The organism is Streptococcus sp. ACS2 (assembly GCF_000525585.1).
Classification (GTDB): Bacteria; Bacillota; Bacilli; order Lactobacillales; family Streptococcaceae; genus Streptococcus.
The window spans coordinates 1-115343 of sequence record NZ_JALT01000009.1 but is presented as its reverse complement, the minus strand read 5'-3'; the positions used below and the strand labels follow the sequence as shown (position 1 = coordinate 115343).

At 40.8% G+C, this 115343-nt stretch carries 109 protein-coding genes and 1 other RNA gene (1 of these 110 running past the window's edge); 22 read left to right on the top strand and 88 right to left on the bottom strand.

All coding sequences use genetic code 11. The features are described 5' to 3' along the window. Window positions 1–242, top strand: partial view of a Trk system potassium transporter TrkA gene (gene trkA / locus HMPREF1517_RS00810; RefSeq protein ID WP_037598979.1) — the final stretch only. Its footprint begins 1108 nt before the window's first position; 242 of the gene's 1350 nt are visible here — the last part of the coding sequence; its start codon lies off the left edge, out of view; its stop codon occupies window positions 240–242. 6 nt (window positions 243–248) lie between these two features. Continuing rightward, window positions 249–1688, top strand: a complete 1440-nt coding sequence (locus HMPREF1517_RS00805) for a TrkH family potassium uptake protein (RefSeq protein WP_037598977.1) — start codon at window positions 249–251, stop codon at window positions 1686–1688. 22 nt (window positions 1689–1710) lie between these two features. Here HMPREF1517_RS00805 and yidD read toward each other — a convergent pair whose 3' ends face one another. The 10 genes from yidD to HMPREF1517_RS00755 form a co-directional block, all read right to left on the bottom strand. Then, complete coding sequence (gene yidD, locus HMPREF1517_RS00800; RefSeq protein WP_002886534.1) at window positions 1711–1959, bottom strand: membrane protein insertion efficiency factor YidD; 249 nt, start codon at window positions 1957–1959, stop codon at window positions 1711–1713. Further along, window positions 1959–2684, bottom strand: coding sequence for a pseudouridine synthase (locus HMPREF1517_RS00795; RefSeq protein ID WP_002883686.1), 726 nt, complete (start codon window positions 2682–2684; stop codon window positions 1959–1961). The genes yidD and HMPREF1517_RS00795 overlap by 1 nt, the downstream gene beginning before the upstream one ends. A 92-nt stretch (window positions 2685–2776) precedes the next feature. Further along, window positions 2777–3358, bottom strand: a complete 582-nt coding sequence (gene scpB / locus HMPREF1517_RS00790) for an SMC-Scp complex subunit ScpB (protein ID WP_037598975.1) — start codon at window positions 3356–3358, stop codon at window positions 2777–2779. Then, the gene (locus HMPREF1517_RS00785; protein ID WP_037598974.1) at window positions 3351–4064 is read right to left on the bottom strand and encodes a segregation/condensation protein A; all 714 of its coding nucleotides are present in this window, start codon (window positions 4062–4064) and stop codon (window positions 3351–3353) included. The genes scpB and HMPREF1517_RS00785 overlap by 8 nt, the downstream gene beginning before the upstream one ends. Then, window positions 4064–4825 carry a site-specific tyrosine recombinase XerD gene (gene xerD / locus HMPREF1517_RS00780; protein WP_037598973.1) on the bottom strand — a complete coding sequence of 254 codons (762 nt, stop codon included), beginning with the start codon at window positions 4823–4825 and terminating at the stop codon, window positions 4064–4066. The genes HMPREF1517_RS00785 and xerD overlap by 1 nt, the downstream gene beginning before the upstream one ends. Continuing rightward, window positions 4779–5261 (bottom strand): cyclic-di-AMP-binding protein CbpB, encoded by a 483-nt coding sequence (gene cbpB / locus HMPREF1517_RS00775; RefSeq protein WP_002883680.1) that lies wholly within the window; start codon window positions 5259–5261, stop codon window positions 4779–4781. Before cbpB ends, xerD begins: the two co-directional genes overlap by 47 nt. Then, the gene (locus HMPREF1517_RS00770; RefSeq protein WP_037598971.1) at window positions 5258–5779 is read right to left on the bottom strand and encodes a metallophosphoesterase; all 522 of its coding nucleotides are present in this window, start codon (window positions 5777–5779) and stop codon (window positions 5258–5260) included. Before HMPREF1517_RS00770 ends, cbpB begins: the two co-directional genes overlap by 4 nt. Continuing rightward, window positions 5761–6735, bottom strand: a complete 975-nt coding sequence (locus HMPREF1517_RS00765; protein ID WP_037598970.1) for a nucleoside-triphosphate diphosphatase — start codon at window positions 6733–6735, stop codon at window positions 5761–5763. Before HMPREF1517_RS00765 ends, HMPREF1517_RS00770 begins: the two co-directional genes overlap by 19 nt. Then, window positions 6728–7543, bottom strand: a complete 816-nt coding sequence (gene racE, locus HMPREF1517_RS00760; RefSeq protein ID WP_037598968.1) for a glutamate racemase — start codon at window positions 7541–7543, stop codon at window positions 6728–6730. The genes HMPREF1517_RS00765 and racE overlap by 8 nt, the downstream gene beginning before the upstream one ends. A gap of 63 nt (window positions 7544–7606) precedes the next feature. Further along, window positions 7607–7858 (bottom strand): YneF family protein, encoded by a 252-nt coding sequence (locus HMPREF1517_RS00755; RefSeq protein ID WP_002883695.1) that lies wholly within the window; start codon window positions 7856–7858, stop codon window positions 7607–7609. A 245-nt stretch (window positions 7859–8103) separates the two neighbouring features. Between HMPREF1517_RS00755 and HMPREF1517_RS00750 the strand changes: the two genes are divergently transcribed. Further along, complete coding sequence (locus HMPREF1517_RS00750) at window positions 8104–8646, top strand: TetR/AcrR family transcriptional regulator (protein ID WP_037598967.1); 543 nt, start codon at window positions 8104–8106, stop codon at window positions 8644–8646. A 32-nt stretch (window positions 8647–8678) separates the two neighbouring features. Here the strand turns inward: HMPREF1517_RS00750 and HMPREF1517_RS00745 are convergent, their stop codons facing one another. After that, window positions 8679–9932, bottom strand: coding sequence for a diaminopimelate decarboxylase (locus HMPREF1517_RS00745; protein WP_037598966.1), 1254 nt, complete (start codon window positions 9930–9932; stop codon window positions 8679–8681). Window positions 9933–10069: 137 nt separating this feature from the next. Between HMPREF1517_RS00745 and HMPREF1517_RS00740 the strand changes: the two genes are divergently transcribed. Continuing rightward, window positions 10070–11206, top strand: a complete 1137-nt coding sequence (locus HMPREF1517_RS00740) for a DUF5105 domain-containing protein (RefSeq protein WP_051411988.1) — start codon at window positions 10070–10072, stop codon at window positions 11204–11206. A gap of 37 nt (window positions 11207–11243) precedes the next feature. Here HMPREF1517_RS00740 and HMPREF1517_RS00735 read toward each other — a convergent pair whose 3' ends face one another. From HMPREF1517_RS00735 to HMPREF1517_RS00725, 3 genes are all read right to left on the bottom strand, one after another. After that, window positions 11244–11933, bottom strand: a complete 690-nt coding sequence (locus HMPREF1517_RS00735; RefSeq protein ID WP_037598964.1) for a Bax inhibitor-1/YccA family protein — start codon at window positions 11931–11933, stop codon at window positions 11244–11246. A gap of 23 nt (window positions 11934–11956) precedes the next feature. Further along, complete coding sequence (locus HMPREF1517_RS00730) at window positions 11957–12460, bottom strand: HD domain-containing protein (RefSeq protein WP_002883682.1); 504 nt, start codon at window positions 12458–12460, stop codon at window positions 11957–11959. A gap of 101 nt (window positions 12461–12561) precedes the next feature. Next, on the bottom strand, window positions 12562–13299 hold the full coding sequence (locus HMPREF1517_RS00725; protein ID WP_037598963.1) for a TrmH family RNA methyltransferase: 738 nt from the start codon (window positions 13297–13299) through the stop codon (window positions 12562–12564). Between the two features lie 102 nt (window positions 13300–13401). On the opposite strand from HMPREF1517_RS00725, the gene HMPREF1517_RS00720 reads away from it, so the two are divergent. Then, entirely contained in the window at window positions 13402–13680 is a 279-nt protein-coding gene (locus HMPREF1517_RS00720) for an acylphosphatase (protein ID WP_037597401.1), read from the top strand. 86 nt (window positions 13681–13766) lie between these two features. Next, window positions 13767–14684: a membrane protein insertase YidC gene (gene yidC / locus HMPREF1517_RS00715; protein WP_037598962.1), complete on the top strand. Its 918-nt coding sequence runs from the start codon at window positions 13767–13769 to the stop codon at window positions 14682–14684. 167 nt (window positions 14685–14851) lie between these two features. Here yidC and greA read toward each other — a convergent pair whose 3' ends face one another. The 11 genes from greA to HMPREF1517_RS00665 form a co-directional block, all read right to left on the bottom strand. After that, the gene (gene greA / locus HMPREF1517_RS00710) at window positions 14852–15334 is read right to left on the bottom strand and encodes a transcription elongation factor GreA (RefSeq protein ID WP_002883697.1); all 483 of its coding nucleotides are present in this window, start codon (window positions 15332–15334) and stop codon (window positions 14852–14854) included. An 84-nt stretch (window positions 15335–15418) separates the two neighbouring features. Next, window positions 15419–17395, bottom strand: a complete 1977-nt coding sequence (mltG, locus tag HMPREF1517_RS00705) for an endolytic transglycosylase MltG (protein WP_037598960.1) — start codon at window positions 17393–17395, stop codon at window positions 15419–15421. A gap of 96 nt (window positions 17396–17491) precedes the next feature. Continuing rightward, window positions 17492–17986, bottom strand: coding sequence for a GNAT family N-acetyltransferase (locus HMPREF1517_RS00700; RefSeq protein ID WP_037598959.1), 495 nt, complete (start codon window positions 17984–17986; stop codon window positions 17492–17494). A gap of 59 nt (window positions 17987–18045) precedes the next feature. Further along, window positions 18046–19374, bottom strand: a complete 1329-nt coding sequence (gene murC, locus HMPREF1517_RS00695) for a UDP-N-acetylmuramate--L-alanine ligase (RefSeq protein WP_002889872.1) — start codon at window positions 19372–19374, stop codon at window positions 18046–18048. Between the two features lie 26 nt (window positions 19375–19400). Next, window positions 19401–20117: a hypothetical protein gene (locus HMPREF1517_RS00690; RefSeq protein WP_037598958.1), complete on the bottom strand. Its 717-nt coding sequence runs from the start codon at window positions 20115–20117 to the stop codon at window positions 19401–19403. 155 nt (window positions 20118–20272) lie between these two features. Then, a complete protein-coding gene (locus HMPREF1517_RS00685) occupies window positions 20273–23368 on the bottom strand; it encodes a DEAD/DEAH box helicase (protein ID WP_037598957.1) in 3096 nt (1031 codons plus the stop codon). 105 nt (window positions 23369–23473) lie between these two features. Further along, window positions 23474–25474: a cell division site-positioning protein MapZ family protein gene (locus HMPREF1517_RS00680; RefSeq protein ID WP_037598956.1), complete on the bottom strand. Its 2001-nt coding sequence runs from the start codon at window positions 25472–25474 to the stop codon at window positions 23474–23476. Window positions 25475–25476: 2 nt separating this feature from the next. Then, window positions 25477–26643: a THUMP domain-containing class I SAM-dependent RNA methyltransferase gene (locus tag HMPREF1517_RS00675; protein WP_037598955.1), complete on the bottom strand. Its 1167-nt coding sequence runs from the start codon at window positions 26641–26643 to the stop codon at window positions 25477–25479. A gap of 142 nt (window positions 26644–26785) precedes the next feature. After that, an RNA gene (gene rnpB, locus HMPREF1517_RS10120) (RNase P RNA component class B) lies at window positions 26786–27153 on the bottom strand. 14 nt (window positions 27154–27167) lie between these two features. Beyond that, window positions 27168–27500 (bottom strand): cell division regulator GpsB, encoded by a 333-nt coding sequence (gpsB, locus tag HMPREF1517_RS00670; RefSeq protein ID WP_037598953.1) that lies wholly within the window; start codon window positions 27498–27500, stop codon window positions 27168–27170. A gap of 108 nt (window positions 27501–27608) precedes the next feature. Further along, on the bottom strand, window positions 27609–28124 hold the full coding sequence (locus HMPREF1517_RS00665) for a DUF1273 domain-containing protein (protein WP_002889858.1): 516 nt from the start codon (window positions 28122–28124) through the stop codon (window positions 27609–27611). Between the two features lie 76 nt (window positions 28125–28200). Here HMPREF1517_RS00665 and recU point away from each other — a divergent pair, with 76 nt between their 5' ends. Further along, complete coding sequence (gene recU, locus HMPREF1517_RS00660) at window positions 28201–28797, top strand: Holliday junction resolvase RecU (protein ID WP_002886506.1); 597 nt, start codon at window positions 28201–28203, stop codon at window positions 28795–28797. Further along, a complete protein-coding gene (gene pbp1a / locus HMPREF1517_RS00655) occupies window positions 28797–31088 on the top strand; it encodes a penicillin-binding protein PBP1A (RefSeq protein WP_037598951.1) in 2292 nt (763 codons plus the stop codon). The genes recU and pbp1a overlap by 1 nt, the downstream gene beginning before the upstream one ends. A gap of 108 nt (window positions 31089–31196) precedes the next feature. Here the strand turns inward: pbp1a and pepC are convergent, their stop codons facing one another. The 12 genes from pepC to leuS all read right to left on the bottom strand — a co-directional run bounded on the left by pepC (window position 31197) and on the right by leuS (window position 43904). After that, complete coding sequence (pepC, locus tag HMPREF1517_RS00650) at window positions 31197–32534, bottom strand: aminopeptidase C (RefSeq protein ID WP_037598949.1); 1338 nt, start codon at window positions 32532–32534, stop codon at window positions 31197–31199. Between the two features lie 101 nt (window positions 32535–32635). Beyond that, complete coding sequence (locus tag HMPREF1517_RS00645) at window positions 32636–33079, bottom strand: DUF805 domain-containing protein (RefSeq protein ID WP_037598948.1); 444 nt, start codon at window positions 33077–33079, stop codon at window positions 32636–32638. 15 nt (window positions 33080–33094) lie between these two features. Beyond that, entirely contained in the window at window positions 33095–33916 is an 822-nt protein-coding gene (nadE, locus tag HMPREF1517_RS00640; protein ID WP_037598947.1) for an ammonia-dependent NAD(+) synthetase, read from the bottom strand. An 11-nt stretch (window positions 33917–33927) separates the two neighbouring features. Continuing rightward, entirely contained in the window at window positions 33928–35382 is a 1455-nt protein-coding gene (locus HMPREF1517_RS00635) for a nicotinate phosphoribosyltransferase (RefSeq protein WP_037598946.1), read from the bottom strand. A 183-nt stretch (window positions 35383–35565) separates the two neighbouring features. Continuing rightward, window positions 35566–36867, bottom strand: coding sequence for an ABC transporter permease (locus HMPREF1517_RS00630; RefSeq protein ID WP_084639270.1), 1302 nt, complete (start codon window positions 36865–36867; stop codon window positions 35566–35568). Continuing rightward, window positions 36836–37519, bottom strand: coding sequence for an ABC transporter ATP-binding protein (locus HMPREF1517_RS00625; RefSeq protein ID WP_037598944.1), 684 nt, complete (start codon window positions 37517–37519; stop codon window positions 36836–36838). The genes HMPREF1517_RS00630 and HMPREF1517_RS00625 overlap by 32 nt, the downstream gene beginning before the upstream one ends. Window positions 37520–37737: 218 nt before the next feature. After that, a complete protein-coding gene (locus HMPREF1517_RS00620; RefSeq protein ID WP_037598942.1) occupies window positions 37738–38448 on the bottom strand; it encodes a MerR family transcriptional regulator in 711 nt (236 codons plus the stop codon). An 81-nt stretch (window positions 38449–38529) separates the two neighbouring features. Continuing rightward, window positions 38530–38961, bottom strand: coding sequence for a DUF3021 domain-containing protein (locus HMPREF1517_RS00615; RefSeq protein WP_037598941.1), 432 nt, complete (start codon window positions 38959–38961; stop codon window positions 38530–38532). Between the two features lie 9 nt (window positions 38962–38970). Further along, entirely contained in the window at window positions 38971–39426 is a 456-nt protein-coding gene (locus tag HMPREF1517_RS00610) for a LytTR family DNA-binding domain-containing protein (RefSeq protein WP_002886486.1), read from the bottom strand. Window positions 39427–39444: 18 nt separating this feature from the next. Further along, window positions 39445–40287, bottom strand: coding sequence for an ABC transporter permease (locus HMPREF1517_RS00605; RefSeq protein WP_037598940.1), 843 nt, complete (start codon window positions 40285–40287; stop codon window positions 39445–39447). Continuing rightward, on the bottom strand, window positions 40287–41153 hold the full coding sequence (locus tag HMPREF1517_RS00600; RefSeq protein WP_037598939.1) for an ABC transporter ATP-binding protein: 867 nt from the start codon (window positions 41151–41153) through the stop codon (window positions 40287–40289). Before HMPREF1517_RS00600 ends, HMPREF1517_RS00605 begins: the two co-directional genes overlap by 1 nt. A gap of 249 nt (window positions 41154–41402) precedes the next feature. Then, window positions 41403–43904 (bottom strand): leucine--tRNA ligase, encoded by a 2502-nt coding sequence (leuS, locus tag HMPREF1517_RS00595; RefSeq protein ID WP_037598938.1) that lies wholly within the window; start codon window positions 43902–43904, stop codon window positions 41403–41405. Window positions 43905–44097: 193 nt separating this feature from the next. On the opposite strand from leuS, the gene HMPREF1517_RS00590 reads away from it, so the two are divergent. Both HMPREF1517_RS00590 and HMPREF1517_RS00585 read left to right on the top strand, forming a co-directional pair. Continuing rightward, on the top strand, window positions 44098–44865 hold the full coding sequence (locus HMPREF1517_RS00590) for a DeoR/GlpR family DNA-binding transcription regulator (protein WP_037598937.1): 768 nt from the start codon (window positions 44098–44100) through the stop codon (window positions 44863–44865). Then, window positions 44858–45667 (top strand): Cof-type HAD-IIB family hydrolase, encoded by an 810-nt coding sequence (locus HMPREF1517_RS00585; RefSeq protein WP_084639269.1) that lies wholly within the window; start codon window positions 44858–44860, stop codon window positions 45665–45667. The genes HMPREF1517_RS00590 and HMPREF1517_RS00585 overlap by 8 nt, the downstream gene beginning before the upstream one ends. Before the next feature lie 131 nt (window positions 45668–45798). On the opposite strand, the gene HMPREF1517_RS00580 is transcribed toward HMPREF1517_RS00585, so the two are convergent. From HMPREF1517_RS00580 to pbp2a, 5 genes are all read right to left on the bottom strand, one after another. Next, window positions 45799–46287: a phosphatase PAP2 family protein gene (locus HMPREF1517_RS00580; protein ID WP_037597385.1), complete on the bottom strand. Its 489-nt coding sequence runs from the start codon at window positions 46285–46287 to the stop codon at window positions 45799–45801. Window positions 46288–46413: 126 nt separating this feature from the next. Beyond that, window positions 46414–46953: a transcription termination/antitermination protein NusG gene (gene nusG, locus HMPREF1517_RS00575; RefSeq protein WP_002883644.1), complete on the bottom strand. Its 540-nt coding sequence runs from the start codon at window positions 46951–46953 to the stop codon at window positions 46414–46416. Window positions 46954–47153: 200 nt separating this feature from the next. Beyond that, a complete protein-coding gene (gene secE, locus HMPREF1517_RS00570) occupies window positions 47154–47330 on the bottom strand; it encodes a preprotein translocase subunit SecE (RefSeq protein WP_002883656.1) in 177 nt (58 codons plus the stop codon). A gap of 8 nt (window positions 47331–47338) precedes the next feature. Continuing rightward, window positions 47339–47491 carry a 50S ribosomal protein L33 gene (gene rpmG, locus HMPREF1517_RS10115; RefSeq protein ID WP_002886472.1) on the bottom strand — a complete coding sequence of 51 codons (153 nt, stop codon included), beginning with the start codon at window positions 47489–47491 and terminating at the stop codon, window positions 47339–47341. A gap of 48 nt (window positions 47492–47539) precedes the next feature. Next, the gene (pbp2a, locus tag HMPREF1517_RS00565; protein WP_037598935.1) at window positions 47540–49867 is read right to left on the bottom strand and encodes a penicillin-binding protein PBP2A; all 2328 of its coding nucleotides are present in this window, start codon (window positions 49865–49867) and stop codon (window positions 47540–47542) included. Between the two features lie 65 nt (window positions 49868–49932). On the opposite strand from pbp2a, the gene HMPREF1517_RS00560 reads away from it, so the two are divergent. The 4 genes from HMPREF1517_RS00560 to HMPREF1517_RS00550 all read left to right on the top strand — a co-directional run bounded on the left by HMPREF1517_RS00560 (window position 49933) and on the right by HMPREF1517_RS00550 (window position 52430). Next, window positions 49933–50802: an RluA family pseudouridine synthase gene (locus tag HMPREF1517_RS00560; RefSeq protein WP_037598934.1), complete on the top strand. Its 870-nt coding sequence runs from the start codon at window positions 49933–49935 to the stop codon at window positions 50800–50802. Between the two features lie 184 nt (window positions 50803–50986). Beyond that, a complete protein-coding gene (locus HMPREF1517_RS00555) occupies window positions 50987–51319 on the top strand; it encodes a TM2 domain-containing protein (protein WP_013989998.1) in 333 nt (110 codons plus the stop codon). Next, on the top strand, window positions 51319–51624 hold the full coding sequence (locus tag HMPREF1517_RS10110; RefSeq protein WP_073689661.1) for a DUF2752 domain-containing protein: 306 nt from the start codon (window positions 51319–51321) through the stop codon (window positions 51622–51624). The genes HMPREF1517_RS00555 and HMPREF1517_RS10110 overlap by 1 nt, the downstream gene beginning before the upstream one ends. A 101-nt stretch (window positions 51625–51725) precedes the next feature. Then, a complete protein-coding gene (locus tag HMPREF1517_RS00550; RefSeq protein WP_037598933.1) occupies window positions 51726–52430 on the top strand; it encodes a superinfection immunity protein in 705 nt (234 codons plus the stop codon). A gap of 83 nt (window positions 52431–52513) precedes the next feature. Here the strand turns inward: HMPREF1517_RS00550 and groL are convergent, their stop codons facing one another. From groL to mecA, 29 genes are all read right to left on the bottom strand, one after another. Next, window positions 52514–54133, bottom strand: a complete 1620-nt coding sequence (gene groL, locus HMPREF1517_RS00545) for a chaperonin GroEL (protein ID WP_002889816.1) — start codon at window positions 54131–54133, stop codon at window positions 52514–52516. Between the two features lie 44 nt (window positions 54134–54177). Then, entirely contained in the window at window positions 54178–54465 is a 288-nt protein-coding gene (groES, locus tag HMPREF1517_RS00540) for a co-chaperone GroES (protein ID WP_002883604.1), read from the bottom strand. Between the two features lie 166 nt (window positions 54466–54631). Continuing rightward, window positions 54632–55435 carry an ABC transporter ATP-binding protein gene (locus HMPREF1517_RS00535; RefSeq protein ID WP_002889814.1) on the bottom strand — a complete coding sequence of 268 codons (804 nt, stop codon included), beginning with the start codon at window positions 55433–55435 and terminating at the stop codon, window positions 54632–54634. Continuing rightward, window positions 55435–57375, bottom strand: coding sequence for an ABC transporter substrate binding protein (locus tag HMPREF1517_RS00530; RefSeq protein WP_037598931.1), 1941 nt, complete (start codon window positions 57373–57375; stop codon window positions 55435–55437). The genes HMPREF1517_RS00535 and HMPREF1517_RS00530 overlap by 1 nt, the downstream gene beginning before the upstream one ends. Window positions 57376–57857: 482 nt before the next feature. After that, window positions 57858–59720 carry a proline--tRNA ligase gene (locus HMPREF1517_RS00525; protein WP_096832809.1) on the bottom strand — a complete coding sequence of 621 codons (1863 nt, stop codon included), beginning with the start codon at window positions 59718–59720 and terminating at the stop codon, window positions 57858–57860. Window positions 59721–59790: 70 nt separating this feature from the next. Beyond that, window positions 59791–61053 (bottom strand): RIP metalloprotease RseP, encoded by a 1263-nt coding sequence (gene rseP / locus HMPREF1517_RS00520; protein ID WP_037598930.1) that lies wholly within the window; start codon window positions 61051–61053, stop codon window positions 59791–59793. 16 nt (window positions 61054–61069) lie between these two features. Then, window positions 61070–61864 (bottom strand): phosphatidate cytidylyltransferase, encoded by a 795-nt coding sequence (locus HMPREF1517_RS00515; RefSeq protein ID WP_037598929.1) that lies wholly within the window; start codon window positions 61862–61864, stop codon window positions 61070–61072. Window positions 61865–61876: 12 nt separating this feature from the next. Continuing rightward, window positions 61877–62626, bottom strand: a complete 750-nt coding sequence (locus tag HMPREF1517_RS00510; protein WP_037598927.1) for an isoprenyl transferase — start codon at window positions 62624–62626, stop codon at window positions 61877–61879. Between the two features lie 128 nt (window positions 62627–62754). After that, window positions 62755–63093 carry a preprotein translocase subunit YajC gene (locus HMPREF1517_RS00505; protein ID WP_013989990.1) on the bottom strand — a complete coding sequence of 113 codons (339 nt, stop codon included), beginning with the start codon at window positions 63091–63093 and terminating at the stop codon, window positions 62755–62757. Window positions 63094–63218: 125 nt separating this feature from the next. Beyond that, window positions 63219–63935: a YebC/PmpR family DNA-binding transcriptional regulator gene (locus HMPREF1517_RS00500; protein ID WP_002883635.1), complete on the bottom strand. Its 717-nt coding sequence runs from the start codon at window positions 63933–63935 to the stop codon at window positions 63219–63221. A 155-nt stretch (window positions 63936–64090) separates the two neighbouring features. Then, window positions 64091–65668 carry an ATP-binding cassette domain-containing protein gene (locus HMPREF1517_RS00495; RefSeq protein WP_037598925.1) on the bottom strand — a complete coding sequence of 526 codons (1578 nt, stop codon included), beginning with the start codon at window positions 65666–65668 and terminating at the stop codon, window positions 64091–64093. Window positions 65669–65821: 153 nt separating this feature from the next. Then, complete coding sequence (locus tag HMPREF1517_RS00490) at window positions 65822–66694, bottom strand: helix-turn-helix domain-containing protein (RefSeq protein ID WP_037598924.1); 873 nt, start codon at window positions 66692–66694, stop codon at window positions 65822–65824. A 192-nt stretch (window positions 66695–66886) separates the two neighbouring features. Further along, entirely contained in the window at window positions 66887–68236 is a 1350-nt protein-coding gene (locus tag HMPREF1517_RS00485; protein WP_002883580.1) for a glucose-6-phosphate isomerase, read from the bottom strand. 103 nt (window positions 68237–68339) lie between these two features. Then, complete coding sequence (locus HMPREF1517_RS00480; protein WP_037599052.1) at window positions 68340–69155, bottom strand: endonuclease/exonuclease/phosphatase family protein; 816 nt, start codon at window positions 69153–69155, stop codon at window positions 68340–68342. Window positions 69156–69252: 97 nt separating this feature from the next. Next, window positions 69253–71439, bottom strand: a complete 2187-nt coding sequence (locus tag HMPREF1517_RS00475) for a PTS transporter subunit IIBC (protein ID WP_037598923.1) — start codon at window positions 71437–71439, stop codon at window positions 69253–69255. Between the two features lie 154 nt (window positions 71440–71593). Then, complete coding sequence (locus HMPREF1517_RS00470; protein WP_037598921.1) at window positions 71594–72532, bottom strand: AEC family transporter; 939 nt, start codon at window positions 72530–72532, stop codon at window positions 71594–71596. Between the two features lie 163 nt (window positions 72533–72695). Then, the gene (locus HMPREF1517_RS00465; protein WP_037598920.1) at window positions 72696–73508 is read right to left on the bottom strand and encodes a metal ABC transporter permease; all 813 of its coding nucleotides are present in this window, start codon (window positions 73506–73508) and stop codon (window positions 72696–72698) included. Beyond that, window positions 73501–74208 (bottom strand): metal ABC transporter ATP-binding protein, encoded by a 708-nt coding sequence (locus tag HMPREF1517_RS00460; protein ID WP_037597367.1) that lies wholly within the window; start codon window positions 74206–74208, stop codon window positions 73501–73503. Before HMPREF1517_RS00460 ends, HMPREF1517_RS00465 begins: the two co-directional genes overlap by 8 nt. A gap of 1 nt (window position 74209) precedes the next feature. Further along, on the bottom strand, window positions 74210–74653 hold the full coding sequence (locus HMPREF1517_RS00455) for a zinc-dependent MarR family transcriptional regulator (RefSeq protein WP_037597364.1): 444 nt from the start codon (window positions 74651–74653) through the stop codon (window positions 74210–74212). Window positions 74654–74816: 163 nt separating this feature from the next. Next, a complete protein-coding gene (gene dusB / locus HMPREF1517_RS00450; protein WP_037598919.1) occupies window positions 74817–75794 on the bottom strand; it encodes a tRNA dihydrouridine synthase DusB in 978 nt (325 codons plus the stop codon). Then, entirely contained in the window at window positions 75787–76653 is an 867-nt protein-coding gene (gene hslO / locus HMPREF1517_RS00445) for an Hsp33 family molecular chaperone HslO (protein WP_002883609.1), read from the bottom strand. The genes dusB and hslO overlap by 8 nt, the downstream gene beginning before the upstream one ends. 80 nt (window positions 76654–76733) lie before the next feature. Continuing rightward, window positions 76734–77093, bottom strand: coding sequence for a hypothetical protein (locus HMPREF1517_RS00440; protein WP_037598915.1), 360 nt, complete (start codon window positions 77091–77093; stop codon window positions 76734–76736). A 174-nt stretch (window positions 77094–77267) separates the two neighbouring features. After that, on the bottom strand, window positions 77268–78686 hold the full coding sequence (sufB, locus tag HMPREF1517_RS00435) for a Fe-S cluster assembly protein SufB (RefSeq protein ID WP_037598913.1): 1419 nt from the start codon (window positions 78684–78686) through the stop codon (window positions 77268–77270). 75 nt (window positions 78687–78761) lie between these two features. Further along, complete coding sequence (gene sufU, locus HMPREF1517_RS00430; protein ID WP_002883658.1) at window positions 78762–79193, bottom strand: Fe-S cluster assembly sulfur transfer protein SufU; 432 nt, start codon at window positions 79191–79193, stop codon at window positions 78762–78764. Then, window positions 79180–80412 (bottom strand): cysteine desulfurase, encoded by a 1233-nt coding sequence (locus HMPREF1517_RS00425; RefSeq protein WP_037598911.1) that lies wholly within the window; start codon window positions 80410–80412, stop codon window positions 79180–79182. The genes sufU and HMPREF1517_RS00425 overlap by 14 nt, the downstream gene beginning before the upstream one ends. A gap of 53 nt (window positions 80413–80465) precedes the next feature. Beyond that, window positions 80466–81728 carry a Fe-S cluster assembly protein SufD gene (gene sufD / locus HMPREF1517_RS00420; RefSeq protein WP_037598910.1) on the bottom strand — a complete coding sequence of 421 codons (1263 nt, stop codon included), beginning with the start codon at window positions 81726–81728 and terminating at the stop codon, window positions 80466–80468. A gap of 36 nt (window positions 81729–81764) precedes the next feature. Further along, window positions 81765–82535, bottom strand: coding sequence for a Fe-S cluster assembly ATPase SufC (gene sufC / locus HMPREF1517_RS00415; protein WP_002883600.1), 771 nt, complete (start codon window positions 82533–82535; stop codon window positions 81765–81767). 162 nt (window positions 82536–82697) lie between these two features. Next, window positions 82698–83855, bottom strand: coding sequence for a glycosyltransferase family 4 protein (locus tag HMPREF1517_RS00410; protein ID WP_037598909.1), 1158 nt, complete (start codon window positions 83853–83855; stop codon window positions 82698–82700). Window positions 83856–83858: 3 nt separating this feature from the next. Then, the gene (gene mecA / locus HMPREF1517_RS00405) at window positions 83859–84608 is read right to left on the bottom strand and encodes an adaptor protein MecA (RefSeq protein ID WP_037598906.1); all 750 of its coding nucleotides are present in this window, start codon (window positions 84606–84608) and stop codon (window positions 83859–83861) included. 206 nt (window positions 84609–84814) lie between these two features. Here mecA and HMPREF1517_RS00400 point away from each other — a divergent pair, with 206 nt between their 5' ends. After that, window positions 84815–85186: a DUF3021 family protein gene (locus HMPREF1517_RS00400; RefSeq protein ID WP_037598903.1), complete on the top strand. Its 372-nt coding sequence runs from the start codon at window positions 84815–84817 to the stop codon at window positions 85184–85186. 60 nt (window positions 85187–85246) lie between these two features. Here the strand turns inward: HMPREF1517_RS00400 and HMPREF1517_RS00395 are convergent, their stop codons facing one another. Further along, window positions 85247–86101, bottom strand: a complete 855-nt coding sequence (locus tag HMPREF1517_RS00395; protein WP_037598902.1) for an undecaprenyl-diphosphate phosphatase — start codon at window positions 86099–86101, stop codon at window positions 85247–85249. Window positions 86102–86306: 205 nt separating this feature from the next. Between HMPREF1517_RS00395 and HMPREF1517_RS00390 the strand changes: the two genes are divergently transcribed. Both HMPREF1517_RS00390 and HMPREF1517_RS00385 read left to right on the top strand, forming a co-directional pair. After that, a complete protein-coding gene (locus HMPREF1517_RS00390) occupies window positions 86307–87854 on the top strand; it encodes an ABC transporter substrate-binding protein/permease (protein WP_037598901.1) in 1548 nt (515 codons plus the stop codon). Then, window positions 87854–88594: an amino acid ABC transporter ATP-binding protein gene (locus HMPREF1517_RS00385; RefSeq protein WP_002886432.1), complete on the top strand. Its 741-nt coding sequence runs from the start codon at window positions 87854–87856 to the stop codon at window positions 88592–88594. The genes HMPREF1517_RS00390 and HMPREF1517_RS00385 overlap by 1 nt, the downstream gene beginning before the upstream one ends. Before the next feature lie 89 nt (window positions 88595–88683). Here HMPREF1517_RS00385 and HMPREF1517_RS00380 read toward each other — a convergent pair whose 3' ends face one another. Then, complete coding sequence (locus HMPREF1517_RS00380) at window positions 88684–91251, bottom strand: SEC10/PgrA surface exclusion domain-containing protein (RefSeq protein WP_037598900.1); 2568 nt, start codon at window positions 91249–91251, stop codon at window positions 88684–88686. Between the two features lie 298 nt (window positions 91252–91549). Between HMPREF1517_RS00380 and HMPREF1517_RS00375 the strand changes: the two genes are divergently transcribed. Then, window positions 91550–92140 carry a VanZ family protein gene (locus HMPREF1517_RS00375; RefSeq protein WP_037598898.1) on the top strand — a complete coding sequence of 197 codons (591 nt, stop codon included), beginning with the start codon at window positions 91550–91552 and terminating at the stop codon, window positions 92138–92140. Between the two features lie 299 nt (window positions 92141–92439). On the opposite strand, the gene rpsO is transcribed toward HMPREF1517_RS00375, so the two are convergent. Both rpsO and HMPREF1517_RS00365 read right to left on the bottom strand, forming a co-directional pair. Continuing rightward, on the bottom strand, window positions 92440–92709 hold the full coding sequence (gene rpsO / locus HMPREF1517_RS00370) for a 30S ribosomal protein S15 (protein WP_008535715.1): 270 nt from the start codon (window positions 92707–92709) through the stop codon (window positions 92440–92442). A 148-nt stretch (window positions 92710–92857) separates the two neighbouring features. Continuing rightward, on the bottom strand, window positions 92858–94015 hold the full coding sequence (locus HMPREF1517_RS00365; RefSeq protein WP_037598897.1) for an MFS transporter: 1158 nt from the start codon (window positions 94013–94015) through the stop codon (window positions 92858–92860). A 107-nt stretch (window positions 94016–94122) separates the two neighbouring features. On the opposite strand from HMPREF1517_RS00365, the gene HMPREF1517_RS00360 reads away from it, so the two are divergent. Together HMPREF1517_RS00360 and def are read left to right on the top strand one after the other, a co-directional pair. Next, on the top strand, window positions 94123–94761 hold the full coding sequence (locus HMPREF1517_RS00360; protein WP_037598896.1) for a Crp/Fnr family transcriptional regulator: 639 nt from the start codon (window positions 94123–94125) through the stop codon (window positions 94759–94761). A gap of 93 nt (window positions 94762–94854) precedes the next feature. Continuing rightward, window positions 94855–95469, top strand: a complete 615-nt coding sequence (gene def / locus HMPREF1517_RS00355; protein ID WP_003095026.1) for a peptide deformylase — start codon at window positions 94855–94857, stop codon at window positions 95467–95469. A 125-nt stretch (window positions 95470–95594) separates the two neighbouring features. Here def and ilvA read toward each other — a convergent pair whose 3' ends face one another. From ilvA to HMPREF1517_RS00335, 4 genes are all read right to left on the bottom strand, one after another. Further along, window positions 95595–96845 (bottom strand): threonine ammonia-lyase IlvA, encoded by a 1251-nt coding sequence (gene ilvA, locus HMPREF1517_RS00350; RefSeq protein WP_002889741.1) that lies wholly within the window; start codon window positions 96843–96845, stop codon window positions 95595–95597. 110 nt (window positions 96846–96955) lie between these two features. Further along, window positions 96956–100501, bottom strand: coding sequence for a glycoside hydrolase family 66 protein (locus tag HMPREF1517_RS00345; protein WP_037598895.1), 3546 nt, complete (start codon window positions 100499–100501; stop codon window positions 96956–96958). 384 nt (window positions 100502–100885) lie between these two features. Beyond that, entirely contained in the window at window positions 100886–101329 is a 444-nt protein-coding gene (dtd, locus tag HMPREF1517_RS00340; RefSeq protein ID WP_037598894.1) for a D-aminoacyl-tRNA deacylase, read from the bottom strand. A gap of 12 nt (window positions 101330–101341) precedes the next feature. After that, window positions 101342–103561, bottom strand: coding sequence for a RelA/SpoT family protein (locus HMPREF1517_RS00335; protein ID WP_037598893.1), 2220 nt, complete (start codon window positions 103559–103561; stop codon window positions 101342–101344). Between the two features lie 167 nt (window positions 103562–103728). Between HMPREF1517_RS00335 and nrdI the strand changes: the two genes are divergently transcribed. Then, on the top strand, window positions 103729–104187 hold the full coding sequence (nrdI, locus tag HMPREF1517_RS00330) for a class Ib ribonucleoside-diphosphate reductase assembly flavoprotein NrdI (RefSeq protein ID WP_022496522.1): 459 nt from the start codon (window positions 103729–103731) through the stop codon (window positions 104185–104187). 41 nt (window positions 104188–104228) lie between these two features. On the opposite strand, the gene HMPREF1517_RS00325 is transcribed toward nrdI, so the two are convergent. The 8 genes from HMPREF1517_RS00325 to tig all read right to left on the bottom strand — a co-directional run bounded on the left by HMPREF1517_RS00325 (window position 104229) and on the right by tig (window position 113533). Further along, window positions 104229–106769: a bifunctional 2',3'-cyclic-nucleotide 2'-phosphodiesterase/3'-nucleotidase gene (locus HMPREF1517_RS00325; protein WP_037598891.1), complete on the bottom strand. Its 2541-nt coding sequence runs from the start codon at window positions 106767–106769 to the stop codon at window positions 104229–104231. Window positions 106770–106934: 165 nt separating this feature from the next. Then, window positions 106935–107678 (bottom strand): 16S rRNA (uracil(1498)-N(3))-methyltransferase, encoded by a 744-nt coding sequence (locus HMPREF1517_RS00320; protein ID WP_037598886.1) that lies wholly within the window; start codon window positions 107676–107678, stop codon window positions 106935–106937. Beyond that, entirely contained in the window at window positions 107679–108632 is a 954-nt protein-coding gene (gene prmA, locus HMPREF1517_RS00315) for a 50S ribosomal protein L11 methyltransferase (protein WP_037598885.1), read from the bottom strand. Then, complete coding sequence (locus HMPREF1517_RS00310; protein ID WP_037598884.1) at window positions 108633–109079, bottom strand: NUDIX hydrolase; 447 nt, start codon at window positions 109077–109079, stop codon at window positions 108633–108635. It lies immediately after the preceding gene. Between the two features lie 15 nt (window positions 109080–109094). After that, window positions 109095–109565 (bottom strand): DUF3013 family protein, encoded by a 471-nt coding sequence (locus HMPREF1517_RS00305; protein WP_037598883.1) that lies wholly within the window; start codon window positions 109563–109565, stop codon window positions 109095–109097. A gap of 94 nt (window positions 109566–109659) precedes the next feature. Further along, window positions 109660–111264, bottom strand: a complete 1605-nt coding sequence (locus tag HMPREF1517_RS00300) for a CTP synthase (RefSeq protein WP_037598882.1) — start codon at window positions 111262–111264, stop codon at window positions 109660–109662. Window positions 111265–111516: 252 nt separating this feature from the next. Further along, window positions 111517–112092 carry a DNA-directed RNA polymerase subunit delta gene (gene rpoE / locus HMPREF1517_RS00295; protein WP_002885605.1) on the bottom strand — a complete coding sequence of 192 codons (576 nt, stop codon included), beginning with the start codon at window positions 112090–112092 and terminating at the stop codon, window positions 111517–111519. A gap of 157 nt (window positions 112093–112249) precedes the next feature. Further along, complete coding sequence (gene tig / locus HMPREF1517_RS00290) at window positions 112250–113533, bottom strand: trigger factor (RefSeq protein WP_037598880.1); 1284 nt, start codon at window positions 113531–113533, stop codon at window positions 112250–112252. 142 nt (window positions 113534–113675) lie between these two features. Here tig and HMPREF1517_RS00285 point away from each other — a divergent pair, with 142 nt between their 5' ends. Further along, a complete protein-coding gene (locus HMPREF1517_RS00285; protein ID WP_037598879.1) occupies window positions 113676–114518 on the top strand; it encodes a mechanosensitive ion channel family protein in 843 nt (280 codons plus the stop codon). 112 nt (window positions 114519–114630) lie between these two features. Here the strand turns inward: HMPREF1517_RS00285 and HMPREF1517_RS00280 are convergent, their stop codons facing one another. After that, complete coding sequence (locus HMPREF1517_RS00280) at window positions 114631–115128, bottom strand: sigma factor (RefSeq protein WP_021143466.1); 498 nt, start codon at window positions 115126–115128, stop codon at window positions 114631–114633. Window positions 115129–115343 lie beyond the last annotated feature (215 nt).

Genomic DNA, 115343 nt, shown 5'->3' with positions numbered 1-115343 from the left:
TTCACCATGTGGCTAATGGTCGTATCGAAACCTTGCAATTCCAAATTAAGGAAAATAACAAAATCGCCGGAAAGAAACTTTCTGAGCTTGAATTTGCTAACGGTGTCCTTATCGCTGCTATTATCCGCAATGGAAAATCTATTTTCCCAACGGGAGAAGACAGACTCGCTATTGGGGATAAAATCGTGGTCGTTACACTCTTACAAAATGTAACTCACATTTACGACTTGTTGAAGAGGTAAGTTGCCATGAATCGATCTATTGTCCGTTTTCTTATTGCCAAGCTCCTACTGATTGAGGCTGCTCTCTTGGTTGTACCACTTATCGTCGCTCTTATTTATCAAGAAGATGCTAAAGTATTTGCCAGCATCTTGGGTACGATGGGGATTCTCCTCTTTCTCGGGATGCTTGGTACTCTCTTTAAACCAAAGAACTACCATATTTACACCAAAGAAGGAATGCTTATTGTAGCCCTCTGTTGGGTGCTCTGGTCCTTCTTTGGAGGATTGCCCTTCGTCTTTGCTGGTCAGATCCCAAGTGTCATTGATGCCTTTTTCGAGATGAGCTCTGGTTTCACAACCTCGGGGGCTACTATTCTTACAGATACTGGAGTACTTACCCACTCCCTACTTTTCTGGCGAAGCTTCGCCCACTTGATTGGAGGGATGGGGGTATTGGTCTTTGCCCTAGCCATCATGAACAACAGTAAAAATGGTCACCATGAGGTTATGCGTGCAGAGGTGCCTGGTCCAGTATTTGGTAAAGTCGTTGCCAAGCTCAAAAATACAGCTCAGATTCTTTACATCATCTATCTGACTATGTTTGTTATTTTTGCTGTTATTCTCTGGCTTTGCGGTATGCCAATCTTTGATAGTATCATCACTGCTATGGGGGGCGCAGGTACTGGGGGATTTGCTGTCTATAATGACTCTATCGCCCATTACCACAGTGATCTGATTACCTATGTGGTTACTGTTGGTACCCTACTCTTTGGAGTTAACTTCAACCTTTATTTCTATATCCTCCTTCGCAAAATCAAGTTTTTCTTCCAAGATGAAGAACTACGTACCTACTTTGCGATTGTGGCTATTTCAACAGGTTTGATTTTCCTCAATATTTTTGGGATTTACCACAATTTGGCTGACTCTTTCAAATACTCATTTTTCGAAGTGTCAACTATCATCACAACAACCGGTTTTGGTCTAACGGATATTACCAAATGGCCACTCTTTTCTCAGTATATCCTACTCCTCCTGATGTTTATCGGGGGATCAGCAGGTTCTACTGCCGGTGGTTTCAAGGTTATCCGTGCTATGATTATTGCTAAGATTGCACGAAATCAGACTCTGGCTAGCCTCTATCCTAATCGTATCCTGTCACTTCATATTAATGGAAGTGTTCTCGATAAAGAAACCCAGCACAGTGTTCTTAAATATCTAGCTGTATATGTACTCATTATACTAAGTTTAGTCACTGTTTTGTCACTGGATAATCAAGACCTCTTGATTGTGACAAGCGCTGCTGCTTCAACCTTTAACAATATTGGACCTTTACTTGGAACGAGTGATAGCTTTGCTATTTTCAGTCCTTTGTCTAAGCTTATCATGGGATTTGCTATGATTGCAGGACGTTTGGAAATTTATCCTTTACTACTCCTCTTCCTGCCAAAAACTTGGTCAAAAACTTAAGCATAGAAAAACTCCTTTGGATTCATTTATCCAAAGGAGTTTTATTACGTTTTAGACTAAAATAATCTGGCACCGGATCATCGCCAGTCTCTGATAAAGGGTGACATCTTAAGATACGGGCAACTCCCATAAGAACTCCCTTTAAACCGTGCATTTCTATTGCTTGGATCATATAAACCGAACAAGTTGGACGAAAACGACAAGACGGTGGAAATAGGGGAGAAATCCATCTCTGATAAGCCCTGACCAAGGCAATCAGAAATCTTTTCATTATTTGACCTTATTGACAGCAGCGTTATGAAGCTGGCTGATTTCTTTCTTATTTAGACGGCGTGATTCACCTGGACGAAGACCTGTCAAATCAAGGGTCCCAAAACGTGTGCGAGACAACTTATCAACGAGCAAGCCCACTGATTCAAACATTTTCTTAACCTGGTGGTTACGCCCTTCATGAATTGTCAATTCAACAACTGAACGATTCTTTTCATGGTCAACTTTGATAATATTGTAACGTGCTGGCTTGGTTTTCTTGCCATCAATGACTACACCACGAGTCAAAGGACGAAGATTCTCCTTGGTCGCAATACCTTTGACACGCGCCAAATAAACCTTATCAATCTCATTACGTGGGTGAATCATTTTATCGGTAAAGTCACCATCATTAGTCAAAATAAGAAGACCAGTCGTATCCCAGTCAAGACGACCAACAGGATAGATACGTTCCTTAACGTGGGGCATGAGATCAATCACCGTCTTACGATTTTTCTCATCAGATACCGAAGAAATAACTCCTCGTGGTTTATTAAGAAGATAATAGACCTTCTCTTCATTATAAATTGGACTACCATTTACCTCAACAATGTCACCATTTTTGACAATGGTTGCCAATTCCGTAACGGTCTTACCATTTAGGGTCACACGACCTTCTTTAATCAGTTCCTCAGCCTTACGACGGCTGGCCACACCAGCGTGGGCAATATATTTATTAATTCGCATTCTTTTTCTACAGCTTAAGCTGTATCCTTTCTACCTAGCATCTCTGCTATGTTTCTTTATTTTTTAATGATTAGTTTCAACAAGGTTTAGTCTTAATTGTCCAAGTCCTCAAGCTCTTCTGGAGCATCTTCCCTAAAGAGACTTGTTTCCTGCTCTTCAAGTTCTAGTTGGTCAATCGCCACAAGTTCGTCTAAACTGTTAATCCCCATATAGTCTAGGAAATAATCAGTAGTCGCATATAGGTTAGGACGACCGACAGCATCTTTTTTACCAGCTTCTTGAATGAGATCAAAGGCTTGAAGTTTAGCAATAGCACCACTAGAATTAACACCTCTAATGTCATCGACTTCAGCACGTGTAATAGGCTGTTTATAAGCAACTATAGAGAGAACCTCGAGACTCGCTCGGGATAGACTTTGGTTGATTGGCGTTTTAGAATAATCACGAAGGAGACTTGCAAAATCTGGCTTAGTCACCAGCTTATAGGTATTTGACGATTCCAATAAACAAAGAGCTGAATCCTCGTCTGCCTCGTACTTGGCTTGTAATTTCTCCAAGGACTGAGTCAGACCCGTCACTGGCATTTCCAAAAGCTGTGCCATAGCACGTAGACTAAGACCATCTTCACCAGCCACAAAAAGTAAAGCTTCTAATCGTGCTAAGTGACTACTCATTCGTCCATTCCTTTCTTAATGTGATTGTACCAAAAATTGTTTCCTGCTGTACTGATATGCGATGTACCTTAATCAATTCAAGAGTTGCCAAAAAGAGGGTGATTACTTGATTCATATCCTTAGCATCCGTGAAAAGTTCATCCAGATACAGCTCATTTTTTGAGCCAAATGCTTCCTCAATAATCAGCATCATGTCTTCAATTTTATAATCGTCACGCGCAATGGTTGTGTGGTTTCGGCGAATTTCTTCTTGCTTTTCAGCCATGATTTTTGAAAAAGCCAAGAAAATGTCTTGAATGGTCTTATCCTGATTCAACGTTACATCTTCATAAACCAATTCTACTTTTGGTTTTGAAAAATACTGAGCTCGTACCTCATGCTGCTTAGCCAACTCTTGACTAGCTGCTTTGAAGCGTGCATACTCTTCCAACTGACTCAAGAGCTCTAGTTCTGGATCATCTGCTTCAGGCTCAGCTTCCACCACTGTGGGCAGAAGCTTACGACTCTTAATCAGCATGAGCTGACTAGCCATAAGCATATATTCCCCAGCAACTTCAAGCTTCATGGCTTGCAAGGTTGCCAAATAAGCCAAGTATTGCTCGATAACCTCAACAATGGGAACATCGTAAATGTCTACCTCATACTTAGAAACCAGATGGAGCAACAAATCCAGTGGCCCCTCAAAATCTTTTAACTTAATATCCATTAGGTTTTATAGTATTTCTCCAAGGTCACTGGACTTTTTAGTCCCAGTAAACGAGCAAGTTCAAAGGCGCCCGTTCCCTTTTCAATCTGTCTAAGAATAAATTGCTGACGCAAGACTTGAGCGGTTACATTCGATAAGCCACAGTCACTAACATAAGTCTGGATTTGCTTATACAGCCATTGTCGAGTATAGAGCTTACCCAAAAGCAAGCCCTGGCTGTTCGCATCTTTAATGGCCAACAAATACTGCTTCACATCTGCTTCAAGTCTGAGAACACGCTTAGTGCTTCCCTTGGCCACAGTCACAACACCAAAATCCAAGTCAATATCGGCCCAGTCCAACTCCAAAATCTCTGAAGGTAAGAGTCCCAACTCTAGAATCAGCAGACAAGCCAGCTTACCAACCCCTTCACGCCCCTCATAAAGCGATGAAAGATCCAGTGTTCGCAACTTATCCTCCTGAGAAGGTATTGTAACCGTCTCTGATAGTTTGAAAAATTTCTCTAATTCACCCTTTTGATAGAGGTATAGCAAAAATTGATTGACCGCAGAGCGCTTACGCTTTTGTACGGATGGCTTCCATTCCTTCAGTTGGTTTTCATAGAGCTTGAGACTGGTTTGATCAATTTGTCCTGAAATCGACGTTGCAAACTGCTTAAGATCATAAGCATAAGCTTGCTTTGAACTCTCCGAAATGACCTTAGTAGCCAGAAAATCAGTGATCTGAGTTGTCAGTTGTTTTTGGAATGATGATATAGTCATGTGTAAAGTCATGTAAGAGGCTATTAACCGCCTTTAGAATCGATTTTCGTGTGATAATTCCTTTGAAAATACCTTGGCTGTCAACCACAGGAAGGAAAGGATTATTAACTAGCTTATGCATTACCTCATTTAGATTGGCATTATCTTCCACTGTTTCCACAACATCTGATGTCATCGGCCCGATATCACGGTTAACCATCTCCCACTCTTGCAAGTTATGTTCATCTTGATAACGCTTAATATCCGTTAAAGATATGGTCCCAAGATAGTGCTTATCCTTAGTCAAAACGGGAACGCGCGAATAACCATTGCTTGTCAAAAGCAAGACCACATGATCAGCGTTGTGACTATCAATAAAAATAGCAACCTGATCTGATGGAATTAAATAATTATCTAAATGAGCCAACAAAAAATCTTCAAATTCTTTAGCAATCATCGTTCAAATTCCTGTGTAAGTTCTGAATAAAGTTCATGGTCACGTGTGTAATATTCCACACGAATTTTTGCACTGTTTATAATCACCTTAGCATAAAGTTTCTCATGGATAGGCCCACGTGGCTGCGAAACAGAACCTGGGTTGATAAACACTGTCTTACCATTTCGCCAAGCTGCTGCCGCATGCAAGTGTCCATAGAGACAAATATCTGCATCCTCTTGTTGCGCCCAAAGATCTAACTTGTCCCAGGTAAAATTAATGCCATAGAGATGACCATGTGTTTGTGCAATAATCACATCTCCAAGTTTAACGACCAAACGTTCTGGATAACCTGAATCATAATCACAGTTTCCTCGAACTACATAGATACCTTTCCAAACAGGATCACTTGATTCTAACTCCGAATCTCCGTTGTGGAAAATGGCATCCACCTTTCCTTGATAACGATTTTTTATATCTGCTACAATATCACGATCCCCATGGGAGTCGCTCATTACGATTATTGTTTGTTCTGCCATGCTGGGAAGACCTCCATAAGTTTCTTAACAGCTTGTCCACGGTGAGATTGTTCATTTTTCTCTTCTGCAGAAAGCTCTGCTGCTGTTTTACCCGTATTACCAACTAAAAAGAGAGGATCATAACCAAAACCATTGTCACCTTTAGGTTCTCGGCCAATATAACCCTTCCAGTCGGCATCAACAACCAAACTATCACGTCCAGGTGCTGCAACAACTAGGGTTGTATGGAAGTTCGCCGTACGTTTGCTATCATCAAGCACCATAGCGAGCTCGTGCAATAATTTAGCATTATTTTCAGCATCTGTGGCATCAGGGCCTGCAAAGCGCGCAGACCAAACACCTGGTAAGCCTCCAAGAACATCTACCTGCAAACCAGAGTCATCTGAAAGGACCATTTTACCAGTTAATTCAGAAATGGTCTCCGCCTTCAAGCGTGCATTTTCCTCAAAGGTCATACCTGTTTCAGCAACTTCAGGAAGGTCTGGATAATCATTAAGATTCTCTACCTTAATGCCTAGTTTTCCAAATAGTTTACGAAATTCCTTAGTTTTTCCTTCATTGCGTGTCGCAATCAATAGGATATCACCAAAATCTGATTTGTTATCAGAACCAAAGAAATCACTCAAGGTGACACCTTCTCTAGGCACATGAACATAGACAAGCTTATCTCCTTCACTAACTACCAAGGCCCCTTGATGTGGCGTAACAGCTAGGTCTCGACCAGTTTGCTCTTTCAAGCAATCCAAAATAAAGGATACCAAGCGAAGGTCTGAAGAATGTTTAGCAATATGTAACTGGAAACCACTAACAGCCAAAACGTTAGTCAAGGCTTGGAAAAGGTCAACAAATTGTTCATAGGCCTCATCACCACCAAAACAAGTCAAGTGATTGTAGCTTCCAAAACTAGCCAAATACCAGTCTTGTTCGTCTTTATATTCTAAAATTGATTTAGTCATTTTCTAACTCCTTGTCCAAATCGACATGTTGGACAGCAACTTCTTCACCCAGCCATTGTTCTGCGATTTCTTTAAAACCAAGCACACTAGCTGTGGTGTAATATTCTTCCGTCTTGTCTTCGACTTCACGGCTACGATTAATTTCAAAATAATTGAGCAAAACGGAAACATCACGAACTGTTTCAGCTCCGCTATCAATTAGCTTGACACTTGGCCCCATAACATTCTGGATGATAGGACGTAAAAGTGGGTAATGGGTGCAGCCCAAAACCAAGGTATCTACCTTGCCGACTAAAGGTGCCATGCTCTCATAAACAATCTTTTTAGCCACACTTGAGTTAATTTCATTGGATTCAACAATAGGGGCAAAGCGAGGACAAGATAAACTCAAGACATTCATTTGTGGTGCCAGATGCTTAATTTTTTGTTCATAGATGTTAGAGGCAATCGTCATAGGAGTCCCAATGACGCCAATATGACCCGATTGACTAGACTTAATGGCAGCACTAGAACCAGGCAAAACCACACCTAGCACTGGGATATCCAAGGCTCCTTTGATTTCCTCCCAAACTACTGCTGTTGCCGTATTACAAGCAATAACGATCATTTTTACATCTTTGGTCAGAAGAAATTTAACCAACTGCCAGGTATACTCTCTGATTTGTTCTGCTGGTCTAGGACCATACGGCGCCCTAGCAGAGTCACCAATATAAACAATAGACTCGTGAGGCAACTGACGTTTAAGTTCACGTACCACCGTCAGTCCTCCGACACCAGAATCTAAAAATCCTATAGGTCGATTATCCATCTTGCCTCCTTATCCCCTAGGTTACATGTAAAAAGCTGAGATTCACGTCCCAGCTCCCCACCATTATTTTTTCTTTTTCTTGCTATCTGCAAGTGCTTGTTTTTGTTGTTTGATAATTTGGTTATATGTTTGACGCACTTTTGCTTCATTTGGCTTTTGACCCGCAGCCGACATCATGGTACGAACAGCGTCCACATTCAAACGAGGATTTTCAGCCAATTCTTTCTCCATTTGTTTGCGGGCAAAGTATGCGCCTCCATAAAAACCACCCAAAAGGGCTACAAAAACAAGAATAATCCAAAGGACGGTGTTCATAAATTTAATTCTCCTATAACGTTGATTTACCTTATATTATAGCAAAAATGGACCCTACTGACAAATAAGACGTTGGTTCTTAAAAACGTATAGAAAAAAAGTTTTTTCGTTTAAAATATCGATAAAATGAGAGTTTCAGTATTTTTCACTTACAACTGTAAAGGACTTGTAAGATTTCTAGAAAAAAAATAGGTTATTATATAAGTTGTGGAATTATTATTATGTTTATATAAAGGGGTTTATTTATGCTCAAGGAAGCAACTATTTCCGAACGAAAAATTGTCAACGCATTTATTGAACTCTTAGAAGAGAGTTCACTCGAACAAATCAGCATCACAGACATCATCAAGAAGGCAAATCTCAGCAGACCAACTTTCTACTACTACTATTCAAATAAAGAAGATTTGGTTGAAACAACCTTCTCAAAGATTTTAGATAAAGTTTCAAGTATTCTTCAGGAAGACATGACCTACCAAGAGGGTGTTGTTACTGAAATGCTAAGATATCTTAAGGAAAATCAAAAGCTCTGTCTCACCTTAATGACACACATTCCAAACATCAATGAGATGATTCGTGAATTCATTATCGAGACCATCCTTAACTCTGATATCGAAAATGTTACAGAGCTCATGGAACAAAGCTATCATATTCCTGCCAAATATTCATTGGAAATTTATGTTAGCACTATTGTTACCATTTTAACACTCTGGCTCAAAGAAGGCTGTGTCGAATCCCCTGAGGAGTTAGCCGATATCATTCTTGAAGCTGTAATCATTAAAGTAAAATAAGCTAGGGCCTTTAAGGCCTAGCTTATTTTTTGTTAAATGTCAAAATCAAAACCATCAAGAGTAGCAAAGTAATCATTCATCGTCTCTGCACGGCGGATCATACGAGCCGTTCCATCTTCTTGGTAGAGAATTTCTGCAGAACGAAGACGTCCATTATAGTTGTAGCCCATTGAGAAACCATGTGCACCTGTGTCGTGGATAACCAAGGTATCTCCAATACGAGCTTCTGGCAATTCACGGTTCTTAGCAAACTTATCATTATTTTCACAAAGAGAACCTGTCACATCAACTACTTGAGTGTCACCATCTGGATTAGTCATATTCGTGATGTGGTGGTAGGCATCGTACATAGCTGGACGAAGCAAGTTAACCGCAGAAGCATCTACACCAACGTAACGACGATAAGTGTCCTTAATATGAAGAACCTTAGTAACAACAAGGCCATGAGGTGCTGTCATGAAACGTCCAAGTTCAGTGTAAATACTAATGTGTCCAAGATCATTCGGAACAAGGATCTCATCAAATTTAGCATGAACCCCTTCACCGATAACAGCAATGTCATTTTGCTTATTAGCCGGTGTGTAGTCTACCCCAACACCACCTGATAAATTGATAAAGTCAAGACTAACTCCAAGTTCATTCTTGATTTCTACCGCCAATTCAAAGAGTTGAGCAGCCAAGGTTGGGTAATACTCATTCGTTACTGTATTTGACGCTAGGAAAGCATGCAAACCGAATGATTTCACTCCTTTTTCTTTAAGGTAGGCATAACCTTTGAAGAGTTGTTCCTTAGTCATCCCAAATTTTGATTCTTCAGGATGATCCATGATATCAGTACCAAGAGAGAAGACACCTCCTGGGTTAAAGCGCAAAGAAAGGGTTTCAGGAAGCCCTGCAGCCTCTTCCAAGAAAAAGATATCTTCGTAAGCATCAAGGTTAATTGTCGCATTAATATCACGCGCGTAAACAAACTCTTCTGCACGTGTATCATTAGATGTAAAGCTAATCGCGCTACTATCAAAACCAATTTTCTTACTCATGACAAGCTCTGTATCGGTCGCACAATCGACACCACACCCTTCTTCTTTCAAAATTTTGAGGATTGCTGGATTAGGTGTGGCCTTTACAGCAAAGAATTCTTTAAAACCTGGATTCCACGAAAAAGCTGCATTAACTGCACGTGCTGTTTCACGAATCCCTTTTTCATCGTAAAGATGGAAAGGTGTGGGAAATTCTGCAGTGATTTGTTCAAGTTTATCAGCTGTAATAAAAGGTGTTTTTGTCATTTTATTCTCCATTTTTTTACAATAGTAATCCTATTATAGCATAAGAAAAGGCTTGAAACCCAATTTTCTAATAATCTCAAGGCATATTTCATGATACAATAGACCTATAACCTAAATAAAATAACGGGGGATTATTTATGAAAAAATATCTTTACTCTGGGGCTCTTGCTCTAGCAGCCATCTTAACACTCTCAGCATGTGCCAAGCCAAAACTTGATGCCAAGCTTTCTGTTAACGATATTGTCTATATGTCAGGAAGCGACCTCAAGCTCAAGGATGACCAAACCCTAGTCGAAGTCTCATTCAAACTCGAGAATACTTCGGAAGATATGGAAAATGAGCTCAACACATCTGCTAAACAATTCTACCTCAAAGATAAAGATGGTAAAAAAGTCACAGCAAGCAAGATCGACAAAGGTGATCTCCCTACTCTCTTCAACAAAAATAAGAACGTAGAGGATGCTACAGATGACTTTGGAAAGCTTGAAGCTGACGACTACAAAACTGTCTCACTCTTTTTCGAAGTTAACAACGACGAAAGCTATAAACTCTATTTTGAATCAAAGGATGAGAAGACAGAAGGACAAACTGTTTCTACTAACCTAAAAGATTTCGATGGTAAAACAACTACCAATGTTAAAAAGGCTGTTGATGCTTATTTCAACGCAGTTCTTCTAGGTGGCGAAAGCAAAGACTACAGCAAATTTGTTTCTAACGACTTGGACAAAGCTAAGGGCGAACTTAACCAATATTTCTCAGATAGCCTTCAATACAGCTATGATGCAACTGATAACATCAAACCAACCGGTGATGAAGTTCCAAAAGTTTTTGGTTGGGTTCAAACAGCTAACCGTGAACGCGGCAGCTACACTGTTGACAACATTATCGTCGCTAAAGATAAGGCAGAATTCAATGTCAGCATGTCAACTATCAGTATGAAAGCTGCAGACGATGCCTATGGTGCTAATCACCCAAATCTTACAGACGAACTTAAAAACTACCTACAAAGCAATGGTGCTAACGCTGGAAATGTCGACCAACTGACAAGACAATTCTACATGGAAACTTACCTACCGAATTCAATCAAAGAAGTAAGTCCATCAGCACCAAAGACTGAAGGTACAAATATCTTTGATAATTACTCAGTCGAGCTTACTAAAAAAGACGACAAGTGGGCTTTCCCAGATAAAGATAGCTATGTGGGAAAATGGGATTACTATCCACTCTTCTACGCTTACACAGGTCAGCAAGGAACACTCACAAAAAACTATTAGACAGTAAAAAAATCAGCCATCTGGCTGATTTTTTTTACTAATTTCGTCTAGCAAAGAGTCGCAAGATATTCAAGAATAAGTTAATGAAATCCAAGTAAAGACTAAGTGCCATAGAAACTGCCCATCCATCTGTGACCTGACCATTGGTACCATAATAAACCTTCTTAATCATCTGGTTATCGTAGGCAATTAAACCTGAGAAAATAAGAATTGATACAATACTAATCACAAAACTCATCATGCTACTTGCAAAGAAAAAATTAATCAAGCTAGCCACAATAATCCCAATCAAGGCTGCCATAAGGAACTTGGCCATGCCTGATAGATCTCGCTTAATGGTAACTCCGATAAGTGCCATGATAAAGAAAACAATGGCAGTGCTAAGGAAAGCTTGGAAAACAATGGCTTGCGTATATTGTACGATGATAAAGCTAAGTGTAAATCCATTCAGAGCAGAATAAACCAAAAATAAAGGTAGAGCCGCAGGTGTATTCCTTCTTGCAGCACCGCTAGCCAAAAAGACCAAACCAAACTCTAAAAAGAGTGCCGCCATGTAAACCCAAGAATAATTCATGAGAATATTGACAAAAAGATGCGAAAGAGGGAAGAGCATCAGATAAGAGATGACTGCTGAAAGTCCCACTCCCATACCGACAAGACCATAAATCTTTCCGAAAAAGCGGTTCAAACCCGCATCACTAGTTGTATAAATTGCATTTGATTCCATAGTTATCTCCTAAAAATAATGAATTATTGGTGGTGGCTTTGTAGAGTCTTGCGACGGAAAAACTTACGATTTTTGATTCGGTTTCGTAAGGGTGTCGCTGCTTCTTTAACCGCCCAATACTTATCCACCATAGTAACAATATAAGATTCCTTATACTTCGGCGGCGCAATCGTTGCTCCCCACATATGCTTGAGAATAATATCCTCTTCTTTTTTGTTCAGATTAACAAGCTTTCTGGCATTACGAACAGCAATACGTGGATGTACCCAAGCATGACTCTTGTTAAATTTAGTCACTCGCCAATCATAATAGAAAAAGTCATGTAAGAGACCACCTCGAGCTGTACTCTTGGCATCCCAGCCAAATTTTTTAGCAATCTTATAGCTGGTGTAACTAACATTAACCGAGTGTTCTAAACGTGTCGAATGATGGTGCTGTACAATCCCATCCAATTTTTGAAAACGTGGATGAGAAATCAAATGTCCCACAACTTCCATGAATTCTTTATCATCTTCTGGTCGTTTCATAATAATACCTCATTAATGTTTCTAATGCTTCTTCATTATACCACTAGTACTTAAAATTACTTTAAAAGTCAGTTGTTTTCTCCTAAAATCATCCTTGAGACCTAGAGACTAAACATGAGAATTCCTGCTGCAACAGCAACATTCAGACTCTCCGCCTGACCTGGCATGCTAATATGTACGAGTTGATCAGCAGACTCAGCCATTTCCTGACTAATTCCCTGACCCTCATTTCCCATTACTAGGGCAAAATTGCCATCTGTCTTAACTGCTTTATAGTCAACGGAAACATCGGAAAGAGTCGTTGCTAAGACGGGTATACCTTGTTTTCTGCAAGCCTCAACCATGTCAAGAATTGGTCCACGATAGATTGGAAGGTGGAAATGACTTCCCTGCATAGAACGCAAGGTCTTCTGATTATAAATATCAGCTGATTTATCCGACAAAAAGACTCCGTCATAACCTGCGGCATCTGCTGTTCGAATCATTGTTCCTACATTACCAGGGTCCTGAACATCCTCCAAGAGCAGATATTTCCCTGAGAGAGACTTTGGCAAGGCTTGAGATTGTTTAGCAACTTCTACCACAATCCCTTGAGGTGTCTGAGTTTCACAGAGTTCCTTAAGCACCTCTGGACTAACCAACTTGACCTTAGACATATTAGCCACACGATCAGCCATTTCCTCAAGTACGAAAACTTGAAGAATCTCGGCACCGCTTGCCTTTGCTTCCTCAAAAAGATGCCATCCTTCTAAAAGATAGCTAGTTTTACGGTGCTTACGCTGCAATAATTTTCTAGCAGACTTAATGCTAGCATTTTGCTTTGATTGAATGATTTCCATACACTCATTATAGCAGAAATCCCCTGATAAATCTTGGACTTGACCGACTTTATAGCAAGGATTATACTAAAAGAAAGAGCTTTCAAAAGGAGGTCATGGACCATGCAAAAAGTACGATTATTAGTCTCAGGAAGAGTCCAAGGTGTTGGTTTTCGTTATTCAACCTATGCTCTAGCACTAGATATTGGAGATATATGCGGTCGGGTTTGGAATAACGACGACGGTACTGTTGAAATTCTAGCTCAGTCAGATAACCCTTCTAAGTTAGCTAAATTTATTCAAGAAGTTCGAAAGGGACCTTCAAAATGGTCTAAAGTAACCTATGTCGATGTGACCATGGCTAACTTCCCTAATTACAGCGATTTTCGCATGGCTAATTAAGGTTGGAGCTCCGTTTTTAACTTGTTCTCTTCCTTAAAAAAAGGTAAAATAGACAGGTATAACTAAAAAACAAAAGGAATGATATTGTGAATAAAAATCAAAAACGTCTAGCCCTGATGGGGCTTGCTGCCAGCATGCTTCTCTTTCTATCAGGATGTGTGAGCCTTGATAAGTCTGGTAATCCTACTGGTTGGGTTTGGAACCTACTTGGTCGCCCTATGAGCCACGTCATCACCTACTTCGCACATAATTTAAATCTGGGATTTGGTCTTGGCATTATCTTCGTAACCATCATTGTTCGTTTGATTATCTTGCCACTTGGTCTTCACCAATCTCGTAGCGCAGCCTACCAAGCAGCAAAACGTGAATACCTTGCGCCTATCTTAGAACCAATTAACGAACGTTTGCGCAACGCTGAAACTCAAGAAGAAAAAATGGCTGCCCAGTCTGAACTCATGCAAGCTCAGCGTGAAAACGGTCTAAGCTTGATGGGCGGTGTCGGCTGTCTTCCTCTATTGATTCAGTTCCCATTCTTCTCAGCACTCTACTATGCAGCACGTTACACTCCTGGTGTACTCAAGGATAACTTCCTCTGGTTTAACCTTGGTCACCGTGACTTCCCATTGATTATCATCATCGCAGCGCTTTACTACTTCCAATCTTGGTTGTCTATTCAACAAGTTCCTGAAGAACAACGTAAACAAATGGCAGCGACGATGTACAGTATGCCAATCATGATGATCTTCTTTGGTATTAGCTCACCTGCAGCCGTAATCCTCTACTGGTTCGTTGGTGGTATCTTCTCTATTATCCAACAGTTGATTACCAACTACATCATTAAACCTCGCTTGAAAGAAAAAGTTGCTGAAGAGTTCAAAAAGAACCCTCCAAAAGCACCTCGTACAACACCAAGCAAGCGTAAAGATGTGACACCAAAAAATACTCAAGCAATTGCGAGCAAACCAAAGAAAAACCGTAACGCCGGTAAGCAAAATCGTAAATAAGGTACAAAGCACTCTTGGAATTTTCCAAAAGTGCTTTTCTTATAGACTAATTCAGACTAACCTAATTCCTAATAGCGCCAACAACCAAAAAAGGAGTGCGACAGAACGACTGTTTTGTCTCACTCCCACTAGTTTCAAATATTGAACACCTTAATTCCAACAGTCACCTAGGCTGTTTTTTCTACACTAAGGATTTCCACAGAGTAGCTACCTGCTGGTGATTCGATAGCGACTTTGTCGCCAACTTTCTTACCAATCAAGGCTTGAGCAATCGGACTTTCATTTGAAATCTTACCTGAGAAGATGTCAGCACCGGCTGCACCAACAATATGATAAGTATCTTTGTCGTTTGTACCAACTTCTTGAACAACAACAGTTTTACCAATTGCAACTTCGTCATTAGCAACAGCATCACTATCAACGATTTCTGCATAACGAATTTTTGTTTCAAGAATTTGAATTTGTCCTTCAACAAAGGCTTGCTCGTCTTTGGCTGCTTCATACTCAGAGTTTTCTGAAAGGTCACCATAAGAACGTGCAATCTTAATACGTTCTACAACTTCTGGACGACGGACGAGTTTGTACTCCTCCAATTCCGCTTCAAGTTGTTCTTTCTCCGCTTGTGTCATTACATATGTTTTTTCTGCCATTTTTTTCTCTTTCCTATTTTTTGAGCCCTTGGCTTTATTTTCAAAATCACTCTTTGTTTGCTTGATTTTAATGAGCCAATCAGACTATTTATCTTTTAGTTTGCTATTAATGTAAGTTTCAACGTTATGCTGATGCTCTTCATAGCTTTCAGCAAAATAGACATTACCAGTGGTTACATCTGCAACAAAGTACATGTACTTGGTAGATGATGGATTGATAACCGCTTCAATTGCAGACAGACTAGGGCTGTCCACAGGACCTGGCATCAACCCCTTATGAACATAATCATTATAAGGAGAGTCAATGTTTGTGTCAATAGTTGCATCTTCTTTCAAGGTCGTTTCCTGACCAAGTTTTCCAAGAGCATAAAGAACTGCAATATTACTTTGTAGAGCCATATCTGAGTTAAGACGATTATAGAAGACGCTCGCAATATTTTTACGGTCGTCATCTGTAGCTCCTTCTTTTTCCACAAGAGAAGCTAGGGTCAAAATTTCATTAACATTGTGTCCGCTAGATGAAATCGTCACATAGTAAGGTGATAGGTAGGTGTCCATCGTTGACAACATTTCCTCTGCCAAAGATTCCACCGTCGTATCGTCATGAATGTTATAAGTCGCTGGGAACAGATAACCCTCTAGGACATACTTAGCATCCGTAGAATTCGGAAGGTTTGCCAACAAGGTTGGGTACTTCGCTTTCATCTTAGTAATGAAAGCATCATCCTTCATCAGCTTCAAGAAATCTTTTGCCTTAAGTCCAGTTGATGTTTTTTTGCCTTTTTTCGCTGAGGAATTAACTTCAACTGCCTTAGCAATTTGATCAATGGTGTATCCTTCTTTGACCAAGACCGTACCAAGAGATGGCTCCTGAGGTTTATCACTTCCTTTTTTCTGAAGTGCCTCAATAATTTCATCCATGGTCATGCTAGCCTGAAGGTTGTAATAACCACTTTTCAGATTTGAGATATTCTTAAACTTGGTATAGTAATTAAAAACCTTACCAGACTTAATGACACCAGCTGATTCCAATAGTTGACCAATGTAACTGCTACCTGAATTTTCAGGAATTTCAACACTAACAAACTTAGTTGAATTAACATCTTTTGCGCCAACAGCATCACTAACATAACGATAACCAAAGAATGCAGCTACTGACAAGATAAGTAGCAAGAAGATAATAATATTTCTTGCAATTTTACCAGCACGACGGTTATTTTTATTGCGTTTGTGATTTCGGTTAGAACGTGAAATCGGCTCTTCGTCGACAATGTCAGCCTGTTTAACATCTTTTGGCGAAGACTTTTTCTTCTTCACTTTCTTACCTTTCTTTTTCTTAGGTTTTCCAGAGGCTTCTAGAGAAATACTCTCATCATCCTCATTACCATCAGCCACTATCTCTGATTGAACCTTTTCTTGCGACGCTTGGTCACTTGTTGTATGATGTTCCTGCAAGAATGCTTCTTTTTGACGTTCTGAGGTCAATTTGGCCTCCAATTCTTTAGGGTCTGTATAAATAGCTTCGTTAGACTTAGCTTCAATGAGCTCCTTGGCAACATCTGCAGGAATATACTCCTCTTCAGATGCTTCGTTAAGGCTAGTTTCCCAAACTGGACGTTTAAAACGGCGTTTCGACGTTTCAGTCTCCTGAGGAATATTTACCTTTTTCTCCTCCTCAATAGGCTCTTTAGAAATAGACGCTACATTTGAATGAGCATCAGGCACTAAAGACTCAGCTTGAGAAACAGAAAACAAGCCAACACTATCTTGTTGAGAATCTTGAGCCGTCTCAGAAGTCATAGATTTAGCCAAAGCACTGTGAGAAACAGAATGTGAACTAAAATCTTGGTTACTTACTTTATTGGACGCTGATGTACTATGTGTTGTAGCGCTCTCAGCTGACGTTGAACGTGGTGTCTCGGGCATAGTTGCACTTTTATTATGCTCCTCCTCGCGAAGAGAACGGAGCCGTGTTGCTTCTTGTAAATCTCGAAGAATCTGATCTTTAAAGCTTAGGCTATCTTCAGCAGATTCCGAGTGTTCATTAAACTTGTCCGTCAAGGCATACCTCCTCTATAGTAACAAACGCCATTATATCTTAAAAAGTCAGTTAATGCAAATCAATTGGTCCTTTGTCACAGTAACGTAACACTGAATTCAATGGGTTTCTGGATTCTCCCAAACCATATTATACCAAGTGCTACCGCCATGATTTGATTCTGATTCTCCTTCATCAGTGAAGCCATTCATCTCATAATAGGCAATCAGGTAATCATGGCAAGTCAAACTAATACCTTGGCGTTTTTGGGCGATAGCCAGATCCTTAAGCGCTGCAATCAAGGCTGTCCCAATCCCTTGCCCTTTAAAATCTTTGGAGATAGACAAACTAGTAACTGCAATAAAGCCTCCTTGACTAGCATTAGGAACCACCCTATGGAACAAGTCATCTGTAAGATAACGTTCCGCAATCACAGGCCCTTCAATGTAGCCAGCTACAACGCCATCAATTTCAGCAATTAGAAAGGTATCACAAATCGTCTTTAAACGCTCCGCAATAGCCTCTGGAGTTGCAGCCTCTTCAGGTGAAAAATTATCTTGTTCGATACGGGCAACATCAGCCCAATCATCCTCTCGGGCATGTCGAATAAGCATATTAAATTCCTTTCTATTAAGAGAAAGAGCTGAGCGAAATCGCTACAGCCCTTAATATATTACATGTGTGTTTGCAAGCTTGCTAGGAGCTCTTCAAATGAGCGTTCGTAAAGTTGGATGTCCCCAGCTCCCATAAAGACATAAACAGCATTGTCATGGTCAAGGAGAGGTGAGACATTTTCAACTGTAACCACTTTGGCCGGTTTATTGATCTTAGCAGCAAGATCTTCAACCTTAACATCACCATGGTCAACTTCACGCGCTGAACCATAAATTTGCGCCAAATAAACAGCATCTGCTTCGTTCAAAGCTTCAGCAAATTCATCAAGAAGAGCAATAGTACGTGTGAAGGTATGTGGTTGGAAAATAGCAACAATCTCTTTAGATGGGTACTTTTGGCGTGCTGCATCAAGCGTTGCAATAATTTCAGTTGGATGGTGAGCAAAGTCATCGATGACAACAGTACCACTGATAATTTTTTCTGTGAAACGACGTTTAACACCTGAGAAAGTTTTAAGGTGTTCTGCAACCAAATCCATGTCGAAACCAGCTACATAGAGGGTCCCAATAACCGCAGTTGCATTCAAGATATTGTGACGACCATAGGCTGGCACATGGAATTCTCCAAGAATTTGTCCATCGTGTTTTACCTTGAAATTAGACCCTGTCGTTGTACGAACAATATCTGTTGCCATAAAGTCATCATTTTCTTCGAAACCGTAGTAATAGATTGGCGCATTGGCTGTAATCTTACGAAGGTGTGGATCCTCACCGTAAACAAAGAGTCCTTTTTGCACTTGCTTAGCATAATCATCAAAGGCAGAGAACACATCATCGATACTTGTAAAGTAATCAGGATGGTCAAAGTCAATGTTAGTGATGATTGAGTATGCTGGGTGGTATGGCATGAAATGACGTTCATATTCATCAGACTCAAAGACAAAGTATTGTGCATTAGCAGAACCTCGTCCAGTTCCGTCACCGATAAGGTATGACGTGTCTGTGATATTTTTCATAACATGTGACAAGAGACCTGTTGTAGAAGTCTTACCATGTGCACCTGCCACACCAAAGCTAGTGAATTGATCCATGAAGTGACCCAAGAACTCGTGATAACGCTTAAAGCTGTAGCCATTTTTAATCGCATAAGCAACTTCAACGTTGTTGTCTTCACGAAAGGCATTTCCAGCAATCAATTCAACATCTTCTGTGATGTTTTTTTCATCGAAAGGAAGGATAGGAATACCTGCTTGCTCAAGACCACGTTGAGTGAAGTAATATTTTTCCACATCTGAACCTTGAACCTTGTGTCCCATTTGATGGAGCATCAAAGCCAAAGCTGACATACCAGATCCTTTAATTCCAATAAAATGATAAGTTTTTGACATAGTTTCTCCTTACAATCGCACTGCGATTAGTTTGCGTCTTCTAAATGCGTCAAATTTAATTCTTGAGCAACTCGGTGTTCACGGTAAGTTTGACGTTCTGGGTAATTATAAACCTGGCTACGTTTCAAGAAGTCATAGCTATTTTTCTTGACCTTCTTACGAGATGGGTTACTAGGCTGTTGATAGGTTGGAGCCACTTCTGCCAAGATGTAAGAATCCTGTTGCAGACGATTTGCCAAGTGATGGATTTTTGAGTGTTTCCCGTTAGGTGCTAAAGTTCGCTTGATAGCACTTACAGGAGCTCCCAAGATAGATGCTGTCACTGGCCCTTTATCCGTTGTTACAGCAGCTGGCTCAACAGTAGCCTCAAAGCTTGGCTTAGCTTCTACCTTAGGCTTAGCAGTTAGTTGACGGCTATTAGTATGTTTGGTTTGTTGAACTTCTTGGCGGAGGAATTTTTGGCGTTTCTCACGGACATCACGCTTAGCCTTTTCACGGGCTTCCTCTGCATAAGTCATGCCAGCTTCTTGAGTCTCCACTCGTTTTGAAGCCTGCTTACGATTGCTAGGCTTAGCTGACAAGAAATCATAGTTCGGCAACAAATCATTGTAGTCCTTATCTTGGTAAGGGCCACGGATATTTGTGATTAAATCTTCATTTTCATATAGGCGCATAGAGACCGGTTCTTGCAAGCAAGATTCCCCGTCTGGAATCAGCGGAAATTGTCGTCTTTGGCGATGCATAAAAGACTTCCTTTCGTTTTCGAGATGATGCGTATCTTAATATAAACAATCGGGAATGTGAAGATACGTCTTGCAGTATTCTATTATAGCCTAATTCAAAAGATTTGCCTAGTAGCATTTTCACGTATTAGTATTTCAATATCAAATATAACAAATTAAGATATTGCAATACCAAGAATTTCTTTAATGTCCTCAACAGTCATGCTGGCACGGCTTTCATTGCCATCCAAGACGGTTGTTACAAGGTTTTTCTTGCCTTCTTGAAGCTCAAGAATTTTCTCTTCAATAGTTCCTCTTGTAATCAAACGGTAAACTTCGACATTTTGTTCCTGACCTATACGATGCGCACGACTAATAGCCTGCATTTCTACCGCTGGATTCCACCAAAGGTCAATCAGAATAACCGTATCAGCACCAGTTAAATTCAGTCCCACTCCTCCTGCTTTCAGAGAAATCAAAAAGGCATCTCGGCTTCCTTGATTGAAGGCTCTGGTCATCTCTTGACGACTATCAGATGGCGTTGACCCTGTTAGCTTATAAGAGGAAATACCTAATTCTTGTAAGAGCCCCTCTGTAATATCTAACATCCCACGAAATTGTGAAAAGATAAGAACACGGTGGTCTGATTCCTTAATTTGACTAAGCAACTCTCTTAGGCTATCTAATTTTCCGCTATCTCCAGCATAGTCCATAAAAAGAGCTGGGGTATCACAGATTTGTCGTAAGCGGGTAATTCCTGACAAAATTTCCACCTTACGACGGTTGATTTCCTGATCACTTGCAGAAATTAAACCTTGCTGCATCTGTTGCAATTGCGCTAAATAGATAGCTTTTTGAGCATCTGACAATTCACTTTGGTGAGTGATTTCAATCAAATCTGGTAAATCAGGAAGGACCTCTTCTTTCCTACGTCTTAGAATAAAGGGAGAAATATACCTAGCCACTTCCTTTGGTGTTAACTTAAGGAAAGTTTTCTTAGCCGGTAAAAGTCCTGGTAGAATAATTTGGAAAATAGACCAAATCTCCAACAAATGATTTTCAATAGGCGTTCCAGATAGTGCTAAGCAATGTGGAACAGAAAAATCACGTAGATATTGGGCAATCTTTGTCTGTGTATTCTTCATGACCTGAGCCTCATCAAGAATGAGATAGTCATATTTACCAGCCTTATAGGCATCAAAATCCTGACGGAAGGAAGCGTAGCTTGTAATAATAATCTGGTGGTCTTCAGCAATGATGTCATCACGTCTTGGCTTGAGTCCATAAGAAACCGCTACATCTAACTGAGGAGCGAACTTTTTAACCTCATCCTGCCAATTGTAAATCAGGCTTGATGGTGACAAAACCAAGACTCGTTGCTCTTCTTCTAAATGTGCAGAGAGATAGGCAATGGTCTGCAAGGTTTTCCCCAACCCCATATCATCGGCCAAGATACCGCCAAAACCATAGTGATGCAACATAGATAGCCACTGAACACCCTTTTCCTGGTAGGGACGAAGGTCAGCTTCTACCTTATAAGTTGGCAAATCAAAGGTCTCTGGTTTACTCAAATGTTGCGTTAAGAGTTGGAAATCTTTTGAAAAACGAACAGAATCACTTTCTGAAAGAGCATCCATTAATTGATAGGCAGTCAATTGATTTAGTTCTAGGTGACCTTGCCCTGAATATCTAGCTCTTAGAGTTTTGAGACTCTCACTAATACGATGCGTCGCCTCGTCAAAAACAATCAACTGACCACTACGATTGATAAAATAGGGCGAACTTTCCATCAAAGCTGCTAAAGCATGATCCACATCTTCATCGTCAAGACTTGAAAAATCAAAGGAAATATCTAATAAATTCCCCTGACGCTCTACCTGAACCTGTGGACTCTGTTCAACCCGTAAGTCACGCAACTCCTGCCCAATCAGAACCGTCCCTGTATTTTCAAATTCTGCTAGAGTATTCGTAAAGAAATCATAGAGCTCTTGACTGCTATCTAATCGTTTAGATGACTGAAAATCAGGGGTGAATCCATGCTTAGCCATCAAACGGAACACAGCCTGCTCATGACGATAGTTACTCGTAAATCCTAAATGACTCAACTCTTGTCGATTATGGACTAGGAAACCATCAAAATCAAAGGCTAATGTAAGTATAACCTCACTGTCACCTTTCAGGTCAAAGTGAAATCTCGGTGTAAAATCCTTGATATTAAAGGCTTTAGGAGCTTTAACTGGTCCCATAGTCCTAAAATCAAAAAGACTAGCAGCCAAGATAGCTTGTTCATCAAGATTAAAGCTGACATGCTTATTCAAATCGCTTCCGATTGGAAGAGAGCGTAAACCAACCAAAAGTTTTTGTTGTTTTCGATTCAAGCGATAAAAAACACCTTGATAAAAGAGAATACGATTATTAAAAAAGGCCTGACTATTCTTCTCAGCAACAGTCAATTCAATCATCTTAGGCTCGACAGAAATATCAAACGAGAAGAGATGGGCATCAGCAGTCAAATCCTCAACCAAAAGTCGGTGATATTCGGTTCCTTCCCATTCAAACCTAAAGCCATCCAAATCTTGCATCCGTCTCAAACCTTCCTCAAAAAAACCGTAGGGGAGACAAAGATGACGTGCATTATTCGGTAAAATAAAGTCTAAATTAGTCTTGGCTTCATCTGGAATCATCCGTCCTAAGAAGTCTAAAAATGCCTGTGAAGCCTGGTCAAATTGAATAAGCGATAGGGGTTCATAATAGTTCTTACCTATCTGATAATAACCCTCAGCCTCTACAAGCTTGAGAAAGGCAGGAATATCTCGAATAACATAAGAACGTTCATCTGGTAAGCGACGTAAACGTATACTCCACCAAATCTCTGAACCAAAGGTAGATTCCTCTCCCTCTACCATCAAGCTATATCTAACAGTATCATCCTCATTTAGGGAAAGGCCTTCTAAAAATAAACCACCAAAAGAGTGTCCTCGCTCTTGGCCCTGAGAGGACTCTTGTTCCTCTTCCAATTCTGCCAATAGACGCTGGCCTTCTTTATCGTTTTTTAGATAATACTCAATCGCTGCTAAATGGGGACAATAGCCTTTTTGAGCGAAATAATCACAGTCACACGTGATTTCAGAATCATTGAGTGTATAAATTAAATGATGTTGGTCAACTGTTGTATCCAACTGAGTTTCTGAGACCTGATGAATGGTAATGAGATCCTTTTCAAAAAGTTCAATACCCTCATTACGGACTCTACCCGGCATCAATTTTGCCATAGTATTCACCCCTATCTTATCCCTCTATTATAGCACAAAATCCTTATAAACTAGGCCTTCACCAAGATAAAACAAAAAACACTCCCGAAGGAGTGTCGCAGATTATTATTCGTAATCAAGTTTATCTGAGTGACCTGAACCATTACCAACATAGTAACCTGTCTTACAGTTAATACTGAAGAGGTAAGTTCCATCTGGAAGGTACAAGTTGTAGTAACCATTACCATTGATGATGTTGACTGGCTCAAGGATGAAGTTATCTCCTGAGAAGTAACCACGTGAGTGTGATGTTTCGATAATCTTATCAAGAACACCATCAGCCCATGTCCAAGCTGGGTTACTTGTATCTGCTACTACGTTTGCATTATAAGGCACACGTGAGCGATTACGTTGAAGGATTGATGGGTTATAATTTGTGATTCCGCGTGTTACAACTGTTGAAGCTGCAGCTGAGCCACCAGTAGTTCCTCCAGTCGCACCAGTTGAACCTGCTGAATCTGCTGAATTAGCTGCTCCATTTTGCGCTCCAGAAGTATTTGATGCGGCCGCACCATCACCATTAGAAGCTGCTCCAGATGTGTTATCACCTGAAGGTGCAGCAGGACTAGCAGTATTGGCGCTGGCAGCAGCTGTCGCTGCAGATGTTGCGCTCGCAGCCTTAGCTTTTTCTTCAAGCTGAGTCTTACCACCCTTAATAGCTTCTTGGACAGTGCTGTCGAGACTCGCATTTCCAGTTGTTGTTACACTTTCTGGAAGATTATTAAAGTTAGCATCTGATTTAACAGCAATAGAGGCATTATAGCTACCATCTACAAGAGCATCTGACTCAAACTGACTGTTAATCTTTTGTACAGCTTCAATTTGTTTCTTCAAGTTATCATATTTTTTCTTAGCTGCATCATAATACTTGGTTTTCTCCAATTTCTTGAGCAGTTTTTCCAAATCTGATAACTTACCAAATTGATCATTAGCGAGTTTCGTTTGCTCGTCATCTGTGAAGAAATTCTTATACATTTCTTCAAAGGCCTTATTATCAGCAGCTGACGTATCCTTGCTTGATGATGATGTCACTGCTGAAGAAGCTGTGCTTGTTGTTTTCGCCGATTGGCTATGTGTTCCTTTATAAAGAGCATAGCTACCACCGATAATAGCTAAAGCAAGAACTGCTAGAGCACCGATAACAACACCTTTACGACGGTAAACTGGAATGTCACCATCAAAGGCACTCTTATGCGATGGTGAAACAGACTCTGAAGAGATTCTGTCTTCTGCAGATGGGCGATTAACTGCCATAGACACTTTTGGTGTTGTCTTTTCTTCATCAGCTTTTACTCCAGTTACCCCTGCCACTGTTGATGCAATAGCTGCCAAATCAATAGTGTCTGAAATAGTAACATCATCCAACAAAGGTTTTGAAGCTTGTGGCTCAGTATCGTCAATATTGGCAACAGCAGGATTTTGTGGTTCTGGATCATCAATGTTAGCAATCAAAGGATTGTTATCATCAATATTATCTACCAATGCATCGTTATAGGCTGGCTGATTAGTTGAAGTAGATGAATCAGCGAGTGCATCACCAAGGTCAAATTTTTCTGTTTCTGACGTGATGAAACGATCAGCATTTGTTGACGTAATGATAACTTCAGAACTTTGACTTTCTGGTTCTGCAATAACCTCAGGTTCAACAGGGGCATTTGGCAACTGCTTGTCAATATGAGATTGAGTTTCATCAGACTTGTTATCTGTAGCACCAAAACCAAATGTGACCGGTGTTACTTCTTCAGTAGCTGTTGTTGAGTTGATTGACTCATTAGCCATTGATTGACCAATCAAACCTGAATCCGCAAACTCCTGACGTTGCTTTTGAATAAAAGCATCCAAAGGTGATGTATCGCCGTCAGCTTCAATTTTCTTTGAAAATTTTTGTGAGGCAACTTCTTCACGGTGTTGCTTGATATACTTATCCAAAATGCTATCTGTTTCTGTTACACCAGCATTAATCTCGGCTTCTTTTCGGACAGCCTCACCGACCGTCATTTCCTTGGCATCTTGGAAATCTAGCTCTTGGCTACCTTCATAGCCATTTTGTGTTTTATCTTCTGACACGTTTAATTTACCTTTCTAGCCTCAGAACGGCGAACACGCTCTCCAAAATATTGATATAAATCAACACGGAGGGTCCCGTTATAAAGCTTACGTTTTTTATCGGCTTTAATACCGTATTTGCTTTCAAATTGTTCATCGCTGGTCAAGATAAACTTGCTCCAAGTTTTAAGTGGTGCAAAAGTTTGACCCATTTCATTATACAAGATATCCACAGCCTTGTCATCCAACAAACGCTCACCATAAGGAGGGTTTGAAATAATGACACCATTGATTTTATCTGTTTTCAGGTCCTGTAAACGCATTTGTTTCAATTTAATAACATCTTCAAGACCTGCCTCACGAGCATTGGCTTTTGCAATTTCAACAATACGGCCATCAATATCACAACCCATAATATCTAATTCAATATCGTAGTTTGCCTTGCTATCTGCTTCATCACGTACCGACTGTACTAAATCTTTATCCACCCAATTCCATGCTTCAAAGGCAAAATCACGATTAAATCCTGGTGCAATGTTCATACCAATCATTGCAGCCTCAATACAGAAGGTCCCTGAACCACAAGTCGGGTCAATCAATGGTTTATCCGGATACCAATTACTAAGTTCAAGGATAGCAGCCGCCATATTTTCCTTAATCGGTGCTCCACCTTTATCAGTACGATAGCCACGCTTAAAGAGACTAGCACCTGTGGTATCAATCAAAACCGTAGCCTTATCCCTTAAAATAGAAACTTCAATCTTAAATTCCGCTCCTGTTTCTTGGAGAGGCACTCCTTCTGGACGGTGGAAATACTTCTGCAATTTCTTCACGACAGCTTTTTTTGAAATCGCCTGAACAGATGGCTCATTATGAAGCTTTGATTTAACACATTTAGCCTTAGAAATTGGGAACTTTGCACCTAGCGGAAGATAATTTTCCCAGTCTAAAGCAAAAACTCCCTGAAAGAGTTCCTCAAAGGTACGTGCTGGAAATTCACCCACTACAATCTTGATACGATCTGCTGCTCTCAACCAAAGGTTGGTTTCAGCAATTGCACGAACACCACCTTGGAAACGCACCTTACCATTTTCAACCTGCGTGTCATAACCTAACTCACGCAATTCACGTCCAACCACAGCCTCAAGACCTGCTGCTGCAGTTGCTACTAATGTAAATGTTTCTTTCATTGTTATCCTTTTATCTCATTGTTACGCGTACAAACTTTCTTAACCGATAGCTTATTTCCCACTCTTTTCTTTAAATATAAAAGAGAGAATTCTTGCTAAAAGAAGGCTGAGACATGTGTCCCAGCCTCACCTATATGCAATTTTCTATAAGCCATGTTTTGTTCCAGAAGTGACTAGGTACCACTTCCTTCGATAATCATCTGTCTACTGCAAAGCAGTCAGGATGGTCCGTTCGTTTCCAGCCATCCCATGCCCCTACCAAAGTTTGGGTTGCTAGCTTGAGGGGTTTACCGCGTTCCACTTTTTAGGTTTCCCTAAAAACTCCGTCACTGTGGCACTTTCAGAGCTACTAAAACCTATCCTAAGACTTAGCCAGTTCACTCGCCGTAACTTGAAAATCAAGTCCCTAGGCTTATTAATTCACCTAGCACAAACACTACTGGCATCACAGCCAGTGCTAGCATGGACTTTCCTCATGGAAGACTAGCAACCATGCGATTATCCAAAAATTGCACAAACCAGTTTTACTCGACGATTTGTTTTCCAAAGACCTCTTTCTCCAAACGACTGATACGTTTTAAGATATCATAGTTTGAAGCCGAAGCAACATTGGCATTCGCAGGTGATGGCTCACTTGTCGCACTCGCGTATGCTGGGCGACTAGCAGGAGCTGATGAAGTCTTAGCTTTCAGTTTTGCATTTTCTTCTTGCAATTCCTTAACTAGAGCAATATAGACACCGTAATCTTTGATTACATCGTCTAGAAACTCATCAACTTCTTTTTTATCGTATCCACGCATGCTTGTTTTAAATTCTTGTTCGTAGATTTTCTTGGGCGTTAAATTAATCTTAGCCATTTTTATTCTCCAATACTTGTCTTATCTAACTTACTAATACTTTACTGTCTAATGTTTTTATGATACAGAAAAAAAGATAAAAATGCAAGTTTAAAATTCAATTATATCCTATTCCGACATGACTTCATTGAGGTCATCAAAAGTCAGTCTAGATACGGGATAACCCCTTGCTTCTAACATCATACCGTAAAAATATTTCAGATTTGTTTCATTTTCAGGTTCATAAAATAAATAAGCCTGATCTGTATTGTCAATGAGAAACTGATTAAATTGTTTAAACTGTGCTGGAGATTGGTAAGCGGGGAAGCTGTACTTGACAAAATCAACCTGCTTAAAGGCTGCTAGTTTTGTTTGATTCGCTTCATTCCAATTCTGACCATGCGTTTCAAAAGGGAAGAGGGTCGCTAACTTCAAAGGATAGTCTTTTTGAAGTTCTTTGGCTACTTCTAGTGCCCAAAATTCAAAACCGAGGTTCCCAGTAAAAATCATCCAATCCACACCATCATCCAAGAAACGCTTCAAATCACGTTTGATTGCTTTCTTGATAATGGTTACTTTAGGGTCCTTGTCTTTAAAAATACCGAGTTCAAAGCTCTTATAGCCAGTTACCAGTAGTGATGTCATTTGTTGTTTTCCTCATTCATTTTATGGTATAATGAAATAGTCTTTATGCATATCTTATAAAGAAGAAGGGAAAGAAATGGTAAACTATCCCCATCAGATATCTCGTAAGATAGCACAAGTACGTCCTAAAAAATCAAATAGAGTTGACTTTGCCAATCGGGGGATGAGCTTTGAATCTGCTATTAACGCGACTAATGATTACTATTTGTCGCGTGGTTTAGCCGTTATTCATAAAAAACCTACCCCTGTTCAAATTGTCAAAGTCGATTATCCCAAACGCTCACGGGCAAAGATTGTAGAAGCTTACTTTAGACAAGCTTCTACTACCGACTACTCCGGCGTTTACAAAGGATACTACATTGATTTTGAAGCCAAAGAGACACGACAAAAGACATCCATGCCTATGAAAAACTTTCATGCGCATCAAATTGAGCACATGTCTCAGGTCATCAGTCAAGATGGGATCTGCTTCGTGCTACTTCACTTCTCGACGCTTAAGGAAACCTACCTTCTGCCTGCCAAAGACTTAATCGCTTTTTATCAGATTGATAAAGGGACGAAATCAATGCCTCTTGATTATATCAAAAAAAGAGGCTATGCAATTGCAGAAGCAGCTTATCCTCAAGTTCCTTACTTAGAAATCATTGAAAAATTATTAGGTGGTAACACATAATGGCTAAATTTAATTTCAGCAACTTTAAAGAATCACTTAACGGTTTGACTAAACGTGCTAAAAACATCAAGGTCAAGCGTTCAGATTCTTCTCGCTATGGCAAAGGAAAACGCTCTGCCGCTTCAGACCAAAGTTTGGGCTGGCGTATTGCAAAATACGGATTTATTGGACTTCTTACTTTCTTTGTAGTCTGTGTCATCGCTGGTGGTAGCCTCTTTGCCTACTATGTTAGCAGTGTTCCTAAACTTACCGAGAACAAACTGCAATCAACAAACTCAAGTAAGATTTACGACGCTAATGGTAGTCTTGTTGCCGACTTGGGAGCTGAGAAACGTGAGAGTGCATCAACAGATGAAATTCCAACAACTCTAGTTAATGCCATCACCTCTATCGAGGATAAACGTTTCTTCACTCACCGTGGGATTGACGTCTACCGTATCATGGGGGCAGCTGTTAACAACCTTCGTCGTAGCAGCACCCAAGGGGGATCTACGCTCGACCAACAGTTGATTAAGTTGGCTTACTTCTCAACTAACACTTCTGACCAAACCCTTAAACGTAAGTCACAAGAAATCTGGTTGTCACTCCAAATGGAGCGTCAATTCACTAAACAAGAAATCTTGACCTTCTATATTAATAAGGTTTATATGGGTAATGGTTACTACGGTATGAAGACTGCAGCTAAATCTTACTTTGGTAAGGACTTGAGCGACCTCTCTGTTGCCCAAGCAGCTCTTCTTGCTGGTATTCCACAAGCACCAACACAATATGACCCTTATGCTAATCCAGATGCTGCCAAAGAACGTCGTAACACTGTTCTTGACGAAATGTATGAAGACAAGAATATTTCTAAAGAAGAGTACGAGCAAGCTAAAGCAACTGATGTATCAGATGGCCTTCTTCCACTTACGAAGAAAGCTAGCTATGAGCCATACTTAGATAACTACATCAAACAAGTTATTGAACAGGTATCTACCGATGCCAACGCTGATATTTACTCAGCAGGTCTCGACGTCTACACTAACCTTAATCCAGATATTCAAAAATATATCTGGAACGTCTATAATACTAACGACTACGTATACTATCCAAACGATAGTCTCCAAGTTGCTTCTACTATTATTGATGTTACTAATGGTCGTGTCGTTGCCCAATTGGGTTCACGTCACCAAGACGAAAACATTGCACTTGGTACCAACCAAGCTGTTCAAACAGACCGTGACTGGGGTTCTACAATGAAACCAATCACTGACTATGCTCCTGCTATTGAAAAAGGTGTTTATACAAACACTGGTACGACTGTTTACGATAATCCTTACAATTTCCCAGGTTCTTCAACACCAGTTTACAACTGGGACCGTAAGTATTACGGAAGCATTTCATTGACTTATGCACTTCAACAATCACGTAACGTTACAGCCGTTAAAGCTCTCCAAGCTGCCGGTTTGGAATATGCTCAATCCTTCTTGAAGGATTTGGGTATCGAGTATCCAGAAATGTACTACTCAAATGCCATCTCATCTTCAACATCATCATCAGATTCTAAGTATGGTGCATCAAGTGAGAAGATGGCCGCAGCTTATGCAGCCTTTGCAAATGGTGGTACTTACTATAAACCATCTTACATTAAATCAATCAAATTTGAAGATGGTTCAACTAAATCATTTGATTCTAAAGGTGTCGAAGCCATGTCACCGCAAACAGCCTACATGATGTCAAGTATGTTGAAACAAGTATTGACAGGTGGTACAGCAACTGAAGCTTATGTTCCTGGTACAATCAATGCTGGTAAGACTGGTACATCTAACTACGGTGACGATGAGTACTATAAAGTACAAAAAGAAAGTGGTGTCTATGCTGACCTCATGGTTCCGGATGAAACTTTCGTTGGTTATAATACTAAGTATGCAATGGCGATTTGGACAGGTTACAAAAACCGTAAAACACCACTTTATGGTTCAGACCTTGATATCGCTAAACAAATCTACGGTGTAACAAGTAGCTACCTTAACCAGATGTATGGTGCGGGTTCTGAAGATTTCGATATGCCTAGCGGTGTTTATAACAATGGTAGCTATGTCTTCCTTACTGGTTCTTCAACATCAAATGTTTACACAGGATCACTAGGAACATCTAGCTCATCATCAAGTTCAGACTCCAGCCAAAGCAGTGACTCATCAAGTTCACAAGATAGTCAACAGTACGGGCCTGATGCTTCAACAAATCCATCGACATCAGCCTCTAATGGCTCTGAACATTCAAATTCAAACACTGCTACAGCAGATGAGTAAAAGGAATTGAAAAGAGTTATCCAATGGATAACTCTTTTTACAACCATAAATTTTAATGAAGCCAACTAAAAACACTGGAATTTTATCCAGTGTTTTTGAGATATCCTCTTATTTTGAAGCAAGAGCCCCCATTGGGTCCCAAGGAGCAAGTATCTGTGGTTCTGCTTCATAGGCTGCCAGCTCCTCGGATGTAAGGAAATCTTTACGGACAACGATTTGATAGGTATATTCATCCATCCAAGCATCAGAAGCAACAAAGTAACCTTTTTGTCCAACCTTGTCTCCCCAAGAGTTTTCAACCTTCCATTTAATTGGCTTACCATCGGCATCCAAATCAACACCTGTCAATACCATGGCATGGGTCATGAGAGATTCACTGTAGTCCAAACGTCCAGCCTTGTCTTGAGTCAAGTTAATATCCATGCTAGCTGTAAAGTCATAAACATTAGTTGCAAGAATACCTTTTTGACGGTCCGAAACCTGACCAACATCTGAACCAAACCAAACACTCTCTCCAGCCTTCATCTGTGCAATAGCAAGCTCTTTGAATCGGTCCATTGGGAGGTTAATATAACGAACACTTGGCGCACCTACAACATTTCCCAACATCTCAACCGTATAAGATTTTCCGTAAGGTTTATCAGCTGTTGGAGCGTTGATAACTGATACATAGTCGCTGAGTTTAAGGCCAACATATTTTTCAAAGAAGGCCTGTGGCGTGATATTCTTCTCAGAGTGATAGTTATCATCTTTATCTCGGTAGGCAAAATCAAACTGACGTGGTGGCAAGCCAAGAGTCATGGCAAGATAATTGAAAATTTCTTGAAGAAACTCTTCCTTCTTAGCTTGAACAGCAGCCTGATCAGCACCACCAGCAATTAGGTCACGTAAGATTTGGGCATCTTGACGAAGGAGTTTATTAAGGTATTGATTAAGCTCACGACTATTGCTTGAAGCTACAGATTCTGGATAAACCGATTTTGGTACAACACCATATTTTTCAAAAAGTGATACGACCATATCCCATTGTCCACCATCTTGTTGAGGGGTATCCAAAAGGAATTTAACCTTACGACTGCCAATCTCTTGATCTGCTGTGGCAATGATTTGTTCCAAGAACCAGTTCGATTTTTCATACTTGTCCCAGAAGAAAGTGTGAGCTTGAGAAAGTTCGAAACTTTCCAATTTAAAGTCTGAGATTAATTTGTGACGGAAAGTATTTAGTGCCGCAAACATCCAGCAACGTCCTGAAGCTTTCTGGTTAGACACCTCATCTTTAGTCAAATCGATTGAGAAAACATGGTCGTTTTCAACTTCTGATTGACGTGTTTCGATGGATTTGAGCAAGCCATTATGAGTTACAGCATTCTCAATAGCACTGTACTTGGCATTGGCCTCATATTCTGCAAATAGTTTATCTGTGAAATCTGTTGATAATGAAGTCATAAGATTCCTCCTTTTAAGCCTTATTCTTCTCTATTTTATCACTAATTTCTGAAAATTCAATTTAAAAATACCCCTAGGTTAAACCTAGGGGTACGACAATCTTATTCAACTTTATCAACCAGTGTTTCTGGTGCTGGTTTCGTTGGTTGACAAGACATGATAAGGAGGACAATGCTTCCAATCAATGAGAAGATAGCCAAGACTGGTACAAGCCCTATATAACTTAGAAGTACCCAAGCCGGATGAAAGCCTGCATCTCTTAAACGACGGATTTGTAGAGACAATTGAGGGATAAGTTCAATTAAGCTAAAAAGCATTAGTGGCCAAGCATAGGTAATAATTATTTTTTGCAGTTCAGTCTGATTATTCAACAGAGCTGGATCACTAAGGTCAACATTACTGAAGAAAGGAATAAGAACACAAAAAACAGTAAGAATAGTAATAATAATGACGTTAACCAAGTAAGCCCACCAGTAGTCTGGACGAGTCGAACGTCCGCTAAAGTCAAAGGCACGTTTCCAAAAATCAATATAAGCTTTGATCATAATTCATTTCTCCTCTTATTTCCAAAACTCATCAAAAATAGTGATTGGCAAGTGACGTTTATGTTGACCTTTACGCCACCAATTCTCAATAGTTTCCTGGGCTTTGGCTGATACTTCCTTGCCTTCAAGGTAATCATCAATTTCACGGTAGGTCACACCAAGTGCCACTTCATCAGCGATTCCTGGTTTGTCCTCTTCCAAGTCCGCTGTTGGCACTTTTTCATAGAGAGCCTTGTCCGCACCAAGTTCTGCAAGAAGGGCTGCACCTTGACGCTTGTTTAGACGAAAGAGCGGCAAAATATCCGCACCACCATCGCCAAATTTTGTGAAGAAGCCAGTAAGGTTTTCAGCGGCGTGGTCTGTCCCGATAACTGCCCCACTATTTTCACCCGCAACCGCGTATTGGGTAATCATACGTTGACGGGCCTTGATATTTCCCTTGTTGAAGTCAGAAACAGTGACACCTGCCTTAGCAAGTTCCTCAACCTGACCGTCAACAGCTTCTTTGATGTTAACCGTAAGACTCACATCTGGCTTGATAAAAGCAAGAGCACGTTGGGCATCATCTTCATCTGCTTGAACACCATATGGCAATCGAATGGCGATAAACTGATAGTCTTTTCCTGTCTCTGCACGGAGCTCTTCAACCGCAAGTTGTGCCAGACGGCCAGCCAATGTAGAATCTTGACCTCCTGAGATTCCCAAAACATATGTTTTAAGGAATGGATGTTTGAGCATGTAGGACTTCAAAAAATCAACGGATTTTCTAATTTCTTCCTTTGGATCAATGCTAGGTTTAACACCTAGTTGAGCAATAATAGTTTCTTGCAAAGTCATAATTTCTCCTTTTACTCTGACAGGTCATGAGCTTTCTTACGGACATTATCAATCAAGGTCATCTTGTTATCCCAGACATCTTTAGCCAAATCAACTGGATAATCTTGAGGGTTAAGCACGCGCTTATACTCATTCCAAAGTTCGTCCAATTCCTTAGTCGCATAAGCCTTGATTTCATCAAGACTTGGTAAGTCATAGATTAGTTGCCCCTTGTCGTAGATTGGGACCAAGAGTGGCACTGCATCGAAATCACGAACAGTCTTATTAATGTAGGTATATGTTGGGTGGAACATATTAATTTCTTCTAAAGCATTAACATCCGTGTCTGCGAAGGTGATATAGTCACCTTCTGATTTGCCCTTGGCACGACTAGTAATACGCCAGACTTGCTTTTTACCTGGTGTCGAAACTTTCTCAGCATTGTTGGACAACTTGATAGTATCATGCATGGCTCCTTGATCATCTTCCATTGAGACAATCTTGTAGACAGCACCCAAGGCTGGTTGATCATAGGCAGTGATAAGCTTAGTACCCACTCCCCAGACATCAATCTTGGCCTTCTGCATCTTCAAGTTGAGGATGGTATTTTCATCAAGGTCGTTTGAAGCGTAAATCTTGGCATCAGGGAAACCAGCTGCATCCAGTTGCTTACGGACCTGCTTCGATAGATAAGCCAAGTCACCTGAATCAAGACGAACACCCAAGAAATTAATCTTATCACCTAGCTCTCTAGCGACACGGATAGCATTAGGAACACCAATCTTAAGGGTATCATAGGTATCTACAAGGAATACACAGTCCTTATGAGTAGATGCGTAGGCTTTAAAGGCATCATAATCGTTGCCATAGGCTTGAACAAGGGCATGGGCATGGGTACCAGAAACTGGGATTCCAAAAATCTTGCCGGCACGTACATTTGACGTTGCATCAGCACCACCAATTACGGCTGCACGCGTCCCCCAGATTGCTGCATCCATCTCTTGTGCACGACGTGTCCCAAACTCCAACAAAGGAGCATCCTCAATGACAGAGCGAATGCGAGCTGCTTTTGTCGCAATAAGAATCTGGTAATTGAGGATATTTAGCAAGGCAGTCTCTACTAACTGACACTGAGCCAAGGGACCTTCCACTTGGAAAATCGGTTCATTAGCAAATACCAAATCACCCTCAAGGGCTGAATTGATAGTCAACTCGAGTTTTAGGTTAGCTAGATAGTCTAGAAAATCCTCAGGATAACCTAACTCTTTTAGATAAGCAATATCAGTTTCTGAGAAAGTCAGATTTTCAAGATAGTTGACAATACGTTCCAGACCTGCGAACACAGCAAAGCCATTTTTAAACGGAAGTTGACGGAAATAAACTTCGAAAACGGCCTTTTTATTGTGAATACCTTGGTTGAAGTAGACTTGCATCATATTGATTTGATACAAGTCAGTGTGCAAGGTTAAACTGTCATCTTTATACATGGAATTCCTCCAATCGAATAGGTACTTATTTTTTGTTATTAATAGCTTGTATATGCTGACTATTATAGCATTTTTGAGCAATTGTCTCCACTTTTCAGAAAGTTAAATATTGTTTGGATTTTCTGATTTTTCTAATGGTTATTTTGACGAAAAAGAGTAGCCTTGATAGACCACTCTTCATTTCTATTCATATCTTAGGGACTCGACGGGGTCCATTTTACTGATTTTACGGGCTGGAAGATAGGCTGACACATAGCCCATCAAGAGTGAGAAGGCAAGCATGATGAGAATTGATGTCAGATTTAGATCAAACACCTTGCTGACGCTTGGGTAGAGATGTGAAACAATTATGTTGGCCAAGCTTCCAATTCCTTGTGATACAAGGAGAGCAAGAGCTAGTGAGATGCCCGTGATCCAAAGTGCTTCATAAACAAAGATAGCTTTCACGTCACGATTAAGGTAGCCTACAGCCTTCATGACACCAATCTCTTTTGAGCGTTGCATGATGTTAATATAGATGATAATCCCAATCATGACAGCTGAAACTAGGATAGCTTGTGACGAAAGAATAATCAAGAGAGCCTGGATAACACGGATGAATTTAATAATGACATCTAGGATGGCCTGCTGTGACAACACCAGGTACTTCTTGTTTTTCTGTAACTTTTTAGTGACTTCCTTAGTCTTGGCTGGATCCTTAAGCTCCATAAGCATGTAAGAAACTGTCTTGGTAAAGCCATTTTCTTTGAGCAGAGATTCTAATTGTTTGGCTGGCATATAACTGTTGCTCTCTTCAGCATCCTCGCTGTCATCAACAATACGGACAATCTTAGTCTTGATATCTGCTACTTTAGTTCCCTCAGCGGTATTTTCAACAATTTGAGCTGATACTTCCTTACCGATAAAGTCTTTAGCCCTGAGCTTCTTGCCGGTTTCTTCGTTGTACTGTTTAACAAAGCTCATTGGAAGGGTCAAGCCCTCTTCATCGGCCGATGTAAAAGGCTTGCCAGCTGAAATCTTATCCTTATCATTGCGAGATGTAGAAATTTTTGTGTTCTTGTAGAGACTGATAACCTGAGAATAGTTAGGAAGGTCCTTGCTGAAATCCATGGTCTTGCCATCAAAAGTAAGACTGGCCATATTCATTCCGAAGGGACTCTCCAAATATTTAATGTCATCATTCTTAATCTGACTACGAATAAACTTCTCATCATCCGCATTTAGAACCCCTCTGGCTGCTGATTTAGCACTAAGACTAATCTGAATTTGGGATGGAATGTTACCACCATCGGTACTGTCATTAATCATACCAACAATAGCATTTCCCAAACCAAAGGAAATTAAAACACCAATAAAACCAATAGAAGTGGCTGTCGCAATCAAAAGATTACGCCACTTACGTTCCATAAAATTGCTTAAAGATAATTTGAATTTATTCTTGAGGGTCAATCCCTTATTTTTCGATTGTTTCAACGACTTCACCATCCTTCATTTTAATGACAACATCCGCATAATCCGCCACCTCAGGGTTATGGGTTACGATAATCACAGTCTTACCTGCCTCGGCTAGCTCTTTAAAAATTTCAAGAACATTTTCCTGAGACTGAGAATCAAGAGAACCAGTCGGTTCATCAGCCACAATCATTTCTGGATTATTAACTAGGGCACGGGCAATGGCCACACGTTGTTTTTGCCCACCAGAAAGCTGCTTAACATTTTTCTTGATAAATTCTCCGATTCCAAGACGACTGAGCTCCTTTTCCGCAATCTCGACCATCTCTTTATCAGTCATATTTTTAACGTAAAGAGGCATCTTGACATTTTCAAGGACTGATTGATGAGGGATAAGATTGAAATTTTGAAAGACAAAGCCAATATGGGCCTTTCTAAAATAGGTCAGGTCACGCTCTGAAAAATCACGCATGTTCTGATTCTTGAAATACAGATTTCCCTGATACTGACTATCCAAGCCGCTAATAATACTGAGCAGACTGGTCTTACCACAGCCAGATGGACCGTAGATAGCAGTGATCTTTCCTGGTGCAATCTCAAGTGTGACATCGTTCAAAGCGCACTCTTGGTTCGTACCGTCGAGATTATAGTACTTTGAGATGTGGTCAATGGTTAAAATGGACATGGTTTCCTCCATAAATTTGATTTAGATTAGAATTCGATTAACTTTCAGCTGATTATCTGCATGGAAATTTCAAGCAAAATAGCAGAAACACTTAACTAATCGCCTTCTAAAACGATACATTAATTATAAACATTAAATGATTATAAAAATAGTGACATAAATGTCACTATGGCATGAGAAAAAGCCAAAGTCCTTAAGACTTTGGCTTTGGCTTTAGTTTATTGACAATAAATACGAATAGCTTCTGCGAGAAAAACTGCAGTCCCTGATCCCCCGACTTTATCGATAAAACTAGAAAAGCGATTATCTGTTTGGTACATCTGACCTAGACCAGCTAATACCGTTTGGTCACATGGATAAAAATGCTGACTAATATAGTCTTGTAACACCTTTACTTGCTCCTGAACACTAATGTCATCAGGATTAGACTCTTTGAGCTGTCCAAAGGTAGACATAATTGCAGTCATCTCTTTTGTGACTTCAGGGAAGGACTCCTCTCCCTTAGCCGCAAAAGCTTGATAAGCTTCTGTTTGACCCCATCTAGCCTGAGCTTCTTGCTGAAATGCTTCCATAGCTTTTTGATCAAATGCTTCAAATGACATTTCTTCTTCCTCCACTTGTAAGGCCTTGGCATGGGCTATGACAGCATCTAAACGGGACTTTTTCAGCTCTAAAAGCTTGATTTGATCCTTAAGCGCTTGGACTTTGTCATAACCCGGTTGACCTACGATTTCCTTAATTTTTTTGAGAGGAAAGTCTAACTCACGGTAAAGCAATATTTCTTGCAAACGGACAACCGCATCGCGATTATAGTAACGGTAACCATTCTCAGCCACAACTGACGGTTTCAGCAAATCAATTTCATCATAATAATGAAGGGTGCGCACACTGACACCTGATAGTTGGCTCACTTCTTTTACAGATTTCATTAGAACTCCTCTCTGATTAAGAGTATAGGCTATGACGTGGCGTGAGGGTCAAGAGGAAAAAGAGTATTTTTTTGAAGTTTACTATAATTTATTACTTTTCTTTTTCTGGCTTCGACGATGCAGTAAAGCTTGATTAATACGCTGTGTTCTCATATGCATTTGCCAAATGAGATAAAGCCAGATAATAATATAAACGGAAATGAAGACAATCCATATGATAGGATTCAGCACAGCATCAATCCAACCCGCTATTAGACAAGTCACTGTAAGTACAATCGCCGTCAACAAGAAATGCAAGACTACTCTTAATCTGTAGGACATACGGTCAAGCTCTTCCAAAATCCACGAGAGCATTCCCATTAAACCACTCATCATAAAGAGGGCTAAAATATTTCCTACACTAACTTTGGGATAGATAAGCTGCGGAAATAATTGACCAAGTAAAAGGAGTGCAAGGTAAAAGAACGATCCCGTTCTCACGCCGGATACAAAATAAGCAATTAAACGTTTCATTGGTTCCTCCTAGACCCCTAAATAATCCATCAAGGATTTGACATATTTTCGGCTGACACTGGACTTCACTCCACCTGTCATTTTAGCCATCATATTGCCAGAAAAACTATCTGATAGGGACTCCAAATGGTCTATATTCATAACAGCATGACGTGATATCTGTAAAAAACTTCGACGATTGATGCGATGCTGAAAGTTTGTCAGTGTCTCTCTCATCGTATAGGTATTGTTTACGGTATAAATCGTTAACACATTCTTATCAATCTCAGCTAGGATAATGTCATCAATTTTTACCATAACCAAATGATCATCCGTTTTAATAGGAATCACCACTTGATTTACAACTGAAAATTGTTCGAGATAATCCATTACCTCTCGTGCTTGATCAGACAATCGCTCTGCTTGGATGACCACACAGGGATCCTTTGCCGAAATATCTGATTTTTCTTCAAAACGAAGTTTCATTCCTATTCCAACTCTCACTTATTTTTTCTGGCTAGTTCTTTTCACTAAAACAATCCAAAGAATACTTGCTAGAAGAATACCTCCTAACACTATAAGGTAAGTATTTTCCTTTGTCAATAAACCTTGCCAATTGAGCTGAACGCCCATTTTTTCTTGAAACTCTTGAAGAAGGTTATCTTGACCTTTGAAGGTCTCACTTAATGTTTCTTTCATGAGGACTTGTCGATAAAGTGCAGCAATATAAGTTGCTGGAGTACATTTCATTAGTAGTTGTGCAAAATCAGGTAGGACACCTAAAGGTACATAAGTTCCTACCAAAAAACCAGAAGCTGTCCCCACTATGGTCGAAAACTTTCCAAGACTGTCTACGGATTGGAAAAAGTAAACAAAAATGGCATTCACTAAGCTAGAAAGCAGGCTACTAAGCATCATAATGAGAAGAAGTTCGGGTAGTATGGATAACTTTGGCACTTCTCTAAAATAGCCACACATCAGCACATACATAAGGACCTGCATGGCAAAAGAGATGATGATTGCGCTCGTTAGATACGAAAATGGTAACCGCCACTTCCCTTGATCCGATAAATAAATATCCTGATCCACTTGATGTTCACGGTCCTTTACCAACTGAGTTAGGGCAGCCAGACTCGTCGTAATCCCTGTCACAGCTAGCGTCCCACTCATCAACCAATTATTTAACAAAGGACCACTATTGGGGAGCTGAGCCCAAGCATCTGTTAGATTTTTTTGAAGAAAAATAATATAGAGAATAAAGGAAATCAAGGCTCCCAACAAGGAGAAGAAAACTCCTGAACGATTCCTGAAGTACAATAAAAAATTTCGCTTTAGTAAGGCTAGCATTAGCGAACCTCCCTTCCTGTAAGTGCAATAAAGGCATCATCCATGGTCCCTGGACGAAACTCAAAATGGGCTATTCTATCTCTAACTTGTGCCAGGTAATCAATGGCTTCCCTTTCACTCTCAGGTTGAAAAACATACTCCAGTTGACTTTGTTGCTCTACTGACATTCCCGAAGTTTTAAGACTTTCTATCTGCTCTATCTCCTTGAAACGAATCTTCAAGATGTTTTTTGCATACTGGCTCTTAATATCTAATGCCGATCCCTGAGCAATCACTTTCCCATGGTCCACAATATAAATCTGATCAGCTTCATCTGCTTCGTCAAGATAATGCGTGGTCAGTACAACGGTCATTCCCTCTTCTCTCTGCAATTGATAGAGCAAATCCCAAATAGACTTCCGAGTTTGGATATCTAAACCTGTCGTTGGCTCATCTAAGAACAGAATATCTGGTTGTGAGAGTAGAGCACGCGCAATGTCAACCCGACGCTTTTGGCCACCTGAAAGCGTCCCGTATTTTTGTTTTTGGAAAGCTGATAGACCTAATCGATCAATGAGATCTGACACACGATTAGGTTTAAGCCCTTTATACTGTTTAGCACGAATAATCAGATTTTCCCTAACCGTCAGCATCTCATCCAGTACACTAGCTTGAAAAACAACTCCGAGTTTTGTATTTGGTGCATATAGAACCTGACCTTGTGTTGGTTCTTTTAGACCTATTAACATGGAAATAGTTGTTGATTTTCCTGCACCATTGGGACCCAAAATAGCATTAAAACTTCCTTTTTCAAACTGTAACTGAATATCGTCAACAGCCGTGTGATTACCGTACCGTTTTATTAAATGTTTAGCTTGTAAAATCATATTTTTCCCTCCTTCTGACACATTTAGCCTAACAAAAAAGCCGTCGGAAAAACGGCTTTTGAGGATAAGTGGTTGAAATGTCAGGTTAAGTGGTGAGATGGTGGGAATAGAATTATATTTTTCGATTTAAAATCCTCCAGAGCCTAGCTCCGAAGGATTCATTTTTATTTCACAACAATGTTGACAAGTTTGTTCGGCTTCAATAGTCCAGTGGACTGTTGAAGGTAGCAGATAAGGCTAATAAACTCGTTATTTAACGACAATATTAACGAGTTTATTAGGTACACTAATTACTTTCACAATTTCCTTGCCATCGATCTCTGCTTTGACTTTTTCGTTAGCAAGAGCTACTTCTTGCAACTCTTCGCGTGAAAGATCTTTAGCGACCATCAATTTGGCACGGACTTTACCTTTGATTTGAACAACGATTTCGATTTCGTCTTCAACCAATTTACTTTCGTCCCATGTTGGCCAAGCTACATAAGAGATTGACTCACCTGTTTCCGCCACTGTTTGCCAGAGTTCTTCTGCCAAGTGAGGCGCAAATGGAGCAATCAATTGGATAAAGCCTTTGGCGTAATCCACGTAGAGTTTGTCTTCCTTGTTAGCTGCATTGACAAAGACCATGAGTTGGGCAATGGCTGTGTTGAATTTCATAGACTCGACTTGCTCAGTAACAGATTTAACCGTTTCGTTATAAACCTTGTCAAGAGCGCCATTGTTTTCCGCAACGATTTCTTTACTTGTGATCAAACGGTAAACACGGTCGAGGAATTTACGGCTTCCTTCTAGACCTTCTTCAGACCAAGCGATTGAAGCATCAAGTGGTCCCATGAACATTTCATAGACACGAAGGGTATCAGCACCGTATTGTTCCACCACATCGTCTGGGTTCACCACGTTCTTGAGGGATTTAGACATCTTAGCCGGTGCTTGCTCCAATTCTTCCCCTGTTTCCATGTGGAAGAATGAACCATCACGTTTTTCAACCTTGTCAGTCGCCACGAGAGCTCCACGGTGATCACGGTAGCTTGTTCCCAAGATCATTCCTTGGTTGAAGAGTTTTTGGAATGGCTCCTTAGTAGGTACAACACCAAGGTCATAGAGGAATTTGTGCCAGAAACGAGCGTAAAGCAAGTGGAGCACGGCGTGTTCTGCACCACCCACATAGATATCGACTGGCAACCATTGTTTGAGAAGGTCCTCATCAGCCAATTTCTCAGTGTTGTGTGGATCGATATAGCGGAGGTAGTACCAGCTTGAACCTGCCCATTGTGGCATAGTATTAGTCTCACGACGACCTTTGACACCATCCTCACGAGTCACTTCAAGCCAGTCTGTCAAGTTAGCCAATGGGCTTTCACCAGTACCTGAAGGGCGAATGTCCTTGGTTACTGGCAAGACAAGTGGGAGTTCACTTTCTGGAACAGCTGTTGAAGTACCATCTTCCCAATGAATAATTGGGATTGGTTCACCCCAGTAACGTTGACGGCTAAAGAGCCAGTCACGAAGACGGTAAGTAATTTTTTCTTGACCAAAGCCTTTTTCTTCCAACCAAGCCACAATTTTAGCAATCGCTTCTTCTTTGTTGAGACCGTTCAAGAAGTCAGAGTTGACGTGAAGGCCGTCTTCCGTGTAAGCAGCTTCTTCAACGTTTCCACCTTCCAAGACTTCTACGATTGAAAGATCAAACTGTTTAGCAAATTCCCAGTCACGTTCATCGTGGGCAGGTACAGCCATAACGGCACCTGTTCCGTAGCTAGCAAGAACATAGTCAGCAATCCAGATTGGAATTTCTTTACCATTGACAGGGTTTACGGCATAAGCGCCAGTCCAAACCCCTGTCTTTTCCTTGGCAAGGTCTGTACGAGCCAAGTCTGATTTAAGGCTAGCTTGGTGTTTGTAATCAGCTACAGCCTCAGCTTGTTCAGGACTTGTGATGGCATCTACCAGGTCATGCTCAGGCGCCAAAACAGTGAAAGTTGCACCGAAAAGGGTATCTGGACGAGTGGTAAAGACGGTGAATTCCTTGTCAGTCCCTTTCACTTTGAAGGTGACATTAGCACCAGTTGATTTCCCAATCCAGTTGCGTTGCATGTCCTTGATAGACTCTGGCCAATCCAGGTCATCCAAATCGTTGAGCAAGCGCTCTGCATAGGCCGTGATTTTAAGCATCCATTGGCGCATTGGTTTGCGGACAACTGGATAGCCTCCACGCTCAGAAGTTCCGTCAGGAAGGACTTCTTCGTTAGCGATGGCTGTTCCCAATTCTTCAACCCAGTTTACTGGCACTTCAGCTTCATAAGCCAAACCTTTTTCGTAAAGCTTAGTGAAGATCCATTGCGTCCATTTATAGTAGTTTGGGTCTGTAGTATTAACTTCACGGTCCCAGTCATAAGAGAATCCAAGCGCATTGATTTGGCGTTTGAAGTTGGCAATGTTTTCCGCTGTGAATTCTGCTGGGTCATTCCCTGTATCCATAGCATATTGCTCTGCAGGCAAACCAAAGGCATCCCAGCCCATTGGGTGAAGGACGTTGTAGCCTTGCGCACGTTTGAAACGGCTGAGGATATCAGTCGCTGTATAGCCTTCTGGGTGTCCTACGTGAAGACCCGCTCCAGATGGGTAAGGGAACATGTCAAGCGCATAAAACTTAGGTTTTGAGGCATCTGTTCCTGTCTTAAAAGTGTGATTGTCAGCCCAGTATTTTTGCCACTTAGGCTCGATTTCTTTATGATTGTAAAAACTCATGGTTTCTCTCCAATATTCGTAATGCTTCTATTATAGCATTTTTGAGGGATTTTTAAAGATGATAAGGGAACTTTAAAAGGCAAATTCACCTGAGTCTATTTTGCGTTCTTTTCGTTCTTTTTAAGTTTTTTTGCACTTTTGTATTGTGAAAAAGCAAAAAGATGCTATACTAGTATCAGAAAGAAGGTGACTCATGTATCAGGAGCAACGATTAGAGAAAATATTAACACTCTTGGAAGAGAGGGGGAACCTATCTGTCAAGGAAATGGTTGATGAATTAGGAGTTTCCAAAGACACTGTCAGAAGAGATTTCGACTGTCTCAGCCAGAGGAATATGGCTCAACGTACCCATGGTGGCATTCTTCCAGTTAAAAATACAACTGTTCTAGGCTTCCAAGAACGTCAGAAAGGACTCACTGAAGACAAGAAAAAAATGGCAGACCTAGCGCTTAGCTTGGTCAAAGACCAATCTCTACTCTTTTTCGATGTCTCTACCTTGATGCTTGAAGTCTCACAAAAATTGACTAAGAAGGTAACTGTCTACTCCCACTCTTTGGACAACGCCTTGGTCCTAAGTGGCAAAGAAGGCGTTGACTTCCATCTCTTGGGAGGAAGATTTTACAGTAAAAACCGCTTCTACTATTCGCTTCACGAAGCCCAGCTCTTGCAACATCTACAATTTGACTTAGCCTTCTTTGGAGCGGCTAGTCTCAATCAAGGAGTGGTCAGTTATGAGGACGAGGAGGATGTTGCCGTTAAGCAACTGGCCATGCAGGCTGCCCGAACCAAGATTCTTATTGCTGAATCAGACAAGTATGAAAAACATTCCAAATATATCTTGGGTAAGATTAAAGACTTTGACTACTGGATTACAGATAAGAAACCTGATCCTGATTTGGTCGAAGCCCTTAAAGACAAAGTAACGATTTTATATGATGGAAAGGATAGTGACTATGAGTAAGATTCGTTTGATTATCAGTGACATTGATGGCACTATTCTCACTAGTAACCACCAGGTGGATGAACAACTGATTGAGGTAATGCCAGAGCTTGAAAAGGCAAATATTCCCTTTGTTTTAGCTTCTGCCCGTTCTCCACTAGGGATGCAACCAATCGCTCATAAACTGGGAATTCATGACAATCCCATCGCCTGCTACAACGGTGCTTTAGTACTTGAGGGTGACCGTACTATCATCCAACACCCTGTGGATAAAGCTGAAATTCAAGAACTTCTTGGCTACTTATCCACAGATTACCCAAGTGTCTCTGTGAATATCTACTCTGGCAAGGACTGGATTACCAACAAACTAGACAAATGGTCTCAGTTGGAAGGAAGCATCACGGGTGAATCTCCTATGATTAAGGAGCTGCAAGACACGGTCTCAGATTCAGAGCCTCCTATCCACAAGCTTTTGTTGATTGATGAGCCTGAAGTTATTCAGGACCTCCATCAAAAACTGCTAAGCATGGAATTTACACAGACAGCCTTCTACTTATCCAAAGATAACTACCTTGAAGTCACAGCCAAACATGTTTCTAAGGAACACGCTCTCATCGAGGTTGCCAAATATTACGACCTTCCTCTTGAACAAGTCATGACAATCGGAGATAACTTTAACGATAGTCCTATGCTGGCTCTAGCTGGCCTGGGAATTGCTATGGGCAATGCACCTGAAGGGGTCAAGGAAACAGCAAACTTAGTAACGACTTCAAATGATGAACATGGTGTGGCTCAAGCTATTACAGAGCATGTCCTAAACTAAGCCAATATCTAATGGTGGGAACAACCTTTAATCGCCAACTCGAATTTTAGAACAAAAGGAAAGGTGCCCTAGAGGTACCTTTCCTTTTTCAACGAAAAAAGCCCTCCTCTTTCAAAGAAGGACTAGATTTTCTATAGGTAAAGAAGAAGACCCACAAGGATTCCAATGACATAGCCTGCTAAAACATCACTAGGATAGTGAACACCACCTAGCACACGCAAAAGAGCTAGAGCACCCGCCAGAAAAAGCATAGCCCCACCTAGCCAGGGGTTAAGCGTCAGCGCCAACATAGCAATAACAGTCGCTGAGAAAACATGCCGGCTGGGAAAGGACTTGCCTAGACTGTCCTTCTTAATAAGGGGTTGGATAGCCCAAGTCTGGTATGGACGCGGTCGATTATAGAGACTACGACCAAGAGAAAGAAGGAAAAAGCCTCCCCCCATAATAAGCACTGTCGTAGAGAGAATAAACCAGCCACCCCTTAGCAAAACCCAAATAAGAAATATAGGAAAAAGCAGGTAAAAAGTCCTAGTTATAATTTTGTTCAAGCCTTCTAAAACCTTAGCGTAAGAACGTAAAGGAGTACTAATCCTATCGTAAAATCGTTTATAATTCATCATCCGTTAGAAAAAAGGGAGTGACACAGAACTAAATTTCAAAAATCTAGCTTCTAGTCTCTCCCCTCAAATTTAATGAGATAGTCTTCCGAGGTTGAAGTCTCTTATCTCGACCTCTATTTGTCTATCTTAGAGTTCAGCGATTTGGTAAAGTTCAAGTTCAGCAGCTGTTTCTGAACCAAACATGTTAATCATGATTTTAACCTTGTTGTTTTCAATTTCTACAACACGGCCTTCTTGACCCATAAAGGCACCATCAATGATTTGAACCACATCACCAACCTTGATATTAGTATCAAAGACATCAACAGTTTGACCCATTGAAATCAAGATTTGACGGATTTCTTCTTCCAAAAGTGGTGTTGGTTTAGAACGGTTACCGTGAGAACCAACGAAACCAGTAACGTTCGGAGTATTACGGACAACGAACCATGCTTCGTCTGTCATTACCATCTCAACAAGAACGTAACCAGGGAAGCGGTTTTCTTCCACTTCTTTAACTTTACCGTTTTTCTCAACATTTACAGTTTGAGTTGGGATTTCAACACGCAAGATATTTTCAAGCATGTTATAAGTTTGGGCACGTTGCAAAAGGTTTTCTTTAACTTTGTTTTCGTATCCTGAATACGTTTGAAGGACGAACCAGCCCTTGTCGAATGAATCTAGCATTTTAGGATTCCTTTCTTTTTTCTAAATGACATTTAAACACCATTGACCATCTTTCCTCGAGGCTCAAGCGTTAAATGTAAATGAATGCCTATGGTTTAATTCAAAGCGTAATAAAAAAGCCTGATGGCCCTTGTTCTCGCTTTTATCTGCATTTATTATAACAAAAAAGAGCAGGCATTCCCACTCTTTTTGTGTTTTCTTTAGAAAAAGTTAATCAGTGCTGACATAGCGCGACTCAACAATTCATCAAACGCATAGATGATGACAGTGAAGAACGCAGTATACTCAAGAACTGAAATAAAATCATGCCAGCGTTGTTTACGGTCTGGCCAAGTCGTGTCTTTCAAGACTTTGAAAATACTTCCAGTTTGTCTCACGGTGTCTCCTATCTTGTTTCCTTATGCAAGGTGTATTTTTTACAATGTTTACAAAATTTGTTAACTTCTAGTCGTGTTGGTTTGGGAGTGCTACTCACATTAATTGAGTAGTTTCGGCTCCCGCATTCAGCACACGCTAGGCTTGCTTTTTTCTGTGCCATAACGCCTCCGTTCTTTTTATCTTACCACTTTTAGGTGCAATTGACAAGCTATCTAAACAGACCTGAGAAGGAGTCTGTAATCTTATCCCATAGGCTACTTGCCTGATCTTTAACGTCATTCACAACATCTGATGCCTTATCTGTCCATGACTTGTTACTACTATTACGTGAGTCATTTGGATCTGCCGTATAGTCTAGGGTTTGACCATCAGCTGCATAGGCATTTTCAACAGTAAACTCAGTACCTGGTGTATTTGGTAAAACATCCGCAGCGATATAGCTGAAGATCGTCGAAGCTGTTCCCGAGCTAGCTCCTGTTAGGTAGTGACTTTCGTCAGTCTTATCAAAACCAATCCAGGTCGTCATGACCACATCAGGAGTATAACCAATCACCCACTGGTCACTAGTCAAATCCTTGTTGAATTCAGCCTGAACAGTACCTGTCTTACCTGCCATTGTGTAACCCGTGTAGTTGGCATTCACAGCGGAACCATTTGAGAAGGTACCAAGCATCATGCTGGTCATCTGGTTAGCTACTGACTGGCTGACAACACGTTTAGACTTTTTACTATGGGTAGCAATAATGTCTCCACTGGCATTTTCAATTTTAGTGATGAAATAAGCTGTATTCATCTCACCACCATTAGCAAAAGTCGCATAAGCCTGAGCCATTTGAAGAGGACTGGCTGTCACACCACCACCAAGTGAAATTCCAAGTTCTTCCGGAACATTGTCAAAGTTAAGACCAAATTTTTGACCGTAACTAATCCCCTTTTGAATACCGATTTGATTAAAGAGGTAAACCGCTGGGATATTGTAGGAGTTGGCCAAAGCTTGATACATGGGCACATCCTCTGTCTCAACACCACCGTAGTTGGTTGGAGTATAGCCGTTATAGTCGATTGGTTTATTTGGAAGGTCCTTATTGATGCTCCATCCTGAAGCCAGAGCTGGGGCATAGACCACTAAAGGTTTGATGGTCGATCCAGGACTACGCTTCCCTTGAGTTGCATAGTTAAAGTTACGGAAGGTTGTATCACTAGTACCACCCACACGACCTACTAGACCACGTACCGCTCCAGTTGTTGGATCAAGTGCCACACTAGCGGACTGAGCTGTACTACCATCGCTTTCTGATGTAGGGAAGAGATAGGTATTTTCGTAGGTTTGTTGCATATTAGCTTGTGAGTTGGCATCCATCTCTGTGTAGATTTTGTAACCATTTTTTACGATTTCATCCTCACTCAAACCATAAGTTTTCGTAGCTTCTTCAATGACAGCATCAAAATAAGACGGATACTTGTAGTCATCGCCAGTCCCTTGATAGGTATCATCCAGGCGACTAGCCATATCAACTCCTGCCGCACTGTCGGCATCGGCCTGACTCAACTTCTTGTCATCAACCATGTTGGCAAGAACGGTGTTTCGACGGTTGGTCGCATTTTGGATATTATCGATTGGGTTATAAATTTCAGGTCCCTTAAGCATACCAGCGAGGGTCGCTGCTTCATCAATGGTTAGATTGGCAGCACTTGTCCCGAAGTATTTTTGGCTGGCGTCTTCAACACCCCAAACCCCATTTCCGAAGTAGGCATTATTGAGGTACATAGTAAGGATTTCTTGCTTGCTGTATTTCTTGGTTAATTCCAAAGAGAGGAAGAATTCCTTAGCCTTACGAGTAACAGTCTGTTCTTGAGTCAAGAAGGCATTTTTAGCCAACTGTTGGGTAATGGTTGAACCACCACCAAAGCGCCCCATGGACACAATAGCCAGGAGGAATCGCTTGACGTTAACCCCGCTATTTTTATAGAAGGTACGGTCCTCAGTTGCTATGACAGCATTCTCCAAGCTATCACTAATAGCATCCAGCTCCACATAAGTCCCTTTTTGCCCTGACAAAGAACCAGCTTGATTGCCTTCTTTGTCATAGATAACCGTAGTGGCTTTCAAGGCATCTTGAAGGTCTGAAACATTGGTCGTCTTGGCAATATAGAAAAGGTAGGAACCTACTGTCAGAACCAGCACAGCTAGCATGATAAAGAGAATTTTCCCAATATGATAGCGACGCCAGAAACGGCGAATAGGATTTCTTGGCGAAAGCGTAAACTTGCTCAAGAACGCCTGAACCTTACCTAAGGGTTTGGTGGTATCAATAGGTTTCTTTTGCTTAGAACGTTGATAACGTGAGGTCTCTTTACTTTCCTGAGACATATCCAAGTCTTCAACGGCTTGTTCAACCTCATCAGGTTTCTTAGCAAAGAGTCCCTTTATCTTATCTTGTAAATCCTTCGATTTTCCAGCAGGCTGGGATTCCTGACCCTTTCCGCTAGTTTCTTCTTTAAAAAGTTTGTTTTTTAGATTATCAAAAAATGTCATAACCTTATTATACCAAGTTTTTACAGGTTCTGTCCTCTTTTAAACGTTCATGATATAATGAAACCATGACTTTACACGTAGAAATTATCAATCCCTATCCTATAACGACTGTCAAAGACTTGCTAGAAACTAAGCTCCTCATTCCTCGTAAGATTCGTCATTTCCTACGTACGAAAAAGCACGTCCTCATCAATGGAAAGACTATTAATTGGCAGAGTCCTGTTGAAAAAGGTGATAAGATTAGCCTGACCTTTGATACAGAGGACTACCCTGAAAAAATTATCCCTATGGGAAATGCCAGTCTGGTAGAGCCTCTTTATGAGGATCAGCATCTCATCGTGGTCAATAAGCCTGAAGGAATGAAGACGCATGGTAATGAACCCACAGAAATTGCTCTACTTAACCATGTTTCGGCCTATTGTGGGCAAACCTGTTACGTCGTTCATCGACTAGACATGGAAACTAGTGGGGCTGTACTCTTCGCAAAAAATCCTTTTATTCTCCCTATTCTCAATCGACTCTTGGAAGATAAGAAGATTCAGCGTCAATACTGGGCATTGGCTGAAGGTAAATTTCAGACCAAGGAGACTGTGTACAACGACAAGATTGGACGCGACCGCCATGATCGTAGAAAACGAGTGGTTGATCCTAGAAAAGGGCAGGTTGCCTATACAACCTTCACGCGCCTCAAATCCTTCAAAGGAGCCAGTCTGGTCAATTGTCAACTAAAAACCGGACGGACCCACCAAATTCGGGTGCATCTGGCCCACCATGGTCATGCCATTCTGGGGGACCCTCTTTATAGCCACCGCCCCGCATCTCGACTCATGCTCCACGCCCACACTCTTAGTTTCACCCATCCCTTAACACTCGAAAAAATCACTGTTAAGGCGAGTTCAGACAGTTTTGAAAAAGGGTTGAGAAATCACAAATAATAGAAGTAGGCTCATTCTCAAGCATAGTGCGAAAGGATTATCCTAATGATCCTCTAGTTATGACACAGTGGAAGCTTGCAAATAAGTTGCTTTTATTGACTTCAAAAGCCTTGACCGCCTTGAATCTCCCTTTACAATATGTTATCCTTTACATATCATTTAAAATTTGAGGGGTATTTAATTTATGAATCCAGTCGATCAATGGATAACCATTAACGCCAAGTATTTCCCAACAGAACAAGTTCAGTACATCCGTCAACGTCTTGAAGCACTTCCTGAGCAACAACTTTCAATGCTTTACTCAATCAGCTTCCAAGATCCAACAATGTTGTTGATTATTTCACTTCTAGGTGGGACTCTTGGAATTGACCGCTTTCTATTAGGACAAATTGGTCTCGGTGTTGGTAAACTTTTGACGTGTGGTGGATGTGGTATCTGGTCAATCGTTGACTTATTCCTCATCATGGATGCTACTCGCCAATCAAACGCTCAAAAACTATTTGCAGTTATTGGCTAATGAAAAACTATTTCACACGCTTGTGGGCCTACCACCAGCGTTTTTTTAGATTATATCTCTTAGTTTTAGTGGCAGTTTATGGAGTCTACCTTTTACATCTTCCAACACCACTCAGTTTAATCCTAAGACCATTTGGCCTTAAAGCTTGGAGTGCCGGTCTAACACGCGCTAGTGTTAGACTCTTACACCTAGATTGGCAAGGAGCCTGGGACTATAATCCACTGATATATCCTCTAGTGGTCTATATCCTAACCTATTTCTTTCTCTTTCCCATCTTTAGTGATAAGAAGATTATAAGGAAATAAAGCAAACACTCTTATTCGATTCCCATTGCCGTTCCCTTACACTATTGCTATAATTGTAATTATCAAAATTTTTATAATCAAGATATCTGGAGGTTATACACATGAAGCAACAAGATTGGATCGATTTTTTCCAAGCAGTTAATGGTCGTAATCCAAGTATTCAAGAAATGGCTGAAGCAGCTCAGAAAGGCGAGTTTGTCCGAGAAACTCCCAAACCAACTGTCGAAATAACAAAACCTGTCCCACAAAAAGAGACTGTAGAAACTGCCGAAAATGATGTTGACAATTATGATGTTGCTGAAGAACCACTAGCTGATACCAACTTAGAGGAACTACAGGATTTACCAAATACTAGCCCCGCGTCAAGTCAGACTAATGCTACCTTCCAACATCCAAATCATAACTTTAACGAGACTTGGACGCAACACGAAAGTAAGTCTCAAACAAACCTCATCATGATAGCCATCGCTTCTATCCCAGTTATCCTCTGGGCTCTTGCAATGATACTCTTTGGAATTGCCAGTGATGAGCTTAGTGGCGGCTTGCTCACGGCTTTTCTCTCCATCATCATTTCTTTACCCTTGGTAGTACTTCAAATATTACCAGCTCTTCTAAATAAAACCGATAAAAAATGGCCAATCTTTATCCTATCCTTTCTTCTAGGATGGACATTCATCGGTTGGGTTATCTTTCTTGTTATTTCTATCAATACGAATAAGGAAGCAGAGCGCATTAGACAGCAACAAATGATGATGCAAATGGCAGGTCAACAAGGAAGTTCTGGTACATTTAACCCTTTTCAGTAATTAACAACAAATAATTGAAAAAAAGAAAACCCAGAAAAAGTTTCTCTACTTTTCCTAGGTTTTTTCTTTTGCTTTTTAAACTCTTAGTAACCCATCATTCCTGGATCCATAGCTGGCGCTGCTGGAGCCTCTGGTTCAGGTTTGTTGGCAACAACTGCTTCAGTTGTCAAGATAAGACTTGCTACTGAAGCGGCATTTTGAAGGGCAGAACGCGTTACCTTAACTGGGTCAATGATTCCTGCTTCAACCATATCTACCCATTCACCATTGGCAGCGTTAAATCCTGTACCAACTGGGCTATTCTTCAATTTATCGATGATAACGGAACCTTCATATCCAGCATTATAGGCAATTTGGCGAACTGGCTCTTCCAAAGCACGGAGTACAATATTACGTCCTGTAGCGTCGTCACCTTCAAGATCAAGTTCAGCAACCTTTGCAATGACGTTAACTAGGGCTGTACCACCACCTGCTACGATACCTTCTTCAACAGCCGCACGGGTAGCATTAAGGGCATCTTCGATACGAAGTTTCATTTCTTTAAGAGCTGTTTCAGTGGCTGCACCGACCTTAACAACTGCAACCCCACCAGACAATTTAGCCAAACGCTCTTGAAGTTTTTCACGGTCAAATTCAGATGTTGTTGTTTCCAATTGAGACTTGATGAGGTTTACACGGTTAGCAATCGCTTCTGCGCTTCCTGCACCTTCAACGATAACTGTGCTATCCTTATCCACAGTTACTTTCGAAGCTTGACCAAGTGCTGCCATCGTTGCATCCTTAAGCTCAAGACCAAGATCCTCAGTAATAACAGTTGCTCCAGTCAATACGGCAATGTCTTCTAACATCGCTTTACGGCGGTCACCAAAGCCAGGTGCCTTAACAGCAACAACATTGAAAGTTCCACGAATCTTGTTAAGAACAAGTGTTGGAAGCGCTTCACCATCCACGTCATCAGCAATAATCAAAAGTGGACGACTGGTCTTAAGCACTTCTTCCAAGAGTGGGAGGACATCTTGAATATTTGAAATTTTCTTGTCAGTCACAAGGATAAATGGATTTTCAAGGTCAGCGACCATTTTTTCATTATCAGTAACCATGTACTGAGAAAGATAACCACGGTCAAACTGCATACCTTCAACCACTTCGAGTTCTGTCTCCATACCACGAGACTCTTCAATAGTGATAACACCGTCATTACCCACACGTTCCATTGCTTCTGAAATGTATTCACCAACTTTTTCAGAACGTGATGAAACAGCTGCAACTTGGGCAATGGCTTCCTTATTGGCAACTGGTTGAGCAATAGCTTTAAGCTCTTCCACAGCTGTAGCCACAGCTGCTTCAATCCCACGACGGATACCGATTGGATTAGCACCAGCCGTTACATTTTTTAGACCTTCACGGACAATAGCTTGTGTCAAAACAGTGGCTGTAGTTGTTCCGTCACCGGCAATATCGTTAGTTTTTGAAGCCACTTCGCTGACCAGTTTGGCACCCATATTTTCAAAGTGATCTTCGAGTTCGATTTCTTTAGCAATTGTTACACCATCATTAGTGATAAGAGGTGAGCCAAAAGCTTTTTCCAAAACCACGTTACGGCCTTTAGGGCCAAGCGTTACCTTAACTGTATCAGCCAAAGTATCAACACCACGAACCATTGCTGCGCGTGCATCTGATGAAAATTTAATATCTTTTGCCATAGTTACTCCTTCTTTATCTTAGTTTATATCTGATTAGCATAGACCTAAGCTAGGACTGCTAAGATATCTGCTTCACGGATAATTGAAACGGAATCATCTCCGTCTTTAACATTGACACCTGCACCATTTTCAACAAGAACTTTATCGCCTGCTGCAACACTAGGTGCAATCAATTCACCAGTAAGAGTACGGATTCCTTCACCTACTGCCAAAACCTCAGCAGTCTTTGTAGCTTCATGACTAGCTCCTGCCAATACAAAGCCACTAGCTGTTTTTTCTTCTGTTTCTTCAAAACGGACAACGATACGATCGCCCAATGGTTTCAATGCCATACCAATTACCTCCAAATATTATTTGTTATTAGTAACGTGTGAAACGTTATTTTTAGCACTCATAAACCACGAGTGCTAATCCATATATTTATTTTAGCACTTGGTCAAAAATAGTCAAGAAAAAACTACCCAAAATCTGAACTTTGGATAGTTTCTTTTTTGTTTATTAACCGAGTACCAAGGCATCGTCATTGAGGACTTGTCCACTATTTTTGTGGAAGAGGTCCATAAGTTCTGCAACGGTAAGATTTTTCTTTTCTTCACCTCGCACATCGACGACGATTTTTCCGTGATAGAGCATGACCAGACGATTCCCATATTCGATAGCATGTTCCATATTATGGGTAATCATAAGGGTTGTCAACTCTTGTTCTTCAACAATCTTACGCGTCAAATTCATGACCATATCACTTGTCTTTGGATCCAGTGCAGCTGTATGTTCATCGAGAAGCAAGATTTTTGGACGAACCAAGGTCGCCATAGCAAGTGTCAAAGCTTGACGTTGACCACCTGACAAGAAATTAGCATCAGTCTTCATACGATTCTCAAGACCAAGACCAAGATCTATCAAGGCTTCCTTGAAGACTTGACGTTCGCTTTCAGTGATAGACTTTTTAAAGAAGCTACGTTTCTTACCACGACGATAAGCAATCGCCATATTTTCTTCGATAGAAAGGTTTGTCGCTGTCCCCATTCGAGGATCTTGGAAAACACGGCTAATATCTTTAGAGCGTTCATCTACAGATGCTTTCTTAATAGATTGTCCCTCCAACAAGATATCCCCCTCATCAATGCTAAGAACACCAGCGATTGAATTCATCAAGGTTGATTTACCAGCACCATTTCCCCCAATGACAGAGATAAAATCTCCCTGCTCAATGTCGAGATCCAAACCACGAAGGACGTGATTTTCATTGACTGTGCCTTTTTCAAAGGTCTTGTGAATCTGTTGTAAACTAAGTAAAGCCATTACTTGTCACCTCCTGGAGTCAAGGATTTGTTAGGTCTGATTTTCAATTTTTGGCGTACTTCTGGCACATAAAGGATGATAGCAAGCAAGATGGCTGAAGCCAATTTCAACATTTGAGCATCAACGTTCATGGCAAGGATAATAACCAAGACCAGACGGTAGAGAACAGCTCCTACAACAATTGACCACAGGCGTTTACCAAGTGGTAGATACTTGACGATAACTTCAGCCAAGATAATTGCAGCCAAGCCATTTACGATTGTACCAGTACCCATATTCATATCCGCATAGCCATTGTTTTGAGCTAAGAGGGCACCTGATAGGGCAATCAAACCATTGGAAATCATGTAGCCAAGAATCTTCATACGGTCAACCTTGATACCATTGGCTTCACCCATGGCAAGGTTATCACCTGTCGCACGAAGGGCCAGACCAACCTGCGTATTAAGGAGGACAACCAACATAAGCACTACCAGACTAACAAAAATCAGTCCTAATAGAATCACACCATTCAGCTTAGACAAACCGAGTCCCATCACCATAGTTACTAGCGTATTATGTCCTGATAGAGAGACATTGGCACTTCCAAGAACCAAAAGGTTAACGGAATAGAGCCCCGTTAAGGTAATAATCCCTGTTAAAAGTGCTGGTATCTTCATTTTCGTATGCATAAAGCCAGACACAGCTCCAGCAAGCATACCAGCCACAAAACCACCTAAAGTCGCAAAGATTGGGTTGATTCCACGGATAATCATGATAGTTGTCGTAGCAGCACCAAGTGGGAAGGCCCCTTCAGCTGTCAAATCAGCAAGGTCCAAAATACGGAAGGTAATGAAGACCCCAATAGCCATGATTGCCCAGAGAAGTCCCTGAGAAATGGCTGTTAGCACCACATTTGAAAATCCATTCTTCGATGACTTATTAACCTTAAGCTTAATGACACCTTTATCTTTTTTAGCAACTGGTTTGTCATCTTGTGTTGATGCCTTAGATTCCTCGTCACTAATACTAGAAACATCAATGCCAAGTTCTTTAGCCATGTCATGGTTAACCACAACATTTAGTGTTTTAGGATACTCTGCATCGACATCCTTGACCTTCTCACCTCGGAGAACACGGCCTGCCAACTTACCTGTTTGACGACCAAGAGCTTCATAGTTGGTTCCATAAGTGAATAGGACACCTTTTTCTACACTACCAGCGTCACTACCAACAACTGGAACCTTAGTCTCTTTAGAAAGATCTACCAAGGTATTAATAGCACTAACAATAGTATTGTCAGTTGGGATGAAGATGACTTGGGTCTGACTCATCAAGCTCTTGGCTGTGTCTTGGATATCGTTGGTTGATGAAATTCCCTTAATAACCGTTTCAATACCAGCTTCCTTGAAGTATTTCTTGGCTTCTTCAACCTGAACCTCTGAGTTACGCTCGCTGGTCGTGTACATAATCCCAACTTTTTTAGTATTTGGAAGGACCTTTTTCAACAACTCAACTTGTTTGTTGATAGGTGACATGTCACTTGTCCCTGTCACATTTCCTCCAACATTGTCCATAGACTTAACCAGTTTAGCTGAGACTGGATCTGTAACAGCTGTAAAGAGAATTGGCTTGTCCTTTGTCAAACTACTCAAAGACTGGGCTGCTGGGGTTGCGATAGCCAACATAAGATCGTTATCTTCAATAAGCGACTGAGAAATCGTCTGCAAGTTAGACTGATCCCCTTGTGCATTCTGATAATCAATTTTGATGTTCTTACCGTCAACATAACCTTCCTCTTTGAGTTCTTCAATGAACCCTTTACGTGTCGCTGACAAGGAAGGATGTTCCACATATTGGAGCACACCGACGTGAACTAAATCTTTATTAGAAGCATTGGAACATGCTACCAAGAGGACAGCTGTGATAACAGCCATCATACTGACCAAGAATTTCTTCATCTTGTATACCTCTATTTTTTATTCTATCTATTTCCAATTTTCTTTTATGCTTTTTCCGAGACGATAGGGTCAAAAGAAAATTAAAAATAGACCACGGTATGAAAAAAACCAGTTAGGACAGGCCCAACTGGTTTTATGCATCTTGACTAGCACAGGCTAGCTTATGTCACCGGTTAGACCTATTCATCTAATCGGCTAATCCATCACAAAATGCTTTAGCTTCATAGATACAAACTGACTGACGCTTGTATCCTGAAACACAAACGTCCTATCTAAAGAAACTAAAGTAATAAAAAGCTTTAAGATTTCCCAAATGGGTCGCTTTGTTAAGCATGTGATGCCTCCGTAGTTATGATAGTTTTAAGTTTACACTATTTAGACAATTCTGTCAAATTGGAATTTACTCTCTTTTCTCTCAATTTATCATTGTCACTACAAAAGAAAAATCTCTTCCTGCTCCTGCAAGAAAAGATTTTTTACTATTAAGCATCTTGTTCTGTTGTTAAGATAGCAAGTGTCTCAATCAAGTTATCGGCATTAACTTCAATAGTGTCACCAGTTGCCTTGATTTTAACTTCGACAACACCTTCGCTGGCTTTTTTACCAACTGTCACACGGATTGGAAGTCCGATAAGGTCACTATCAGAGAATTTAGAACCGACACGCTCATTACGATCATCTGTCAAGACATCATAACCTTCAGCCATAAGAGCTGCTTCCAAACGTTCTGTCAAAGCATTGGCTTCTTCATCCTTAGTGTTAACTGTGATCAAGTGAACATCATATGGAGCCAATTCTTTAGGGAAGTTAATTCCCCATGCATAGCGGTATTGACCTTTTGGTGTCTTGTTAACAAAGAGACGTGCATGTTGTTCAATCACAGCTGACAAGATACGGCTAACGCCGATACCGTAACATCCCATGATAATTGGAACAGCACGGCCATTTTCATCAAGAACGTTAGCACCCATACTTTCAGAGTAACGTGTCCCAAGTTTAAAGATATGACCAATCTCGATACCACGCGCAAACTGAAGGACACCTTGACCGTCTGGAGAAATTTCACCCTCTTTAACTTCACGAATATCAACGTATTCTGCCTTGAAGTCACGCTCTGGGTTAACCCCTGTCAAGTGGTAACCATCTTCGTTAGCTCCAACAACCGCATTAGCCACATCTTGAACCTTACGGTCCGCAACGATGCGAACATTTTCAGGAAGGTTAACTGGACCAAGGGAACCGAAGTTAGCACCAAAGACTTGACGTGCTTCATCTTCCGTAGCTGGTTCGAGGAAATCAGCAGCAAGGTAGTTTTTCAACTTCACATCGTTAACCTGATCATTACCGACGAGAAGAGCCACTACTGGTTCATCATCAGCGATGAAAAGTAAAGTCTTGATGGTTTGTTCTTCTGGAACATTCAAGAAAGCAGCGACTTCATCAATTGACTTGCAATCTGGTGTTTCAACACGAGTCACTTCTTCTTGAGTCACAACCTTAGTCGCTGGTGTGTAGGCGTTTGTTGCCATCTCAAGGTTAGCTGCATAGCTTGACTCTGTAGAGTAGGCAATTGTATCTTCACCAGATACCAACCATGATGTCAATTCTTTTTTGATTTCTTCCATGACATCTTCTGGAATCTCATCCAATGAAGCAATTGACTTGTCAAGAACTACCCAACGGTTGAGATCTGTACGCTCAGGAGTGACCGCCATAAATTCTTGAGAATCCTTACCACCCATGGCACCACCATCACCGATGATTCCTTTAAATTCAAGGCCAGCACGTGTAAAGATAGCCTCGTAAGCTTTACGGTAGTCTTCATAGGTTACATCCAAATCTTCATAGTTTTGGTGGAAACTATAAGCATCCTTCATGATAAATTCACGTGTACGAAGAAGACCGTTACGAGGACGTTTTTCATCACGGTATTTTGATTGGATTTGGTAGAGATTAAGTGGTAACTGTTTGTATGATTTAACTGCATCACGAACCAAGGCTGTAAACGTTTCTTCGTGAGTTGGACCGAGGATAAAGTCAGATTTATCACGGTTTTTCAATTTATAGAGGTCTTCACCGTAAGTTTCATAACGGCCTGACTCACGCCACAAATCTGCTGTCAAAAGCGCTGGCGCCAACATTTCAACCGCACCGATTTTTTCAAATTCCTCACGCATGATGGTTTTGAATTTCTCGATAGCACGATTTGCCAATGGCATATAAGCATAAATACCAGCAGAAACCTGACGCACGTAACCCGCACGTACCATAAGGGCATGACTGATAACTTGAGCATCACTTGGCATTTCACGAAGTGTTGGAATCAACATTTTACTTTGTTTCATCATTTACATACTAAGGAGGCTGGCCCTTGGGTCAAGTCCCTTAGACTTCCTTTCGTTTCTTTGTTTCTAATTAAAAGAAAGCACGCATAATATCATTCCAAGTGACTGCAATCATAAGAACAACCATGATAGCAACACCTGCAAGTGTAATATAGCTTTCAATTTCTTGATTAAGTGGTTTACGACGAATGGCTTCAATAATATTCATAACAATTTTTCCACCGTCAAGGGCTGGAATTGGGATAAGATTGAAAATTCCCAAGTTAATTGATAGCATCCCCATAAGGTTAAGAATGGAAATCAAGCCACTTTCTGAAGCCTGGGCAGACATCTGGAACATGGCAACCGGTCCACCAAGTTTATTCAAACTAAAGTTGGTGATAAGCCCCTTGAGTGCCACGAGAATTTTGAAGGCCCCTTCCCAAGCCATTTGGAAACCACCAAAAATCTTATCTTTTAGACCTGTTTTTAAGGCAGGAGAAACACCCAAAAAGTAGCTACCTTGACTCTCCTTAGGTTTAACAGAGATCGTTTCTTCCTGACCGTTACTTCTCTTAACCGTCACAGAAAGGCTGTCACCTTTGGAGAATTTTTGAGTATTCTCTGTCAATGCTTCCTTCAAGCTGTCCCAATCAGTAACCTTGTCCTTATTGATGGCCTCGATGGCATCACCATTTTTCAAGCCTGCTACCTGAGCAGCACCACCATCAGCCACCTGAATACGGTTGGTTGATGTGTCTTGAACACCACCTTGAACAAAGGCTAAGATAATAAAGACAAGCACCCCAAGAATGAAGTTATTCATAGGACCAGCAAAGTTGGTAATTAAGCGTCCCCAAATGCTAGCATTTTGATATTGGACATCCTTAGGAGCGATACGAAGTTCTGTACCATCCTCCTCAACGATAGTGGCATCATGGTCAACCTCATAGGTCTTGGTCTCATCTAGGACTAGACCTGTAATGGTTAACTTATCCTCCAAATCATAGGCAGTGACGTTCATAGGTAAAGCCGTCTGGTCAACCTGGCGATTCGAAAGGTTGATACGTCTTACCTTACCATCTGATCCAATCGTTAGACTAGCAGGACTACCTGTTTTAATCTCAGTTGTATCTTCACCCCAACCAGCCATACGGACATAACCACCCAAAGGGAGGATACGGATAGTATAAACGGTACCATCCTTACCAGTGTGTGCAAAAATTTTCGGTCCCATACCAATGGCAAATTCACGAACCAAAATTCCTGAACGTTTGGCGAAAAAGAAATGACCAAACTCATGGAAAACGACAATCACACAGAAAATCAGTAAAAAGGTAATAATAGCTTTCATCTAGACACCCCCACTCTTAAAAAAGTCCTAGGAAGTGCATGATTGGGAAAACGAAAATCCAGCTGTCACAACGGTCCAAAATACCACCATGCCCAGGAATGAGATTGCCTGAGTCTTTAACGCCAAAGTGACGTTTAATAGCTGATTCAACCAAATCACCAAATTGACCAAAGATACTAAAGAGAATCGTACAGATAAGCAACCAGAAGAAGTTATGAGGGGCATAAACTCCGTGGTTAATCAAACCAAAGATAAGAGCCACAATGATTGCTGATAAGATACCACCGACACTACCTTCAATAGTCTTATTTGGTGATACTTTTGGCAATAATTTATTCTGACCAAATTGACGACCAAAGAGGTAAGCCCCAATATCCGTTGCCCAAACAATAAAAAGGGCAAAGAGAACCTTTTCCCAACTATCCAAACGTGCTGCAATGAGATTTTGTAAACCAAAACCAACATAAAAGGCAGATGCGATTGGATAAGCTGCATCATCAAAAGAATAGTGGTCGCTATTAAGGACAGTCCCTGCTAGAATCAAAAATGAAATAACAGCGAAACCTGTCACACTAGCATTTGTTGGAAGACTGATAAAATACCGATCAATCGGTACAGCCAAGATAAAGGCTGCCACCATTGATAAAATACCCTCGATAGAGAAAATCTCCAAGTGCTTCATGCGAAGCATCTCAGACACCGCAACCATGGCCATAGCCCCAACTAAAAGTTGGAAAGGAAGACCGCCGATAAAGAGCAATGGGAGGAAAATGGCTGCTGCCACACCCCCACCAATTAAACGTTCTTGCATGAGAGGTCCTTTCTAGACACCACCGAAGCGACGGTGACGTTTATTGTAGTCAGAGATGGCTTGACGTAGCCCCTGCTGGTCAAAGTCTGGCCAGAAAACATCTGTGAAGTAAAACTCACTATAGGCAGATTGCCAAGGCAAGAAATTACTAAGACGAAGCTCGCCACTCGTACGGATAATTAAATCTGGATCACGATAGAGGTAAGGCAATTTATCTGTCATCAAATGCTTAGCAATGAGATTTTCATCAATAGCTTCAGGACTGAGTTTTCCTGCTTCAACCTCTTTAGCAATCGCTTGAACAGCAGACACAATCTCCGCACGACCACCATAGTTCAGTGCAAAATTAAGAACCAAACCGGAATTATGTTTCGTCTGCTCAACTGCCTTTTCAAGAGCATCTAAAGTCTCCTTAGGCAAACGACTGTTATCTCCGATTGTCAAAATACGAACATTGTTTTTGTCTAATTCTGGTACATACTTGTTAAAAAATTCAACTGGCAAATTCATGATGAATTTTACTTCATCTTGTGGGCGTGACCAGTTTTCAGTTGAGAAGGCATAGACTGTCAATACCTTAACTCCAAGTTGTGATGCTTCGATAGTTACCTTTTGCAAGGCGTCCATCCCAGCCTTATGCCCCATCACACGTGGTTGTAGACGCTTTTTAGCCCAACGGCCATTTCCATCCATAATAATACCAATATGGTTGGGAATATTGTCTAGAACCTCTTGATGAGATTTTTTTCTAAATTTAAACATGGAATATCCTCTAAATATAGTTTACCCTTTATTTTACCACATTTTCAGGGGTTCTGAACAGCTTTTAATACCGATAAGATTAGAAAACGCAAAAAGACCAGGATTTAACCTAGTCTCAAATACACATCTTACTTTTCATCAGAAGACTCAATTGCTGAATCTTCTTCGATAATTGTCTTTTTAGTTGTTTCTGCTGTTTCTGTAGTTGGTGCTGGTGTGATCACTTTCATGATTGAACGACTCAAATCAAAAGTCAAGAAGACACCTTCTGCATCCAAAACGATACGGTTATTCTCTTTGTCAATCTCATCAACAATAGCAATCAAACCACCGATTGTTTCAACTTCAGCACCCTTAGCAAGGCCTGCAAAACGGTCTTCCTGTGCCTTTGCTTGGCGACGACGGCTGAAAGCCACATAAGCAACAATGGCGACCACATAAATGGCCAAAACTAGCATCATATTCATATTTCGTATTCCTCCAATAATTCACTTGGCTACTACTATATCAGATTAAGTCAGGACAAGCAAGACAAATCCTTAGACAGACCACACAAAAACACTTTCCTCACGATGGAAAGTGTTGAATGAGATTACATATCTGCTACGTTATGATAAACCTTTTGAACATCATCGTCTGCTTCAAGGGCATCAATAAGTCCTTCGAAAACTTCAAGGTCTTCACCTTCAAGAGTAACCTCAGTTTGTGGAATCATTTCAAGTTCAGTCACTTGGAACTCTTCTTGTCCGTTAGCACGGAGAGCTTCCAACGCTTTATGAAGATCTGTTGGCTCAGTATAAACAGTGATAGTACCATCTTCTGCTTCTACATCTTCAACTTCTACATCAGCTTCAAGCAATTGTTCAAAGATTGCGTCTGCATCTTCACCTGCAAAAACGATAACACCTTTTTTATCAAACATGTATGAAACAGAACCTGATGCACCCATGTTACCGCCATTTTTACCAAAGGCAGTACGTACGTTAGCAGCTGTACGGTTAACGTTTGAAGTCAAAGTATCTACGATGATCATAGAACCATTTGGCCCAAACCCTTCATAACGCCCTTCAACGAAAGTTTCATCTGTGTTACCTTTAGCCTTATCAATGGCCTTATCAATAACGTGTTTTGGCACTTGCGCTTGTTTAGCACGCTCCAAAACGAATTTCAAAGCTGAGTTTGATTCTGGATCTGGTTCACCTTGTTTAGCAGCTACATAGATTTCAACACCAAACTTAGCGTACACCTTTGAGTTTGCACCATCTTTAGCAGTTTTCTTAGCAACGATATTAGCCCATTTACGTCCCATGGGATTCACCTCTTCTAAGAGATTTGCATCTCTGATTTGTTTTTTCTTTTTTGAAAATAGCAGAATTTGCTAAATTCACAATCCCTTACATTATAGCACTTTGACTGCCGTTAGTAAAATTGAAATAAATCCTAAGCATTTATCATATCAAACATTTACTCAGCGTCCTCTCCCAAGCAAATAATCTCATCAAAATATGGTTCATTTTCCTTTATTAGATGGTGGGTAACCGTGATATAAGTGATATTAGGATTACTTAATAATAGGTGCTCAATACGAGTAGCATTTTTATGGTCAAGATTTGCAGTGGCTTCATCAAAAATCACAACAGAACTTCCTTTTAAAAACGCTCTTATCAGGCCTATTCTTTGTTTTTGACCCTCCGAAAAGCTACCGTCACTTACTTGCTCATCTATACGGCTTAAGAAAGATAAAAGATTAACCCTTTCAAGAACTTCCTTGATGTGCGTATCAGTAATGGCTTCATTCCAAAGAGTTAGATTGTTCCTCAAGGTATCATTATAGATATGAGTTTGACTCCCAACATAGGCACAGTTAGATACGATTGAGTTCTCATCAATCTCTTTTGACTCCAATTTTCCAAACAAGATTTTTCCTTCATAATCTTTAAGATTTCCTAGGAGCATATTAAGCAGGGTGGACTTCCCACTACCTGAGCATCCAGTAATAGCGTACTTTCCTCCTTTTTTAAAGGTTTGGGTGAATCCCTCAATAATACCCTTCTCTCCAAAATGATAACTTACATTCACAAAACGAACATCCTGAATAGTCGCTATGCAAGTCTTTGGATCCTCTGGAAAATCGTGAAATTTTTTTAAGATAGGATCGACAGACTTAATTGTCACTTGCAGCTGATTAATGGTGGATAGAGAGTTAAAAATATTACCTGATATCTGACCCACAGAAGCAATGGTACCTACGGCAATATTCCCAAAAATAATTAACAAGCCAGTTAGAAGAAGTATCAACATCTGAGCGGCAACTGAAAATAAAGCCATCAGCGTCTCTGTGCTAGTATTTCTTTTTGTATAAATGATTTTCTGGGAAATATAGTCCTCAACAATAGATTTCACTTGTCTAAGAAATATCTGTTTACGACTGGCGTAATAAACATCTGCATATCCATATAACTGATCGCTTACTCCAGAAACAAGCTCTTCATTCGCTTGGGAAAATTTCTCCATTGATTTCTGCATTTTATTGGTAAATGGTTTGGGAAGATAGGTCAGACACAAAGTTAAAAAAATGGCTAACAGAACAATTCTTACATCATAACTTAATAAGGCAATAATTGAAAACAAAGTAGTGAATACTGTTGAACAAAGGGTATAAATACTTGTAAAGCCATTTGATTCAATCAATTGGATATCATTATTTAATACAGAGAGATGCTCTCCAATATCACTCTTTCTGAATTCACTAAAAGAATGGTGAATAATTTTACTAAGATAAGACTGACGAATAGACAAAGTCATTTTCTGAATTAGTTTTGTTTGATTTACAGCAATAATATAATTTAAAACTAAATAAATAATGTAAAGCCCTATCTCTAAACCTAATAAAGCTAAAAAGGATTGGATTCGCTTCGATACCAGCTGATTAGTCATTAAAGCCAAGGTTACCGAAGCACTCACGAAAATAGCAGCATTCAAGGCTAACAGTAAGATATGAACTAAATTTTCATATTTGTATTTAAGAATATAGGTTCTCATAGATTTCCTCACAATCTAAATCACCTTGGTATTTAGTCAGTTGGATAAATTGAAGACATGGGAACTCCATATATCCATTGAAAATTAAAAACCATAGTGATATCGTACTATGGTCTTAGTTTATTCTATTTTTTAATTCACTCTATAAAATTGTCATATAGTGGAATTTAACAACTCTTGATACTCTGATTCCTTAGTAAGCAATAAATTTTCCGCACCTAAAGTCCTAAGAGTTTCTAAACACCCCTCAATTAGATTTCTCCCTTCAGTAACTTCACCTGACTTTATCAAGTAGGTTCCCATTACAAATATCAACTCATGTCTTTCATATAATAAAACCTCAGGAATTCCACTATCATTGACTAAATCTAAGTAGTATTTCGCAGAATCTAGTTCATCACGCCGTAAAAACTCATAAGCTGCATTAATAAGAAGACTAAGTCGAATTCTTTGATTTGAGTCGCTCTTTCCAAAAAGGCTAGTTCTATACACGATCTCCTTGGTCAAAACATTAAGTGTCTGGGTGGAAATAAACGACATACTATTTCCTAATATGATTAACTCTCTTTTTCCCCATTGTTCAATGCTAAAAAGATAGTCTGTTAATTCCCTTACCTTATTTTCATCAACTTCTTTATTTGAAACACTTACCAAAAAAGATTCTAGCATAATACTGTTATAGAGAAATGATTTGTCTTGTGTGAGCTCAAATTTATGACGCTCTTCTCCAGCGTACTTCTGTAACAATAAACTATCGTTTTGATAATAAGCCTTACTAGCACTTGCTAATAACTTTTCAGTATGAGTTGGATTATCTTGAGATAAAATACCATAGAACTCTTCAATACTGACATCCAATTTATCTAACAAAAGAAAAAATCTAGATAATGAGATATCAGATTCTCCACGTTCAAATTTTGATAGGAAAGATACTGATAAATAATCACTAGCAAGTTCTTTCAATGTCAAATTCTTTGATAAACGAATTTTTTTCAACAAAGCACCCATTTCAACAGGTCCAATCATGATCCATCCTCCTATGCTTGAACTAATTATAACAGCAATCATTTCTAAATTAAAGAGCCACAAAGCCCAACTAGCCAGTCCAAAACGTTTAAAATAAAAATTCGTAAATTAACCTACAAGAAATAATCAATGGAAAGTTTTAGCTTACAAATGGATAAAAAAAGACCAGCCAAAGCTGATCTTATCTGAGAATTACAAGCGAGCGTTAAGTTCTGCTCCAAGTTCTTCAAATCCTGGTTTACCAAGAAGGGCGAACATGTTTTTCTTGTATGCTTCTACACCTGGTTGATCGAATGGGTTGATAGCATTCAAGTAACCTGAAAGGGCGATAGCAATTTCAAAGAAGTAGATGATGTAACCCAATGTAAAGGCATCTTGTTCAGGAAGAGTGATGAACATGTTTGGCACATCACCATCTGTGTGTGCAAGAAGAACACCGTCTGTTGCTTTTTTGTTAACAAAGTCAACATCTTTACCTTGGAGGTAACCAAGTCCATCAAGATCTTCTTCCAATTCAGGGATAATCACGTTCTTACGTGGTTTTTCCACACGAACAACTGTCTCAAAGAGGTTACGTGTACCTTCTTGGATAAATTGTCCAAGAGAGTGCAAGTCTGTTGAGAAGTTTGCTGATGTTGGGTAGATACCTCTTTGGTCTTTACCTTCAGATTCACCAGCCAATTGTTTCCACCATTCTGAGAAGTATTGAAGTGATGGTTCATAGTTAGCCAAGATTTCAGTTGTGTAACCTTTACGGTAAAGGATGTTACGAAGTGCAGCGTATTGGTAAGCTTCATTTTCAGAGATTTTAGATGAAGAGTACTCTTTACGTGCAGCGTTAGCACCTTCCATAAGGGCTTTGATATCAGCACCTGAAGCTGCGATTGGCAAGAGACCTACAGCTGTCAATACTGAGAAACGTCCACCGATGTCATCCGGAACAACGAAAGTTTCCCAACCGTTAGCATCTGCTTCAACTTTAACTGCACCTTTTTGGCGGTCAGTTGTTGCGTAGATACGTTTGTTTGCTTCTTCTTGACCGTATTTCTTAACAAGGAGTTCCTTGAAAACACGGAAAGCAATAGCTGGTTCAGTTGTTGTACCTGATTTAGAGATAACGTTAACTGAGAAGTCTTTATCTTCAACATACTCAAGCAAGTCTGCAAGATATGTTGATGAAATTGAGTTACCAGCGTAAACGATTTGTGGTGCTTTACGTTCTTCTTTTGTTTGAAGGTTAGCAAAGTGATGGTTCAAGAAGTCAATGGCTGCTTTGGCACCAAGGTAAGAACCACCGATACCGATAACAACCAAAACATCGCTTTCTTCTTTGATTTTTTCAGCAGCCTTCAAAATACGATCAAATTCTTCACGATCGTAGTTTTCTGGAAGGTCACGCCATCCAAGGAAGTCTGCCCCTGGGCCAGTTCCTTTGCGAATCATTTCGTCTGCTACTGTTACTTGTGCTTGAAGGTTGTCCACTTCGTGTGGTGCTACAAATTTATCCAAAACTTTTGAATAATCAAATGTAATATGAGCCATTAGTCTCTCCTTATAAAAATTCAATTATAGCTTCTAGTTTACTCTTTTATTTGTCTTTTGACAATGTTTTTTACCCTTATTAGGTCATAATAGGATACAGTTTCTACTTAAATGTTAATTCTGCTTCAAGACCGTAGTGGTCACTTACCAAAGGTTGGTTATTGCCATCAAAAATCACACTAAGGCGCTCCACTGTCCAATCTTGGCTAGCAAAAATATAATCGATACGTAAAGGCTCTTCATTGCCCTTCCAGCCATCGATACCTGGTCCAACTGTATAGCTACCAGTTGTTTCTTTAGCGACTTCAAAACTATCTTGAAGATTGAGCGAGCTAGCCAAAATGGCTTTATGCCCTTCGCGACCTGCTGGGTTGTTAAAGTCACCTGCTAGAATGAGCGGTTTCCCAATAGCTTTGAAACGTTCTTCAATACGTGCCCACTCTTCCTGGAAACCTTTGTCCCACCATGAAAGATGAACACTAGCAACAGCAACTTCTCGGCCATCTACAGTAGTTTCAGCAACTGCTACACGGCGTGTATGGTAGTCAGTTGGATCATCAACATCTGAAACCAAGATTTCACTCGCTGTCAATGGTTGACGTGACAAGACGGCAACCCCCTCATTAAGGTGATCATAACCAATGTGATTATAGGCCCAAGTCCAATGGTATTGAAGCCCTTCTTCAGCTAACTTTTCCACAAGAAGACGGACAAAGTGATCTTGGTGGATTGGTGTTGCTGATGGAAGTGCATGATAGTAAGCATCCGTGTCCACAACAGAAGTCTCTATTTCTTGATTAACTTCCTGGAAGCAAATAATATCATACTGAGCCTTTAGGATCTGTTCCTTTAAGGTTTGGAATTTTCTTTCTGCATCTTCTTCCATCCAACTGTGAGTATTTAAAGTTAGAAATTTCATAAGTTTATCCCTCTTCTGACTTGCATCTAGAAATGACATAGGGTCATTTACAAACAAAACAGCCCAAGGGCTGTCTGCTTGTTTATGGTTTTGCAAATTAAAGTTCTACTTTTGCAACTGGAGCGTTAGCAGCCAATTTACCTGTATGTTCTACTTTAACTGATTTGATTGCATCTGCATTTGTAAAGACAACAACTGTAGATGTTTCACGACCTGCTTCACGGATAGCATCAAGGTTTGCTTCAACCAAGAGATCACCTGCAGCAACTGTTTGACCTTCAGTAACTTTAACGTCGAATGGTTTACCTTCAAGACTAACAGTGTCAAGTCCGATGTGAACCAAAACTTCAAGACCATTGTCTGTTACCAAACCAAGAGCGTGCTTAGTTGGGAAGATACTTGTTACTTTACCAGCTACTGGTGAAACGATTTTACCGTTTTCTGGTTCTACAGCGAAACCGTCACCCATCATTTTTTGTGAGAATACTGGGTCTTTAACATCTTCGATGTTGATAACTTGACCATCAGCGACTGAATGCACTTCATCAGTCACACCTTTGAAGGTAGCTTCTGCTTTTTGAACAGCAGTCATTTGACTTGGAAGTGTTTCAGGAATAACTTCACCTGAATCAAGAACGTCTTGGATATCAGATTTCAATACGTCAGCTTTAGGACCATAGATAGCTTGAACCCCTTGTCCTTTCATGACAAGACCCATAGCCCCTTCGGCTTTCCATTGAGCTTCAGTTCCAACTTTTTCAGCGTCTTTGACAGTAACACGGAGACGTGTCATACATGCGTCAACGTCCACGATGTTAGCACGTCCACCAAGAAGATTGATAATATTGATAACTTGTGAACTTGCTGAGCTTGTTCCAGCACCTGCTGATCCAGCAGATTCTGCAGGAGCATCATCGTTTTGTTCATAGTTACCGTTACGTCCTGGTGTTGCGTAATCAAATTTCTTAATCATGAAGTTAGCGATGAAGAACATGATAACACCAAAGAGTACAGTTACCCAAATGAAGTTAACGATATCCATCGCCAAACCAGCGTTAATAGCGAGTGGTGTACGTGTCAAGAATTCGATAGAACCGAATGAGTGGACACGGAGGTGAACGATGTCAGCCATTGCAAAGGCAGCACCTTGTACAAATGCGTAAATGATGTAAAGTGGAGTAGCCACGAACATGAACATGTACTCGATAGGCTCTGTTACCCCTGTCAAGAATGTTGCAAGCGCAGTCGCAGTCAACATACCTTTGTATTGATGTTTCTTATCATCATCAACGTTACGGTAGATAGCTACCACCATACCCATCAAGATACCAAATGAACCAATCATTTGTCCAACTTTGAAACGAGCTGGTGTGTAGGCTTCAAGAAGGTGTTTGTATTGATCTGGGTGAGCACCTTTAAGGTTAGCAAGGTCAGTAACCCATGCGAGCCAGAGTGGGTCTTGACCCAAAACTTTAGTACCTTTTGCAGCACCAGTCAAGACTTCATAAGTACCACCCAATTGAGTGTAGTTAATTGGGATAGTCAACATGTGGTGAAGACCAAATGGCAAGAGAAGACGTTCCAATGTACCGAACAAGAACGGTGCCAAAATTGGAGCAGTTTCTTTTGAGTTGGCAATCCACATACCAAAACCGTTGATTCCAGATTGGATAACTGGCCATACAATAGCAAGAACGATAGCTGCAATAGCTGAACGAAGAATGACTACGAATGGTACGAAACGTTTACCATTGAAGAATGACAAAGCTTCTGGTAATTTACGGAAGTTATAGTATTTATTGAAGGCAGTAGCTCCGATGAAACCAGAGATGATACCTACGAACACACCCATGTTAAGGGCTGGAGCTTCCATAACACTGATGAAGTAATCAGATACCTTGATTGATTGACCAAAAACGGTGTGGACTGTAGCAGCTTTATCAGCAAGAATATCCGAAGTAACACCAAAGATTGAACCAGTCATACGGTTAATCAAGATAAAGGCAAGACCTGCTGCAAAAGCACCTCCTGCACGTTCCTTAGCCCAACTACCACCAATGGCAAGGGCAAACAAGATGTGAAGGTTACCGATAACCCCCCAACCAATCTGCTCAAGAAATCCACCTGTAATAACGAGTGGTGCCATGTTTGGATTAATCATGGCAATCGTTTTACCGATAGAAATCATGAGACCTGCTGCTGGCATAACCGCGATAACAACCATGAGGGCTTTACCGAATTTTTGCCAGAACTCAAAGCCAAATTTTTCTTTTAGCTTATTCATTTCATTTCCTCCTATGTTTGATGCAAACGTTTGCATAACTTATGTAATTATTATAGCATCTTTTTGCGATTTGTAAAGCGTTTTCGTAAACTTTTTTTTGAATTTTTTTACAAATTTAAAAAACCCCAGAAAAACCGGAGTTACTTGATTATTTTTAAGCCATAAGGACCATCAAAATTGGAATTACAATCATGGTAGCAAGGGTAGTCTCAGTAACCATAACAGCTGCGTAATCACTATCAGCTCCATAGAGTTTAGCAACGACTGGAGCATTGGTCATGACAGGCATGGCAGACTGGATGATAAAAACTTGCTTCATCAAAGTTGGGAGGGGCACCCAATATACGATGGTAGCCATCAAGAGAGGAGCAACCACAAAGCGTCCCAGCAAAATCAGTAACTGGTCCTTTTTAAGGACCAACTGCTTGACACCTGCATTGGATACTGACAAACCGATGAAAATCATAGATAGAGGAGTCGTCAAACTACCTAAATACTGCAAGTCACTGGCTAAAAAGCTTGGTAATTTAATATGGAGGATAACAATAATAAGGCCTAACATGAAGCCCATTAGAGGGGGGGAGAAGATTTTTTTCAGACTTGTTCTTAAATCAAATTCAGCGTCTCCTTCCCCATCACGTTGGATGAGGTAGGTCCCCAAGGTCCAGAAAAAGGTCGTATTGCACATATAATAGATAAGAACATAGGGGATACTAGCATCGCCAAAGAGGGCTTGATTGATAGGGAGCCCCACAAAAATGGTATTCGAATTAAAAAACATGGAAATAAAGAGACCACGACGCTCCTTTTTCACTGCAAAAATTCTAGCCACCGCTGTCGCAATCCCGAGTAAAATCACCATAGAAAGTGTAGGAAAACGCAATTCCGGCAACATTTTAAGTAGGTCTGTCGCTGTGAAACGCTGTGTAATCGTATAGAGCATATAACAAGGAAGGGCAATTTGAGTGACTAGCTTAGCTATAAGACCACGTGACTTGTCGTCAAACCAGCCTTTTTCACCCATTACGAATCCCACTAAAATCATACCCAAAATGACTAGGATTCCCGATATACTCGTTAGAAAGATTTCCATGTTTTCTCCTTTTTTGTTACTATTACAAATGATAGTGGATACCAGAGAAATATAATCATCATTTCTGCCTAGAAAGCTTCCATTCTTATTTTAACTTCTCTCAAAAACCACTTTAGTATATCACAAAAAGAGCTTGATTTCTCAAGCCCTTTTCTTCTATTATCTATTCTGCTTTTAAGAGAGGTTCAAAGATTGATACCAGACCAAAGAAGGCGATAAAGATAAGGGTAATAGTGGCACTAGCTGGTGTTTCCCAATAATAGGAAATAAAAATACCAGAGAGCATGCCAACCAAACCAATACCAATAGCCCAGAAAATGACAGATTTAAAGGTTTGACCTATTTTCATACCAATAGCTGCTGGAAGAATCATGATGGTGGAAACCAAAAGTGACCCTGCTGCTGGAATCATCAGGGCAATCGCTATCCCTGTCACAATATTGAAGAGGAGAGACATGAGACGAACTGGCAAGCCATCCACATGAGCAGTGTCCTCGTCAAAGGTTAAAAGATACATAGGACGAATAAAGAGTAAGGTCAAGACCAGTACAATAGCCGCAATAACAAAGAGGGCATAGACCTGTTCAGAGCTAATGGTGATGATAGAACCAAAAAGATAGCTATCCAGACTCATGCTACTGCTACCCGCCTTGTTACTAAGAATAAGAGCCACTGCCAATCCCATTGACATGAGGATAGCCGTTGAAATCTCCATATAATGCTTGTAACTGACCCTGAGATATTCCAAAACCAAAGCGGCAATAACCACAACCACAAGAGTCATCCAAGTGGTTGATTGTCCCAAGAAAATCCCAACAGCCACCCCAGCTAGGGACACGTGACTCAAGGTATCGCTCATCAGACTCTGACGACGAAGAATTAAGAAGAGCCCCAAAATCGGAGAAAATATACTGATAGCAATCACGGCGAGAATAGCACGTTGCATAAAATCATAGGCTAATAATTCACTAATCATGTCTGTGCTCCTCTCCATCCTTTTCATGAACATTGAAACAACGCCAAGGCAATTTCTGGTTACGAACCAGATGAATATTACGGTCTGTATACTCTTTGACTTCCTCTGGGTCGTGGGTAATCATCAAGACCGACTTGCCATGCTTGTGAGCCGAGTGGTGCATGAGTTCATAGAAAGTATTAGCTGTCCCTGCATCCATACCCGTCGTTGGCTCATCCAAGACAAAAATATCTGGATCTGAGGCAAAGATACGAGCAATAACAGCACGTTGCTTCTGGCCACCTGAGAGACGCCCAATTTGCTTGTGACGATTTTCCCACATACCTACAGACTCAAGGGCACGTTGAACGTGTTCCAAGTCGTGCTTCGTCAAACGACGAAACCACCCCTGACGAGGATAACGGCCAGACTTCACAAACTCGTAGACCGTGCTCGGAAAACCTGCATTAAAGCTGGCAATTTGCTGGGGAAGATAGGCCATACGAAGCTTTTTACCATCTTTATTGGTTTCAGAGATGGTTACAGTTCCCTTCTTAGGCTTGAGAATTCCGAGGGTAGCCTTGATAAGCGTTGACTTGGCAGCTCCATTTTCCCCAGTCAGGGTTACAAACTCCCCAGAATCCAAATGATAGTGAATATTGTCCAGAACGGGCTCCGCATCATACTGGAAGCTCAGTCCTTCAACTGTAATATAGCGCATCTTATTCCTCAATTTTTTCTGCTAATTCTGTCAAGAAACGTCCAATAACCTGACGCTCTTGATTATCAAACTGATCCAATACAGACCGATAAACCCCCAAGGTCTCTTGGTGGTGTTCCTCATGCTCCTGAGCTATGGGTTGAGCCTCTTGTGTCAAGACAAAGTAGGTCACGCGCCCATCATCCTTGTCTTTCTTAGCCTCCAACATACCCTCTTTGACCAAGGTTTTAACAGCCTTGGTAACAGCAGCCTGACTGACATTTAAGGTCTTTGCCAACTCCGAATTGGTCTTGCGACCCTCAGCCAAAAGCATGAGAATATGTTCCTGAGTATTAGTCAATTTGACTTGACTACGGCACTGACCAATAAGGAGCTCATGCTGATTTTCAGACTTGAGCACGATTTGATTAATCAATTGATTGACTTGTTCTTCTAGTTCTAGCATTGCTTTCTCCATTTACTTAACCAGTTAATTATATCGAAAACACAGAGATTTTGCAAGGGAGGACAAAGAAAAAGATTGGTGATGGGCTATCATCACTATCAAGGAAGAATAAGAGTAAAATAAAAACCTAACCAAGCTGGTTAAGTTTTTATCAGATATAGAGTTATCGCAAAGTCGCAAAGATTTCTTCGACCTGAGCAACAGACTCGGCACGTGAGACTTCGCCACGAACCTTGGCTGCTCCTGCTGTTCCACGAAGATAGTGTGGTGCCAGACCACGGAATTCACGGACAGCAATTATCTCACCTTTAAGGTCCACCAAACGTTTGAGGTGGTCTTCAGCGATGTCCAGCTTCTTATCAAATGGAAGCTCTGGCAACTCCTCTCCCGTTTCGAAGAAGTGGTTGATTTGCGTGAAGATGTAAGGATTGTTCATAGCTGCACGACCTACCATAACGGCATCTACACCAAGTTCTTCAATCATAAGTTTAGCGTCTTGAACGCTACGAACATCGCCATTTCCGATAAACGGAATCTTAGTGATAGCCTTAGCAACTCGGGCCAAAGTCTCGTGATCACAGTGACCTGTGTACATCTGCTCACGGGTACGACCATGCATGGCAAGGGCAGAAACACCTGCAGACTCAGCTGCAAGAGCGTTTTCCACAGCCAAATCACTGTCTGACCAACCCGTACGCATCTTAACAGTCAAAGGAATATCAAGTATTGACGTTACTTCCTTGACGATGTGGTAAATCTTGTCTGGATCCTTGAGCCACTTGGCACCAGCTTCATTTTTGACTACCTTATTGACCGGACAACCCATGTTGATATCAACGATATCAGCCTTGGTATTGGTCTGGATAAAGTCAGCCGCACGCTTCAAGCCCTCAGCATCACCACCGAAAAGCTGAATAGACATTGGATGCTCATTCTCATCAATATGAAGCATGTGGAGGGTCTTCTCATTATTGTAGAGGAGCCCTTTTTCAGAAATCATCTCCATAACCACAAGACCAGCACCAAATTCCTTGGCAATGGTACGGAAGGCCGAGTTGGTCACACCTGCCATAGGAGCTAATACTGTACGATGAGGAATCTCTACGTTTCCAATCATGAAGGACGAATTAAGTTTAGTCATTGATGAGTTCCTCCAAGTCAGCTTCTGAAAATTCATACTTGGTTTGGCAGAATTGGCAGACGATTTCAGCCCCATGGTCCTCGTCTTTCATAGCTTGAAGTTCATCCTTACCAAGTGTCAAGAGGGCATTTTCAAAGCGTTCACGTGAGCAATCACACTCAAAGCTAAGCTCCTCTTCAGACAAACGTTTGAAAGGTTCATCCCCATAAATGGCATTCAAGAGAGCTTCGATATGGTCATCAGACTCCAAAAGCGTTGAAATGGCTGGCATCTCTTGGATGCGTTTTTCGTAACGAGCGATTTCTTCCTCGCTAGCTCCTGGCAAGACCTGAAGCATGAAGCCACCAGCAACCTTGACCTTGTCCTCTTCGTCAAGAAGTACATTAAGACCTACAGCAGATGGCGTTTGCTCAGATTCTGTCAAATAGTAGGCAAAGTCTTCACCGATTTCACCAGAAATAAGTGGTGTTGATGACGTGTAGGGATTACCAGTTCCATAATCGATGATAGAAACAAACTGCCCTTGTCCCATGAAAGGACCCACCAAGACTTCACCAGTTGCTGTTTTCTTGATGTCCACACCTGGATTTTGGATGTAGCCCTTAACATGTCCTTTGGTATCAGCTACAGAGATGATATGCCCAAAAGAGCTGTTCCCGATAACTTTAACCGTAATTTTGCTCTCACCTTTTTGGTTAGCAGCCAAGATTTGATTGGCAATAAGGGTACGCCCCAAAGCAACTGTTGATGATGATAATGTATTGTGTTTTTCTTGTGCGGTTCTAACTGTTTCAGTGCTATCAAGAACGTAAGCACGGAAAGAACCTGATTCTGAAATTGTTTTTATTAATTTATCCATAGTGACTCTATTATAACACAAAAAAGAGGGTGGAAAAGTCGTAAACGCTTGGCGTTTCCTCTCCCACTCTCTCTAGCAAATTACCATGAAAATTCGGACAGCTTTTCCCTCAAACTTGCTATTTTCCTCTCGTCAAAATGGTGTTTCTGCCTTATTACAGGTGGCAAATTCTCCAAATACTCAATATAGACGCTGACAAGGAGATTATAGTCATTAGTCGTCAAACGCTTGAGTTGACTATGAATGAAGGTAGTTGCCTGATCATACTGTTCATGGATTAACAAGTCATCAATGTAGTCATTTCCATCAATAGTGCGACCTTGCTCGTCCTCCACCTGACCTAAATCAATATCTAGAGTCTCAAATTTAAAAGCCTTACTGACCACATTAGCTGTCCCTCGAATCTGATTGAGTAGCCAGTCACTGTTATATACTCCCATATTAGTCCCCTCCATTACTTGCTATTCAAATCTATTATATCTTTTTAAATAGCAGTTGTAAACGCTTTCTGATTATTACAATTACTCCATTCCTAACATTAATCTAGAGCTCATTTCTTGATTTTTCAAGCAAAACAAAAAGGACCGTCTGGTCCCTTTAGATTATCAGAGTTTTTACCCAACTGATCCTTCCATTTCATAACTAATCAAGCGGTTAAGCTCAACAGCATATTCCATTGGAAGTTCTTTGGTAAATGGTTCCACAAATCCCATGACAATCATCTCTGTTGCTTCTTGTTCTGAAAGTCCACGGCTCATGAGGTAGTAGAGTTGCTCTTCAGAAATCTTAGAAACCTTAGCTTCGTGTTCAAGAGCAACTTGTGAGTTATGGATTTCGTTGAATGGGATAGTATCTGATTTAGACAAATCATCCATCAAGATGGTGTCACATTCGATGTGAGATACCGATTTCTTAGAATCCTTGTTGAAAGTGACTTGTCCACGGTAGTCAACCTTACCACCATTACGGGCGATTGATTTAGAGACAATAGATGATGATGTATGCGGTGCATTGTGAATCATCTTAGCCCCTGTATCTTGGTGTTGACCCGCATTGGCGAAGGCGATTGAAAGCATGGTACCACGCGCACCTTCTCCATCAAGGTAAACAGATGGATACTTCATAGTTACTTCGGCTCCAAGGTTACCATCAATCCACTCAACAGTCGCATTTTTCTTAGCCGTAGCACGTTTAGTTACCAAGTTGTAGACGCTATCTGACCAGTTTTGGATAGTTGAGTAGCGCATGTAGGCACCATCAAGTGCAAAGATTTCAACGATAGCCGCATGAAGGCTGGCAGTTGTGTAAGTTGGCGCTGTACATCCTTCAACATAGTGAACGCTGGCACCTTCATCAACGATGATAAGAGTACGTTCAAACTGAGCAGTTGCTTCGTTATTGATACGGAAGTAGGTTTGAAGCGGAATATCCACCTTAACGCCTTTAGGGACATAGATAAAGGTACCACCTGACCAGAAGGCTGAGTTAAGGGCTGCAAATTTATTATCTGTTGGCGGAACCAGTTTTGAGAAGTACTTCTTGAAGAGTTCTGGATGCTCTTTAAGAGCTGAATCCGTATCTGTAAAGATAATCCCCAACTTGTCGTACTCTTCTTTCATATTGTGGTAAACCACTTCTGATTCATACTGAGCTGAGGCTCCGGCAAGATAGGCACGCTCTGCTTCTGGGATACCAATACGTTCAAAAGTTTCCTTGATTTTCTCAGGAACATCTTCCCAGTCACGAGCAGGTTTGTCTGATGCCTTTTGGAAATAAGTCAGGTCATCAAAGTTAATACCAGAAAGGTCTGGACCCCACTCTTGCATGGCCATTTTGTTAAAGGTTTCCAATGATTTTAAGCGGAATTCAAGCATCCACTCAGGCTCCTCCTTTTCAGCAGACATGGCACGGACCACGTCTTCACTGATTCCTTTTCCGGTTGAAAAGACTGGTGTCACATCATCATGGAAACCGTATTTATATTCTCCCAAATCAATGGGTTTTGGTTCTACTTTTTCATTTGTTTCAGTCATAGTATTTTCCTTTATTAAAGGTTTTATTCGTTTTCCTTTTTGCTTGGGCAAGGAGACTGACTGCTCCTTGACTTCCTAAAGCTCACTTCTCTCTATCGCTTTTTTAAGGGCATTCCAAGAGAGTGTTGCACATTTGATACGTTGTGGAAATTTAGAAACCCCCGCCAAGAGCTTAGCCTCACCTAGCTTATCTTCATCTTTATGATCTCCTTGAATCATAAGAGAGAAAATCTCCGCTAGTTCCAAAGCCTCTGCCTTAGTTTTACCAATAACCGCATCCGTCATCATACTTGATGAAGCTGTAGAAATGGTACAACCATCTCCAGCAAAGGCAATGTCTTCAATCACGTCACCATCAAATTTTACTGACAGATTGATAACATCTCCACAAGTCGGATTATTCAGTTGAAGTTGCTCCACATCAGGTAGAACACCATGATGGTGAGGGCTCTTAGAGTGATCGGCCACAACAGCCATATATAAACTATCTAGTCTAGAGAGTGCCATTGAAAAACTCCTTCGTCGCAAGAATTGCCTCTACAAGCTTGTCACAATCCTCTTTAGTATTGTAAATATAGAAGCTTGCTCGGGCAGCTGATGAGATACCTAAATGATTGATTAAAGGCTGAGCACAGTGGTGACCTGCACGCACTGCTACTCCTTCATAGTCAAGGGCAGTTGCCACATCATGAGGATGAAGCCCATCAATGTTAAAGGCAATAACACCTGCGTGCTGGCTAGGATTCTCTGGACCGTAGACTGTCAATCCCTCAATCTCATGAAGTTTAGGCAAAACATAGTCTACTAACTCCTGCTCGTAAGCATGAACATTTTCCATACCTAAAGCAGAGAGGTAGTCGACAGCAGCACCAAGAGCAATCGCCCCCGCAATGTTAGGTGTCCCAGCCTCGAATTTCCAAGGCAATTCCTTCCAAGTGGCTTCCTGTTCGTAAACGAAATCAATCATTTCACCACCAAATTCAATAGGATTCATCTGGTTAAGAATCTCTTCCTTGCCGTAAAGAACCCCAATCCCTGTTGGACCTAACATCTTATGTCCAGAAAGGGTGAAGAAATCACAATCCAAATCCTGAACATCAATGGCCATGTGGGGCGCCGATTGGGCACCGTCCACCACCATATAGGCACCAACTTGGTGGGCGAGCTTGGCAATTTCTTTGACAGGATTGATGCAGCCTAAAACGTTAGAAACCTGAGCTAGACTGACAAATTTTGTCTTTTCAGTAATCTTGTTGGCCAAATCTTCCATATCCAATTGGCCATCCTTCAAGTAGGCGTAAACAAGTTTAGCCCCCGCCTTCTTACAAGCTTCCTGCCAAGGAATGATATTCGAGTGGTGTTCCATAATTGAAATAACCACCTCATCTCCTGGCTCAAGAACCTGCTCTGCAAAACGACCAATCCAGTTAAGACCTGTCGTCGTTCCACGGGTAAAAAGGACCTCTTTGGTTGATTTAGCATTGATAAACTGACGAAGCTTTTCACGACTAGCTTCGTAAGTAGCTGTTGCACGCTCAGCCAAGGTATGCACACCACGGTGAACATTGGCATTGTCCTCATGATAGTAAGCCATGAGAGCGTCCAAAACGACTTGAGGCTTCTGGGTCGTTGCTGCATTATCCAAGTATACCAAAGGTTCATCATTAACTACCTGATCTAAAATGGCAAAATCTTGTCGAATCTTATAGGCATCTAAAGCTGACATCATATCTCCCTATCTAGAAATATTATAGGTTAGACTATCTGCGTCGATAGTTCCTAACGTTTGTTTAGTTTTGTATCAGTTACAGAAATCATTTCATCGCGTACTTCTTTAACTGGGATTTCGGTAATAACCGCTCCCAAGAAACCGCGAATAACCAAACGTTCTGCAGTGTCTTGATCAAGTCCACGACTCATGAGGTAATACATATCCTCTGGATCCACCTGACCGATTGAAGCAGCATGCCCTGCCGTAACTTCGTTTTCGTCAATCAAGAGGATTGGGTTCGCATCTGAACGTGCCTTGTCAGAAAGCATTAGAACACGGCTTTCTTGTTGTGCATCAGCACCCTTAGCACCTTTGACAATGTGACCAATACCATTGAAAGTCAAGGTACCACGTTCCAAAATAACACCATGTTGTAGGATATGTCCCACAGAGTTGTTACCATAGTTAGTTACACGAGTATCAATTCCTTGAACCTGACGCCCTGATGAAAGACCAATAACTTTAAGATTGGCATGACTTCCATTACCAATCAAGTCACTATCAAAGTCAGCAATAACATTGCCCTCATTCATGATACCAAGAGCCCAGTCAATGCTGGCATCACGACCGATACGACCACGACGACTAATATAAGTTGTGACGTTTTCGCCCAAACGGTCAATAGCAGCAAACTTAACTTGTGCACCATCTTGAGCAATGACTTCAACTGAAATGTTGGCACTAGCTTTTTCAGTCGCTTCACCTAGCGTTTCAAAGCGCTCAAGGTAAGTCAATTTACTGTTTTTACCAGCCACGATCAAAACGTGTTTGTTAAATGGAACATTTGAAGTTCCATCTTGGTAAAAATAGCTTTCAACTGGCAAGTCAATTTCAACATTATCTGGTACGTAAAGGACCGCTGTACTGTTGAAATAGGCATAGTTATAAGCTGCCAATTTGTCCTCATCATAGGCTACAGCCTTACCAAAGAAGGCTTTAACGACTTCTGGGATTTCCTCAAGAGCAGTCGTCAGGTCTGTGAAGACCACACCTTGACTAATCAAGTCAGCTGGCAATTGTTCAAGTACAGTATTTGTTCCTACTTGGACCAATTTAGGGTTGTTTCCAAGCGCTGTAAAATCAGGTACATTTGCTGATGGTTCATTTTCAGTAATCGTTCCATCACCGAGATTCCAACGGTGAAATTTTACACGCTCAATTTTTGGAAGAGCCAAACTTTCAAGCTTATCAAAGGCTGCTTGACGAAGGTCTTGCAACCAAAGTGGCTCTGCTTTTGCTTGTGAAAAAGCGATAATAGATTCTTTTGACATAGGTTACTCCTTTTCTAGTTATTTCGAGTAACAGACTTACGCTTCTTCGTGGTACTCGTAACCGAGCTCTTCAGCGATTTTCGCATAACCTTCTTGCTCAAGACGAGCAGCCAATTCAGGACCACCTGAAAGAACCACTTTACCTTCCATCATCACGTGTACGACATCTGGAGTGATGTAGTTCAAGAGACGTTGGTAGTGAGTGATAATCATGGCACCAAAGCCTTCGCCACGCATAGCGTTAACCCCTTTTGAAACCACTTTAAGGGCATCGATATCAAGACCTGAGTCAATCTCATCGAGAAGAGCAAACTTAGGTTCCAACATGAGCAGTTGAAGAATTTCGTTACGTTTTTTCTCACCACCTGAGAAACCTTCGTTAAGGTAACGCTCAGCCATTTCTTCACGCATACCAAGCAATTCCATCTTTTCATCCAATTTAGTGATGAAATCAAGAACAGAAATCTTTTCGTCATCTTCTTTACCAGCGTTCATAGCCGCACGGATGAACTCAGCATTTGTGATTCCTGGGATTTCAGCTGGGTATTGCATAGCAAGGAAAAGACCTAGGCGTGCACGTTCGTCAACTTCCAAGTCAAGGATACTTTCACCATCAAAAAGGATGTCCCCTTCTGTGATTTCATAGTTTGGATTACCCATGATAGCAGCTGAAAGGGTAGATTTACCAGTTCCGTTAGGACCCATGATAGCAGCAATCTCACCAGTTTTAAGAGTCAAATTAAGACCCTTCAAGATTTCTTTATCTTCAACAGAAACATGAAGATTTTTGATTTCAAGTACAGACATTGTATACTCCTTTTTCATATATACAGCGAGCAGTCGCTCGCTAATTTGCATTATTTTTTTTGAAAATAGTCTTGCTATTTTCTGGAAAACAAAAAGAGAACTTCCATTTTCCTTAATTAGAATCATTATAACAAAAAAGCCATTACTTGGCTTTTCAAATGTTTAATTTTTTCGCCCTTGCTTCCATTTTAACAGGGTTGCTTGGCGATAATCACTATTTCCGATAAATTTCAGGAGGTTGAAGAGAGGTGTTCGACCAACGCCCCAAATCTCAAGCCCTTCAATCAGAATTTCCATTCCCAGAAGTAAACTCAAGAGCAAGAGAATACCACCAAGACGGCTAGAAACATTTAACAAGAGGGCAATCAATGAAAAGAGGATAGCGATGGCATAGACCACTAGAACCGCTCCACGATGAGTAAAGCCCATAGCTAGGAGACGATGATGCAAATGCATCTTGTCAGCTTCCATAGCTGGGCGCCCTGACAACTTACGGCGGACAATAGCCACCACTGTGTCAACAATAGGCACTCCAAGGATAATAACAGGTGACAAAATAGCCACCGCTGTGGCATTTTTCAACCCTTGCAATGACAAGACACCAATCATAAAGCCAATAAAGAGCGCCCCTGTATCACCTAGATAGATAATCGCTGGATGATAATTGTAAGGGAAAAATCCCACAATGGCAGCCACCAAGACAAAGATAGTCATGGTCAAGAAAATATCAGTGTCATAGAGGAAGAAATAAGAAATCACCCCCATAGTCATAAGGGAAATGATAGAAACTCCTCCAACTAAGCCATCCAAACCATCAATCAGATTAATGGCATTGGTGATGGCCGCAATCCATAACACCGTTAAAATCAAGGTCAAGACCGGCCCAAAATGAATCATGGGACCACCAAATGGAATCTTAAAGCTATCAAATCGGAAGTCTGTAAAAGCCCAAACGATGACAGCTCCAATGACAATACCAAGCATCTTAGGTAGAGGCTTTAATTCCAAGATATCATCAATGAAGCCAGTCAGAGCTACGACAGATCCTCCTACAACAACCGGCAAGATGTACCTGATGTAGGAAACATGCCAGATATCCTTATGAATAATCATAGGCATAAAGACCAAGGTCGCTAGTACAAAGGCCAACAAAATAGCTAGACCACCAGCACTAGGCATTGGCTTTTTATTGATACGTCTTGCATTGGGATTGTCAACAGCTCCGACACGTAAGGCCAAAGAGCGTACCAAAGGAGTCGCCACAATGGCGATCAAAAAGGTCCCAATCAAAACGAATATATAGTTAATGGTCCAAGGCATGTCTTAGCTCCATTTCGTTGCTTGTAGTACCGGCAAGGCGTCCTCTTCCATCAAAATTGTTGCATGCTCTTGCAGGTAGGCACGTGTTCGGTCTGCCACATTCGCATATTCAAGAAAACGCGCATACATATTGTTCGCGTAATAATCAGGCTCATCAGCCAAGTAAAGAAGGAGTGTCATATAGTAGACATCCCCAAGTTTATAAAGCTCAGAACCTTCAACAGGTACATCCTTCAAGCCTTGTGTAAAGGTCACTACTTGATCAAAGTCAGAGAAAGCCAAGACATAGTGGGTATAGTCTTCACGAATATTTTCTTCAGCCACTTCCTTGGTAGGCTCTGTCATAGCCTTATCAACTTCTTCCAAGGTCTTCTCAAGTTCTTCGAGCTTATGGTGTGCTTCGATATCCCCCTTGTCCATAAAGTTACCTTCAAGAGCCTTGAGGAACTCTTCTGGAGAAAGCCCTGAGTAGTCGTCCATATCTGACAAATCGTTGAAATCAAGGTCTTCCTTAAGATCTGATTTAGTCACAAAGACATCCACACGGTCCTTGCGTGGCGTGACACGGAAGCTCAGCATCCCGCTATTTTTAAAGTTATCAGGCAAGTCCAACTCATCCATGACAGTGTAGAAAAATTCCTCTGTTTTTTCCTGGGGAATCAAGAAATCTTTCAATTCCATACCATGTTCTTCAAGATCTTCCATGGTAATCATGATTTTTAGAGTTGTCTCGCTTATTTGTTTCATTTCCATATGTAAAAAACCTCGCACGAGTAGTTATTTCATTATACTAGAAAAGCCAAGAGATAGCAATTTCTGAGCAAGTTTGCGTCTTATTTAGGATAGGGTTTCTAAAAACTTCTTAATGCTAACAAAACCTTGTATTTCCCCATTAATACCTGTCATCTCCCCCAGAAAGTTGTATAATAAAAGTGAATCTATACGTGGAGGTGATGACCATGACTGCCTACAAAAAAGGGTGGCTACAAGCTAGCATTGCTGGGGGAATAACGAGTTTATTGACGCTCCTTCTCTACTTGTCGGGGCAACCTCATCAAGTAAACAAATCTACCTTTCTTACGGGGCTAATTGTCGCCATCATACTAGCAACTGCTCCCATTTACGACGATAACCGTTTATCGCTCAAACAGCAATCACTGCTCCACTTCTCTATCATGTGTGTTACCATTCTTCCAATCCTCTGTTTGTCCGGATGGTATCCCTTGCATAATGTCGTGGACTTCTTGAAAATCCTAGCTAGCTTCTTAACTTGCGGACTGGTCCTATGGTTGCTGGCTTATCTCATCTTTGGAAAATTTATCCACAAATGATTTCAAAACCAGATAAAAAAGGACTCCAATTGAAGTCCTTTTCAGTTTACTTAAAAGTAATTATCCAAAAATAAGTTTAACAGCTCCATAGAGAAGCACAATAATACCAAGTACGATACGGTATTTTCCGAAAACTGTAAAATCATGTTTCTTAATGTAATTCATCAAGAAGCGAATCACGAACAAGCTGACAACAAAGGCTGTCACACTAGCTACCAAGAGAATAGCTGCTTGTCCACCTGTCAAAGTATTTCCGTCAATGAAGTACTTAACTGCCTTAAGCCCACTGTAACCAAACATGGTTGGAATACCAAGGAAGAAAGTGAAGTCAGCAGCTACGCTACGACTAGTACCAACGATGATACCCCCAAGAATAGTAGCACCTGAACGGCTTGTCCCTGGAATGATACTCAAGACTTGGAAAAGACCAATATAGAAAGCTGTCTTGTAAGACATACGTGCCAAATCCGTTACCTTAGGCTCTACACGTCGATTGCGGTCCTCAATCCAAATAAAGGCAATCCCGTAGACCACCAACATGATAGCTACTACAAAGAAATTACTGAGATGAGCCTCCATCCAGTCATCTAAAAGAAGCCCAAAGAAGGCTGAGGGAATACAGGCAATGACCACCTTAAGCCAAAGTTGCCAAGTCAACTGCACTTCACGTGCTGTCTTACCAGGTTGGAAGGGATTCAAGCGTTTAAAGTAGATGACCATAACCGCAAGAATAGCACCAAGTTGGATTACGATATTAAACATATCAATGAAATCTTTACTCTGTCTCAAGTTCAAGAATTCATTAACCAAAATCAAGTGACCTGTAGATGAAATAGGTAGCCACTCTGTGATTCCTTCGACAATCCCAAGAAAGACTGCTTTTAGTAATTCAATAATAAATTGTGCCGTTTGCATAATTATCTCCGTTTTAAAATGCTAGCCCCATCATACCAAAAATGATCAGGGCTCCAAACCGTCCTTCCCATTATATCAAATTACAACTTGTATTTGAAGACAATCTTGATATAGAGATTGTTTTTCTAATCCCAGCTTATTGTCATTAGTCCTAATTTCCTGTAAAATAGTAAGGTATGACATTTTTATAGGAGACATTGTTTCAATGAAAAAAATTATTGTAGCCTGCTTTGCAGCGCTCCTCCTCGTTTTTGGTGGGGTATCAAGCGCTCAAGCAGACGAGTATCTCCGTGTCGGTATGGAGGCTGCCTATGCACCTTTCAACTGGACGCAGGACGATGACTCAAACGGAGCCGTTCCAATCGAAGGTACTAAACAGTATGCCAACGGTTATGACGTGCAAATCGCTAAAAAAATTGCTCAAGCCCAAGGTAAGAAACCCTTAGTGGTCAAAACAGCTTGGACAGGTTTGATTCCTGCCCTCACTTCTGGCAAGATCGATATGATTATCGCAGGTATGAGTCCAACAGCTGAACGTCGTCAAGAAATTGACTTTTCAGATAGCTACTACCGAAGCGAACCTGTTATGGTTGTTAGCTCTGATGGTGATTATGCCAACGCTAAGAGTCTCAAAGACTTCAAGGATGCTAAAATCACAGCTCAACAAGGGGTTTATCTCTATAATTTGATTGACCAAATCCCAGGTGTCAGCAAACAAACCGCTATGGGAGACTTCGGTGCTATGCGCCAAGCCCTTGCATCTGGTATCATCGATGGTTATGTTTCAGAGCGTCCTGAAGCAAAAACTGCCGAAGAAGCTAGCTCAAAATATAAGATGATTACGCTTAAAGATGGTGGTTTCCAGGTTTCAGACGATGACGTCTCCTTGGCCGTCGGTCTTCGCAAAGGAGACAGCCAGCAAATGGAACAAGTCAATAAGGTCCTTGCTGGAATCAGCCAAGAGGAACGTGTTAAACTGATGGATCACATCATTGACATCCAACCCGCAGATAAGACTGATGAGGCTAAAAAAGGAAACTTCTTTAGTCAGATGAGCAATATCATCGCTAAGAACTGGCCACAATTCTTACGTGGTACAGGAATTACCCTTCTTATCTCAATTATCGGTACAGTTGTGGGTACTTTCATCGGTCTTATGATTGGTGTTTACCGCACAGCTCCTAAGGCTGCTAATAAATTTGTAGCCTTGCTCCAAAAACTCTTCGGTTGGGTTCTTAATGTCTATATCGAAGTTTTCCGTGGTACGCCAATGATTGTACAATCTATGGTTATCTACTACGGTACTGCCCAGGCCTTTGGTATCAATATTGATCGTACCCTAGCAGCTGTCTTCATCGTTTCTATCAACACCGGAGCCTACATGAGTGAAATCGTTCGTGGTGGTATCTTCGCCGTAGATAAAGGACAATTTGAAGCTGCAACTGCTCTTGGATTTACCCACGGTCAAACCATGCGTAAGATTGTTCTTCCACAGGTTATCCGTAACATCTTGCCAGCTACTGGTAATGAGTTCGTTATCAATATCAAGGATACCTCTGTTTTGAACGTTATCTCTGTTGTGGAACTTTACTTCGCAGGTAACACTGTCGCAAGCCAAACTTATCAATACTTCCAAACATTCTTTGTTATCGCAGCAATCTACTTTGTCCTTACCTTCACAGTGACACGCATCTTGCGTTATGTAGAACGCCGTTTGGATCAAGATACTTACACACAAGGAGGGGTTCACTAATGACTGAGACGATTTTAGAAATTAAAAACCTCAAAAAATCATACGGAAAAAATGAAGTCCTCAAAGATATCTCCCTCAGTGTCAAAAAGGGTGAGGTTATCTCAATTATTGGTTCTTCAGGTTCAGGGAAATCAACCTTCCTTCGCTCTATTAACCTACTTGAGTCACCTTCAGGTGGTGAAATCCTCTATCATGGGGACAACGTCCTTGAAAAAGGTTACGACCTCACTACCTATCGTGAAAGACTCGGTATGGTTTTCCAATCCTTCAACCTCTTTGAAAACCTTAATGTCTTGGAAAATGCTATCGTAGCTCAAACAACTGTTCTCAAACGTGACCGTAAAGAAGCTGAAAGCATCGCCAAAGCTAACTTGGAGAAAGTTGGTATGGGGGAACAATACTGGAAAGCTAAACCAAAGCAACTTTCAGGGGGACAAAAACAACGTGTAGCAATCGCTCGTGCCCTCTCTGTTGATCCAGAAGCCATCCTCTTTGACGAGCCAACTTCAGCCCTTGACCCAGAAATGGTAGGGGAAGTACTCAAGACTATGCAGGAGCTATCTGAAACTGGTTTGACCATGATTATCGTTACCCATGAAATGGAGTTCGCACGTGATGTTTCAGACCGTGTCATCTTCATGGATAAAGGGGTAATTGCTGAACAAGGTAGCCCAGAACAAATCTTTGAAAATCCTAAAGAAGAACGTACTAAGGAATTCCTCAAACGTTTCTTGGGTTAAAAACAAAAAAGTTAAGGTTTCGGCCTTAACTTTTTTAGATTCTCAGACATACAAAAAAACGGCAGTTGCCGTTTTTTTGTCTATAATGATTAGTTACGACGTGTACGTCTGTCAACGAAACCAAGGAAGGCCAATAGTGTCATGAAGAGACCTACAAGACTGAATCCTGCTGCAGTTGACTCACCTGTTTCTGGCAAGCTGTCTGCTGCTTGTACAGGAGCTTGTTTCTCAGCTTTTGTTTGACCATAATTTACAGGAACTTGAGCTACAGTTTGAGCTGCTTGTTCTTGTGTTGTGAAAGCAATAACTTTACCATCTACATCGTAAACAGGTACTGGTGTAAGACCTTTGGATGTAATGTTAGCGAACTCTTTAGCCAATTGTGTTTGACGCTCTTTGTCTGCCTTAGCTTTCATGTAGTTATCGAAGGCTGTTTGAACAGTCGTGTATTCGCTCGTTAATTTATCACGCTTAGCTGACAATTCAACAAGTTTCGCACGTTCAGTTGAAAGAGCTGCTTTCGCCGCAGTAAATTTGGCAAAGGCTGTTGCACGTTCTGCTTTAGCTTTAGCTAGGTTACCTGAAGCATTTGTAAGGGCTGCTACACGGTTCTTAGCAGCAGTCAAGGCTTGGTTAGCTTGTGTCAATGCTACTTGTTTCTTAGCAGTATCTTGCTTAGCAGCGTTGTAGGCATTTGTCAAACGTTGCAAGGTTGCAGAACTTGTCGCAAGTTTATCTTTAGCTGTTTTAAGCTCTGCTTGTTTTTCATCAAGAGTTGCTTGAGCTTTGCTAAGGGCTGCTGCTTTTTCTTGTGCGTTAGCATTAAGGTTTTCAACTGCAGCGTTAGCTTTTTCCAATTCTGATTTAGCAGTTGCAAGGGCTGCTTGTTTTTCAGAAAGGTTATTCTGAGCAGCTGCCAACTTGCTTGCAGTCGCTTTAAGAGCTGCAAGTTCTGACTGAGTATTCTTAAGCTTAAGAGTTGCTGACTCAGAAGCCGCTTTCTTGCTAGCCAAGTCACTTTGAGCTTGATCGTTAGCTTGCTTAGCAGCTTCATAAGCTACTTTTGCAGCAGCAAGATTTGCATTTGAAGATGATTGAGATTGGTTACCTTCATATGGGTTAGCAATCTTAGTTGTGTCAAAGCTACTATCAGAAGCGATAGAATTTTTATTGACATTGTTTACGTGAACGTTAAAGGCACCGGCAACAACACTGATGTCTGTTCCAATGTAAGACTCACCACCATCTGCTGTAAGTCCAGAGATAGAACGAGCATGGTTCCACTCATTACCGTTAAACATGAAGTCAAGCATAGCTTCATAGACATATTTCTTAATGTCGTTAAGGGTAAATGGTCCTGTCAAACCTTGCCATGTATTAAGATTTTCACCAATACTTACACTATTAAATGACTTACCAGCACGGTCAAGGGCGGCACTATCATGTCGTTTATGGGTAATAGCTTCCCAACCCCAGTTATCTGCTACATAACCGTCTGAAACACGGTCAGCCGCAAGAACACTACCTTTTGAAACAGATGTTTGAGTTGTACCAAAGGCTGTACGAATTTGGTTAATCAAACTTGAAGCATACAATGACAAATCTGTAATTTGAGCTTCACTAAGGTTATTCAAATCACTAATTTTAACATTTTTATCCGCTTCATTATCTTGATAACTATTGTTACCACGATCACGTTTGTTAACGTTCTTCAAGACTTGTTCAGCTTGAGCTTTTTCCGCTGCTGTCGCTGTTTTAGACTCATGAATCTTAAGAGCATGGACATACTCTTGTGACACTGAGAATTTTTGACGAACATTAGCTGTTGAAGTTGTTGAAGATTCTGCTTTTTTCTTAGCTGCTTCAGCGGCTGCAAGAGCAGCTGCCTTTTCATTAGCTACTGTTTGAGCAGTCTCATAAGCTGCTTTAGCTTGGTTTGCTGCATTTTGATCTACAGTCAATTGCCCTTCTTTAGCTGCAATAGCAGTAGCTTTTTCTTTATCAGCTGCCTGAGCGGCTGCCAATTCTTCTTGAGCTTTTTTCTCAGCTGCTGTTGCAGCATCAAAAGCTGATTGTGCTTTAGCTTGGTTTGAAGCTGCCTCAGAAGCACTAGAACCATTAAGAGCTGCTTTAGCGGCATCTACTGATTTTTGAGCATTAGCCACTTCAGTAGCTTTAGCATTGACATTAGCTTGATCTGTATTAACGACAGCTTGCTGTTTGTCTGCTGCATCTTTAGCAGTTTTTTCTGCTGATTGAGCTGTTTCGACTGCTGACTTAGCTTCCTTAGCTGCATTTTCAGCAGTAGTTACTTGACCTTGAGCGGCAGCAATAGTTTCTGGACTTGCTTCATCGGCTGCTGTTTGTGCCTTTTGCAAGTTAGAATCTGCTGTCGCTAGGTTTGCTTGAGCCTGGTTTGCAGCTACTTCATGATTAGCAACAACTGACTCTTGTTGCGATACTGCTTGATTTGCAGCGCTGGCTTGTTCTCTAGCCGCTTCGACTTGGGCTTGAGTTGGGACAGCTTGTGTAGCTGTCGATGATACTGATGCTGTTGTTGAGGCTTGATCGTTTGTCGTTACCTCATCAGCTTTAGCAACTGTAGCAGAAACTGCAAGTGCTGCAATTCCAGCTGTCGCCAAAACCTTTTTATTCATAAGACGAACTCCTTTTTATGTTAAAAATTCACTACTATATAATAACATTTTAATAATCTCGAAACAAGGTGCTGACTCCTAATTTTTAAAATTTAATTATTTTATAAGCTTTCATAGCCTGTTTACAAAAATCATTAAATTGTTAGTCAAAAGTAGAGTTGCTGTTTCAAAGTCCTTTTTTAGTCTTTGATTCTGCCTTATCCTTTTATTCTATCAAAACTTCGTTACAGTTTCTTAACTTTCTTTAAACGTTTTTTTGATATAATGTGTACTCATCATATGCAAATGGAGGAGCAAAGTGGCAAAAACATTAAAAACATTGAGTAACATCTTACTAGGAATCCTCTCACTGGCCTTGTCTTATTGGTTTTATAGGGGGTATCTCGAACAGTACGTTCATTACATCGCCCATTATGGCTCCTACTTTCAAGTCTTACTCAACCTAGTCATTATTGTCCTGCTTAGTTACTTTGTCTACGCTTTTTTGAAACTCCTTCTTACTAGACAGCTGAAAAAACAGACACTGCTCCTACTCTACTTCATTTACTTTCTTGCTCTCTTCTACCTACTTTTCTTGAAAAACGTTGGTACCCAAGGTCTCTCACTTAATCCCCTTTCCTTCGCTCGGGAATTATACTGGGGGAGCCACTTCGTTCCCATCATGAACCTATTAATGTTCATTCCTCTGGGACTCCTCTTTTCTTCACGATTGAGTAATCTCCTACTTTGTCTCCTGACCCTTTTCACCGTCGAATCCATTCAGTACTTCGGACATTTGGGAGTCTTTGATTTAGGAGATATCGCCTTAAATATGCTAGGTATCCTTGTCGGAACCGCTATCCATCAACTCCCTCAATTTCAAACAGTTATCAAAAAGATTTTAAGATAAAGAAGCCTCCAGAATTAAACCTGGAGGTCTTTTGCTGGCTCTATAGATCTATCATCGTAAGAAATTCTTAAATGAATACAGCAAAACTGCCCTCTGAATCTAAAGAGCTGTTCTGAACTCGGGCTAAAATCCTAGTGAAAAAGAAAAACTGCCCCATCATAGAGCAGTTCCATTTTCGTGTATTCAATTGAACAAGGCCTAAGCACTTGGCAAAAAAGATAAAATCTCCTAGAAACTGAAGTTTCTTCGTCAATTTTCCTATTTTTGCTTTGTGCTTTTAACGGTCTTTGTATCTTGAATTAACGACGAAGTCCAAGTGAGCTGATCAACTCACGGTAACGGTTAACATCTGTGCGGCGAAGGTATGCCAACAAGTTACGACGGTGACCGATTTTTTTCATCAAACCACGGTAAGTAGCGTGGTCTTTTTTGTGTTGTTTAATGTGGTCGTTAAGGTGGTTGATTTCCCAAGTAAGGACAGCAACTTGAACCTCTACTGAACCAGTGTCACCTTCGTGACGTGCGTATTGAGCAATGATTTCATTTTTTTTCTCTTTTGAGATTGCCATGTTTTTTCTCCTTTTTTTGCTCCATCCGAGTCTTAGGATTGGCTCTCCTAAAACCAAGAAAGAGTTGGTTTGTCTTTACGACCTCTCTATTTTAGCTCATCTACTAATCTTTGTCAATCACAAGATTCGCTGTTTAGATTTCTACATCTTAGACTTTTTTTGTCATTCTTGATTTCATCAAAAACCCAAGGAAAAGTAGGAAACTTACTATAGCATAGGCTAGGAAAATCCAACTAAAACTTGGAGATACAAGTGCCAATAATTTCAAAACATAAGGAGAGAGGGCAGACCCTAGGTTACACCCCAAGAGGACATAGGCTGTCGCTTTGTTCAACAGATTTCTAGCAATACGCTCAGAAAGTTGGTTAAAGATAATTGTCAAAACAGTACTATAGAAGAAACCAACACCAACTGAGGATAAAATCAAAATCGGTAAGTTACTAGCCACTGACATCCCAAAGAGACAAACCGCCAATAAAAACATCACTATATGCAAAAGATGATTCTTAAAATATCCTATAAGAGAAGCGAAACTTAGTCCAGCTACAATTCCAATTCCCTGCTCTAAACTAAGTACTAAAGCTGATTGCCCACTCGCAATGGTCTTACCAGCAACCTGAAATAGAGGCACGCGCAAACTAATCGAAGAATTAATACAGATGACAAATCCTGCTAAAAGGGCCATGCCAAGGATCATACTAAGGTCTTTTTTGTTTAGACCTTGTTTACTTTTTGTAATCTGCTTCCTCTCCACCTGATCCATCGTTGGCACAAAAAGGAGGTACATGGTCAGAATCACAAAACCAAGACCATAAATAAGGAAGGCAAAGGTCCAATGGATTTTCAATAGTTGACCAACCAAAAGAGAACACGAAGCTCCACCAATCAACTCCATGGAGCCACGAATACCTAACATCTGAACCCGTTCTTTACCTTGAAAACGTTGACTGATGATAGCAATCGCCTTAGCATTGATAAGGCCAATCCCCATCCCAAAAGCTGTACGTGACAGTAAGACAAGAGGATAGGCTTGTACAAAAAAAGGAAAAATCCCAGCACTACTAAGTAAAAGCAATCCAGTCACAATTAGCTGTCTATCACTTAGCCATTTGTCAATAAATGAATTAAGTAAGAGCATCGCTACTACGGAAAATGAAGGGACAGATACTAAAAGCTCCACTTGCGCGGCAGAAAAGGTTGGGCTATAGTAGTCCAACATAGGTGGTAGCGCTGTTGAAATCGAAAAGGCCGAAATCAAGAGCAAGGATAGCCCAAGTAGGCTCATTTTTTCTAAAATTCGTGTCATAATATAGGGATTAGAACATCCTTTCCTTACTTGTCTGATCGTTATTTTTTCATTATAATCTAAGGAGACTTTAAAAAATAGGACCTAGGTCCTAAAAAAGGAGATGTATGCGTAATCATGACATAAGACCTCAACTTGATCAGGTCTTCCCCCCCCCCTACCTCGACCAATTACAGAAAGTCACCTTTCAAAAGAATGATTATATTTGTACCCAAGGAAAAGCTATCACAGAGCTAACCTACATTTTGTCAGGAAAGGTAAAAATTGTGCGTTCTCTCTTCAATGGTAAAGAACATATCCTAGAAATGCTTAACCAGCCACAAATATTTGGAGATGTAGAACTCATGATCAATCAACCAGCAGGGTCATCAGTCATTGCTTTAGAAGAGGTTCAAGCAGTTCAGCTCCCTTTAAATAATAAAGAAGAGCTCCTCAAAGACTCCGTTTTTCTCTATCAAATTGGGCATAACCTAGCCATGGCACTGCATAAACAGGGTATTACTGCCTCAACAAATGCAAGCTACTCTGTCAAAGAGCGTCTGGCTACTCATATGTTGAGTATTGAGGAAGAAGGTGTTTTTCAACTATCACCATCTATCCTAGCTGCCAGTTTTGGGACTAGCTATCGCCATGTGCAACGAGTCATCAAACAATTTATCGATCAAGGAATTATTGAAAAAGAAGCTTTTAAGACCTATCGTATTTTACAACGACAAACCTTGGAAAAACTGGCTTTTATCGATTAGAAAAAGCCTCACTTTAACCCTTGATGGTTTAATTTTCAACCCTTTTGTGCTATAGTTATAAACAAGTAAATCAAAGAAAATAGAGGTAAACAAATGGACGCTCAAACCAAAATTATCCGCGCCAGCCATATGATTGATATGAATGATATCATTCGCGAAGGAAACCCAACCTTGCGTGCTGTCGCTGAAGATGTAACCTTCCCACTATCAGACGAAGACATTATCCTAGGTGAAAAAATGATGCAGTTTCTTCGTAATTCACAAGATCCTGTTATTGCTGAAAAAATGGGACTTCGTGGGGGAGTCGGTCTTGCAGCCCCACAATTGGATATTTCAAAACGCATTATCGCGGTTCTCGTTCCAAACCCTGAAGACGCTGAAGGTAATCCACCAAAAGAAGCATATAGCCTTCAAGAAATCATGTACAACCCTAAAGTAGTTGCCCATTCTGTTCAGGATGCTGCTTTGGGTGATGGAGAAGGATGCCTCTCAGTCGACCGCGACGTTCCTGGTTATGTGGTTCGTCATGCTCGAGTAACTGTTGAATACTACAACAAAGAGGGCGAAAAGCAACGTGTTAAGCTCCGTGGGTACAACTCAATTGTTGTTCAACATGAAATCGACCATACTAACGGTATCATGTTCTACGACCGCATCAATAAAGACAATCCATTCGCCATTAAAGATGGACTCTTGATTATCGAATAAAGAAAGCCTCAGTAGCAATACTGAGGTTTTAAGTTGAAGATAAGGCCTTAGTGCCTCCGTATAGCTGGGTTAAAGTAGAAAAGAACCGACTTTGTCAGTTCTTTTTTCATTATGTGAACCTGTCCTCAGACAAGCATATTGTAAAGTGTTTCGTTACCGTGAAGGTTGATATAACTTGGGTCAAAGGCTGAAAGACGCTCGAGAAGTCCATCATAATCGTCCTTATCACTAAGAGCGATACCAATGAGAACTGGACCTTTTCCTTTATTAGCACGTTTGATGTACTCAAAACGAGTGATATCATCATTTGGTCCCAAGATATCATTTACAAATTCACGAAGGGCACCAGGACGTTGTGGGAAGTTAACCACAAAGTAATGCTTGATGCCATCGTAGATAAGCGCACGTTCTTCCATCTCTGGCATACGGTTAATATCATTGTTACCACCTGAAATGATGCAGACGATGGTTTTTCCTTTAATCTCATCTTTAATCACTTCCAAAGCTGCTACTGATGCTGCACCTGCGGGTTCTGCAATGGTACCAACCTTAGAGTACATATCAATTAGGGTTTCTGAAATCAAGCCTTCATCAACTCCCAAGAGACGATCAACATATTTACGGGCAACTTCATAGGTCTTGACACCTACCTTTTGAACAGCAATCCCATCCGCAAACTTATCAATTTCTTCGAGTTTTATAGGATAACCACGGTCAAAGGCAGCACGCATACTACGAGCACCACTAGCCTCAACACCAATAACTTCCATAGATGGTGCCACATCCTTGATATAAGTAGCCACACCAGAGATAAGGCCTCCGCCACCTACTGGAACCAAGATACTATCGAAGGAAACACCCTCCTCTTGAGCCTGCTCATAAATTTCATAAGCAACTGTTCCTTGACCCGCTTGGACATTATAATCGTCGAATGGATCAATGAAAGTCATGCCTTCAGACTTGGTATATTCCTGTGCTGCTTGAGCAGAAGCATCAAAGGTATCTCCCACCAATTTGATTGTTACAAACTTGCCACCAAAGAAACGGACTTGACCAATTTTTTGGAGAGGCGTTGTTACTGGCATAAAGATGGTTGCCGGAATCCTCATCTCGTTACAAGTGTAGGCAACCCCTTGAGCATGGTTGCCGGCTGATGCACAAACCACACCACGCGCCTTATCCTCATCACTCAATTGATGAATAGCATAGTAGGCTCCTCGCAATTTGAAAGAGCGTACCTTTTGCATATTTTCTTTTTTAATATAAATGGTCGCCCCGTATTTTTCAGATAAGTAGCGATCAAAATCTAGTGGTGTGCGTTCCACCACGTTTTTTAAGACTTCATTAGCCTTTACGATATCATTTGCAGTAATCATTGGCTCTCCTTTGACACAATATTCAAACTATTTCTATTGTATCACAATTTTCAGAAAAAATAGCAGCCAGTATAAAGAAAACTCCTTGTTTACACAAAGAGTTCTACTTATTATTTATCAACTTTTTTTGACATCAAGAAGTTACGAAGAGCTGCAAGGGTTGCCGCACCTGCAAGGACAATGGCTGTAAGGACAGCTACAGCATGTTCTCCCCACTTGTGAGATTTTGCTGTTTTAGCAATTGTAGCCTTAAGATCTTCAGTTGTTCCTTTTTCACCTGCTTGCGTCGTTGTCTTACTTGCAAGGTTAAGATCTTGACTACCACTGTAAGTGTTATCTGACGAAACTGTATTGATAAGGTCTTGACGGCTACTGCGAGTATAGCTAACATTTGTTGTAATGCTATCAATCATCTCAACAATATTTCTGATTGTAGTTGCATCGTACAAGCCACCCTCAGTATCTTTCAAGATTGATACTGCTAATTTTTCAATAGAAGCTTCTGAAGAAGTTGCTACCATAGAGTAAGATTCTGAGCTTGCTGTTTCTGAATATCTTGCATAATTGCTAAAGAGTGACGCTGCTTCTGTAATCGTTTCAGAAGTACTTGGTAAGTTTTCTGAGACGCGAGGAGCTGCAGAGAGTCTATTCCAACTATTGATGTTTTCTGATAGTCCATCAAGGATGACTTCCTCAGACGTGCTCACTGTTTCTGAAATTGCCGAAGTCACTTCTGAAGTGCTCACTTGACTTTCTGATTCTGTCAATGAAACAGCTGGTTCTTTAACTACTTCTGATTCTGAAACGACTGTGCTGATTGAATTCTCTGATTCAGATGCTGAAGTCTCTGAAGTTGATGCTTCTGAACTAATTTCAGTTTCTGATGCTTCCGATGATACTGTTGAACTTTTTGATACTTCTGATGAGGCTGTTGAGTCAGCTGTGCTTGTGGCCTCTGAAGCTGGTGTAGTGATTGAATCTGACGCTACTGCACCTTGATCTGTATTAGATATTGAGTTGTCATCTTTCTTATCATGTGCGGTCTCTGATACAGCTATTGCCACTGGAACAGCTGCTGAGTTTACTAACTCGTCAACTGTTGGTGCTGGTTTAGTTATTTCATCTAGTTTAGGAGCTTCAACAGATGGTTTCGTATCAGTTGGAGCCTCTGAACCTTTGTTTACTGTTGTATTTTCGGATTTAGCTGTTTCTGAGCTTGCTTCAGATGTTACGGTATTGTCTGCTTTCTTACCAGCTTGGTTAGTAACTGGTTTCAAGATAACTGGTTCTACCGGTGTTGCTGTTGTGTCTTCCTTGATATAGAGCATGTTCCAAAGCGTTAGTTTAGGAACTGAAATGACAAGTACTGGTTGACCATTTTCATCTGTTTCAAGGCTTGCTTGTGCCTTCTTCATGCTTGAAGTTGCCCAATCATCTGGTGACGTCACATAGACTTGATCAGCAATTTTAGCTGCTTCTTGGGCTGTTTTACTTGCTAGACTAAGACGAACTGTGAGATTTTCTTGAGCGTCCGGTGTTTTATTATCCGCATACCCCTCTTCATTATGCCAGCCCGCATTGATGCCCATCATGTTAATCATTTGAACAGTCGAGAAACCTTTTCCTGATTTAGCAAATGTCCAAACTTGATCTCCTGTCACACCTAGAGCACCCTTAGAAAGGATTTCACCAGCAGCATTCTTGGTAGATACAACCTGAGTGCTGTTAGTCACACCCTCACCACGGAGAAGATTTTCATAAGCAGTGATAAACTGTTGGTAATTGTAAAGCTTACGAATAGTGTTCTTAGCCACACTGAGGTATTGAGTTGGGTAATAAGCACTTTGAAGGACGTTTAGGGCTGCATTAGCATTGGCAAGGGCTGCAATGGACATGTGATAGCCACCGGCTGCAGCTACTGTCGCATCTACGAGAAGAGTCGCGTCAGCTTGCAATGGCTTACCTGCAAGAGCATCTTTACCAGCACCGTTAGTTGCTTTTCCACCAGGAACAGTATAATCAATACCTGGTTCTTCCATGTAGGCACCAACGATAAGTGATTTACCAGTTTTATTGCGTACCATATCGATACGTGCTTTCAAATCACCATAGGCAATCTGCATACGTCCTGGAATAACTGAACCACCGTTTGTCCAGAGCTCATTATAAACAACATCTTGACGTGCCTTGGCTAATTTATCATCATTACCACCATTGACATCATTGATTGTGATGTAGTACTTTTCACCAATGAGGTCTTTCATAGCATTAATAAATGACGCATATGAATCAGACATCATGTATGAGTCAGCCTCGTCTGAGCTGTTACGGTGCTCATAATCAGTCACACGGTTGTCACCAATTGTATCACCTTGCCAACCATCGAAGCCCATACGATCCATAGCTGATTTCATGACACCCGCAATGTATTTCTGCCAATCTGGATTAGCCGGATTATAGTAAACTTGAGTTGGGTTATCACCGATAGTGTAAGTCATCGGCTCACCCTTCTTACCAAAGCTATCGTAGAAGTTATAAGCCAAAGCAGCAAGTGGAAGGGCTGGATTCTTTGGATTTGAATCTGCTGAAATCATGTTATAAAGCATGGCAACAGCACCTGACTTATGAACTTGGTCAACCAATTCTTTAACAGCCTTAGTGTCAACCTGAGTATGACTCCAGGTATTCCATTTTTGAACAAAGCTATCAACACCCTCTGGGAAAGGATCTGTAGCTTCACTATAAGCATCATAGAAGAAATATGAGTTGATATTCATAGACTTCATGAGCTCAAGCTCTTTACGGTAGGCTTCAAGATTTTTAACAAGAATACTGTTTTGATCCGTTGGCGAACCTGCTACGATACCGTAACGTGGGAAAACTGTCCAATCATCTTCAACAGACAAGCCAGCACGCTTGCTTGACAAAGTACTACCTGATTTATCGTTGACACTGATTGTCACCAAGTAACCTGTATTGTTTGTCAACCACTCTGACGCTACTGTCAAGTTTGAAACCTTAGCTGAGGTTCCTGCCACTAGCGTAAGGTCAACGTTATCTTGACCGATGATTTCTGAAGCATGTTGAAGTGTCAAGTTGACAGTCATCGTCTTAGTTTCTGCTGTTGGATTAGACACAACAACAGAATAGTTAATATCACCATCTGTCTTGCTATAAGCAGCTTTTGTTGTTTCTGGATCTGTCAAGTAAGCATCACCATTTAAGTTTTGCTCTGTCACTTCTGTAACTGGTGTCACTTGAGCAGTTGAATGGCGTCCTGCTTCAGTAGCATTATCAGATGATGATGTGATGGTTTCCACAGCAGCTGACTCAGGATCTAGTGCTTCACTGGCTACAAGCATTTCTGAGCTAGCACTCTCTGCTGTCACAGCTTGTGAAAATATTGTAGAAGCTGTTGCTGTTGTTGCAGTATCTGTCGCAACAGCGGCAGATGATGGACCTACTTCTGTTGTCGCAACTGGAGCAACTGCCTCCGTTGGTACCACCACCAAGTTATCTGCTTCAGTTGTAATGACTGGTTTTGTTGCTTCTGAACTGACCATGCTATCTGCCTTGGCGACCTGATTCATCCCTAGGACACCGCCGGCTACAAACAACCCTGATAATAATTTAGTTGACGCTACTTTCTTTGACATATCTCTCTATCCCTCTAAAAAAAGTTTAAATCACCTCGGCGTTTCAAATTATCACTATTGGTATTTGCATGCTGTGAACTCGAGTTATTTTTTAGTTTCATAAAAATCGCTTGGTGTTTCTTATGAAACTAATGTTAACTTAATCTTTTTTGTAAGACAAGGGAATTTCCGGCAATCCTCGTAAACGGTAATTTTTTCATCATGAATGGTCAGATTTTTTCAGAAATTTGAGAACGACATTTTCTAATTTCATTAAATATCCACTTGGTTAAGCCTACTTAAAATAACAAAAATAAATCCCAAATAATGAAAATCAAGCACCTAAATTGCCCATACGATGAGAGTAAAAAAACCACCTCTCACACAAGGCGAGAAATGGTTTGTTTATCGATTTTTAGTATCTAAAATAATGGTCACAGGTCCGTCATTGACCAGACTAACCTGCATATCTGCACCAAAGCGTCCTCTTTCTACAGGAACATGTGTTGACAAGGATTGGTTGAAATCGTCATAGAGCTGGCTAGCCATGTCAGGCTTTGCAGCACCTGTAAATGCTGGTCGATTCCCTTTTTTCGTATCTGCAAAAAGCGTAAACTGAGAAATCGACAAAATCTGGCCACCAATATCCTTAACAGAAAGATTCATCTTGCCATCTTCATCTGAAAAAATACGCATATTGACAATCTTACGAACTGCATACTCTAGATCTTCTTTGGTGTCCTCTGGACCAACTCCGACCAAGAGTAAGAGCCCCTGTTTAATAGCACCAACCGTAGAATCCTCAATAACCACAGAGGCACTTTGCACGCGCTGAATCACAATCTTCATCGCAGTAACTCCTTAACCATTCGTACGTTTAACACTGTAAACATCAGGGATAATTTTAATCTTATCCACTAGACCAGTCAATTCAATAAGGTTTGCAATTTCAAAGCTAACGTGAATATTGGCAAACTTCATGTCCTTAGTTGGTTGCGCATTGACCGTCGCAATACTCTTAGTCGTATTTGACAAGATTTGAAGAACATCATTCAACAGACCTGAACGGTTAAGACCATAGATGTCAATCTCAGCCAAATAAGATTTATTAGCATTACGCTCATCCCACTCTACTTCAATTAACCGTTGTTCATAACCTTCCTGACTCTTGATATTATGGCAGTCTGAACGGTGAATGGCGATACCACGTCCTTTAGTGATGTAACCTTCAATTTCGTCTCCAGGCACTGGGTTACAGCACTTGGCAATACGCATGAGGAGACCCGACGCACCTTGAATGATGACGCCATTTTCACTCTTAACCTTAAGAACTTCTTTCTTCTCAGTCTTAACTTCGCCACCGTTCATTAGCTCTTCAGCTTCAGCTTTTGCCTTAGCACGCTCTTCCTCGCGGCGTTCTTTTTCTGTCAGACGATTGAAAACAGCAGCAGCACTAATTTCGCCAAAGCCAACAGCAGCATAGAGAGCTTCTTCACTACGCACACTCATACGAGGGAGAATTTCCTCAATATGTTTCTTGTCTAGGTACTTATTGGCAATGTAGCCATGCTCTTGGAAGTAGGCAATCAAAAGCTCACGACCCTTGGTGATAGAAGCTTCCTTATCCTGATTCTTAAAGAATTGTCGAATTTTATTTCTGGCCTTAGTTGTTTTGACCATCTTAATCCAGTCACGACTAGGACCAAAAGAATTGGCATTAGTGACAATCTCAACCACATCACCTGTCTTAAGTTTGGCAGTCAAGGGCACCATACGGCCATTAACCTTAGCACCTGTAGCCTTCTCTCCAACTTGGGTATGGATAGCATAGGCAAAGTCAATAGGTCCTGAATCTTTAGGCAATTCCTGAACAGCACCATTTGGCGTAAAGACATAAATACGCTCTGAGAAGATATCCTCTTTAACAGAGTCTACAAATCCCATAGCATCACCATTTGAGGCATCTTGAAGTTCAACAAGATCTTTAATCCAGTTCATTCCCAAAGCGGACTCTTTTGAATCTACTTTGCCCTTAATCCCTTTCTTGTAAGCCCAGTGAGCTGCAACCCCGTATTCGGCAACTTGGTGCATTTCCTTGGTACGGATTTGGATTTCAATAGGTCCTTTTGGTCCATAAACCGTTGTATGGATAGACTGGTAACCATTGGATTTAGGATTGGCAATATAGTCTTTGAAACGGCCAGGCATCGGACGCCAGAGCTCATGAATGTATCCCAACATGGCATAAACATCACTGTGCGTCTCCATGACACAGCGAATGGCAATCAAATCATAAATTTGATCAAAGCGCTTCTTCTTATCACGCATCTTACGATAAATTGAGTAGATGTGTTTGGGGCGGCCATAAATGTCTCCGACAAGTCCCTGTTCAGAGGTATAGGTCTTGATTTTAGCGACAATCTCATCCACAAGTTCCTCACGTTCACGGCGTTTTTCCTTCATCATGTGGGAAATTTTGTAGAATTCCACCTCGTTAAGGTAACGGAAGGCCATATCTTCCAGTTCCCATTTAATACGGCTGATACCCAAACGGTGAGCCAAGGGAGCATAGATTTCCATTGTTTCACGAGAAATACGCTCTTGCTTGTCCTTACGAAGATGCTTGAGGGTACGCATATTATGCAAACGGTCTGCCAATTTAACCAAGATAACACGAATATCCTTAGACATGGCCATAAGCATCTTACGGTGATTTTCAGCTAGTTGCTCCTCGTGTGACTTGTACTCGACCTTACCAAGCTTGGTAACACCATCTACGATATTTCGTACATCCGTACCAAAATCCGTTTCCAAATCATCGAGCGTTTTTTCGGTGTCTTCAACGACATCGTGTAAGAAACCACAGGCTACTGTCACTGCATCAAGATGAAGGTCTGCCAGGATACCTGCCACTTGAATAGGATGAATAATATAAGGTTCTCCTGACTGACGAGATTGCCCACTATGAGCATCTGTCGCATAATGCCAGGCTTTTTCAACTAATTTCAAATCATCTGCTGACATGTAGGCCGAGCAAATGTCTAAAATTTCTTCTCCTGTTACATTTTTATCTTTAGCCATGATTTCTTCCTTCGCTTCTTTTAATAACCTTTATTTTATCACTTTTACAAGTAAAGAAAAAGAGCTAGATAGGCAATTATTAACTGCAAGGAGCCAACTTGAAAAGCACAACATCTTGTGTTAGAATGATTGAGCAAACACAAGATATAGATAGAAAGAGGACGCTTATGTCTCAACTTACCCTCGTTTATATTAGTCTAAGTGGCAATACCCAAAGCTTTGTCAAACGTATGTCTGACTACCTATCCCTCAACCACGGGATTGAATGTCGCCAAATCAATATTAAAGAGCTTAATCATGAAACCTTCCAAGTAGATGAACCCTTTGTCGCACTCTTGCCAACCTACCTTGAAGGTGGAAATGGCGTGGACAATGGAGATGTCGAAATCCTAACCAATCCACTGGGAGATTTTATCGCAGCCCATGATAACCACAAACGTTGCTTTGGTATCATCGGTTCTGGTAACCGTAACTTCAATAACCAGTACTGCCTAACCGCTAAACAATACAGTCAACGTTTTGGCTTCCCTATGTTGGGAGACTTTGAGCTTCGTGGCACGCAGTCTGATATCGAACGTCTAGCACCTATTATCCTAGAAGCCCAAAAGAACTTTAACCAACGCTAAAACTAGAGCAAAAAAGCCCTGATAGGGGCTTTTTATCTTGCTTAATTTTTCTCTTGCTTTTTGATTCCAAAGAATCCAGCCAAGGTCATAAGAACCATACCAGTTAAAGTTGCTGACATAGATTCGTCTGAACCAGTGTTTGGCAAGCTCTTGGCTGAGCTTGAAGGTTGAGTTTCTTGCACTTGAGCTTGAGGTAAGATAACGACTTGAGCGTTTGACAATTGGATAGCTGAAGCAGGTTTAGCCATGCTAGCAACTGCAGTAGCATTTGGTTTCACATGCTTAGTTTGGTCTGCCATCTCAACACCTTTTGGTGACTTCTCAGATTCTTTCTTAGTCGTATCCTCAACTTGATTTGCCTTTTCCTTAACAACAAAGCGGTACTCTGCAAATCCTGCTTGTGTTGATGGTCCTACATAACTAATGGCATCCTGACCAGCAAGGTGGGCACGTGCATTGTCAGATGAGGCAAAACGGATATCTGCATTCGTAATATTAGGAACGAAACTCCAATTTCCATCAGCAGTTGGGTTAATCGTTTTCTCACTAACGATATAATCAATGATTGCCTGACGATTCTCAAGATTGAGGAGACGTTTTTCTGCAGCATCCTTAACACCAGGGAAGTTACCAGTCGCACGATAGTTGTTAGTCACGACAAGGAAAGTCTGATTCAAATCAATGGGTTTACCTTGATAAGTCAAGTCACGAACACGACTAGCATCTGGGTTAACCAACTTACCTTCACGATCGTATTTGTTAGGTTGTGTCAAATCAAACTTATAAGTCAACCCATCAATCACATCGTAATTGTATGAGCGATAGCTACTATTAATGAGTTGTTGTGGCTCTTTGCTATTAGGATCAATTTGATTGAACTGTCCTGCAGACATTTCCAACCATTCTTTTATTTGTGCACCAGTCACCTTGAGTAGGGCAGTAACATTGTCGTAGAGGTAGAGGTCCGCGACATTCTTAATGGCTAATGGTCCTGCTGGAATATCGGTATAGTAGGTCGCATCCCCACGAGTCCCCGCCTTGAAAGGTGCTGCAGCTGAGAGGAGTGGAAGATTCGCATCTGCTGTTCCAGCTACTTGTTTTTTAGCATACCATAGTTGTGCATTATTAACGATTTGAATAGATGGATCGTCCTGAACCTGAGCAAAGTAGCTAGTGATTGGTGCAGTAGTCTCACCAACTTCCTTACGAACATAGTTGATTGTTCCATTATGGTCATGAGCAGCCATATTAATTAAATCCTTGTCCGCAACATCTGACTTAGTATCAATCTTTTCAAGCTTGGCCTTACTGTTAACAACTTTCCATTTACCATCCGTGTAAGTCAATTTGACATCCATGATGCCTAGATGATCTCCGAATTTACCAGCCATAACCACAGGTTTCCCATTGATGAGACCATTGACATCATCTACACCAGGGTATTTCGCATAAAAACTTGTACCATCCCCATTTGGGAAATCCGCATGAGAATGCCCTGTCGCAACAGCATCAACACCTTCGATACCAGCAATTTGGTAACCTTCATTTTCCTCATTCTTAGTGTATTCATTGTCACCAATACCAGAGTGAGCAGCAACAAGGATAAAGTCAGCTCCTGCAGCCTTCATCTTAGGAACGATAGCCTTAACAGCCTCCATTGGATCGTCAACAGTTACCTTACCTTCAAGATTGGCCTTATCCCAAACCAAAATCTGTGTTGGAAGGACACCTGTAATACCGATTTTTAGCGTTACCTGTTTGCCATCTGTATCAGTAAAGGTCTTGTTAACAATCTTATAAGGGTTGTAATAGTAGTCACCTGTCTGAGCATTACGCACATTGGCATTGATAATGTTAATCTTAGCAGCCTTAACCATACGATCCAAAAATTCTAGACCATAGTTAAACTCGTGGTTTCCAAGTGTTTCGGCATCGTAGCCCAGCATCTCAAAGGCTTTGTACATAGGGTGAGTCTCACCTTGGGCAACAGGGTCAATCAAAGCCTTATAAGTCCCAAAAGGAGTTCCCTGAATCGTATCCCCACTGTCCACTAAGACCGTATTGGGATTAGTTTCACGGGCTTTTTTGATAAGGACAGCAGTTTTAGACAAACCAACTGTTTGAGACGGCTTATCTTGATAATAATCATAGTTAACCAAGTTGGTATGAAGGTCTGTTGTTGACAAAATCTGCATATCAACGGTCTGCCCCTCATGAGCAGGCTCTGTAACAGTTTCAGCCTGTACTGGCACCGCTGGTGTCACCTGATTGGCATTCGTCAAAACAGCACTGGCTTCTTGACTTGATTGGGCCGTCGAGGTATTAGCTGATGACTCTGCAGATGCATTTGTCGCTACTGTTGTTGATGTAGGAGATACAGTCTCTGTTCCTCCTTGAACAGCTGTTCCCGCAGTTCCTTGTACTGATACGGTAGCAGCTCCACTATCTGTCACAGTTTCTGTAGAAGTAGTTGGTACTGGTGCCGTTGCCTCATCAGCTTGACCTAGGACTTGTGGCACAGTCAAAAGAGCAAAAAGGCCCAAAACCACGGCAGATTGAGTCACATAACGATTCGTTTTCATTAAAAATCTTCCCCTTTTATAAAGATAGTACAATTATATTAAATCTAAATAAGATTATCAACTTTTTTAGAAATGCTCGATTTGTCATACAAAACTAATGGCACGATGCAATCTTAGCTTAAAAGTGTCAAATACAAAAAAAGTTGGAACAAGGCCAACTTTCTCTTACTTATTCAATTCCAAGGCATAACTGACACTACTCAAAGCGTAGAGAGGAGCGGTTTCCGTCCGCATAATGCGCGGTCCAAGGCCAATTTTAACGCCACCAGCTTCTTCAAATGCATCAATCTCAGACGGAGAAATACCACCTTCTGGTCCAAAGATAAAGAGAATTTTCTGACCATTCTCTACCTGAGCCAACTCACGAGCTAGAGTAGCCAACTCACCTGCTTTGGCTGTTTCCTCATAGGCGATAAAAATCTTATCAAAATTATCTAATTCTGATAGAAATTCCCCTTTTTTCTCGAACAATCTGACTTCTGGCACACGATTACGCTTGGATTGTTCTGCAGCTCCTAGAGCAATTTTGGCAAGCTTATCTTCCTTCTTGGCTAGCTTCTTACCATCCCACTTAACCACAGACCAGTCGGCAGGGAAGGCCCAAATAGCCTGAGCTCCAAGCTCTGTTGCCTTTTGTGTCACCAACTCCAGTTTATCTCCCTTGGGAAAACCTGAGGCAATGCTTACAGATACAGGCATCTCGACATTATCAGTTAAATCTTCAATCACTTCAAAGACGTGATTCTCACGGTCAGTCACACGCGCAAGACGCTTGATACCATCTTCAAAAACCAAGACAACCTGATCATCCTCTGTTAAACGCATAACGTTAAACATATGCTTCACAGTATCCTTGTCTTTGATAATTACTGGATTTTCAACCTGCCCCTTTATAAAATACTGTTGCATTTAGCCTCCAATCACACCTGAAATATCATCTGTCTTCTTGAAGACACAGGCATTCCACTCTCCCTGAACCATGTGAGTTTCTAGGAAGAAACCAGCTTTCTCAGCCGATTCACGCACCATATCCCATTTTTCAGAGATAATCCCTGACATAATCAAATAACCTTCATCCTTAACCAAACGGTCGGCATCTTCTGTCAGGTGGATGAGAATATCCGCCAGAATATTAGCCACGATAACATCAGCTTCTTGCGTCACGCCCTTCAAAAGATCTCCCGCAGCAACATGAATATTTTCCATACCAGGATTCATATCAATGTTTTCCTGTGCCACTCGAACCGCTACATCGTCAAGGTCATAAGCGTAGATTTCCTTGGCACCAAGCAGAGAGCTAGCAATCGAGAGGACTCCTGAACCAGTCCCCACATCAATCACCGTCTCACCACCACGAAGCACCTGCTCCAAGGCAAAGAGGCTCATCTTAGTTGTTGGATGTGTTCCTGTCCCAAAGGCCATACCAGGATCCAACTTAATGATCTTTTCCCCCTCTGATGCCTCATAATCCGTCCATGACGGTACGATAGTCAGGTCATGGGTAATGCGAGCTGGTTCATAGTATTTTTTCCAATTCTCAGCCCAATCTTCTTCAACCAATTCTTGAGTAGCTAAGTGAATATCTCCAGTTTCAAGACCAAAATCTGTCAACTCAGCCAAACGCTCATTGACCTGCTTAGTAATGGCCTCGATATCTGCTGACTCTGGATAATAAGCCGTAATTTTAACCGTTTCAACCTGCTCAACCTCAGGATAAAGTTCCCCAAAACGGTCCGCATTTTCCAAATAATCTGCACTATCATCAATAGCCACACCCTGGCTCCCAGACTCAATTAAAATATTAGAAGCCGCTTCTTCGACCTCACGATTAACTTCAATCGTTAATTCTTGCCATTTGTCCATTTATTTCTCTGTTTCCTTTCCTACTAAATAGTCTTTAAAGCGTTCCTGCAACTGGGCAATGACACCTTCTGCTTTTATAAAATCCTCTACAGGCATTAGTTTAAATTCCTGTCCCTCGTCACCAAAACGAATCTCACGATACTGCTCTTGGCTAATTTGGCCAACCACAAAGACAGCTGACCTATCTTTATCCAACATACTAGGATAGATTTTCGACCAAATAATCGATTCCTCTTTCAAAGTCAAGCCCAGCTCCTCCCAGACCTCACGTTGAAGACATTCAAGAGGCGTTTCTTGACCTTCTCTTCCACCACCTGGCAACTCCCATGTATTTGGCCAAGGAATATCTGGTTTATTATCTCTGAGAATGACCAAAATACTTTGCTCTACGAGTAAGGCAGCCTTAACACCTGTAAAATCGAACTGATTTTTTAAATAAGCATCCATCCCTTTTCGCTCCCTTTAATACCTTGGATAAGCAAAAAATTCCTTCTCTTCAAGTTGAGCTTTCCCTTTTTCGAAAGCTTCTTTGTCCCAAACCAAACCGAATTCCTCAGGTCCATCATCAGATAGAAAATCCATCAAGTCACTCAATCCTTCTGTTGCCACCTCATTCAAGGTCTCCGCAAAATAGGACAAAAACTCACGAGATAGACCTTTCTTAGGTTCATATGGAATTGTCACTAGGTAGTCCTCTTCATCAAAACGTGATTTTGCTGGATTGTAAAAGAGCACGTAATCCTCAAAAATGACATCTTCATCAGACACTTCACCCTTATCATCAATAGTCTCGACATTGCTACTGTTTTGCGCTTCCAGGATAAACGTTACTTCCACAGCATGATTCTTTTTATCCCAGTCCATAGCAAAATCATAGTCCAAGTGCTTATCCAGTTCTTCTTCTAATACTGACAAAAAGCCAAATTTAGCCATTTGTTTTCCTCATTCTTTCTTATTATTCCCTTTATTTTAGCATAAAAGGAACTAATAAAAAACAGAGTAGGCTATCCCACTCTGTCTTAGATAATTATTTAGCATTTTCAACTGCTGCTGTCACAAAGGCACTGTAAAGTTCTTCCGCATGGTTTGGACGGCTATGATATTCTGGGTGGTATTGCGCTGCCACAAAGAATTTCTTGTCTGGGAGTTCTACAACTTCCATCAAACGATTATCTGGTGACACACCTGAGAATACAAAGCCCTCAGCCTCAAACTGTACACGGAACTTAGTATTAAATTCATAACGGTGACGGTGACGACGTTGAACAACTTCTTGGTTGCCATAAGCTGCAGCTGCCTTAGAACCTGGTTTCAACTTACATGGGTAAAGACCAAGACGAAGAGTACCACCCATGTCTTCAATGTCAATTTGATCACGCATAATATCGATAATTGGATATTTTGTGTTTGGATCAAGCTCAGCTGAATTAGCGCCATCCAAGTGAAGAATGTGGCGAGCAAACTCAATACATGTCAATTGCATACCGAGACAGACACCCAACATTGGCACATCATTCTCACGTGCATAACGAATAGCTTGAATCTTACCTTCAGTACCACGTTGACCGAAACCACCAGGAACAATAATACCATCAGCATCAGCCAAACGAGAAGCAACATTTTCAGCAGTCAAATCATTAGCATTGACCCAGTCAATATCAATGGCAGTATCATTTGCCAAACCTGAGTGTTTAAGTGCCTCAACTACTGACAAGTAAGCATCGTGAAGCTCCACATACTTACCAACAAGAGCAATTTTAGTTGTTTTCTTAAGGTTAAGCACCTTATCAACCATAGCAGACCACTCTGTCATATCTGCAGCTGGAGCATCCAGTTTCAAATGATCACAAACGATTTGATCCATACCTTGAGCCTGCATATTAAGTGGCACTTGATAGATATGTTCCACGTCGAGTGATTCGATAACAGCCTCAGGTGCAACATCACAGAACTGAGCTAATTTATTCTTGATTCCTTGACCAGCAGGTTGTTCTGTACGAATAACCAACATATTTGGTTGGATACCCAAACCACGCAATTCCTTAACAGAGTGTTGCGTTGGCTTTGTCTTCATTTCACCAGCAGCCTTCAAATAAGGAAGAAGCGTTGTGTGGATATACATAACGTTGTCAGAGCCCACATCAGCCTTCATTTGACGAAGAGCTTCAAGGAATGGAAGACTTTCAATATCACCAACCGTACCACCAACTTCAGTGATAATGACATCTGAATCAGTTGTTGTCGCTGCGCGCTTAATCTTGTCTTTCAAAGCATCTGTGATATGCGGAATCACCTGAACAGTCGCACCAAGATACTCTCCTTTACGTTCCTTACGCAAAACTTCGCTATAAATCTTACCAGTAGTCACGTTAGAGTATTTATTAAGATTGATATCAATAAAACGTTCGTAGTGACCAAGGTCAAGGTCAGTTTCAGTACCATCATCAGTGACATAAACTTCACCGTGTTGGTAAGGACTCATTGTTCCTGGGTCAATATTGATGTAAGGATCAAATTTTTGAATCGTAACCTTAAGACCACGGTTCTTAAGCAAACGCCCAAGACTTGCAGCTACAATCCCTTTACCAATTGAAGATACCACACCACCAGTGACGAAAATATATTTTGTCATGTTAACTCCTTATAATATAATTCAAAACAACTACAGATAGCAGATTGGTTACCCACTCAGATAATCACGATAGTCCTTTCCTAGTACCTGATGGGTGCCGTACAAAGTACCTCACCTTAGACAAGTCCAGTAAATGACTAAAAACAAAAATGACCCCCAAGAGTTTTACTCTGGGAGCCTTAATCATGACCTCTTCAAAAGAGGTGCCCGATAAATAGTCTAAACTATCCAAGACCATTTGTCAATGAAAACTTAGTCGTTTGACTCATCCTCATAGTCATCGTCATCATCTTCTTCTGACAACTCAACATCATCCAAATCATCATCTGGAATAATTTCATTCAACTCAGAGTCATAAGATTCCACTTCGGCTTTCTCATCATCTTCGCTATCGTCGTCATATTCAAGACTATCAGAATCAGGTGTAAAGTTCTCGTCTTCTGGATCATCGTCATTATAATCGATGGCATCTTCATCACCATCCATGAAGGCATTAACTTTCTTGTTCTTACGTTTTGGTGCATTTTCATCAGTATCTTCCAATGTGATGACCTCTTCATCGATTTCATCAATTGCATACCATGAACGCAAGCCCCATTTGTTATCACCTAGTGGAATGAAACTTCCATCCGTATTCAAATCTGAATAAAAGAATGGCAAAGCATTGCGGATATCAGCATCCGATTTTTCTAAGTAATTTTGAATTTCATTGACCAAATCATTGAAATACATTTCATTATCACGACCACGTGTTTCTAAGATAGCACGGGCCACTTCAATCATTGATAATTCACTTTTTTCTTGTCCAGCAAATACGTCTAGTTCCAAAGTGGTTCTCCTTCATTCTTACTCAAGCTAGTTTCTATCAGAAATAGCTCAGCAATCAATTTTTCGCTACCTTTTATTTTACGCTAAAAAGAGTCAATAGTCAAAGTATTTATAGAAGAAAAAATCAAGTCTCAACAGAAACTTGATTTTAGTCATATTATTTAACTTTTGCTGTGCTTGTAATAACTTCAACAGCTTTCTTCATAGTGATATCGTGTTTAAGCATTTCAGGTGAAAGAAGTGCAGAAACTTGTGATACTTCCATGTTGTACTCAGCTGCAAGATCATTAATTTCTTTTTGGATTTCTTCTTCTGTAGCATCGAATCCTTCAGCAGCAGCAACAGCTTCGATAACAAGGTTAGTTTTCACACGTTTGTCAGCGTCAGCTTCATATTGTTTGTGAAGATCTTCTTGAGTTGTACCAGTGATTTGGAAGTACATTTCAGGAGAGATACCTTGACGTTGCATGTTGCCCATGAATTCGTTCATAGCACGGTGAACTTCGTCTTCAACCATTTCTGCTGGCAATTCAACGATTTCAGCGTTTTCAACAGCCAAATCAAGTGCAGCACCTTCAACAGCGTCATCAAATGCGATTTCTTTAGCTGCTTCAAGTTCTTTACGGTATTTAGCTTTCAACTCATCAAGAGTTTCAACTTCATCGTCAAGATCTTTAGCCAACTCATCATCAAGAGCTGGAACTTCTTTAGCTTTAACTTCGTTAACTTTAGTAACAAATACAGCAGCTTTACCTGCAAGGTCAGCAGCTTGATAGTCTTCTGGGAAAGTTACTTTAACTTCTACTTCATCACCAGCTTTTGCTCCAACCAATTGGTCTTCGAAACCTGGGATAAATTGACCTGAACCAAGTTCAAGAGAGTGGTTTTCACCTTTACCACCATCAAATTCAACACCGTCTACTGAACCAACAAAGTCGATAACAACAGTGTCGCCATTTTCAGCTGCACCTTCTTTAACAACCAATTCAGACAAGTTTTTGCGTTCGCTTTCAAGCTTAGCATCAACTTCTTCATCAGTAACTTCTTTAGAAGCTTCAACTGAAACTTCAAGATCTTTATATGCACCAAGTTTTACTTCAGGTTTTGTAACAACTTCTGCAGTAAGTGTCCAATCTTGACCTTTTTCAATTGATTTTACATCAATTTTTGGTTGTGCAACAACATCAAGACCAAGTTCAGCAATCGCTGCTTCATAAGCTGCTGGAAGAATTGCATTCAAAGCATCGTCGTAAAGAGCTTCTTCACCAAATTTTTGGTTAAATACGGCACGAGGCATGTGTCCTTTACGGAAGCCTGGAGCGTTCAAATTCTTTTTAACCTTGTTAAATGCTTGATCCAAAGCTGGTTGAATTTTATCTTGACCGATAGTGAATGTCACCACACCACGGTTAGTGGCTGTGTTTTCAAATGATACAGACATGTAGTCATTCTCCTTAAAATTTTTTATAGATACAGTTTAGTTTACCATATTTCAAAGCCTTTTAAAAGTTTTTTTATCCAATTTAATCACAAGAAAATCGTTAGAAACTGCTACTTTATCAAAATTTTGATAAACTAGAACTATGAATATTTTACAAAGATACATCCAACAATTTAATTTTGAAGAGACCCTAATGGTACTCATTACGAAAGGGATTAAACTCCTTATTCTCCTCATCATCTTTCTTCTTAGTAAGAAGATTATCAACTTCCTTTTTAAACATACAGTGGGACGCTCTCTAGCTTGGACAATTCAAACACCTGCTCGACAAAAAACCATTGAACGATTACTACACAATTGCATGAACTACGTGCTATACTTCTTCCTTATTTACTGTCTTCTTAGTATCCTTGGGGTCCCAGTATCTAGCCTCCTTGCTGGGGCAGGACTTGCTGGAGTTGCTCTTGGTCTAGGAGCTCAGGGCTTCCTATCTGATGTCGTTAATGGTTTTTTCATATTGTTAGAAAACCAATTTGAAGTCGGTGACGCAGTTGAAGTAGGAGCCGTTACAGGCCTTGTTTCAACCGTAGGTATTCGAACTACTCAAATTCGAGGATTTGATGGAACCCTCCATTTTATACCTAACAGAAATATCACAATTGTATCCAACAAATCTCGAGGGGACATGAGAGCTCAAATTGATATCCCAGTCTATCCGTCAACCGATATCAATAAAGTGACAAGCATCATACAAGAAGTAAATCGAGAAAACATTGAAAACTATCCTCAAATCTGTGGAGCTCCAAATATCATTGGATTAAGCACAACTCCTTCTGGACAACTAGTATTTCGTATTGATATTTTTACGAAAAATGGACAACAAATTCATATCTATGCTGATTTCTTAAAACTTTACCAAGAAGCCCTAACCAAAGAAAATATTGAACTTCCAAGATTCATTGGGAACCCTATAGCAGTAAAATAAATTCTTTACACTACATTAAAAACACTTCAAAAGATAGATAACAGAAATCTACTTTCGAAGTGTTTTTTATGACTTTTACTCAATAATACTAGACTAGAATCTATATTCAAAATTAATCATCTTCATTATAAGGATCAAAATCTACCATCCAAAATTTTAACTCCCTGATCATCTTTTTTCGACCTCTAAAACATTCTCCAGCTAGCAGACGGTCTAACTTAGTAGCATCTTCCGAAGACAACTGATTACGGAAAGCATTAAGCTGCTCATCATAAACAAGCCTATCTACCGCATCTAACTCTTTATTCGGGAGACAAAAAGCAATATCTGAAATTTCGATATAACATTGTCGATTAGCTTGTCGTTTTACAGACTCCTGCCTTCTAACCTCATCATTAAGTCTATTCCTAAATTTCGTTTTAAAATATCGCCGTAACTTATCATCATCAGACTTTAATTCAGGAAACTTTTCTAAAAGCTGATAAAGCGTCATCATAGCTTCTTGCTCCATATCAGCTTGGTCCCAAAGTTGGATGAAATATTGTCTACTAGCCTTAAGTACAATCGGCCTTACAACTTCATATGCGTGAACAAAAACTTCTTGTTCCATTAAACCTCCTATAAATAGATAAAATATTTGTAATTAAAATAATTACGAAATCTATTATAAGAGATACATAAGAAATAAAATAGAGACATATATGTCACTATAAAAATGATAGACTCTATAATTTCTGTAGTGGGTAAAAACCACTGTAGAGATTATAGAGCTTTTTGAGTATACACAAAAAGTCCCATAAGAACTATAATGAAAAGCGACCAAAC

Bases quoted from the DNA above. Each gene is read 5' to 3' on its own strand.
- nusG (WP_002883644.1), bottom strand. From the start codon at position 46,953: ATGCTAGATTCATTCGACAAGGGCTGGTTCGTCCTTCAAACGTATTCA.
- HMPREF1517_RS00690 (WP_037598958.1), bottom strand. From the start codon at position 20,117: ATGCATCGCCAAAGACGACAATTTCCGCTGATTCCAGACGGGGAATCT.
- HMPREF1517_RS00610 (WP_002886486.1), bottom strand. From the start codon at position 39,426: ATGAAACTTCGTTTTGAAGAAAAATCAGATATTTCGGCAAAGGATCCC.
- groES (WP_002883604.1), bottom strand. From the start codon at position 54,465: ATGGCATTGAAACCATTGGGCGATCGTATCGTTGTCCGTTTTGAAGAA.
- HMPREF1517_RS00625 (WP_037598944.1), bottom strand. From the start codon at position 37,519: ATGTCCATTTTAACCATTGACCACATCTCAAAGTACTATAATCTCGAC.
- HMPREF1517_RS00580 (WP_037597385.1), bottom strand. From the start codon at position 46,287: ATGATGAATTATAAACGATTTTACGATAGGATTAGTACTCCTTTACGT.
- HMPREF1517_RS00320 (WP_037598886.1), bottom strand. From the start codon at position 107,678: ATGCAACAGTATTTTATAAAGGGGCAGGTTGAAAATCCAGTAATTATC.
- HMPREF1517_RS00495 (WP_037598925.1), bottom strand. From the start codon at position 65,668: ATGAGAACCTATATTCTTAAATACAAATATGAAAATTTAGTTCATATC.
- rpsO (WP_008535715.1), bottom strand. From the start codon at position 92,709: ATGGCAATCTCAAAAGAGAAAAAAAATGAAATCATTGCTCAATACGCA.
- HMPREF1517_RS00300 (WP_037598882.1), bottom strand. From the start codon at position 111,264: ATGACAAAATATATTTTCGTCACTGGTGGTGTGGTATCTTCAATTGGT.
- HMPREF1517_RS00525 (WP_096832809.1), bottom strand. From the start codon at position 59,720: ATGAAACAAAGTAAAATGTTGATTCCAACACTTCGTGAAATGCCAAGT.
- HMPREF1517_RS00755 (WP_002883695.1), bottom strand. From the start codon at position 7,858: ATGAACACCGTCCTTTGGATTATTCTTGTTTTTGTAGCCCTTTTGGGT.
- HMPREF1517_RS00345 (WP_037598895.1), bottom strand. From the start codon at position 100,501: ATGTCAAAGAAAGTAGCGTCAACTAAATTATTATCAGGGTTGTTTGTA.
- murC (WP_002889872.1), bottom strand. From the start codon at position 19,374: ATGTCAAAAACTTATCATTTTATTGGAATTAAAGGATCTGGTATGTCA.
- HMPREF1517_RS00740 (WP_051411988.1), top strand. From the start codon at position 10,070: ATGAAAAAATATCTTTACTCTGGGGCTCTTGCTCTAGCAGCCATCTTA.
- HMPREF1517_RS00805 (WP_037598977.1), top strand. From the start codon at position 249: ATGAATCGATCTATTGTCCGTTTTCTTATTGCCAAGCTCCTACTGATT.
- HMPREF1517_RS00280 (WP_021143466.1), bottom strand. From the start codon at position 115,128: ATGGAACAAGAAGTTTTTGTTCACGCATATGAAGTTGTAAGGCCGATT.
- HMPREF1517_RS00325 (WP_037598891.1), bottom strand. From the start codon at position 106,769: ATGAAAACGAATCGTTATGTGACTCAATCTGCCGTGGTTTTGGGCCTT.
- HMPREF1517_RS00530 (WP_037598931.1), bottom strand. From the start codon at position 57,375: ATGAAGAAATTCTTGGTCAGTATGATGGCTGTTATCACAGCTGTCCTC.
- HMPREF1517_RS00770 (WP_037598971.1), bottom strand. From the start codon at position 5,779: ATGGCAGAACAAACAATAATCGTAATGAGCGACTCCCATGGGGATCGT.
- HMPREF1517_RS00335 (WP_037598893.1), bottom strand. From the start codon at position 103,561: ATGGCTAAAGATAAAAATGTAACAGGAGAAGAAATTTTAGACATTTGC.
- xerD (WP_037598973.1), bottom strand. From the start codon at position 4,825: ATGACTATATCATCATTCCAAAAACAACTGACAACTCAGATCACTGAT.
- HMPREF1517_RS00470 (WP_037598921.1), bottom strand. From the start codon at position 72,532: ATGGAAATCTTTCTAACGAGTATATCGGGAATCCTAGTCATTTTGGGT.
- HMPREF1517_RS00400 (WP_037598903.1), top strand. From the start codon at position 84,815: ATGACTGCCTACAAAAAAGGGTGGCTACAAGCTAGCATTGCTGGGGGA.
- hslO (WP_002883609.1), bottom strand. From the start codon at position 76,653: ATGGATAAATTAATAAAAACAATTTCAGAATCAGGTTCTTTCCGTGCT.
- HMPREF1517_RS00745 (WP_037598966.1), bottom strand. From the start codon at position 9,932: ATGACAAAAACACCTTTTATTACAGCTGATAAACTTGAACAAATCACT.
- HMPREF1517_RS00305 (WP_037598883.1), bottom strand. From the start codon at position 109,565: ATGGCTAAATTTGGCTTTTTGTCAGTATTAGAAGAAGAACTGGATAAG.
- HMPREF1517_RS00720 (WP_037597401.1), top strand. From the start codon at position 13,402: ATGCAAAAAGTACGATTATTAGTCTCAGGAAGAGTCCAAGGTGTTGGT.
- HMPREF1517_RS00395 (WP_037598902.1), bottom strand. From the start codon at position 86,101: ATGCAAACGGCACAATTTATTATTGAATTACTAAAAGCAGTCTTTCTT.
- gpsB (WP_037598953.1), bottom strand. From the start codon at position 27,500: ATGGCTAAGATTAATTTAACGCCCAAGAAAATCTACGAACAAGAATTT.
- HMPREF1517_RS10110 (WP_073689661.1), top strand. From the start codon at position 51,319: ATGAAAAACTATTTCACACGCTTGTGGGCCTACCACCAGCGTTTTTTT.
- recU (WP_002886506.1), top strand. From the start codon at position 28,201: ATGGTAAACTATCCCCATCAGATATCTCGTAAGATAGCACAAGTACGT.
- HMPREF1517_RS00785 (WP_037598974.1), bottom strand. From the start codon at position 4,064: ATGGATATTAAGTTAAAAGATTTTGAGGGGCCACTGGATTTGTTGCTC.
- HMPREF1517_RS00500 (WP_002883635.1), bottom strand. From the start codon at position 63,935: ATGGGACGTAAATGGGCTAATATCGTTGCTAAGAAAACTGCTAAAGAT.
- HMPREF1517_RS00310 (WP_037598884.1), bottom strand. From the start codon at position 109,079: ATGGATGCTTATTTAAAAAATCAGTTCGATTTTACAGGTGTTAAGGCT.
- HMPREF1517_RS00535 (WP_002889814.1), bottom strand. From the start codon at position 55,435: ATGGCTTTACTTAGTTTACAACAGATTCACAAGACCTTTGAAAAAGGC.
- HMPREF1517_RS00485 (WP_002883580.1), bottom strand. From the start codon at position 68,236: ATGGCTCATATTACATTTGATTATTCAAAAGTTTTGGATAAATTTGTA.
- greA (WP_002883697.1), bottom strand. From the start codon at position 15,334: ATGGCAGAAAAAACATATGTAATGACACAAGCGGAGAAAGAACAACTT.
- groL (WP_002889816.1), bottom strand. From the start codon at position 54,133: ATGGCAAAAGATATTAAATTTTCATCAGATGCACGCGCAGCAATGGTT.
- dtd (WP_037598894.1), bottom strand. From the start codon at position 101,329: ATGAAGATTGTGATTCAGCGCGTGCAAAGTGCCTCTGTGGTTATTGAG.
- HMPREF1517_RS00620 (WP_037598942.1), bottom strand. From the start codon at position 38,448: ATGAAATCTGTAAAAGAAGTGAGCCAACTATCAGGTGTCAGTGTGCGC.
- HMPREF1517_RS00505 (WP_013989990.1), bottom strand. From the start codon at position 63,093: ATGAATATGATGCTAGTTTTGGCCATTTATGTGGTCGCCATTGTTGCT.
- HMPREF1517_RS00515 (WP_037598929.1), bottom strand. From the start codon at position 61,864: ATGCAAGAACGTTTAATTGGTGGGGGTGTGGCAGCAGCCATTTTCCTC.
- HMPREF1517_RS00750 (WP_037598967.1), top strand. From the start codon at position 8,104: ATGCTCAAGGAAGCAACTATTTCCGAACGAAAAATTGTCAACGCATTT.
- HMPREF1517_RS00390 (WP_037598901.1), top strand. From the start codon at position 86,307: ATGAAAAAAATTATTGTAGCCTGCTTTGCAGCGCTCCTCCTCGTTTTT.
- HMPREF1517_RS00480 (WP_037599052.1), bottom strand. From the start codon at position 69,155: ATGAAATTTCTAACTTTAAATACTCACAGTTGGATGGAAGAAGATGCA.
- rpmG (WP_002886472.1), bottom strand. From the start codon at position 47,491: ATGGCACAGAAAAAAGCAAGCCTAGCGTGTGCTGAATGCGGGAGCCGA.
- HMPREF1517_RS00440 (WP_037598915.1), bottom strand. From the start codon at position 77,093: ATGGGAGTATATAACAGTGACTGGCTACTCAATCAGATTCGAGGGACA.
- HMPREF1517_RS00765 (WP_037598970.1), bottom strand. From the start codon at position 6,735: ATGACTAAATCAATTTTAGAATATAAAGACGAACAAGACTGGTATTTG.
- HMPREF1517_RS00380 (WP_037598900.1), bottom strand. From the start codon at position 91,251: ATGAATAAAAAGGTTTTGGCGACAGCTGGAATTGCAGCACTTGCAGTT.
- HMPREF1517_RS00605 (WP_037598940.1), bottom strand. From the start codon at position 40,287: ATGCTAGCCTTACTAAAGCGAAATTTTTTATTGTACTTCAGGAATCGT.
- tig (WP_037598880.1), bottom strand. From the start codon at position 113,533: ATGTCTGTATCATTTGAAAACACAGCCACTAACCGTGGTGTGGTGACA.
- HMPREF1517_RS00795 (WP_002883686.1), bottom strand. From the start codon at position 2,684: ATGCGAATTAATAAATATATTGCCCACGCTGGTGTGGCCAGCCGTCGT.
- nrdI (WP_022496522.1), top strand. From the start codon at position 103,729: ATGTCTCAACTTACCCTCGTTTATATTAGTCTAAGTGGCAATACCCAA.
- rseP (WP_037598930.1), bottom strand. From the start codon at position 61,053: ATGAAAGCTATTATTACCTTTTTACTGATTTTCTGTGTGATTGTCGTT.
- HMPREF1517_RS00490 (WP_037598924.1), bottom strand. From the start codon at position 66,694: ATGATTGGACCTGTTGAAATGGGTGCTTTGTTGAAAAAAATTCGTTTA.
- dusB (WP_037598919.1), bottom strand. From the start codon at position 75,794: ATGACTAAACTTAATTCGTCCTTCATGATTGGAAACGTAGAGATTCCT.
- def (WP_003095026.1), top strand. From the start codon at position 94,855: ATGGACGCTCAAACCAAAATTATCCGCGCCAGCCATATGATTGATATG.
- HMPREF1517_RS00700 (WP_037598959.1), bottom strand. From the start codon at position 17,986: ATGCTTATTCGACATGCCCGAGAGGATGATTGGGCTGATGTTGCCCGT.
- HMPREF1517_RS00285 (WP_037598879.1), top strand. From the start codon at position 113,676: ATGAATATTTTACAAAGATACATCCAACAATTTAATTTTGAAGAGACC.
- cbpB (WP_002883680.1), bottom strand. From the start codon at position 5,261: ATGATTGCTAAAGAATTTGAAGATTTTTTGTTGGCTCATTTAGATAAT.
- HMPREF1517_RS00635 (WP_037598946.1), bottom strand. From the start codon at position 35,382: ATGTATAAAGATGACAGTTTAACCTTGCACACTGACTTGTATCAAATC.
- HMPREF1517_RS00665 (WP_002889858.1), bottom strand. From the start codon at position 28,124: ATGACATCACTACTGGTAACTGGCTATAAGAGCTTTGAACTCGGTATT.
- ilvA (WP_002889741.1), bottom strand. From the start codon at position 96,845: ATGATTACTGCAAATGATATCGTAAAGGCTAATGAAGTCTTAAAAAAC.
- pepC (WP_037598949.1), bottom strand. From the start codon at position 32,534: ATGACTTCATTATCAACAGATTTCACAGATAAACTATTTGCAGAATAT.
- HMPREF1517_RS00365 (WP_037598897.1), bottom strand. From the start codon at position 94,015: ATGACACGAATTTTAGAAAAAATGAGCCTACTTGGGCTATCCTTGCTC.
- pbp1a (WP_037598951.1), top strand. From the start codon at position 28,797: ATGGCTAAATTTAATTTCAGCAACTTTAAAGAATCACTTAACGGTTTG.
- HMPREF1517_RS00385 (WP_002886432.1), top strand. From the start codon at position 87,854: ATGACTGAGACGATTTTAGAAATTAAAAACCTCAAAAAATCATACGGA.
- HMPREF1517_RS00585 (WP_084639269.1), top strand. From the start codon at position 44,858: ATGAGTAAGATTCGTTTGATTATCAGTGACATTGATGGCACTATTCTC.
- mecA (WP_037598906.1), bottom strand. From the start codon at position 84,608: ATGGAAATGAAACAAATAAGCGAGACAACTCTAAAAATCATGATTACC.
- HMPREF1517_RS00510 (WP_037598927.1), bottom strand. From the start codon at position 62,626: ATGTTTAAATTTAGAAAAAAATCTCATCAAGAGGTTCTAGACAATATT.
- HMPREF1517_RS00630 (WP_084639270.1), bottom strand. From the start codon at position 36,867: ATGGTGAAGTCGTTGAAACAATCGAAAAATAAGGGATTGACCCTCAAG.
- HMPREF1517_RS00475 (WP_037598923.1), bottom strand. From the start codon at position 71,439: ATGAATAAGCTAAAAGAAAAATTTGGCTTTGAGTTCTGGCAAAAATTC.
- HMPREF1517_RS00555 (WP_013989998.1), top strand. From the start codon at position 50,987: ATGAATCCAGTCGATCAATGGATAACCATTAACGCCAAGTATTTCCCA.
- HMPREF1517_RS00360 (WP_037598896.1), top strand. From the start codon at position 94,123: ATGCGTAATCATGACATAAGACCTCAACTTGATCAGGTCTTCCCCCCC.
- leuS (WP_037598938.1), bottom strand. From the start codon at position 43,904: ATGAGTTTTTACAATCATAAAGAAATCGAGCCTAAGTGGCAAAAATAC.
- sufD (WP_037598910.1), bottom strand. From the start codon at position 81,728: ATGTCAAAAGAATCTATTATCGCTTTTTCACAAGCAAAAGCAGAGCCA.
- HMPREF1517_RS00455 (WP_037597364.1), bottom strand. From the start codon at position 74,653: ATGCTAGAACTAGAAGAACAAGTCAATCAATTGATTAATCAAATCGTG.
- HMPREF1517_RS00615 (WP_037598941.1), bottom strand. From the start codon at position 38,961: ATGAAACGTTTAATTGCTTATTTTGTATCCGGCGTGAGAACGGGATCG.
- HMPREF1517_RS00645 (WP_037598948.1), bottom strand. From the start codon at position 33,079: ATGATCAAAGCTTATATTGATTTTTGGAAACGTGCCTTTGACTTTAGC.
- sufU (WP_002883658.1), bottom strand. From the start codon at position 79,193: ATGGCACTCTCTAGACTAGATAGTTTATATATGGCTGTTGTGGCCGAT.
- HMPREF1517_RS00410 (WP_037598909.1), bottom strand. From the start codon at position 83,855: ATGCCTTGGACCATTAACTATATATTCGTTTTGATTGGGACCTTTTTG.
- sufB (WP_037598913.1), bottom strand. From the start codon at position 78,686: ATGACTGAAACAAATGAAAAAGTAGAACCAAAACCCATTGATTTGGGA.
- HMPREF1517_RS00685 (WP_037598957.1), bottom strand. From the start codon at position 23,368: ATGGCAAAATTGATGCCGGGTAGAGTCCGTAATGAGGGTATTGAACTT.
- racE (WP_037598968.1), bottom strand. From the start codon at position 7,543: ATGGATAATCGACCTATAGGATTTTTAGATTCTGGTGTCGGAGGACTG.
- HMPREF1517_RS00730 (WP_002883682.1), bottom strand. From the start codon at position 12,460: ATGAAACGACCAGAAGATGATAAAGAATTCATGGAAGTTGTGGGACAT.
- HMPREF1517_RS00590 (WP_037598937.1), top strand. From the start codon at position 44,098: ATGTATCAGGAGCAACGATTAGAGAAAATATTAACACTCTTGGAAGAG.
- HMPREF1517_RS00675 (WP_037598955.1), bottom strand. From the start codon at position 26,643: ATGAAAGAAACATTTACATTAGTAGCAACTGCAGCAGCAGGTCTTGAG.
- HMPREF1517_RS00560 (WP_037598934.1), top strand. From the start codon at position 49,933: ATGACTTTACACGTAGAAATTATCAATCCCTATCCTATAACGACTGTC.
- scpB (WP_037598975.1), bottom strand. From the start codon at position 3,358: ATGAGTAGTCACTTAGCACGATTAGAAGCTTTACTTTTTGTGGCTGGT.
- nadE (WP_037598947.1), bottom strand. From the start codon at position 33,916: ATGACTTTGCAAGAAACTATTATTGCTCAACTAGGTGTTAAACCTAGC.
- HMPREF1517_RS00465 (WP_037598920.1), bottom strand. From the start codon at position 73,508: ATGATTAGTGAATTATTAGCCTATGATTTTATGCAACGTGCTATTCTC.
- HMPREF1517_RS00425 (WP_037598911.1), bottom strand. From the start codon at position 80,412: ATGTCAGCTTTAGATGCCTATAAGATTCGACAAGATTTTGCCATTTTA.
- HMPREF1517_RS00725 (WP_037598963.1), bottom strand. From the start codon at position 13,299: ATGGAAATCATTCAATCAAAGCAAAATGCTAGCATTAAGTCTGCTAGA.
- sufC (WP_002883600.1), bottom strand. From the start codon at position 82,535: ATGTCTGTACTTGAAATCAAAAATCTTCATGTTTCTGTTGAAGATAAA.
- HMPREF1517_RS00460 (WP_037597367.1), bottom strand. From the start codon at position 74,208: ATGCGCTATATTACAGTTGAAGGACTGAGCTTCCAGTATGATGCGGAG.
- pbp2a (WP_037598935.1), bottom strand. From the start codon at position 49,867: ATGACATTTTTTGATAATCTAAAAAACAAACTTTTTAAAGAAGAAACT.
- HMPREF1517_RS00735 (WP_037598964.1), bottom strand. From the start codon at position 11,933: ATGGAATCAAATGCAATTTATACAACTAGTGATGCGGGTTTGAACCGC.
- HMPREF1517_RS00600 (WP_037598939.1), bottom strand. From the start codon at position 41,153: ATGATTTTACAAGCTAAACATTTAATAAAACGGTACGGTAATCACACG.
- yidD (WP_002886534.1), bottom strand. From the start codon at position 1,959: ATGAAAAGATTTCTGATTGCCTTGGTCAGGGCTTATCAGAGATGGATT.
- prmA (WP_037598885.1), bottom strand. From the start codon at position 108,632: ATGGACAAATGGCAAGAATTAACGATTGAAGTTAATCGTGAGGTCGAA.
- HMPREF1517_RS00550 (WP_037598933.1), top strand. From the start codon at position 51,726: ATGAAGCAACAAGATTGGATCGATTTTTTCCAAGCAGTTAATGGTCGT.